The organism is Neobacillus sp. (assembly GCF_031988165.1).
In the GTDB taxonomy this organism is placed as follows: Bacteria; Bacillota; Bacilli; order Bacillales; family Cytobacillaceae; genus Neobacillus; species Neobacillus rhizosphaerae.
Map to the genome: position 1 here is coordinate 4,568 of NZ_DALZYO010000021.1, position 89,064 is coordinate 93,631.

90 protein-coding genes and 2 riboswitches are annotated in these 89,064 nt (G+C 37.5%); of the genes, 25 read left to right on the forward strand and 65 right to left on the reverse strand.

Going from position 1 to position 89,064, the window contains the following annotated elements:
- Positions 1-140: 140 nt before the first annotated feature.
- The 3 genes from RTR43_RS13905 to RTR43_RS13915 form a co-directional block, all read right to left on the reverse strand.
- Positions 141-1,118 carry an alpha-ketoacid dehydrogenase subunit beta gene (locus tag RTR43_RS13905; protein ID WP_312472738.1) on the reverse strand — a complete coding sequence of 326 codons (978 nt, stop codon included), beginning with the start codon at positions 1,116-1,118 and terminating at the stop codon, positions 141-143.
- A 3-nt stretch (positions 1,119-1,121) separates the two neighbouring features.
- Positions 1,122-2,237 carry a pyruvate dehydrogenase (acetyl-transferring) E1 component subunit alpha gene (gene pdhA / locus RTR43_RS13910; protein ID WP_312472739.1) on the reverse strand — a complete coding sequence of 372 codons (1,116 nt, stop codon included), beginning with the start codon at positions 2,235-2,237 and terminating at the stop codon, positions 1,122-1,124.
- Between the two features lie 503 nt (positions 2,238-2,740).
- Entirely contained in the window at positions 2,741-3,403 is a 663-nt protein-coding gene (locus RTR43_RS13915; RefSeq protein ID WP_312472740.1) for a YkyA family protein, read from the reverse strand.
- 182 nt (positions 3,404-3,585) lie between these two features.
- Between RTR43_RS13915 and def the strand changes: the two genes are divergently transcribed.
- Positions 3,586-4,140 carry a peptide deformylase gene (def, locus tag RTR43_RS13920; RefSeq protein WP_312472741.1) on the forward strand — a complete coding sequence of 185 codons (555 nt, stop codon included), beginning with the start codon at positions 3,586-3,588 and terminating at the stop codon, positions 4,138-4,140.
- A gap of 182 nt (positions 4,141-4,322) precedes the next feature.
- On the opposite strand, the gene RTR43_RS13925 is transcribed toward def, so the two are convergent.
- Positions 4,323-5,093, reverse strand: coding sequence for a Cof-type HAD-IIB family hydrolase (locus RTR43_RS13925; RefSeq protein ID WP_312472743.1), 771 nt, complete (start codon positions 5,091-5,093; stop codon positions 4,323-4,325).
- Positions 5,094-5,603: 510 nt separating this feature from the next.
- Here RTR43_RS13925 and RTR43_RS13930 point away from each other — a divergent pair.
- The gene (locus RTR43_RS13930) at positions 5,604-5,816 is read left to right on the forward strand and encodes a DNA-dependent RNA polymerase subunit epsilon (RefSeq protein WP_312472745.1); all 213 of its coding nucleotides are present in this window, start codon (positions 5,604-5,606) and stop codon (positions 5,814-5,816) included.
- A 3-nt stretch (positions 5,817-5,819) separates the two neighbouring features.
- Entirely contained in the window at positions 5,820-7,487 is a 1,668-nt protein-coding gene (gene rnjA, locus RTR43_RS13935; RefSeq protein ID WP_312472746.1) for a ribonuclease J1, read from the forward strand.
- Positions 7,488-7,532: 45 nt separating this feature from the next.
- On the opposite strand, the gene RTR43_RS13940 is transcribed toward rnjA, so the two are convergent.
- The 11 genes from RTR43_RS13940 to RTR43_RS13990 form a co-directional block, all read right to left on the reverse strand.
- Positions 7,533-8,216 (reverse strand): potassium channel family protein, encoded by a 684-nt coding sequence (locus RTR43_RS13940; RefSeq protein ID WP_312472747.1) that lies wholly within the window; start codon positions 8,214-8,216, stop codon positions 7,533-7,535.
- A gap of 63 nt (positions 8,217-8,279) precedes the next feature.
- On the reverse strand, positions 8,280-9,185 hold the full coding sequence (locus RTR43_RS13945; protein ID WP_312472749.1) for a DUF4349 domain-containing protein: 906 nt from the start codon (positions 9,183-9,185) through the stop codon (positions 8,280-8,282).
- Between the two features lie 248 nt (positions 9,186-9,433).
- On the reverse strand, positions 9,434-9,889 hold the full coding sequence (locus RTR43_RS13950) for a TlpA disulfide reductase family protein (protein WP_248736759.1): 456 nt from the start codon (positions 9,887-9,889) through the stop codon (positions 9,434-9,436).
- Between the two features lie 66 nt (positions 9,890-9,955).
- Complete coding sequence (locus RTR43_RS13955; protein ID WP_312472751.1) at positions 9,956-10,504, reverse strand: peroxiredoxin; 549 nt, start codon at positions 10,502-10,504, stop codon at positions 9,956-9,958.
- A 279-nt stretch (positions 10,505-10,783) separates the two neighbouring features.
- On the reverse strand, positions 10,784-11,908 hold the full coding sequence (locus RTR43_RS13960; RefSeq protein ID WP_312472754.1) for an N-acetyldiaminopimelate deacetylase: 1,125 nt from the start codon (positions 11,906-11,908) through the stop codon (positions 10,784-10,786).
- 58 nt (positions 11,909-11,966) lie between these two features.
- Positions 11,967-12,677 carry a 2,3,4,5-tetrahydropyridine-2,6-dicarboxylate N-acetyltransferase gene (gene dapD, locus RTR43_RS13965; protein ID WP_312472756.1) on the reverse strand — a complete coding sequence of 237 codons (711 nt, stop codon included), beginning with the start codon at positions 12,675-12,677 and terminating at the stop codon, positions 11,967-11,969.
- A 174-nt stretch (positions 12,678-12,851) separates the two neighbouring features.
- Positions 12,852-13,739 carry a transcriptional regulator CcpC gene (locus tag RTR43_RS13970; protein ID WP_312472758.1) on the reverse strand — a complete coding sequence of 296 codons (888 nt, stop codon included), beginning with the start codon at positions 13,737-13,739 and terminating at the stop codon, positions 12,852-12,854.
- A gap of 131 nt (positions 13,740-13,870) precedes the next feature.
- Positions 13,871-14,314 carry a cyclic-di-AMP-binding protein CbpB gene (gene cbpB / locus RTR43_RS13975; RefSeq protein ID WP_312472759.1) on the reverse strand — a complete coding sequence of 148 codons (444 nt, stop codon included), beginning with the start codon at positions 14,312-14,314 and terminating at the stop codon, positions 13,871-13,873.
- Between the two features lie 271 nt (positions 14,315-14,585).
- Positions 14,586-14,822, reverse strand: a complete 237-nt coding sequence (locus tag RTR43_RS13980; RefSeq protein WP_040204715.1) for a YkuJ family protein — start codon at positions 14,820-14,822, stop codon at positions 14,586-14,588.
- A gap of 233 nt (positions 14,823-15,055) precedes the next feature.
- A complete protein-coding gene (locus RTR43_RS13985; RefSeq protein WP_312472762.1) occupies positions 15,056-15,289 on the reverse strand; it encodes a hypothetical protein in 234 nt (77 codons plus the stop codon).
- Positions 15,290-15,359: 70 nt separating this feature from the next.
- Complete coding sequence (locus tag RTR43_RS13990) at positions 15,360-16,571, reverse strand: EAL domain-containing protein (RefSeq protein ID WP_312472764.1); 1,212 nt, start codon at positions 16,569-16,571, stop codon at positions 15,360-15,362.
- 360 nt (positions 16,572-16,931) lie between these two features.
- Between RTR43_RS13990 and RTR43_RS13995 the strand changes: the two genes are divergently transcribed.
- Positions 16,932-17,801, forward strand: a complete 870-nt coding sequence (locus RTR43_RS13995; protein ID WP_312472767.1) for a metallophosphoesterase — start codon at positions 16,932-16,934, stop codon at positions 17,799-17,801.
- Between the two features lie 43 nt (positions 17,802-17,844).
- Here the strand turns inward: RTR43_RS13995 and RTR43_RS14000 are convergent, their stop codons facing one another.
- Complete coding sequence (locus RTR43_RS14000) at positions 17,845-19,965, reverse strand: EAL domain-containing protein (protein ID WP_312472770.1); 2,121 nt, start codon at positions 19,963-19,965, stop codon at positions 17,845-17,847.
- Between the two features lie 304 nt (positions 19,966-20,269).
- On the opposite strand from RTR43_RS14000, the gene RTR43_RS14005 reads away from it, so the two are divergent.
- From RTR43_RS14005 to RTR43_RS14015, 3 genes are all read left to right on the forward strand, one after another.
- Positions 20,270-20,749 carry a YkyB family protein gene (locus tag RTR43_RS14005; protein ID WP_312472771.1) on the forward strand — a complete coding sequence of 160 codons (480 nt, stop codon included), beginning with the start codon at positions 20,270-20,272 and terminating at the stop codon, positions 20,747-20,749.
- 215 nt (positions 20,750-20,964) lie between these two features.
- A complete protein-coding gene (locus RTR43_RS14010) occupies positions 20,965-21,165 on the forward strand; it encodes a hypothetical protein (RefSeq protein WP_312472773.1) in 201 nt (66 codons plus the stop codon).
- Between the two features lie 179 nt (positions 21,166-21,344).
- Positions 21,345-22,496, forward strand: a complete 1,152-nt coding sequence (locus RTR43_RS14015; protein WP_312472775.1) for an aminotransferase A — start codon at positions 21,345-21,347, stop codon at positions 22,494-22,496.
- Between the two features lie 39 nt (positions 22,497-22,535).
- Here the strand turns inward: RTR43_RS14015 and RTR43_RS14020 are convergent, their stop codons facing one another.
- The 9 genes from RTR43_RS14020 to RTR43_RS14060 all read right to left on the reverse strand — a co-directional run bounded on the left by RTR43_RS14020 (position 22,536) and on the right by RTR43_RS14060 (position 30,474).
- Entirely contained in the window at positions 22,536-22,715 is a 180-nt protein-coding gene (locus RTR43_RS14020; protein ID WP_248736772.1) for a hypothetical protein, read from the reverse strand.
- Between the two features lie 71 nt (positions 22,716-22,786).
- Entirely contained in the window at positions 22,787-23,665 is an 879-nt protein-coding gene (locus RTR43_RS14025; RefSeq protein WP_312472778.1) for an NAD(P)-dependent oxidoreductase, read from the reverse strand.
- Positions 23,666-23,830: 165 nt separating this feature from the next.
- Positions 23,831-24,304, reverse strand: coding sequence for a hypothetical protein (locus RTR43_RS14030; RefSeq protein ID WP_312472780.1), 474 nt, complete (start codon positions 24,302-24,304; stop codon positions 23,831-23,833).
- Between the two features lie 209 nt (positions 24,305-24,513).
- Positions 24,514-26,229: a phosphoenolpyruvate--protein phosphotransferase gene (ptsP, locus tag RTR43_RS14035; RefSeq protein ID WP_312472781.1), complete on the reverse strand. Its 1,716-nt coding sequence runs from the start codon at positions 26,227-26,229 to the stop codon at positions 24,514-24,516.
- Positions 26,229-26,495, reverse strand: a complete 267-nt coding sequence (locus RTR43_RS14040; protein ID WP_312472782.1) for a phosphocarrier protein HPr — start codon at positions 26,493-26,495, stop codon at positions 26,229-26,231. Before RTR43_RS14040 ends, ptsP begins: the two co-directional genes overlap by 1 nt.
- A gap of 253 nt (positions 26,496-26,748) precedes the next feature.
- Positions 26,749-27,969, reverse strand: a complete 1,221-nt coding sequence (locus RTR43_RS14045) for a hypothetical protein (RefSeq protein WP_312472783.1) — start codon at positions 27,967-27,969, stop codon at positions 26,749-26,751.
- On the reverse strand, positions 27,966-29,162 hold the full coding sequence (locus tag RTR43_RS14050) for a DUF58 domain-containing protein (protein ID WP_312472785.1): 1,197 nt from the start codon (positions 29,160-29,162) through the stop codon (positions 27,966-27,968). Before RTR43_RS14050 ends, RTR43_RS14045 begins: the two co-directional genes overlap by 4 nt.
- Positions 29,159-30,109, reverse strand: a complete 951-nt coding sequence (locus RTR43_RS14055; RefSeq protein ID WP_312472787.1) for an AAA family ATPase — start codon at positions 30,107-30,109, stop codon at positions 29,159-29,161. The genes RTR43_RS14050 and RTR43_RS14055 overlap by 4 nt, the downstream gene beginning before the upstream one ends.
- A 170-nt stretch (positions 30,110-30,279) precedes the next feature.
- A complete protein-coding gene (locus RTR43_RS14060) occupies positions 30,280-30,474 on the reverse strand; it encodes a hypothetical protein (protein ID WP_312472788.1) in 195 nt (64 codons plus the stop codon).
- A gap of 247 nt (positions 30,475-30,721) precedes the next feature.
- Here RTR43_RS14060 and RTR43_RS14065 point away from each other — a divergent pair, with 247 nt between their 5' ends.
- Complete coding sequence (locus RTR43_RS14065) at positions 30,722-30,910, forward strand: YkvS family protein (RefSeq protein ID WP_149869412.1); 189 nt, start codon at positions 30,722-30,724, stop codon at positions 30,908-30,910.
- A gap of 124 nt (positions 30,911-31,034) precedes the next feature.
- Here the strand turns inward: RTR43_RS14065 and RTR43_RS14070 are convergent, their stop codons facing one another.
- Positions 31,035-31,154 carry a DUF6254 family protein gene (locus tag RTR43_RS14070; RefSeq protein ID WP_248736779.1) on the reverse strand — a complete coding sequence of 40 codons (120 nt, stop codon included), beginning with the start codon at positions 31,152-31,154 and terminating at the stop codon, positions 31,035-31,037.
- 145 nt (positions 31,155-31,299) lie between these two features.
- Here RTR43_RS14070 and RTR43_RS14075 point away from each other — a divergent pair, with 145 nt between their 5' ends.
- Positions 31,300-31,911: a CPBP family intramembrane glutamic endopeptidase gene (locus RTR43_RS14075; RefSeq protein WP_312472791.1), complete on the forward strand. Its 612-nt coding sequence runs from the start codon at positions 31,300-31,302 to the stop codon at positions 31,909-31,911.
- A 34-nt stretch (positions 31,912-31,945) separates the two neighbouring features.
- Here the strand turns inward: RTR43_RS14075 and RTR43_RS14080 are convergent, their stop codons facing one another.
- A complete protein-coding gene (locus RTR43_RS14080; protein ID WP_312472793.1) occupies positions 31,946-32,992 on the reverse strand; it encodes a YkvI family membrane protein in 1,047 nt (348 codons plus the stop codon).
- 189 nt (positions 32,993-33,181) lie between these two features.
- Between RTR43_RS14080 and RTR43_RS14085 the strand changes: the two genes are divergently transcribed.
- Entirely contained in the window at positions 33,182-35,338 is a 2,157-nt protein-coding gene (locus RTR43_RS14085; protein WP_312472795.1) for an ATP-dependent Clp protease ATP-binding subunit, read from the forward strand.
- A 42-nt stretch (positions 35,339-35,380) separates the two neighbouring features.
- On the opposite strand, the gene RTR43_RS14090 is transcribed toward RTR43_RS14085, so the two are convergent.
- Entirely contained in the window at positions 35,381-37,075 is a 1,695-nt protein-coding gene (locus RTR43_RS14090; protein ID WP_312472796.1) for a M3 family oligoendopeptidase, read from the reverse strand.
- Between the two features lie 100 nt (positions 37,076-37,175).
- Positions 37,176-37,616, reverse strand: a complete 441-nt coding sequence (locus RTR43_RS14095) for a MarR family winged helix-turn-helix transcriptional regulator (RefSeq protein ID WP_312472797.1) — start codon at positions 37,614-37,616, stop codon at positions 37,176-37,178.
- A 297-nt stretch (positions 37,617-37,913) separates the two neighbouring features.
- Here RTR43_RS14095 and RTR43_RS14100 point away from each other — a divergent pair, with 297 nt between their 5' ends.
- Positions 37,914-39,149 carry an MFS transporter gene (locus tag RTR43_RS14100; protein ID WP_312472799.1) on the forward strand — a complete coding sequence of 412 codons (1,236 nt, stop codon included), beginning with the start codon at positions 37,914-37,916 and terminating at the stop codon, positions 39,147-39,149.
- Positions 39,150-39,242: 93 nt separating this feature from the next.
- Here the strand turns inward: RTR43_RS14100 and RTR43_RS14105 are convergent, their stop codons facing one another.
- A complete protein-coding gene (locus RTR43_RS14105) occupies positions 39,243-39,767 on the reverse strand; it encodes a hemerythrin domain-containing protein (RefSeq protein WP_312472800.1) in 525 nt (174 codons plus the stop codon).
- A 224-nt stretch (positions 39,768-39,991) separates the two neighbouring features.
- On the opposite strand from RTR43_RS14105, the gene RTR43_RS14110 reads away from it, so the two are divergent.
- Positions 39,992-40,339, forward strand: coding sequence for a hypothetical protein (locus tag RTR43_RS14110; protein WP_312472802.1), 348 nt, complete (start codon positions 39,992-39,994; stop codon positions 40,337-40,339).
- Between the two features lie 137 nt (positions 40,340-40,476).
- Here RTR43_RS14110 and RTR43_RS14115 read toward each other — a convergent pair whose 3' ends face one another.
- From RTR43_RS14115 to RTR43_RS14160, 10 genes are all read right to left on the reverse strand, one after another.
- Complete coding sequence (locus RTR43_RS14115) at positions 40,477-40,761, reverse strand: ferredoxin family protein (RefSeq protein WP_248736788.1); 285 nt, start codon at positions 40,759-40,761, stop codon at positions 40,477-40,479.
- Positions 40,761-42,056 carry an FAD-dependent oxidoreductase gene (locus RTR43_RS14120; protein WP_312472805.1) on the reverse strand — a complete coding sequence of 432 codons (1,296 nt, stop codon included), beginning with the start codon at positions 42,054-42,056 and terminating at the stop codon, positions 40,761-40,763. The genes RTR43_RS14115 and RTR43_RS14120 overlap by 1 nt, the downstream gene beginning before the upstream one ends.
- Positions 42,049-43,080: an electron transfer flavoprotein subunit alpha/FixB family protein gene (locus tag RTR43_RS14125; protein WP_312472807.1), complete on the reverse strand. Its 1,032-nt coding sequence runs from the start codon at positions 43,078-43,080 to the stop codon at positions 42,049-42,051. Before RTR43_RS14125 ends, RTR43_RS14120 begins: the two co-directional genes overlap by 8 nt.
- Before the next feature lie 34 nt (positions 43,081-43,114).
- On the reverse strand, positions 43,115-43,939 hold the full coding sequence (locus tag RTR43_RS14130) for an electron transfer flavoprotein subunit beta/FixA family protein (protein WP_312472808.1): 825 nt from the start codon (positions 43,937-43,939) through the stop codon (positions 43,115-43,117).
- A 556-nt stretch (positions 43,940-44,495) separates the two neighbouring features.
- On the reverse strand, positions 44,496-44,738 hold the full coding sequence (locus RTR43_RS14135) for a Spo0E family sporulation regulatory protein-aspartic acid phosphatase (protein ID WP_312472809.1): 243 nt from the start codon (positions 44,736-44,738) through the stop codon (positions 44,496-44,498).
- Between the two features lie 377 nt (positions 44,739-45,115).
- Positions 45,116-45,649, reverse strand: coding sequence for a 1,2-dihydroxy-3-keto-5-methylthiopentene dioxygenase (locus RTR43_RS14140; protein ID WP_312472811.1), 534 nt, complete (start codon positions 45,647-45,649; stop codon positions 45,116-45,118).
- Positions 45,650-45,677: 28 nt separating this feature from the next.
- On the reverse strand, positions 45,678-46,307 hold the full coding sequence (locus RTR43_RS14145; protein ID WP_312472812.1) for a methylthioribulose 1-phosphate dehydratase: 630 nt from the start codon (positions 46,305-46,307) through the stop codon (positions 45,678-45,680).
- Entirely contained in the window at positions 46,301-46,975 is a 675-nt protein-coding gene (locus tag RTR43_RS14150) for a 2-hydroxy-3-keto-5-methylthiopentenyl-1-phosphate phosphatase (RefSeq protein ID WP_312472813.1), read from the reverse strand. Before RTR43_RS14150 ends, RTR43_RS14145 begins: the two co-directional genes overlap by 7 nt.
- On the reverse strand, positions 46,976-48,187 hold the full coding sequence (gene mtnW, locus RTR43_RS14155; RefSeq protein WP_312472814.1) for a 2,3-diketo-5-methylthiopentyl-1-phosphate enolase: 1,212 nt from the start codon (positions 48,185-48,187) through the stop codon (positions 46,976-46,978).
- Positions 48,188-48,259: 72 nt separating this feature from the next.
- A riboswitch (SAM riboswitch) is annotated at positions 48,260-48,366 on the reverse strand.
- Between the two features lie 78 nt (positions 48,367-48,444).
- A complete protein-coding gene (locus RTR43_RS14160) occupies positions 48,445-49,623 on the reverse strand; it encodes a pyridoxal phosphate-dependent aminotransferase (protein WP_312472815.1) in 1,179 nt (392 codons plus the stop codon).
- 118 nt (positions 49,624-49,741) lie between these two features.
- Here RTR43_RS14160 and RTR43_RS14165 point away from each other — a divergent pair, with 118 nt between their 5' ends.
- Positions 49,742-50,527: a carbon-nitrogen family hydrolase gene (locus RTR43_RS14165; protein WP_312472817.1), complete on the forward strand. Its 786-nt coding sequence runs from the start codon at positions 49,742-49,744 to the stop codon at positions 50,525-50,527.
- A 162-nt stretch (positions 50,528-50,689) separates the two neighbouring features.
- Positions 50,690-50,848, forward strand: a riboswitch (SAM riboswitch).
- 100 nt (positions 50,849-50,948) lie between these two features.
- The gene (gene mtnK, locus RTR43_RS14170; protein ID WP_312472818.1) at positions 50,949-52,136 is read left to right on the forward strand and encodes an S-methyl-5-thioribose kinase; all 1,188 of its coding nucleotides are present in this window, start codon (positions 50,949-50,951) and stop codon (positions 52,134-52,136) included.
- A 35-nt stretch (positions 52,137-52,171) separates the two neighbouring features.
- Here the strand turns inward: mtnK and RTR43_RS14175 are convergent, their stop codons facing one another.
- The 4 genes from RTR43_RS14175 to RTR43_RS14190 all read right to left on the reverse strand — a co-directional run bounded on the left by RTR43_RS14175 (position 52,172) and on the right by RTR43_RS14190 (position 57,657).
- Positions 52,172-52,756: a DUF2087 domain-containing protein gene (locus RTR43_RS14175; RefSeq protein WP_312472873.1), complete on the reverse strand. Its 585-nt coding sequence runs from the start codon at positions 52,754-52,756 to the stop codon at positions 52,172-52,174.
- A gap of 311 nt (positions 52,757-53,067) precedes the next feature.
- Entirely contained in the window at positions 53,068-54,192 is a 1,125-nt protein-coding gene (locus RTR43_RS14180; protein ID WP_312472820.1) for an ATP-binding protein, read from the reverse strand.
- Positions 54,193-54,349: 157 nt separating this feature from the next.
- Entirely contained in the window at positions 54,350-56,644 is a 2,295-nt protein-coding gene (locus RTR43_RS14185; protein ID WP_312472822.1) for a thiamine pyrophosphate-dependent enzyme, read from the reverse strand.
- Positions 56,644-57,657: a 2-oxoacid:acceptor oxidoreductase family protein gene (locus RTR43_RS14190; protein ID WP_312472823.1), complete on the reverse strand. Its 1,014-nt coding sequence runs from the start codon at positions 57,655-57,657 to the stop codon at positions 56,644-56,646. The genes RTR43_RS14185 and RTR43_RS14190 overlap by 1 nt, the downstream gene beginning before the upstream one ends.
- A gap of 524 nt (positions 57,658-58,181) precedes the next feature.
- Here RTR43_RS14190 and RTR43_RS14195 point away from each other — a divergent pair.
- Positions 58,182-59,930 (forward strand): B12-binding domain-containing radical SAM protein, encoded by a 1,749-nt coding sequence (locus RTR43_RS14195; protein WP_312472824.1) that lies wholly within the window; start codon positions 58,182-58,184, stop codon positions 59,928-59,930.
- Positions 59,931-59,936: 6 nt separating this feature from the next.
- On the opposite strand, the gene RTR43_RS14200 is transcribed toward RTR43_RS14195, so the two are convergent.
- Together RTR43_RS14200 and RTR43_RS14205 are read right to left on the reverse strand one after the other, a co-directional pair.
- Positions 59,937-60,080, reverse strand: coding sequence for a hypothetical protein (locus RTR43_RS14200; protein WP_312472825.1), 144 nt, complete (start codon positions 60,078-60,080; stop codon positions 59,937-59,939).
- A complete protein-coding gene (locus tag RTR43_RS14205; protein ID WP_248735768.1) occupies positions 60,080-60,244 on the reverse strand; it encodes a hypothetical protein in 165 nt (54 codons plus the stop codon). Before RTR43_RS14205 ends, RTR43_RS14200 begins: the two co-directional genes overlap by 1 nt.
- Before the next feature lie 133 nt (positions 60,245-60,377).
- Here RTR43_RS14205 and RTR43_RS14210 point away from each other — a divergent pair, with 133 nt between their 5' ends.
- Positions 60,378-60,731 carry a DUF3905 domain-containing protein gene (locus RTR43_RS14210; protein WP_312472827.1) on the forward strand — a complete coding sequence of 118 codons (354 nt, stop codon included), beginning with the start codon at positions 60,378-60,380 and terminating at the stop codon, positions 60,729-60,731.
- Between the two features lie 126 nt (positions 60,732-60,857).
- A complete protein-coding gene (locus RTR43_RS14215) occupies positions 60,858-61,061 on the forward strand; it encodes an alpha/beta-type small acid-soluble spore protein (RefSeq protein WP_248735770.1) in 204 nt (67 codons plus the stop codon).
- A 47-nt stretch (positions 61,062-61,108) separates the two neighbouring features.
- Here the strand turns inward: RTR43_RS14215 and RTR43_RS14220 are convergent, their stop codons facing one another.
- The 6 genes from RTR43_RS14220 to RTR43_RS14245 all read right to left on the reverse strand — a co-directional run bounded on the left by RTR43_RS14220 (position 61,109) and on the right by RTR43_RS14245 (position 68,139).
- Positions 61,109-62,257, reverse strand: a complete 1,149-nt coding sequence (locus tag RTR43_RS14220) for an anti-sigma factor domain-containing protein (RefSeq protein ID WP_312472828.1) — start codon at positions 62,255-62,257, stop codon at positions 61,109-61,111.
- Entirely contained in the window at positions 62,254-63,000 is a 747-nt protein-coding gene (sigI, locus tag RTR43_RS14225; protein ID WP_312472830.1) for an RNA polymerase sigma factor SigI, read from the reverse strand. The genes RTR43_RS14220 and sigI overlap by 4 nt, the downstream gene beginning before the upstream one ends.
- A 185-nt stretch (positions 63,001-63,185) precedes the next feature.
- A complete protein-coding gene (locus RTR43_RS14230; RefSeq protein ID WP_312472832.1) occupies positions 63,186-63,653 on the reverse strand; it encodes a hypothetical protein in 468 nt (155 codons plus the stop codon).
- A gap of 113 nt (positions 63,654-63,766) precedes the next feature.
- The gene (locus RTR43_RS14235; RefSeq protein ID WP_312472834.1) at positions 63,767-65,305 is read right to left on the reverse strand and encodes an aldehyde dehydrogenase family protein; all 1,539 of its coding nucleotides are present in this window, start codon (positions 65,303-65,305) and stop codon (positions 63,767-63,769) included.
- A gap of 15 nt (positions 65,306-65,320) precedes the next feature.
- Positions 65,321-66,421, reverse strand: coding sequence for an SDR family oxidoreductase (locus tag RTR43_RS14240; RefSeq protein WP_312472835.1), 1,101 nt, complete (start codon positions 66,419-66,421; stop codon positions 65,321-65,323).
- A 137-nt stretch (positions 66,422-66,558) separates the two neighbouring features.
- The gene (locus tag RTR43_RS14245) at positions 66,559-68,139 is read right to left on the reverse strand and encodes a peptide chain release factor 3 (protein WP_312472836.1); all 1,581 of its coding nucleotides are present in this window, start codon (positions 68,137-68,139) and stop codon (positions 66,559-66,561) included.
- Positions 68,140-68,334: 195 nt separating this feature from the next.
- Between RTR43_RS14245 and RTR43_RS14250 the strand changes: the two genes are divergently transcribed.
- From RTR43_RS14250 to RTR43_RS14260, 3 genes are all read left to right on the forward strand, one after another.
- Complete coding sequence (locus RTR43_RS14250) at positions 68,335-68,595, forward strand: hypothetical protein (RefSeq protein ID WP_312472837.1); 261 nt, start codon at positions 68,335-68,337, stop codon at positions 68,593-68,595.
- A gap of 150 nt (positions 68,596-68,745) precedes the next feature.
- Positions 68,746-70,485 (forward strand): AAA family ATPase, encoded by a 1,740-nt coding sequence (locus tag RTR43_RS14255; protein ID WP_312472838.1) that lies wholly within the window; start codon positions 68,746-68,748, stop codon positions 70,483-70,485.
- Positions 70,486-70,682: 197 nt separating this feature from the next.
- Positions 70,683-71,108, forward strand: a complete 426-nt coding sequence (locus RTR43_RS14260) for a YkvA family protein (RefSeq protein WP_312472839.1) — start codon at positions 70,683-70,685, stop codon at positions 71,106-71,108.
- Between the two features lie 65 nt (positions 71,109-71,173).
- Here RTR43_RS14260 and RTR43_RS14265 read toward each other — a convergent pair whose 3' ends face one another.
- Both RTR43_RS14265 and RTR43_RS14270 read right to left on the reverse strand, forming a co-directional pair.
- Complete coding sequence (locus RTR43_RS14265; protein WP_312472841.1) at positions 71,174-71,323, reverse strand: YjcZ family sporulation protein; 150 nt, start codon at positions 71,321-71,323, stop codon at positions 71,174-71,176.
- 21 nt (positions 71,324-71,344) lie between these two features.
- Positions 71,345-71,455, reverse strand: a complete 111-nt coding sequence (locus RTR43_RS14270) for a YjcZ family sporulation protein (protein ID WP_248735781.1) — start codon at positions 71,453-71,455, stop codon at positions 71,345-71,347.
- 223 nt (positions 71,456-71,678) lie between these two features.
- On the opposite strand from RTR43_RS14270, the gene RTR43_RS14275 reads away from it, so the two are divergent.
- Positions 71,679-72,488: a glycerophosphodiester phosphodiesterase gene (locus RTR43_RS14275; RefSeq protein ID WP_312472842.1), complete on the forward strand. Its 810-nt coding sequence runs from the start codon at positions 71,679-71,681 to the stop codon at positions 72,486-72,488.
- 150 nt (positions 72,489-72,638) lie between these two features.
- Here RTR43_RS14275 and RTR43_RS14280 read toward each other — a convergent pair whose 3' ends face one another.
- Positions 72,639-73,469: an undecaprenyl-diphosphate phosphatase gene (locus RTR43_RS14280; RefSeq protein WP_312472843.1), complete on the reverse strand. Its 831-nt coding sequence runs from the start codon at positions 73,467-73,469 to the stop codon at positions 72,639-72,641.
- Positions 73,470-73,821: 352 nt separating this feature from the next.
- A complete protein-coding gene (locus RTR43_RS14285; protein ID WP_312472845.1) occupies positions 73,822-75,009 on the reverse strand; it encodes a response regulator transcription factor in 1,188 nt (395 codons plus the stop codon).
- Between the two features lie 287 nt (positions 75,010-75,296).
- On the opposite strand from RTR43_RS14285, the gene RTR43_RS14290 reads away from it, so the two are divergent.
- From RTR43_RS14290 to RTR43_RS14300, 3 genes are all read left to right on the forward strand, one after another.
- Positions 75,297-75,881 (forward strand): DUF6230 family protein, encoded by a 585-nt coding sequence (locus RTR43_RS14290; protein ID WP_312472847.1) that lies wholly within the window; start codon positions 75,297-75,299, stop codon positions 75,879-75,881.
- Positions 75,882-75,920: 39 nt separating this feature from the next.
- Positions 75,921-76,361, forward strand: a complete 441-nt coding sequence (locus tag RTR43_RS14295) for a DUF6114 domain-containing protein (RefSeq protein WP_312472850.1) — start codon at positions 75,921-75,923, stop codon at positions 76,359-76,361.
- A gap of 171 nt (positions 76,362-76,532) precedes the next feature.
- Positions 76,533-76,961: a hypothetical protein gene (locus tag RTR43_RS14300; protein WP_312472851.1), complete on the forward strand. Its 429-nt coding sequence runs from the start codon at positions 76,533-76,535 to the stop codon at positions 76,959-76,961.
- Positions 76,962-76,999: 38 nt separating this feature from the next.
- On the opposite strand, the gene RTR43_RS14305 is transcribed toward RTR43_RS14300, so the two are convergent.
- From RTR43_RS14305 to phaQ, 3 genes are all read right to left on the reverse strand, one after another.
- Positions 77,000-78,193, reverse strand: coding sequence for a coiled-coil domain-containing protein (locus RTR43_RS14305; protein WP_312472852.1), 1,194 nt, complete (start codon positions 78,191-78,193; stop codon positions 77,000-77,002).
- 395 nt (positions 78,194-78,588) lie between these two features.
- The gene (locus RTR43_RS14310) at positions 78,589-79,188 is read right to left on the reverse strand and encodes a hypothetical protein (RefSeq protein WP_312472853.1); all 600 of its coding nucleotides are present in this window, start codon (positions 79,186-79,188) and stop codon (positions 78,589-78,591) included.
- A complete protein-coding gene (gene phaQ, locus RTR43_RS14315; RefSeq protein WP_312472855.1) occupies positions 79,169-79,606 on the reverse strand; it encodes a poly-beta-hydroxybutyrate-responsive repressor in 438 nt (145 codons plus the stop codon). Before phaQ ends, RTR43_RS14310 begins: the two co-directional genes overlap by 20 nt.
- A gap of 147 nt (positions 79,607-79,753) precedes the next feature.
- Here phaQ and RTR43_RS14320 point away from each other — a divergent pair, with 147 nt between their 5' ends.
- Complete coding sequence (locus RTR43_RS14320) at positions 79,754-80,536, forward strand: alpha/beta fold hydrolase (protein WP_312472857.1); 783 nt, start codon at positions 79,754-79,756, stop codon at positions 80,534-80,536.
- A gap of 62 nt (positions 80,537-80,598) precedes the next feature.
- On the opposite strand, the gene RTR43_RS14325 is transcribed toward RTR43_RS14320, so the two are convergent.
- The 6 genes from RTR43_RS14325 to adhE all read right to left on the reverse strand — a co-directional run bounded on the left by RTR43_RS14325 (position 80,599) and on the right by adhE (position 88,696).
- On the reverse strand, positions 80,599-81,672 hold the full coding sequence (locus RTR43_RS14325; protein WP_312472858.1) for an alpha/beta fold hydrolase: 1,074 nt from the start codon (positions 81,670-81,672) through the stop codon (positions 80,599-80,601).
- A 22-nt stretch (positions 81,673-81,694) separates the two neighbouring features.
- Entirely contained in the window at positions 81,695-82,435 is a 741-nt protein-coding gene (locus RTR43_RS14330; RefSeq protein ID WP_312472860.1) for a hypothetical protein, read from the reverse strand.
- Positions 82,436-82,453: 18 nt separating this feature from the next.
- Positions 82,454-83,194 (reverse strand): hypothetical protein, encoded by a 741-nt coding sequence (locus tag RTR43_RS14335; RefSeq protein WP_312472863.1) that lies wholly within the window; start codon positions 83,192-83,194, stop codon positions 82,454-82,456.
- A gap of 28 nt (positions 83,195-83,222) precedes the next feature.
- Positions 83,223-84,047 (reverse strand): alpha/beta fold hydrolase, encoded by an 825-nt coding sequence (locus tag RTR43_RS14340; protein WP_312472865.1) that lies wholly within the window; start codon positions 84,045-84,047, stop codon positions 83,223-83,225.
- Between the two features lie 14 nt (positions 84,048-84,061).
- Complete coding sequence (locus tag RTR43_RS14345) at positions 84,062-85,693, reverse strand: long-chain-fatty-acid--CoA ligase (protein WP_312472868.1); 1,632 nt, start codon at positions 85,691-85,693, stop codon at positions 84,062-84,064.
- 399 nt (positions 85,694-86,092) lie between these two features.
- Positions 86,093-88,696, reverse strand: coding sequence for a bifunctional acetaldehyde-CoA/alcohol dehydrogenase (gene adhE, locus RTR43_RS14350; protein ID WP_312472871.1), 2,604 nt, complete (start codon positions 88,694-88,696; stop codon positions 86,093-86,095).
- Positions 88,697-89,064: the final 368 nt, after the last annotated feature.

Genomic DNA, 89,064 nt, shown 5'->3' on the forward strand with positions numbered 1-89,064 from the left:
TTCGCCCTCGTGAATTCCTTCACCGATATCAGGCATTTTAAATTGAAATGACACTGAAACTCATCCTCCTATTTTTTCCATCTGGTTCTTCCATTATTTATGAGCAAGAGGGAAACAGTATAAACTATTTCCCAAGTCTCTTAGAACGTTAAAACTTTTTTAGCTGTTTCAATTACATCTTTATAATTTGGTAACCAAACAGATTCAGCTTGTGGGAAAGCAAATATTGTATCTGGTGCTGCCACACGCAATACTGGTGCTTCTAAGTTTAAAATTGCACGATCGTTAATTTCAGCTACAACGTTTGCCGCAATACCAGCTTGTTTTTGCGCTTCTTGAACAACAATTGCACGACCTGTTTTTTCAACAGAGGCAATTATGGTTTCAATATCAATCGGACTTACTGTACGTAAGTCAATTACTTCAGCAGAATACCCTTCTTTCTCTAGTTCTTCTGCTGCTTTCAATGACTCGTGAACCATTGCACCATAAGTAACAATTGATATATCGGTCCCTTCACGTTTCACTTCCGCTTTTCCTAGTGGAATGGTGTATTCCCCTTCAGGAACTTCTTGACGGAAAGAACGGTATAACTTCATATGCTCAAGGAAAATTACCGGATCATTGTCGCGGATTGATGAAATGAGAAGCCCTTTAGCATCATATGGAGTTGATGGAATAACAACCTTTACACCAGGTTGTTGAGCCATAAGACCTTCTAAGCTGTCCGCGTGCATATCAGGTGTATGTACGCCGCCTCCAAATGGTGAACGAAATGTTACAGGAGCATTGAATTTGCCTCCTGTACGATAACGAAGTCGAGCTGCTTGACCAGAAATGGAATCCATAACTTCATATACAAAACCGAAGAATTGAATTTCTGGAACTGGACGGAAGCCTTGTAAACTAAGACCTACAGCTAAACCGCCGATTCCTGATTCAGCAAGTGGTGTGTCAAAGACACGATCTTCGCCAAATTCGTTTTGCAAACCTTCTGTTGCACGGAATACACCACCGTTTACGCCCACATCTTCTCCGAAAACTAATACATTCGGGTCATTACGCAATTCCGTACGCAATGCATCAGTAATTGCTTGAATCATCGTCATTTGAGCCATGGCTTACTTCGACTCCTTTTCTTTATATATTTCATATTGCTCTTTTAAGTTATGAGGCATTTCTTCAAACATAATGGACATTAAATCAGTAACCTTTTGTTTAGGTGCACCGTCCGCCTTTTTAATGGCCTCTTTAATATCTTCCTTCGCTTTTTCGATTACTTCATTTTCTTTGTCCTCGCTCCAGAGACCTTTCGTTTCAAGGAATTTCCGGAAACGAACTAGCGGATCTTTCTTTTCCCACTCATTATCAAGGTCAGCTGTACGGTAACGAGTTGGGTCATCTCCAGCCATTGTATGTGGACCATAACGGTATGTTAAGGTTTCAATCAGTGTAGGTCCTTCACCATTAATCGCACGCTCACGGGCATCACGAGTTGCCGCATAAACAGCTAATGGATCCATACCGTCAACTACGATACCTGGGATTCCGGCTGCGACTGCCTTTTGAGCAAGCGTCTTCGCTGCAGATTGTTTATCAACAGGAGTTGAAATAGCAAAACGGTTGTTTTGAATAATAAAGATAGCTGGTGCATTGAATGCACCTGCAAAGTTAATTCCTTCATAGAAATCCCCTTGAGAAGTTCCACCGTCTCCTGTGTAGGTGATAGCAACGGATTTTGCTCCGCGTTTTTTCATTCCAAGTGCCACACCAGCAGTTTGAACGTATTGAGCACCAATGATGATTTGAGGAATAGCTACGTTGACTCCTTCAGGAATCTGTCCACCTTCCAAATGTCCTCTTGACCATAAAAATGCTTGGTATAAGGGCAATCCATGCCAAACAATTTGTGGCACATCACGGTAACCCGGCAAAATGAAATCCTCTTTTTCAAGTGCGAATTGAGATGCTAACTGTGATGCTTCTTGCCCAGCTGTTGGAGCATAGAAACCTAATCTTCCTTGGCGATTTAAAGAAATGGAACGTTGGTCAAGAATTCTTGTATATACCATACGGCGCATTAATTCTTGAAGCTGCTCATCTGTTAAATCCGGCATTGCTGCTTCGTTTACAACTTCGCCATCTTCATTTAAAATTTGAAGCGTTTGAAATTGATCTTCTACTACATCGAGTGCTTTTTTGACATCAATCTTGGCGTTCTTAGTTTTAGAAGTCATATTGGTCACCTCTTCCTTTCGATTCAGGGCTAAATTTTAAGATATTAATTCACCTTGTTAGATTACCCAAAAAACTTTCGAATAAAAGCTTGATTGGATTAGCCATCTTCTTTTTATCGTTGTTTTTTGAAAAAGCTTGTGATATTACATAGGATTGTGTCCGCCTAGGTCTTCAAAGTTCTAAACAATAGTTTTTTCACAGAAAAGACAAGATAAAACAAAAAGAGTCTTCATTCTACCAATATCTTATTCTGTATCATTATTTTATGTAACATCAATGATACAACTTTTTTAACTCATTTATGAGTTTACACCATTCATTTTCACTCGTCAAATACTACGTACTATAATTTTTCAATACAATCATATTAAAAACAATATATGTAAAATCCTTATCTGTATCACTCTAATACAATATCTGTTATATACAATTTCACCAATTTGTCACTTGTTATAATATAGAAAAAATCGGCTGTTTTCAGCCGATTCCTATTGTTAGATACTTATTTATTCAATTTTAAACCTGCCATTTTATAAAATAACAGCTTCTTTTCGTTGTATTGTTCTGTAAGCTTATTAAAGTTTTCATTTGCCGCATAAACCTTTTTATACGTTCCATTTAGTTTGTTTATTTGTGCTTCAAGTTCATCTAGGGAAAGGTTCTTATTCTTGAACATCCGGTATAATTCTTTATCATATGTTAAGGCTACTGAATATTCCTTGTACAGGACTTCATGCGCTTGATATCTTTGCATCATAATATCATATAATTCATTTGTTGATTTGGAAAGCTTAGTGTCAGTAATTTTTTCTTTTATGTCCGCCACTTTCTTAAATTCCTTCTCAGATTCCTTGAGACTATTTGTTTCTTTTTCCATATGTTCTTTTCTTTTTTCAGTTAACTGGAGTGCTTCATCTGAAATCTTGACTATTTGGTCATATTCTTTCATACCAAGCCCAATAATCTGGTCATATAGTTCTTTTTCTTTCTTTTCTAAGGTAACAAGAGGGTTCTGCTGCTCCTCAAAAGTCTTTTCCTTTTTTACAACATTCTCTAATACATCATAAATCTTTTCAACATGTGTCTTTTTAGCAGCGCACCCTGATAAGATGAAAATAATAGCAATAAAAAATATAACAAATCGTTTTTTTTCAAAATATAACACTTTTCAACCTCCTAACTACTACCACTTCTTACTATATCGGTACTTAGGTTGTTTGACAATATACTGTGCCAAAAGCGTGCAGATTTTGGATGTTCCAACCACAATCAACGATTAACATTTTATCTATTGTTTGATAGACTAATGAATGTAAATAATTATATGAAACACAGGAGTGAAGGTTCATGTTAACGATGGAGGATATCATTAGAGATGGCCATCCCACACTTAGAAAAGTGGCTACTGAAGTCGCTATGCCGCCATCAGAAGAGGATAAACAGACACTATCCAGCCTTATAGAATACGTAATTAATAGCCAGAATAACGAAATCGCTTCCCAATATGGCCTGCGTCCAGGAATCGGATTAGCTGCACCGCAAATAAATATTTCTAAACGGATGATTGCTATTCATCTTACGGACGATAAAGGAATCCTTTATAGCTATGCGTTATTTAACCCTAAAATTATTAGTCATTCTGTTGAAAAGGCATATTTACAGTCAGGTGAAGGCTGTCTCTCAGTGGATGAAGCCATTCCAGGCTTTGTCCCGAGACATGCTAGGGTAACTGTCAAAGGGATTAATTTAGCGGGTGAAGAAGTTAAACTTCGGTTAAAAGGTCTACCAGCGATTTGCTTTCAGCATGAAATCGATCATTTGAATGGAGTAATGTTTTATGACCACATTGATAAACATGATCCATTATTACCGATTGAAGGCGCCACTGTCATTGAAAGATAGAAAAGCATCGGCTCTAAGCTTTAGCTTCCTTTTTATCACGCATTAACGGGCAGTATAAACCACAATTCATGGGTTAGCTTTAACATTAAGCGTAATTTATAGTGCAACTGCCCGAAATAGCCTAATTGGTGCAATTGCCAATCAGAGGGATAAGAAAACCCCCACTGATTGGTAGTTGGACCTTAGATCAGCTGCAATTTTTTAAGACCGTTCCAGATACCATTCTCAGAAACATCATTTGTAATAAAATCGGCAAGCTCTTTCGCTTCAGGGACACCATTTCCCATGGAAACACCCGTTCCAACTGCTTCCAGCATTTCCAAGTCATTCAAACCATCCCCAAAGGCATAGACATCCTTCAATTGAAAACCTAACCGTTCAATCATTTTTTTAATACCTTCCGCTTTCGATCCGCCTTTTGGTAAAACATCGACAGAATAGGTATGCCATCTAATGAAATTAAATTGTGGGAAGTCTGCAAAATAGTTCTCTTCCTCCCCTTCTTTACAAAATAGCAGCGACTGGTACATTTTTCGATTGAGATAAAAAGAGGCATCTTTCTCTGGATGTAAAAAATTTAAACTACCCAAACTGGTTTCAATAAAAGAGTGGTGCTCAACACTTGCCTTCATCGTTTTTTCGTTCATGAAAACAACTGGGTGATTATTTACCTTAGCATTCTGAAAAAGTTTATTTAATGCAATTTCATTTAAAGGATTTTCATATATTACTTCATTTTCAAAAACGACGAATTGTCCATTAAAGCTTACGAAAGAATCAATTTCAAGTTCTTCGCGTAAACTCTCAAACATAAACGGCGCTCTGCCGGTGGCAATCGCAACAAATACACCGTTTTCCTTTAATAACTTGATTGCTTTTTTCGTACTTGCTGGAAGACTTTTTTCATGATCAAGCAATGTACCGTCTATGTCAAAAAAGACTATTTTTTTCATTCTTAATAAAGCTCCTTTCAGTAAATCCATGCAGCTCAATGTCCATTCTCTTTAAAAAAGACTAAACCTTACTATAATAAATGTCAATTTCTTTATCGGTCACCTAAATTCCATGATTAACCATGAAATAATCAGCATTTTCATCATATAATAATAGAAAAAAGACTCTCTTTGATAAAAAAATTTCAATTATCTGCCATTGGTAGCTTTACATTGGACAAGGTTCGTATAAAATAAGAGGTAAGGAGATGATCCACTATGTTAAAGAAGCTCAGGAAGAAGCTCTTAAAACAGTGGAAAGAATTACTGCGAAAAAAATCCATTGCCTAAATATTTTTAAGGGCCCTTCAAACTTGCGAAGGGCTCATTCGTTATTGTAAATTGTTAACCAGCGGCACTTTTTACATACTTTTCTTATTTATTGAAGGGCTTTTAAAGAAAATAAATGAAAAAGATGAAAATGTTTTATATAATAGAAAAAGTTATGAATTAGTTAGGAGCGAAATTATCATGATATTTAAGGTATATTATCAGGAAAGCATCAAGCAAGTTCCAGTTAGAGAAAACACTAAAACCCTCTTTATAGAAGGAGAATCAGTAAGAGATGTCCGCTCGAAAATTGCTGATTACGGGTTTAATGTCGAATTTGTTCGAGAAGTTAAAGGAGCCTATTTAGAATATGAACAACAAAATGAAGACTATAAAGTATTGGAGATTGGATAATTTATGAAATTTGTAAAAAATGATCAAACTGCGGTTTTTGCTCTAGGCGGTTTAGGTGAAATCGGCAAAAACACGTATGCAGTTCAATTCCAGGATGAAATCATTTTAATCGATGCCGGGATAAAGTTCCCTGAAGATGAACTATTAGGGATCGATTATGTGATTCCTGATTACACTTACCTCGTGAAAAATGAAGATAAAATAAAAGGCTTATTTGTGACCCACGGACATGAAGATCACATTGGCGGAATTCCTTATTTATTACGCGAGGTTAATATTCCAATCTATGGCGGTAAACTTGCCCTAGGATTAATTAAAAATAAACTAGAAGAACATGGTTTATTACGGAATGCAAAACTAATTGAAATAAAAGAAGACGATGTAATTAAATTCCGCAAAACATCGGTTACTTTTTTCCGAACCACCCACAGTATTCCTGATTCCTACGGGATTGTGGTAAAAACCCCACCAGGGCAAATTGTCCATACAGGTGATTTTAAATTTGATTTTACTCCTGTAGGTGAACCTGCCAATTTAACCAAAATGGCTGAAATCGGAAAAGAAGGTGTTTTGTGCTTACTTTCAGATAGTACAAATAGCGAAATTCCAGAGTTCACCATGTCCGAACGACGTGTTGGCGAAAGCATAGATGATATTTTCCGCAAGGTAGATGGTCGAATTATTTTTGCCACATTTGCTTCTAATATCCACAGACTTCAGCAAGTAGTAGAGGCAGCTGTTGTTTATGGTAGAAAAGTAGCCGTTTTTGGCCGAAGCATGGAAGCTGCTATCAATATTGGCCTTGAATTAGGTTATATTAATGCGACAAAGGAAACATTTATTGAAGCCAACCAAATTAATCGCTTGCCTGCAGATAAAGTCACGATTCTTTGTACTGGAAGCCAAGGGGAAGCGATGGCAGCTCTTTCAAGAATTGCAAATGGCACACACAGGCAAATTCAGATAATCCCTGGAGATACGGTGGTATTTTCATCCTCACCTATTCCAGGTAACACGATTAGTGTCAACAGAACAATTAATATGCTGTATCGAGCTGGTGCAGAAGTCATTCACGGTAAACTAAGCAATATCCATACTTCCGGGCACGGCGGACAAGAAGAGCAAAAGCTAATGCTGCGTTTAATTAAGCCGAAGTTCTTTATGCCAATCCATGGTGAATACCGGATGCAAAGGATGCACGCCAAGCTTGCAGTCGATTGTGGAGTAGAAGAAGAAAATTGCTTTATTATGGACAATGGTGAAGTATTAGCACTCTCAGATGATACGGCCCAGGTTGCTGGAAAGATCCCTTCTGGTTCAGTTTATATCGATGGCAGTGGTGTTGGTGATATTGGAAATATCGTCCTACGCGACCGCAGAATCCTTTCTGAAGAAGGCTTAGTTGTTGTAGTTGTCAGCATTAATATGAAGGAATTTAAAATCGCCTCCGGTCCAGACCTAATATCACGGGGATTTGTCTATATGAGGGAATCCGGTGATTTAATCAACGATGCCCAAAATCTAATCACCAAACACTTAAATAAGGTTATGGAGCGGAAAACAAGTCAGTGGTCTGAAATTAAAAATGAAATCACTGACACATTAGCACCATTCCTTTACGAAAAAACAAAGCGTAGACCAATGATTTTACCTATCATTATGGAAGTATAAAAAGAAAAGCGGAAGACCTGATTAAGGTTCTTCCGCTTTTTTTCATTATTCTAAGACCTTTCTTTCAAACCGATCAATATCAGAATCATTTCCAATTACTATTAATACATCATTAACATAAATAGTTTCTTTTGCTTGAGGGGAGACAATGATTTCTTCTCCTCTTTTAATGGCAACAATGTTCAAACCATATTTCTTACGAATATCCATATCCATTATCGTGTGTCCGCTAAGTTTTCCATTTGCAACAATTTCCACAATACTATGTTCATCAGAAAGCTCTAGATAGTCAACCACATTACTCGACGCCATGTTGGTTGCAATTCGTTTCCCCATATCTCGTTCAGGGTGAACAACATGGTCTGCACCAATTTTCCGCAGCACTTTTTCATGATAATCATTTTGGGCCTTTGCGGTAATACACCCAACCCCTAATTCCTTTAAAATAAGCGTGGTTAAGATACTTGATTGAATATCATCACCAATTGCTACAATTACATGATCGAAATTTCGAATACCAAGGCTTTTCAATACATTCTCATCCGTTGTATCACCAACAACCGCATGGGAAGCAATCATAGCGAATTCATTTACACGTTCTTCATTTACATCAATACCTAATACTTCCATACCTTCATCAGTGAGCGTACGGCAAATACTTCCACCGAAGCGGCCAAGTCCAATGACAGCGAAACTTTTTTTCACAACTAACTCCTCCAGCAATATCATTTATCTAATATAATATCATTTTAGCATCATTTTTCAATTTTATATATAGAGTGAAATCACTAGTTAATCCTGTCTATTTTGAGCCTTCCTTTTTTTATAAAAAAGAAAGCTCAAAATGGAAATAATCACTAAAATCAATAATATGGGCAGATTTCCGATCAGAAAAACAACTAAGCCTGATAATCCGGATAATAACAGATTGGTACTTTTCATAAATTGTTTTTTCGTTTTTTCCCATGTATTTAGTTTATCCTTATCAATATTCGGAACTACAACCTTATTTTCATAAAGAGTGATGGTAACAGTGGAAAGTGCTGTTTGATTCTCTAAAAATTTCATCTTACCTTCAATCGTCTCAATCTCCTCTTGAACAGCGGCTAAATCTGCGGAAATTTTTAATAAATCCTCTGTTTTGGCAGCTCCCTTCATAAAGGACAGAAGCCGTTCCTCTACGACCCTTTTTGATTTTAAACGTGAATCAAGATCAACATATTCCTCGGTTACATCCTGTCCAGTGATGTTCCTCTGCAGCACCTCTGCAGCTTGCCCTTCTGCATCATGCAAAAATTCCTGAAAATGCTTTTGCGGTATTCTAATAGTAATTCGACCGCTTACCTGCTCCTTGCCCTCTTTTGTCACATTGGATTCGGCAATATAGCCACCGAATTTCAGCGCCTTTTCTTCCAAATTTTGTACAGTTTGATTAAATTTCTTAACTCTCAACTGTAAGTCAGCTTGATAAATCACCATTTTGTTCGTTACTTCCAATTTTTCAAATCCTGTTGTTTTATTAGCCATATCTTTCTTATCCGCGGAAATAGAGGATTTCTCACTACTACCAGACTTTGCTGAATCCATACTTCCTTCATTCATCTTTGCACTCTTATCTTCACTAATTGCACTGCAACCAGCTAACCAAACTACCACGGCAATAAGATAAATAGGTAACCATCTCTTTAGTTTTTTCAACTTACGACACCCCTTATTCTCTATTAGTAATGATATGCGTTGAAATTCATCTTTACTATTACCGACGATTAACTGGAGGCAAGGTTACAGGAAAACAATTATTTTTCTAGACCATTTCCATTATTTACAAATATTACTCCCAAAGAGTGAAGACATTTGCGGAGCTGCACAAATCCTATTAGAAGAGTTTTCCAATCAACCAAAAAAGCTGTCCGTTGAGAACAACGAACAGCTTCAGACTAATTTTCTTATTGTGTCTTTTCTATTTCATCTAAAACCCGATTGACACGTTTCTCAAGCATCTTCATACCGCTTCCGCCTGCTTGAAAATGACGGAGCTTGCCTTCGCGGTCAAAAACATAGTACGCTGGAACATATTGATTTTCAAAGACTTCTGTTAATTTATGATCACTATCGACAAAAATCGGTTGAGTTATTCCATGTTCAGCGGCCACTTGCTTAATTTCTTCCAAATTCAAGTCATTTTCAGATCGCGGCATATGAACGGCAACGACATTTAATTTTTCCTTGAAATCATCACGGAATTGATTGACCTGGGGCATGGCTTCTTTACATAAATGACAGCTAATCGACCAAAAATGAATCAAGGTTGGTTTTTCTCCGATTAAATCATCTCTGGTAACTTCACCGTTCAGCCATTCCGTGGCACCGGTTAGCTCAGGCATTGGTTCACGTAACTTCATGTTAAACCCCCTATTTTAAAATAGACCTAACTCTTAGAAAGGTTAGGTCTATCATGTTTGGTTAAATTACACGTTTAATGTAGCTTGTCCTGGCTTCCAGTTTGCTGGGCAAAGGCCGCCAGTTTGCAATGCTTGAAGCACACGTAAAGTTTCATCTACGTCACGGCCAATGTTGTTGTGGTTAACAACAGAGTACATCATTTCACCTTCTGGGCTAATGATGAATAAACCACGAAGTGCAATACCCTCTTCTTCAATTAAGACACCATAATCACGTGCAACTACATGGTTAGTATCAGCTGCTAATGGGTAATTTAAATCGCCAAGTCCGTTTTCCTTACGGTCAGTTTTGATCCATGCAAGGTGAGTATGAATAGTGTCAGTTGAAGCACCAATCACAACTGCGTCAAGATCATCAAACTCTTCATAACGATCGGACATCGCTGTAATTTCAGTTGGACATACAAAGGTAAAGTCCATTGGATAGAAGAACAATACTGTCCATTTATCGTTTTTCATATTTTCTTCAAGGCTTACTTTTTTAAATTCTTTATTTGGCATTACAGCATCCATTTCAAAGCGTGGCGCTTGCTTACCTACCATACGTTCTGGCATTTCAAATCCCTCCAATAAATTAGATGAGTTTTGATAGCAATTCTCAATCGCTATCCTTTTGACACTTCTCATTATAGGACTAATCTTATTTTTAGTCAATATTAAATTATAATTAATTTAAATAAATACTTATTATTAATTATAATCAAGATTTTCCCTTAATAAGTTTTGCCCTTTTCGTTCGATAATAAACTTTCGATATGTAACAATATTCCTTTTATTCTTCTTAATTTTAACATGATTCTACAGCAGAATAAAATAAAATGCCTTGTCCCTCCTCTATATCTGATTCCCTTTAAAACTAATATAGCTTGCAATTACCTTTACAGCCACGTCAATTGCATCTTCATTTGGATTTAGTTTTGCATGGTGTAAACCAAATGGGGATTCGACACCAAGCCAAAACATAAGACCTGGAATCTCTTCAAGCATATATCCAAAATCCTCTCCCGTCATGGCTTCCTTGCATTTTATCACACATACATCTGTTTCCTTTTGAATATAATCGATAAACTCCCTTGTAATCGACTCATTATTATAAACCTGGTGATACATAGAACCGTAGTCAATAACTGCTTCACATTCATACCCTGTCTCAATTCCTTTTACTAGCGCTTCAATGCGATGCTTGACCTTCTTCATAGATTCCGGAGATAATGTCCGAATCGTTCCTTCAAGTCTTGCCTTTTCAGCAATAATATTTTGAACTGTTCCCCCAGTAATTTTGCCGATTGTTATTACGGCACTATCTAATGGGTCAACGTTCCTTGAAATGATGGTTTGCAGCTGATTGACGAGTGTGCAGGCAGCGACCACCATATCATTCGTCTGGTGAGGATAGGCAGCATGTCCTCCTTTGCCTTTAAGGTCAATAAACAATTCAGAGGTATTAGCAAATAATAAACCTTCTTTTAATGCGATGGTACCAACTGGATACTCAGGTGCGATATGTAAGGCAAGAATCAAATCCGGCTTCCATTCTTGCATTTCTTCAGATTCCAACATTGGTTCAGCCCCGCCAGGTCCTTCCTCAGCAGGTTGAAAAACAAATAAGAGGTCGTCGTTGATTTGATGTCGAGCAAAATAGGTCAGCACCCCAAGAGCGATGCTCATGTGGAAATCATGGCCACAGGCATGCATTCTTAAATCATGCGTGGAGGTAAATGGTAATTCTGTTTCTTCGCTAATTGGCAGGCCATCAATGTCAGTTCTGTAGCCAATTGTTTTTTGAGGATTACTACCATGAACCTTAACAAATAATCCTGTTTCCCATTTTTTAATGGTCATTCGTTCCTGCGGCAAAGACTCTAGGTAAGTTAATAAATAGGCCTGCGTCTTAAATTCTTGAAATCCGAGTTCTGGAATTTGATGAAGATCACGACGAATTTTGATCAATGGATTCATTTAAAATACCTCTTTTCTGCTATAAAAGAAGCGTGGAAAGCTCCACGCTGAAATTTCATTATAGTTGACGAAGCTCTTGCATAATTTCCGTTTTTGATTTCGTCTTTTCATCAATATCTTTGATTTTTTTTGCCGGAGTTCCTGCAACGACTGTAAAAGGAGGAACATCTTTTGTTACTACAGCTCCTGCAGCAACAACAGATCCAGTCCCAACCGTTACTCCCTCAAGAACAACTGCGTTCGCACCAATCAGGACATCATCTTCTATGACCACTGGTTTTGCTGATGGTGGCTCGATTACACCTGCTAAAACGGTTCCTGCCCCGATGTGACAGTTTTTCCCTACTGTTGCTCTCCCGCCAAGGACAACTCCCATATCAATCATTGTTTTTTCCCCAATAACAGCGCCAATATTGATAACGGCCCCCATCATAATAACCGCATTATCGCCAATTTCAACCTGATCACGAATAATGACTCCCGGTTCGATCCGTGCATTAATATGTTTAATATCTAATAAAGGTATTGCAGAATTACGGCGATCATCTTCAATCACAAAATCTTCAATTTTCGCTTTGTTCGCTTCCAATGCCGAATTGATTTCAGACCATTCCCCAAAGACAACGCCTGTATTACCATTAATAAAAGCTTTAGAATCACTTCCAAAATCAATGTTCGCTAAATCCCCTTTTAAATATACCTTTACCGGTGTAGATTTTTTACTATTTTGAATAAAAGAAATAATTTCATTTGCATCCATCATTTTCATATAGTAACCCCCTAATGTATGTAATAAAAAAAGTGGAAGCGCTTTGGTCAGCCCCTTTATAGGTAGAATAAGTCGGTTGGCAAGCTCATTCAGGATGAAGACAGGCTAGGCGCTCCAGCTAGACTATAGAAAATACTTTAACAAACAAAAGGAATGAAAACAAGAAAAACACCCTTACTCTTCTGAAGATTCAGCGATATGCTCCTTAATTAGATCCACAAACGCTTGCACTTGCTTTAATTGGAAGGCGGACTCATATCCCAACAGCCAGGTATCACGTTTTAACGGTTCGTTGTTCTCATCAACAAGGGGTATTTTGAAAATATTCCTTTCCGCTTTTGTTAAAGTAATGGCTGGCAAAATAGCGTAGCCGATTCCATTAAAGGCCATTTGTTTGCATGTCTCAATTTGGTCAACAACAACTGTTCTTTTAGGTGATGTTTTAAAGTTGCGCATCCACCAATCCTGAATCTCCTGGTAATAATTCGAATCACTTTTAAATTGAATAAAGGGACGATCAGTATCAATTACTTGTTCAGGAGTAGTAATCTCTCGGTCGACCAGATAAAGCGGATCGTTAAAAAGATGTACCTTTACACCTTTCCAATCGGGCGTTCCACGAATAATCCCTATATGGACTTGGTCATCGTATAAACATTTAAGAATTTCGCTGCTCCATCCCGTCACAAGTGAAATTTTCGCCTGCGGATATTTATCAATAAACTTCTTTAGTACTTGTGGAAGCCAATTTTGACCCACAATAGAAGCTACCGCAATTTTTAAGGTGCCTGACACCCCAGATTGCAGGGAATGTATGGTTTCACGAACCTTTTCCTGTTTTTTAAGTACTTCGTTTACAAAATCAATCACATGCTCTCCTGCCGGGGTAAGGGACAGTCCTTTTTGTGAGCGGATAAATAGCTTTGTACCCCAGTCTTTTTCGATTGTCTGTAAGCGCTGTGAAAGGGCTGGCTGCGAAACAAACAGCCGTTCCGATGATTTGCGCATATTCATTTCCTGTGCTAAAACGGATAATAATTGAAATTCAGATAATGAGGACAAGGCAATACCTCTTTATTATTTTTCTTTTTATTATAAAGCGCATTAAAAAAAGTTTCATTAATTTATTAATAAAAGCCCTGTGCGGTTACACAGAGCTTTCGTACTTTTTGGGGAGCCTGAACATCATTTTATTATTTTTTAAACCTTTTTACGATTTTATTTAATTGATTTAAGACCGTGCTCCTTGGCAAAATTCCTTCAAAAAATCCATCCTCCGTTTCTACACACAAAAACGGATGGTTTACAAGTAAATCAAGACAGATGAAAATCGATGCAGAAATTTTAACTCGAGGTATTGACTTTCTCATAACCTCTTCAACGCGCTTATTTTCAAGTTGTTCAAATTCAATTCGTTCAAGACCAAGAATCGAATCCATAATAATGGGTGTACTGATTAATCCGTGAAGTTTATAATGCGGATCCAAAACAGGAATAGCTGTATAACCACTTTTTGTTAACACCAATAGGGCATGCTCGAGATTGTTTCCTATTTGTACATGTGCAACCCGCTCAGATGGTATCATAAATTCTTTAATTGTTAGCTCTAAAAATTCCCCACTGGAAAGACTGATCATTGCCGAAAACTCCTCAATGTTTGTTTTGTCCCGCCTTAACGGGTAGTAAGCCCCCACCACAAGACTTTGACTGAACCAAATAAGGATAAGCGGAGGATCAACTGCCCGTAAAAGTCCGATTGGTTCAACTAACTATCATTTGGGGATGAAGGAAAACCCCCAATAATGGAAGTTTCACTAAATACAAACTTATTCTATCATAGTTTTCGGTGGTCTGTGGTATATTTTTGAACTTCCTAAAGAGAAAAAGAAAGGAACCTCTAAAGGTCCCTTATTGAATTAAATCAAATATTTCGATGGTAATCATATCAATATTATCAAATTGATATCGTTTTGGCTTTTCTTTCTCATTATATATTTCTAATTCAAATGTTTCTGTTTTTGGATGAAATGTTACTTGACACTTTCTTTCTCCATTTACCTCGAAATAGCGCTGCGCCGGTTCACCACTATTAGATTGTTCTTGAAGATTTTTTAATCTTGTTAATATACCTTGAAGCTGTGACATAAACTTTTCCTCCTTTCAAACACAAAACAAACTGCCTACAGTTATGTTTCTCATTTGGCATGTTTCTATCCTGATGGATTTTTTTCAGGATTTTTCAAATGAATCTTTTTATATGCCAATATTAAAAGAATAAAATAACGTTCTTCATTTGTCCAAGCAAAAATGAAAATTTAGCTAATTTTTTTCTTAAATGAACATAAAAAATAGGCCTCAAAAGGCTTGAGACCTATTTATTAAAAAGTAATCGCTACAAACAGGATAATAAAAAGGACCAAAGCAAAAAAGATTATATAGGCTAAGAAAATAGGATTTCTTAAATAAATATTCTCTTTTACTGGTTTAGCCATTTTGGTATCAATATCTCCTTCAACCGCCTTTTGCTGTCTTGCAACTGACAATGTATATAGTAGTGAAACCGCAAGTGTACCGAAAATCGCAATCGCAAGGATATTGACAAAAAGATTCATGAGCAAGACTCCTTCTAATGAAAGTTACCATTAAAATGCCACGCAATGAATCAATCTATACAGTGCATTCTTAAAGTAATTGGTCGTGTTCAAATAAATATTGATAAGACAGATCGATAAATAAATAATCGTTCCCATTCATTGGAAATGAAAAAGTTCGGATCGTTTCTCCCGTTTCAATATCACAATACAAATCAGACAGTATTCCTTTTTGTTCATGTCGCATCTTTATGATGTTTTCCAAAAAATAAGGCCGCCAACTCCAATTTTTGTCGATGTATTCAGACTGTGAATTCCAGCCATTTTTACTTTTAAATATATTGGCTGATTTTTGAAACCCATCACCATCACAAACATACATCCGAAAAGCAATTTGGTCCATTTCCTTTATTAAAGCTTGAAATAATTCTTCATAGCCAGCTTTTCTGTTTTTGAAGACCATTTCCTGAACCTTTGCCTGAAAATATTCCGCCGTATTAAACACAGCTTCCAATTTCCTCTTTTCATACGAAATAAAATCATGGAATTTTTCTTTCAAGCGATATTTTAATAAGTCACGCTGAATAAATTCAGCCGAGGGTGGATGTAAATAGTAACCCTGATAGTAGCGGCCGCCGTTTTTCCATGCAAACTGCAACTGATAACTCATTTCTATATTTTCAAACAAAAGCGTGGCACCAATTTTCCTTGCCAAAAGTGATAAAGAGAACAAAACATCATTAAAATTCATTCCTGTGGCTGAAGATTTCAATGCCTGGAGGTTAATTTTTAAAATATTCGGGTCAAGCTGACCAATCCGTTCAAAATTAGGACTTTCGCTATCAATACTTGCAATAGCAATTTTAATCCCATACGTCCGGTAATACTGCAAAAGGTGATCAAATTGATTTAAATCCCCTTCATATTTTCGTTCAGAAATTTCTAAAACGATTCGCTGTAAACGTAATCCTCTTTTTTCAAATGTTAAAAGCTCTTGTAAAAATGGTTCCCCGTGCCCATACATTAATAGCTCGGCATTTCGATTTATGAAAATACTTACATCCTCATCAAGCTCCAGTGCTTTTTCAAGAGCTTTTCTAACGATCAGCAAATCCACTTCAAATTTATATTCATCCGGAATTTGATCATCCTGAAAAAAGGGGCCTAAACTTATGATATTGCCCTCTGATTGATATCTTCCCAGAACCTCATAGGCAATTACTCTTTGTTCATCGGCACTAATAATCGGTTGAAAATACGGGAAACAATTTTCAAGATCCGATAGGATTTCCAATGCATCCATCCACGTACCTCCAATAATTTATTCTCAATTTATGATACGCTTAACCGATCCTTCTCGTTCTTTTCCAAAAGGATACCATTATAGCTGCTGAGAAACAATCACATCCTATCCATAAGCACTACACAAAGGAGGAAAAGAACAGTTCATCTCTTCTTGGAAGGCATTGCAAAGCCGTGCTGTTAGATATAAGTGAATTTTTAAGAAGCAGCCCTTGGCTGCTTTTTAGAATTTTTTTTGTTTTTTTGAATAATATCATACAAGTAATCTTTTTCTCTTGCAAAAATAGCTGTTTTTAAAGACAATACAAATGGACTCTTCTATTTTATAGAATGGTAAATAAAAAATAGGTTGGTAGAAAAAATGAAAAAGAAACTGACGAGGAGAACATTACTGAAACGTACATTTGGTTCATTTCTAACCGTTCTCGGGTTGAGTTCGGGGGGCTACCTTTATGCCAATCGAATTGAGCCCTCATTACTTGATATCAAGCGGCAGCATATTAAACACCCATTAATCCCGAAAAGCTTTAATGGCATAAATATAATTCAATTTAGTGATACCCACCTTGGATTTCAATACAATCTTGATCAATTCAAAAAATTAGTGAATAAGATTAATAACCTTAAGCCAGATATTATATTATTTACCGGTGATTTAATGGATGAGCCCAATAAATTTAGGGATATCCATCAACTCTTACCAATGTTAGAAAAATTACATGCCCCGCTCGGGAAATTCTGTATTTTTGGTAACCATGACCATGGGGGCTATGGTTCTGATATTTACCGTAATATTATGGAAAGCACGAATTTCACCGTGCTTCTGAATGAATCAACATCAATAAAACTAAAGGACGGAAGCAGCATCTATCTGCTTGGAATCGACGATGCGATGTTAGGGAACCCGGATTTGCCCTTAGCGCTAAAAAATGTGCCTGATAATCATTTTAAAATTTTACTATCACATGCCCCTGACCTTGCAGATGATGCTGCGATGTATCCAATTCAGTGGCAAATCAGCGGGCATAGCCACGGCGGACAGGTAAAAATACCATTTATCGGAGCACTTATTAAACCGCCATTTGCAAAAATTTATCCAGAAGGGCTTTATTCGATTGGCGATGACCACCAGTTAACCCTTTATGTAAACAGAGGAATAGGAACAACCCGGCTTCCCTTTCGTTTTATGTCAAAACCAGAATTGACAATCTTTACCTTGAATTCCAACTAAAAAAATCCTTATCACTTGAAGATAAGGATTTTTCTTTCGATTACTATGATTCCTTCAGACATTTTTCTAGTAAAAATTGCTTCTCAATTTCATCAGCTGGGAGTGGTTTGGAATAATAAAAGCCCTGAATTTTATGACAGTTGGCATTTGTAAGAAACTCAACTTGTTCTAAACTCTCGACACCTTCTGCAACTACTTCGAGCCCTAAACTTTTTCCTAAGTGAATGATCGTGGAAGTAATCGCTGCATCCTTCTCAGCAATCAGAATATCCCTAATAAAGGACTGATCAATTTTTAATATATCAATGGGAAATTGTTTTATGTAATTTAATGATGAATACCCTGTCCCAAAATCGTCAACAGAGATGGAAATTCCCAGTTCTTTCATTTTCTTTAAAATGGGAATGGTTTCTTTTGTATCATGCATTGCTCCTTCTGTAATTTCTATTCCTAAAGAAGATGCCTTTATTTTATATTTTTCAATCATGGATTGAATAAATTGAACAAGGTTAGGGTGCTGGAATTGCTTTTGGGAGATGTTAATAGCCACATGAATATCAATATACCCCTTATCATTCCAGCATTTTATTTGCTCACAAGCATTTTCGATAACCCAATGCCCAATTGAAATAATAAGCCCAGTATCCTCAGCTAATGGAATGAACACACTTGGGGAAATACTGCCGAACTCCCTATCATTCCAGCGAAGGAGGGCTTCGAAACTTCTCACTTCTCCAGTTGCAATGTCAACTTGAGGCTGATAGAATAGGCTAAGTTCAGCTTTATCAATTGCCTTCCGTAAATGAGTCTCTAAAGTAACGATGTTCGTAAAAACTGAATTCATATCTGTACGATAAAATTGATAATGCGCCTTCCCTCGTTCCTTTACCCGAAATAGGGCTTCATCGGCATTTTTAATCAGCATTTCAGCATCCTTGCCATCATTAGGATACATACTAATGCCGATACTCGGGGAAATAAAGTACTCTTGGGAATTCAAATAAAAGGATCGTGCGAATGCAGTAAATACCTTTCGGACAAATGCACCGGCCTCTTGTCTCCCGATATTTAAAAGTAAAATATTGAACTCATCTCCGCCAACACGATATACATAGCAATGATCATTTTGAAATCGTAGTAATCGTTCAGCCACCTTTTTTAATATTTGATCACCCGCCAGGTGACCAAGGGTATCATTTAAATATTTAAACCGGTCCAAGTCAATTGTAATTAATGCAAATTCTTCCGTTTTTCGGAAAGGCGAAAAGATATATTCATTTAAATGCTCAAGTAGAGCACTTCTATTCAGAAGTCCTGTTAGTTGATCATGAAATGACATAAATTTTATTATTTCCATATTTTTAGCCTGATCTGATAAATCCTTAAAAATGACATAAAGCCCGTTAATATCACTATGGACCACGATGGGAACAGTTTTTATTTGGACATTTAGCAGTTGGCCTTTCCTATGGATAATTTTGCAATCTAGTGATTCCATAGCATATCCTAAACAAGTTTTTTCTAATAGTGTTTTAAACTTTTCTAAATCATGATCATTGACCAAGTCATAAATAAATCGATTGGTCATTTGTTTTTCAGCATATCCTGTCAACAAAGAAGCAGCAGGATTTGCTTCAAGAATTTTTCCTTCTGGACTAATCGTAAAAATTGCATCTAAATTATTATCAACAATCGAGCGATATCTTTGTTCGCTTTCTATGATTTTATTTTTCTCTAGCGACCATTCAGTTATATCTCTCGTTACAGCTACCACATAACTAATTACTTTTTTATTGTTGTACACAGGGGTTAAAATCGTTTCCCCATATATTTCCTTTTGTCCATCTAAATAGAATTGATCATCAAACAAAACAATATCTTTTGTTTTTAATACTTTCTCATATTTCTGCTGTAGGGTGTTGGCAAAATCGACCGGAAGAACTTCTTGCATGGTTTTTCCAAGCACATCAATCGAAAGATTTGCTTTCTGCATTCCTGATTCATTGACAAACAAATAGCGAAATCTAGGTCCCTTTTCCACTTTCATAACAAAAACCATATCTTGAACATGTTGAAAAATAATATCAAAAATGATTTTCTGAATCATACTATTGGTCTTCCCTAATGCTAATTCTTTAGTTAATAATCTATTTAAATTATCCATTTAATCATCCTTCAAACGAAAAAATTCCCTTTTTTCACAATAATGTTTTTACATTCTAGTAATTCTATTTTACAATTAAATTAACTGAAAGAAAGTAATTTATCGAAAATATTGATTATTTTAATAAAGTTTTTTTCAATTTGTTATTGTACTGGACGACTTTTTGTATACGATATCTATTTTTGATTACATTAAATAAAAATCCACTTCGCTTTTTTACGAAATTATCGCTGTAGTAATATTCCTCTTTGCCCCAAAAAAGGTTATAATGAGGTTGTTTAAAAGATAGAAAGGAGACCATATTTTGAATCCCGATCAGAAATATCCCCTAAACCAATCAAAGCTAACCAGTGAAAACCTCGCTCAAGCAGTCTTTATCGTGAATCGCCATGCAAAAACAGCAACTAATCCCAAATTTCTGTACAAATTAAAACAAGAATCGTTAAAAAAGTTGATCCTAGAAGGTAAAGCTAAAAAGGTAGGTCTCCATTTTTCTGAGAATCCACGAAATAGCCAGCAGCAGTCAGATGTCCTCGTTGAATGTGGAAGATATACTTTTCATATACCTCCGACAAAAACTGATTTTCATGACCTCCCCCATCTAGGCAAATTAGATGGACTTGTACGAAACCCAAAGGCCGCGCTCTCTCTTAATACAGCAAAAGCATTATTACAATCCTACACCGGTCTTGCTGAAGATGAACAGCCTCCTACCCATAAGCAAAAAAATCAGCGAACCTACCAAAAACCAATTTTCAAAAAGTTAGGTGAAAGATACTTCTAACAGTACTGCAAAAAGCCAGGATATACCTGGCTTTTTTTCTGCTTCCAAATCGGTTCTCCTCGGTCATGTATTTTGCCTTAATTTTGCAACATATTCTTGATAATTTTGTGAACAACATCACAAATGGATAGACTGTCATTAAAATCCGATTTACAATACACGCATAGAGTAGATAATTTACAGTTTGGATAAACTTTTAAAAGAGGTGCTTTAGCATGAAAGGAACTGCGATTCTATTCCAAGAGCAAGATATTACATTTATTGAAAATGTGGATCATTCCATTTACGTTGAGCTTAAGGATCAATGTGGAAACGCAAATTGCAAATGCAAGCTCGATGAAAAAATAGTAGAATTCGGTCTTGTGTCACCTGTCTTCTGGCATGAGGATGAGGTTGACTGGGATTATGGTTATTAATAATACTCTTTAATTTGATATATACCCCCTCCCCCAAAAAAACGGTCTAAAGATTCTTTAGATCGTTTTTTAATTCCAACATAAACGGTCCCCTAAATAGTAGAATCTTTAGCTCCAAAAGTCTATAATCAATATATTCTCTACAGAAAATGAATCCTTAAACGGAAGGATGGACTAGTTTGGAGCATTTGATTAATCCACAGGTGAAAAATATTGAAATTTCGGGAATCAGGAAATTTTTTAATATGGTAGCCCATATGGATGACTTGATTTCCTTTACAATAGGACAGCCAGATTTCCCAACGCCAGAACATGTGAAAAAAGCGGGTATTGCTGCAATTAATAATAACTTTACCTCCTATACACACAACGCTGGGACGATTGAACTAAGGAAAGCGGCTTGCGATTTTTACGAAAAAAAATATGGCTTGCGTTATAATCCTGAATCAGAAGTAATCGTTACAACGGGAGCAAGCGAAGCGATTGATATTGCCTTTCGTACGATATTAACAGAGGGAACAGAAGTAATACTACCCGGACCGATTTATCCTGGATATGAACCGATTATTCGAATGATGGGTGCCGTTCCAGTGCATGTTGATACTCGCGAAAATCACTTTCGCTTTACTTTGAATATGATCAAACCATTTATTACCGACAAAACCCGATGTATCGTGCTTCCCTACCCATCGAATCCGACTGGAGTAAGCCTCACGGAAGAAGAACTGAAAGAAATAGCTGAGTTTTTAAGAGGAAAGGATATTTTCATCCTAGCTGACGAAATATACAGTGAGCTCACCTATGACCAGCCACATACATCAATCGCTGGTTTTATAAAGGAAAAAACGATTGTGATTAACGGAGTATCCAAATCCCACTCGATGACAGGCTGGCGAATTGGCTTTTTATTTGCTCCAGAAAACATTGCCCAGCACATTTTAAAGGTCCACCAATATAATGTTTCTTGTGCCAATTCCATTGCCCAAAAAGCGGCTTACGAAGCCCTAACCGCAGGGTTTGATAATGCACTGGTCATGAAAAAAGAATATATGGTGAGAAGAGAATATGTTTTTAATCGGTTAATCTCAATGGGGCTTGATGTCGTTAAACCCGATGGGGCTTTTTATTTCTTTGTCAAAATTCCCGACTGCATTCCTTTGAATAGCTTTGACTTTGCACTTAGGCTTGTTCAGGAAACAAAGGTGGCAGTTGTTCCTGGTAGTTCATTTTCCAATTACGGGGAAGGCTATTTTCGTTTATCCTTTGCTTGTTCCATGGAAACATTAGAGCTCGGCCTTAATCAAATTGAACACTATTTAAAAAAATGGTAAGAAATAACCCTCACTGAGTATAAAGTGAGGGTTATTTCTTTATTGTCCTTTATATTTTCCATTATTCTTTGGAGCCTTTTCCTTTTTAGCCTTTTCTTTATGAATTTGATTTGCGGCTGCAGAACCCATTTCATGGGCAAATTCTTCATTTAATACGGCAGAATCAAAACCCTTTTTATTTTTTTGTTGCGGATCATTCTTTTTTGTTCGTTTTGCCATTAACAATTCCTCCTATTTTCAAGATTTCTATCATAGTTTCTTGAAGACCGAAGGAAATTATTCATTTCCTCTTAGCCCAGCCAATATTTATATAAAGCCTGCGTTCCGCTATTTTCTTCGCCTTGTTCAACTAATTGATCATAGAGAGATTTCGCTAAAGCCAGTCCTGGTACCTTCATTTCCATTTGCTCAGCCTCATCCAAAGCAATTTTCATATCCTTAATAAAATGCTTTATGTAAAAACCAGGTTCAAAATTCCCATTCAACATTCTTGGGGCTAGATTACTTAAAGACCAGCTGCCGGCAGCTCCTGCTGTAATACTTTTTAAAACATTTTCAGGATTAAGTCCCGCTTTTTCAGCATAAACAACCGCTTCACAGACACCAATCATATTAGATGCAATGGCAATTTGATTACACATTTTTGTATGTTGTCCTGCCCCCGGTTTTCCTTGGTAGACAATATTTGTTCCTAGATACTCGAGGATTGGACGAATTGCAGCAAAAGCAGCCTCCTCTCCACCAACCATAATTGATAGTTTCGCTTCTTTTGCCCCCACGTCCCCGCCAGATACCGGAGCATCAATTGCTTGAATCCCTCGCTTGTTTGCCTCTTCGTATATCTTTACAGCAAGAGACGGGGCAGAAGTTGTCATATCAATAAAATAACTTCCTGGTTTTCCATAATGAATCAAACCATGTTCTCCAAAATAAACTTCCTCAACATCCGTTGGGTACCCCACCATAGTAAAAATAACTGAAGCCTTTTCTGCCACTATTCTTGGGGTTTCAGCCCAGATAGCCCCCATTTCCAACAAGTCTGCGGCCTTTTCCTTTGTTCTTGAATAAACTACTAAGGGATAGCCAGCATTTAATAGGTGCCCTGCCATGCTTTTCCCCATCACACCTATGCCAATAAATCCAATTACCGTATTTTCTTTAGTTAACAATATAATCCTTCCCCTCACTTTAATTTCCTTTTATTTTAGCACTATCATTTATTTATAGGGAATAAAAAAAACCAGAACGTCTCAGTCGTTCCGGTCTTAAGTGCTCCATCTCCAAATTTATGCACATATAAATTTTGCCCAAAACCAGCAATGCTAAACCATAAATTATAATTCAGAAGAAAAGTTCGTTAAAAAGGCACGTCCAAATACTTCCTCGTTATTATACACTTCAATAGAGACACCCTGCTCCTGCTCAATCATTTTTTTAAGTAGATCAATGTGTAAATCTTTTTTCAAAGGGATCGGATCCATAAAAATATATTTTTCACTTTTTCCTTTCACCTCTAAATATTCACCGTTCAGTACTTGGTCTTCTCCATAGATTATTTCACGTTTTCCGATTGCGGCAGCTAACCTGTCGTCGTGAATGCTAACTTTTACTTTGTATAACTGTTGCCCCTCTAGTAGTTCATTATTAATTCGAAAGCGAAATTGAAGCTCATTATTTTTGGTAAGTAGGGCATCGGCATAGCGATTGACAATTAATTCATTTGAAAACACTAGTCCACAACCAGTTAAAATGGATAAACAATAAGCCCCTAAGACCAACAACATCACGATTTTCCTATTTCTTCGCATCTATAACACTCCCTTATACTTTTACCATAGCCAAAATACCTTGGTAGTAAACGTTTAAGAAAGTTTACTCTAGGAAATTGTTTTTAATCTAAATAGCTTTACTGTTTCCCGTATTTTAAATTCGATATTTGAACTTAAAATAATTTTCATCCCTTCACGAAAAAAGGAGCGACTCCTTGATGAGTCACTCCTTTTTGTAGAAAAGTATCTTATAGCTTTGTTGCTAAATTTACTGCTTCAATGACTTGAGCAGTTGTTTGCATATTGAGTACCTCGATTGCTAGTTTCTCCATATCAGACTTTTTCAAGTTCCGAATTAGGGAGCGCGCCTTTAGAATCGATGTTGCGCTCATTGAAAACTCGTCCAAGCCAAGTCCAAGAAGAATCGGAATCGCGGTTTCATCTCCAGCCATTTCTCCGCACATACCTGTCCATTTTCCTTCTACATGTGATGCATCAATAACCATTTTTACTAAACGTAAAATTGATGGGCTATATGGCTGATAAAGATAGGATACACGTTGGTTCATCCGGTCTGCTGCCATTGTATATTGAATTAAATCATTCGTTCCGATACTGAAGAAGTCCACTTCTTTTGCAAATTGGTCAGCAAGAATGGCAGTAGATGGAATTTCTACCATAATTCCGAGTTCAATCTTCTCTGCTACTTTTTGACCCTCAGCAAGAAGCTTTTGCTTTTCTTCCTCAAGAATGGCCTTTGCCGCGCGGAACTCATCCAAAGTTGCTATCATCGGGAACATGATCTTTAAATTTCCATAGATGCTTGCCCGTAATAAGGCACGGAGTTGGGTACGGAATATCCCTTGTTCTTCTAAACATAAACGAATCGCTCTGAAACCTAGGAATGGATTCATTTCCTTTGGTAATTCTAGGTATGGCAGTTCTTTATCACCGCCAATATCCAGTGTTCGAACAACAACTGGCTTGCCAGTCATTCCTTCTAGAACTGCTTTATAGGCTACAAACTGTTCTTCCTCAGTAGGAAGCTGATCTCGGCCCATGTAAAGAAATTCGGTTCTATACAATCCGACGCCTTCCCCACCATTAGCGATAACCCCTTTTAAATCATTAGGAGTACCGATATTGGCAACCAATTCAACATGCTGGCCGTCAGCAGATACTGTTGGTTCATTGACAAGTTTCGCCCATTCCGCTTTTTGCACTTCATATTCATCATGAATTTTTCGATATTGTTCAACAAGTTCAGGTGTTGGATTAATATGGACTTCGCCCTTTAACCCATCGACAATAACGAAATCTCCATTATTAATGGCTTCAGTAGCTGTCTTGGTACCAACAACAGCAGGAATCTCCAAAGAACGCGCCATAATCGCTGAATGTGATGTCCGACCTCCGATGTTTGTCGTGAATCCTTTTACAAATTGCCGATTTAATTGAGCTGTATCTGAAGGTGTTAAATCTTCCGCCACAATAATCACTTCTTCAGCAATCATACTCGGATTTACTATTTGAACTCCTAACAAATGGGAAAGAACACGTTTAGTTACATCACGGATATCAGCTGCCCGTTCTTTCATGTATTCATTATCCATTTGCTCAAACATCATCACAAACATGTCAGCAATTTCTTTAAGGGCAGATTCTGCATTCACATTTTCAGATGTAATTTTATCTTCAATCGGTGTGTTTAATTCTGGATCACTGAGTACAAGGAGATGTGCTTCAAAAATTGCGGCTTTGTCCTCGCCAAGGTCCACCTTAGCACGGTCACGAATGACTTCTAGTTCAGCTTTGGATTTGTTCATAGCTTGACGAAAACGTTCAACCTCAGCAGCAGCATCATCTATTGTTTTCTGTTCAAAAGATAAATCCGGCTCAACTAAACGGTATGCCTTAGCAATTGCAATACCATTTGACGCGGCTATTCCAGATAAAAAAGTCATTATTCAGCCAATCCTTCTTTTTTCAATGTTTCTTCAAGGCTGTTTAAGGCATGATCAGCATCGCTGCCTTCTGCTGTAATCTTAATATCTGCTCCCTGGCCAATGCCTAGAGACATAACACCCATGATTGATTTTAAATTTACTTTTTTTCCTTTAAACTCTAAGTTTATTTCTGAATCGAATTTGCTTGCTGTTTGAACCAATAAAGTTGCCGGTCTCGCGTGAATTCCTGTTTCTGCGATTACTTTAAATTGTTTCTCTGTCATGCTATCCAAACTCCTTTTATATATGTAATATGATTATTTGATACTTGCCCATTAAATTTATACAATTTACCTCTTTTAGTCAACTAAATCACTACAAGAAGAAAGATATAAGTAATTTCCTTCTATTTTCTGTTACTTTTCCCATCTGTTACCAATAATAAATACCCTATTTAGCTTGTTTGTTGCTGCACTTCTGTTCAGGATAAATGCTAGAAATTCACTTCATTTTTTTCATACAACTAAAATAGCTAAATTATTTATTATACTTCTGATCTTTTCGAACTTTATCGATTTCTTTTACTTGCTGCTTTAAACGGCGGATCTCCGTTTGGATAAGTATTTGTTCTTCGATTGACGATGTACCACCGCCATATCGGACTTTTTCGTAGATTTCAATGGATTTACCCGTTCCTGTTAGTCCAACCCTGTGCCACCATTCTTCAAGGGTTTCATAAGGAAAACGTCCTAATTTTAGTTTATGTGCATACTTCTCTAATTCAAATATTTCTCTCCGTATGATATCAGCAGGCGGTTTTACCCTCCTTCGTAAATAGGAGGATTGGTTTGTTCCAAATTCTCCTTCTATAATAGTAACAAAGGGCGAAGCATGAACCGCAATTGTTTGCCTCTTTAATATCATTTTATAAAACAGATAGATGATAAATGATATTGCAGCTAAGATGAGAAGGATATACAAGATATTTTCTGTTAATCCATATGATTGATCTTGGTATTTCTCCGCTTCCCCCTGTACATCACTGACGTTCAGGTTTTGATGACTTTCGTTATTCCCAAATAAACTCAGAAGATATTGAAAGATACTAAAGATCGGTGCCGCCATACTAGAAAATAACCATGCGGCCAAATGTAATATTCCAAAATAAATAAATTGGATATACTTCATCAGGAAAGTCAACGCCACACCCATTGCCATAATACCTACAATCATTTTTAAAAAATAAAGGGCGAATTTTAACCTATCGGCCTGGATTGAATTCCACTTTCTTATAAAACCACCAATTAGCACACTGAGAATTTGAGAAAAAAGCACATAAGTAATTTCCTTTGTAAAATAATACTGACTCATTGCAGCGTAAATAATGGCGACCAGACCGATTAAAAAAGACAACAATAATAATATTCCTTCCGAAGGTGTGGAAAAATCATCAAACAAGGATATTCCTCGCCAAAAAAGAAATAATCCCAGTAGTAATCCGATAATTATTGAAAAATGAGCAAAATGACCAACCACCAACAACACTGGAAAGACTGTGACAAAATACAGCCATTTCCCTTTATCGAAAAACTTTGTAAGAAGAATGGTAAATAAAAAGATACTTCCGATACATATTGCAGCTAGTAAGAAAATAGGAGGTAATTCATTTTTATTAATATAGAATAAGAATAGAAAAAGAATACCCAATATGAATTCCAACATAAATTGATAGGATACAGCCAGCACACGATTCATCACGAAAGAACCCTTCTTTCCTGATGAATTTCCAATTCACTGAGTAAGCCATGCTCCTGCTCTATTTTTAATTCAAACATTCTCGCACCTTGATTAGAAACGGTAAAAAGCATCTGATTGGAATCTTCCGTCCTAATCCCAGCATGGATGAAAAAAGGCTGTACCGCCAAATGCCGAGTATAGAAAGATAGCATATAATCATATGGCAAACTTGTATTTTGGGTACTAATCGATGCAAGCGTTTCCAAGGCCGATTGTAAATGATCTTTTCCTTCACCCTTTGGGAGGTAAAGAAAAGGAGTATTTCCAGATGTTCGTACATTAATACACATTGAATAAGGAATTTGCTTATGAAAGGCATAGTAAGCAATCTCGGCCAGACTGCTTAGTAATTTTTCAAGATTTCCTGTAATCGAATGCCCATCAGAGACGTTTAATGAAATATTCCAGCCTTTATCAGAAATTTTTTCATAGATTTTCGTTTGCAATGCTTGTTTTCTAGCACTCGCTTTCCAATGAATTCGATTAAAGCTGTCAGATGGAACATAGTCTCTTGTCCCTAACGGCCCAAGCCGCTCCTCGTAAACGGAAAATGAAACAACATTTACTCCTTGGAGAATCGACAGATGCTCTTTTAAACCTTTTACTGGTATTGGCTCTGGGTAAACTACAGCTTGTTGATTTACAAAATATTTAGATTCTAAGATCGTTTCTCCAAAACCAAATAGGCTTGGAATGTGAAATTCAAGCTTACGAATCTTGGCAATTCCCCTTCTTTTTGCCGAAAAAGGAATAATGATTTGTTTTGTTTGCTTCGTGTAAATGGAAAATGGAATAGAAATATCATATAACAATAGGTTGGATTTTTGATTCACATCTTCAGGGGCAACAAAATAATCAAAGTAAACTCTTAACTCTCCTTTTAAAATGGGATACCCTTCGTTTCGAAACGATAATGTCCATTGACCTTTATTATCAACAAAAAAATGTTTTTTTTCATAGATATTTTTTAAATATAGCTGATCTCCAGCCCTTTTTAAGTAAAGTTGATTCAAGTAGGCAACAGTGAGAAAAAAGACAGCTAGGAACAGGACTAATTTAGACTGCATATATAAGCTGACAATAATCAGGAGGATTGCAAAGCCAATAATACCCGGAATCTTTCGATCTTCCACCGAATATTTATTCCATTTCATCCAGTTGCACCCGCTTCTACTGGGACAGGGATCGAATCAAGGATTTCAGTTATTATCGTTTCTGGCGTTTTCGTTAATGACCCTTCAATTGAAAGAAAAATCCGATGGCCAAGGACATAAGGGGCAACAGCTTTCACATCATCTGGGGTAACATATGTACGCCCATTCAAAAAAGCTTTTCCTTGTGATGCTTTCATTAGCGCCAAGGTTCCTCTGGGACTTACACCGAGTTCAATGCTATTATGCTCACGTGTTTTCCTTACGATTCTTAACAGATAATCTTCAATATCACCTGAAAGATGTATGTCGTTTATGGTAGCTTTTAATTGAACAATTTCTGAAGTGGAGAAAACTTTGTTAATGGTGTTCATTTTTGTATCACCGCGGTGAATCTTTATGATTCTTTTTTCATCCTCGTACACAGGATACCCAACCTTTATTTTAATAAAAAACCGATCCATTTGCGCAACGGGCAAGGAAAAGGTCCCTTGCTGTGATTCAACTGGATTTTGTGTTGCTATAACCATAAACGGCTCCTCGAGTGGTACGGTTACACCATCGATCGTTACTTGCCTTTCCTCCATTACTTCTAATAAACTTGACTGGGTTCTTGGTGTGGCTCGGTTAATTTCATCAGCTAAAACAAGATTAGCCATAATTGGCCCTGGACGCAGTTCAAATTCTTGAATCTTAGGATTAAAAAACTGAATCCCGGTAACATCGCTAGGAAGGACATCTGGTGTAAATTGGATTCGCGAAAATTCCCCACCGATCGCAGTGGCAAAGCTTTTAGCAAGCATTGTTTTGCCTGTTCCAGGGACACTTTCAAGTAAAATATGTCCATTAAATAATAAAGAAATTGCCATTAATTCAACTTCCGTATCCTTTCCGACAATCACTTTTCCAATTTCCATCTTTAATTTACCGACTTTTTCTGTAAATACCATTCTCTCATCCCCTTAGACGTAACTGCGATATTATAGTCTTTTATTATTTTATCAAATTCTTATATTTTTCCAAACATTTACTCTCCCAATCCAATCATGCGACACTCAGGCACTTTTCCAAACAAAAGAGAACCCAGTATGTCCGGATTCTCCTATTAGAACGGCTAGTATTAACTTCTTGGTTCTTTAAGATATTGAAACAATAGATCTCCACCACGCTGGCCAATTCCGCGGAAATGCTTAAAGTCCTTTCTCTTTACAAGAACTTGGCGAAATTCCATAAATTCATCATTCTTGACATAATACTCTGAAAGTTCCCCGGACATCAGTCGATCCAAAATTTCCGTTATTATTTCTTCCCTCATTTGTTAGTTGCACCACCTTTACCTCTTTCTATTTTATAGTGCTTTCCTTTTTTTAAGTCAAATTTCATTCTTTTATGAAACATTTAGGAATATTTCCCATTCTTTTGTCGAAATCTTAAACATATAATAAATAATCCAGTAAGAATTAACCAAATTGTCAAATTAAATCCTTTACGAAATTGGAAAAGTAGTGCAAACTGTTATTTAAATGGATTTTATAGTTTTTAAGGTAAAGGAGAGAGACTAATTGAAAAAAGCAGAAGTAGGTAATATCATCGAATTCCGCGGCGGCTTGCAAGGGATTGTAGAAAAGGTTAATGAAAATTCTGTAATAGTCGACCTAACATATATGGATAATTACCGTGATTTAGAATTAGATCAGCGTACAGTTGTCAACCATAAAAACTATAAGGTTGTAAAAGAAAGCGCTTATTAATGTGAAAGAATACTAGAAAAGCGGAAGCGTCCGTTCAATGACTAGTACACTAGCAAATGGACGCTGGAGCTAAACATGGTAGAAAAGGCAGGCCTTGGCTGCCTTTTCTTTTTGTGAAATAAAATTATTTATCTTGTCCTGTTTCTTTAGATAACTGCTTTAAAGATTTTACTTTACCATGAGGATTTTGGTCCTGCTTCCTAACAGTCCATTCCCTTTCTTCTTGACTCCTTGCTTTACTCATTATTTTCACTCCCTTCCTATTTATTTTTTTCTTCTTTTTATGTTCTTATCATAAGAATTGGTTAAAATGTTTAATGTAATCATTTCCTTTTCCACATCTTTTTTGATAAAGTATATTTTATTGATTGCTAAAGGGGCATTACTTGATGAAAAAAAACATCCTAAACCTCCGCTTTTTAACCGGCTTGATTATGGCACATGCACTCATTTTTTTTTCCTTCTATGATAAAGCTATTTTTTGGTATATCTTTACGGGCTCAGTCCTCGTGTTAATAGCTTTTGCTACGTTCCAAGGTGATGTAGAGGATGAGCTATCCTTTTTCCAATATATCTTCCTTGGTGCTATAAGTGGATTCTTGTTATATTTTATTTTTTGGATTGGGATTCACGTTCTCGGAATCCTACATCTTCCATTTGAAACCAGTATTAAAAAACTGTACCGTTGGTATGCGCCTTCACTATTTTGGCAATACATTGCATTGGTCCTGGTTGCTGCTCCTGGAGAGGAACTTTTCTGGCGGGGATTTATTCAAAAAAGTTTATTGAAATACTTTAGACCGTTAGAGAGCATTGTGATAGCCGCGCTACTATATGCTTCGGTCCATATTTATTCAAGCTCTTTCTTATTAGTTTTTGCTGCTTTTATTTCAGGTATTGTCTGGGGTTTACTTTATTATTGGAAAAAAAGTATGCCACTTGTGATTGTTTCCCATATCATTTTTGATATCATGATTTTTATCATACTGCCATTTACCTAACGAAAGCAGCTGAAGTGATCAGCTGCTTTTTCGATTATTTCTCATTTGGAGTAAATGGTTTCATCCATAATAATATAAAAAAGGTCATACAAATATACCCGAATAAGGGATAAAGGTAGGAGAGCAAGGTACTATAATTCACTAAACTAATGAGGTAGGACACAACAAAAATAGCAGTAACTGATAACATTGTCGGAACCGGCATGTACTGCTGCAATTGCCTATCAAGTCCAAAGACATTTCCAATTACAGAAGTGAAAATTTCTCCATAAATAACGAGAACAAAAATCCAATAAAAAAACGGAGCCAGGTTTTTCATAATAATCGCCATTGGAATATCATACAATTCAAGGTTTGGCAACATAATCAAGGTAAAATGACTACCGATTAATATTAGGGTTAATGCAAGTCCACCAAGAATTCCCCCCCATTTAATAGTCCAGTCATCCCTAACCTCTGTTGCAACGGGTACTAATACCGCCTGGGCAAGGCCTAAATTTAAGGCTGCATACGAAAAAGGGGCAATCACACTCTTCCAGCCATCAGCCGCATGGGGAATAAACAAAAAATGCTCTAAAAAGTGCGGCATTTGCAGCGATAAAAACATTAAAATCAAGCTAAAAGTAATCATTAATGGAACAATAAACGTATTAACGGCAAACAGACCTTTAGTTCCTACTAGCATAACAAGATAGGATAGAAATATCGTTAAAAAAACGCCAAGATTTTTTGGAAGACCTAGTTGTTCCTCAAAAACCGCTCCTGCCCCTGCCAGCATCACTGCACTAACCCCAAGAAGCATAATTAGCATAAATATATTTATGACACTGCCTGCCCATTTTCCAAACAGGTACTCGTTAAATTCTTGATAGGATTTTGCTTCGATTTGTGCCGCCATTCTCATCATCTTTGAGCCAATCATGACAAAAAGATATCCACTCATTAATATACTTATAAAGCCGAAGAAACCAAATCGCGAAAAAAATTCAACGATTTCTTTTCCTGTGGCGAATCCTGCTCCTACAACAGTCCCTACATAAACTGCCGCAATTTGAAAGGCTTGATTCCAATTCTTCTTCACATCATCTCCCCCTTAACATCAATATATGAACCAAGGGACAAACAAAGACGAGCTTTTTTCCTTGACTACCAACTATTACTATAAACAAATTCCTTGAAAGTCAAAAAAGGTCAGAGTATACTAACTTACAAGGTCAAATATAGTCAAAGTCAAACGATTAAAGCGAGATAACAAGGAGGTTATTTATTTATGCTTTGTCAACAATGCAAGCAAAATCAAGCAACTGTGCAATTAACAATGAATGTTAACGGACAACGAAATGATGTGAAACTCTGCCATGAATGTTATGCAAAAGAAAAGCAGGCATTAGGTGCGGGCTTTGGAATGAACATGCATCCGTTCCAAGGCTTCCCTTTTGAAGATCTCTTTATGAATAAAAGCTTTTCAGAGGGTCAAAGCACGAATAGTCAATTTGCCTCACAAAATGGAAGGAAACCGGCACATACCGGCTTTATTGATCAATTCGGTCAGAACTTAACCCAATTAGCTAAAGCAGGTTTAATTGACCCAGTAATTGGACGTGATGATGAAGTAAAACGAGTCATTGAAATCCTTAATAGACGAAACAAAAATAATCCCGTTTTAATCGGTGAACCAGGTGTCGGGAAAACAGCCATTGCTGAGGGTCTGGCACAAAAAATAGCTGAAGGAGATGTCCCAGTCAAGCTGAGAAATAAAGAAGTGTATTTGCTGGATGTTGCTTCTCTGGTCGCTAATACCGGAATTCGCGGTCAATTTGAGGAACGAATGAAGCAATTAATTATGGAATTACAAGAGCGTAGCGACATTATCCTTTTCATTGATGAAATTCATCTGCTTGTTGGAGCCGGCTCTGCTGAAGGGTCTATGGATGCCGGCAATATCCTTAAGCCCGCCCTTGCCCGTGGTGAATTGCAGGTAATTGGTGCCACAACCTTAAAGGAATACCGGCAAATTGAAAAGGATTCAGCATTAGAGCGTCGCTTCCAGCCTGTTCATGTTCAAGAACCAAGTGCCGAAGCTGCGATTCAAATCTTAAAGGGCATTCAGAAGAAATACGAGGATTACCATGAAGTCAATTATGCAGATGAAGCAATCCATGCTTGTGTGAACTTATCACAGCGCTATATTCAAGACCGCTTTTTACCGGATAAGGCGATTGACTTACTTGATGAAGCTGGTTCAAAATTGAATCTCACTACTGATAATGAAAGTAATGAACAAATTGAAGTGCGACTAAAGGAGATTGCCGCTGCCAAGGAAGAAGCATTAAAAAATGAACATTATGAAAAGGCTGCGAAGCTTCGTGATGAAGAAACAAAACTTGAAGAGTCCCTAAAAAAGGGTTCTAACTCAGAAAGACCAATTGTCACTGTTTCACATATAGAAAAAATTATAGAACAAAAAACAAGCATTCCAGTAGGAAAAATCCAGCAAAACGAACAGCTTAGAATGAAAAATTTACAAGTAAACTTAAATAAAAAAGTCATCGGTCAGGAAAAAGCGGTACAAAAAGTAGCAAAAGCGATTCGCCGTAGCCGAGCAGGCTTAAAAGCAAAGAATCGTCCAATTGGCTCATTCTTATTTGTCGGTCCGACAGGTGTCGGAAAAACGGAGCTAGCCAAAACACTAGCTGAAGAATTATTTGGTACGAAGGAGTCTATGATTCGCCTGGATATGAGTGAATACATGGAAAAACACAGCATCTCTAAATTAATTGGTTCACCTCCTGGGTATATCGGTCATGATGAGGCAGGACAGCTGACGGAAAAGGTACGTCGAAATTCTTATAGTATAATTTTATTAGATGAGATTGAAAAGGCACATCCAGACGTTCAGCATATGTTCCTACAAATTCTTGAAGACGGTCGTCTCACAGACAGCGGAGGAAGAATGGTAAGTTTTAAAGATACCGTCATCATCATGACAAGTAATGCCGGCATTAGTCACAAAACGGTTCACGTTGGTTTTGGGGCAAGTGAAGCAGTTGAAGAAGCTAGTATTCTCGATTCGCTTGGTAGCTTCTTTAAACCAGAATTCTTAAATCGTTTTGATAGTATCATTGAATTTAATTCACTCGATAATGAACATATCCTGTACATTGTTGATTTAATGGTGGCCAATTTAAAAGAAACCTTAGGAGAGAAACACATTGAAATAACGATGACAACCGAAACAAAAGAAAAATTAGCTGAGCTTGGTTACCACCCTGCCTTCGGGGCACGCCCGCTTCGCAGAGTAATCCAAGAACAGCTCGAAGATATGATTGCCGATATTATTTTAGATCAACCCGATGTAAAACAATTATCAGTTATCGTCGAAGATGACAAAATAAAGGTTGTTTCTAGCGTAGTTGCCGTTGAATAAAGTAAAGCGAAGCCATTTTGTCATGGCTTCGCTTTTTATTTATTATAGTTTTTTATCGTCTACAGAATTTAGCCAATTCTCAATTTCTCCAACAACTGATTCGACACAACCATCCTCAAATGGTGAAATTAAGTTTGCTTCCTTGACAAGTCTGGTAAATGACATGCTGCCGCCAAGCTTACATAACTTGACATAATCAACCCAAGCTTCTTCTTGTTTCTCTCTTGACCGCTTCCAGAATTGGAAGGCACAAATTTGTGCTAGTGTGTAATCAATATAGTAAAATGGTGAATTATAAATGTGTCCCTGGCGCTGCCAGAAGCCACCGTTTTCTAAATACTCAATGCCATCATAATCTTTATGCGGCAAATATTTTTTCTCAATTTCACGCCATTGAAGCTTGCGATCTACCGAAGATGCTGTTGGATTTTCATATACCCAGTGCTGAAATTCATCAACAGAAACTCCATATGGGAGGAATAATAAGGCACCACTTAAGTGTGAAAATTTATACTTATCAGTATCTTCCTTAAAAAACAAATCCATCCATGGCCAAGTAAAGAATTCCATACTCATCGAATGAATTTCACAAGCCTCATAGGTAGGCCAGTAATATTCTGGAATTTCAAACTGACGGCTGGAATAAACCTGGAAAGCATGCCCTGCTTCATGGGTCAACACATCAATATCTCCGGAAGTTCCATTGAAATTAGAAAAGATAAACGGTGCTTTATAGTTCTCAATAAATGTACAATATCCACCACCTGCTTTCCCTTTCTTGGCAACAAGGTCCATTAGGTTATTTTCCTGCATAAAACGGAAAAACTCTCCTGTTTCCTTTGATAGGTCTTCATACATTTTTTGTCCGTTTTCAATAATCCATTCCGGACTTCCCTTTGGAATCGCATTTCCAGTCTGAAACACAAAGCCTTCATCATAATATTTTAACTGTTCAAGGCCTAATCGTTCGCGCTGACGCTCCTTAAGTTTTGTCGCGATTGGTACAATAAAATCCTTCACCTGCTGGCGGAAATTAGCCACCATTTCTGCGTTGTAATCCGTGCGCATCATGCGGTAATAACCAAGCTCAACAAAATTTTTAAACCCTAGTTTTTGGGCTATTTCCGTTCTTACTTTTACCAGATCATCATAAATACGGTCAAGGTCTTCCTCATGATTAGCGAAGAACCCAAATTTTGCCGCACTTGCCCGTTTACGCATCTCTCTATCCGTCGATTCTATATATGGGTCGATTTGTGCGAGGGTTCGCTCTTCCCCTTCAAAATCAATCTTTGCTGCAGCAATCAACTTCGTATATGCTGTGGATAAACGATTCTCCTTTTGAAGTAATGGAATAATTTCCGGCTTAAAAGTCTTAAGCTGCCCCTCGGCAAGAGCGAAAAGCTGCTTGCCCCACTTGTCTTCTAACTCATTGCGGAATTTTGACTCTATCAATGCTTGATAATACCTAGTAATTAATCCATCAATTTCAGGCCCAATTTCATCCATATAATCTTGCTCTGTTTTATAAAATTCGTCGTTGGTATCTATTGTATGACGAATATTACAGAGATTAAACATCGTGCCAAGGTCATTTCTAAGAAGATTAATTTCATTCATGACCTCACCTTGTTCTTCAATGGAAGCAGCCTTTTTGAAGGCTTCAAGCAACCCATCAAATTTTACCGTTACTTCATCTAATCTCGGACGAACGTATGTATAATTTTCAAAACTCATTGAAACAACCCCTTTTTTCTAATATTCCAACTAAATCATTCGACACCCATCGTTAATATACCTTTAATAAAAATAAAAAAAAAACGACCAATTGGCCGTATTAAAATTTACCCGCAGGCAATCCTAATTTTTTCAATAAGTCAATGGCCTCAATTTTCTCAGAATCTGAGAGACTTGACATCAACTTATCGATTTGTTTTTCATGCTCCGGAAAAATATCCTGAATGAACTTTTTCCCTTCTTCTGTAATTTGCGCGTAGGTGACTCGCCGATCATTGGGACAGGCAATTCTTTTCAACATCCCCTTTTGTTCAAGCTTATCTACCACGTAAGTAATGCTTCCGCTTGCAAGCAGGATTTTCCCGCCAATTTGCTGCATCGGCTGGTCTCCTTTATGATAAAGCAGTTCTAAAACAGCAAATTCAGTAGGATTTAACCCACTTGTCTGAATAATCTTATTTACGTGTTCATTAATTGCTTTATAAGCTCTTGAAAGGACAATAAAAAGCTTTAATGATTTAGTTATTGAATCTTGCTCCATAAAAAACTCATCCTCTTAGGTTAAAATAATTGCCTCGTTTTCACATTTTCATCTGGCAAAATTATCTCGATTTCAAAATTATTATAAAAAAATAATGAATCAATGTCAATTTATCTTGATAAAGTGGGAATATTTTGTTAAAATTCGACCTTTCCATGTTTCTTCCTATTACCCAATTACTTAAATTTATTATAATTGAAATATTTCGAAATAAGAAATATATATTTCTTATTTCGGTAATTAAGTAGTAAGATAGGATAGAAAAATAGTAAGTTATTCTTATAAAGAAGGGATACAATGAGTCAACAAGCCGTTTTACCTGTGAGGGCACCAAAGGCCTCCGAATCACCTATCTATAAAATTCTTTTTATTATTGGACTGTGTCATTTATTGAATGATGCCATACAGGCTGTTATACCGGCAATGTTTCCTATATTAGAAAGGTCAATGGGTTTAAGCTTTACCCAGCTGGGGGTAATTGCTTTCTCGTTAAATATGGTCTCCTCCGTCATGCAGCCAATGGTCGGATTCTTAACTGACAAAAAGCCAATGCCTTATGCACTGCCAATTGGTCTCTCTTTTACTTTAGTCGGCATTCTTGGTTTAGGTTTTGCTTCTAGTTTTGGAACGATTGTTTTGTCTGTTCTTTTCATCGGCCTCGGTTCCGCTGTATTTCATCCTGAAGGCTCTAGAGTGGCTTATATGGCTGCTGGCAGTCGAAGAGGACTTGCACAGTCCATTTATCAAGTTGGAGGGAATACTGGCCAGGCCTTAGCCCCAGTGATTACCGCTTTGATATTAGTTCCACTCGGACAAATTGGAGCATCCTGGTTTACAATAGTGGCCGCACTTGCAGTTATTTTATTAATTTATATCGCAAATTGGTATAATGAGAGATTGAAAACTACTCCAAATCCTGCAAGTATGAAGAGAACGAGCTTAGGTAAGAAGAAAGGTTTATCTAAAGAGGTAAAAAATTCATTAGCATTGATATTATTATTAATCTTTGCAAGAACTTGGTACACATCGGGGATTACCAATTTTTACACCTTTTATGTCATAAAAGAATATGCACTTACCATTAAAGAATCTCAGGTCTTTTTGTTCGCATTTTTACTATCTGGCGCAATCGGTACATTCTTTGGAGGTCCATTGTCTGACAGATTTGGAAAGAAAAACATCATTTCCTTTTCGATGTTAGCGTCCGTTCCTTTTTCGATTCTTATTCCGTATGTTCCGCCGACCATGGCATTTATCTTCCTAATTCTTACAGGATTTATTTTAATGACTAGTTTTTCGGTTACCGTGGTGTATGCACAAGAATTAGTCCCAGGAAAAATTGGGACGATGTCTGGTTTGACTGTTGGTCTTGCGTTTGGAATGGGGGCCATTGGTTCAGTAGGTCTGGGATACATTGCGGACTGGATTGGTCTGCAGTCGATGATCACATGGCTTGGAGTATTGCCATTGCTAGGATTACTCGCGTTCCTGCTTCCAACGGATCAAAAGGTTTGGGAATGGAATCAAAAATAAGAAAAGCGCAAGGCGCCTGGAGCTGGACATTTCTCGAAGTCCAATGTTTTAAATTCTTATATAATAATAAAGGATGGGCTGCGCCCATCCTTTTTATTTGATTTCTTGAATTTTACGGTATAATTCTGCCTTTTCCTCATCTGTAAGCATTCTTTCAGCCATTGGGAATAACACGTTTTCCTCTTTGGAAAAATGTTCTGTTAGTATGAGGTACGCGTTTTTGATTAATTCTGCCAATTTTTTCTTTTCATCCGTTGATGCTTGACTACCTTCTACCTTAGCTAGAAAGGCTCCGATATTTGATTTTGCTTGGTCATGCTCATATTCCATAACCGCAATCGGTCCTGAAGTTGTTCCGATATAAGCCCCCATCATTGGGAACAAGACACCCTCTTCTCTTTCAGAATGCGGGTCAAGTGCTTTCTTAAATTCTTTTACTTTCAAAATTAATTCATTAAAATTAATTTCTACATCCATTACTTGATCGATTTTTTCCGTCAGGCCGTACAATCCTTCTAATTGTTCTAATAATGGAGGATGTTCACTTTTTAATTGTTTAAGTCCTTCACTTAATTCAGCTTGAGGCAGACCTCCAAATCCACTCATGCAACCACTCATGCTCATTCACCTCTATCATTATCTTTTGAGCCTCAAGTATAAAAGTAACCAACAATTAACGTAGTGACATAGGTCACATTTATTCAAAAATTGCTTAGAGCTAAGCTTTTTTTGACAATTTCATGAAAACGCTTTATTTTTTTGAAAAATTTTAACATTTATCACTCAAAAAGAAATAAAAATTTCATATAATGTAGATAAACCATATAAAGGAGGGCTAAATCATGAAAACCCCAAATTATCATGACTTTTATCAAAAGGCACTAATACCAATTGGTTTAAAGGACCTTACATTACTAAAAGAATCCGAGACATACTACCCTGGATCACCTTCAACACATTGGCTCATTGCCGTAGAAGGGGTACAACTCCCGGAGAAGAAGATTTATTATCACTGGAAAGTGAGCATTTATCCAGCTGATGGTGAAGCCGATTTCAATTATAAAAAACCTTTTTATTGTTCACCAGGTATGATGTCAATGGATGAAGCAATCGCACTGGCTTCTTCATTCGTTGCATCCGGCAATAAAGATGAACTTTCTCCTATTGCTCTACTAGAGAAAATAAGCTAAGCCCCTAAAATAACTACCTTTTGCTTTACCTTCTTTTTACCCTCATTTGTGAAAAAACCTACATATAGTGATATTATCCCATTTGTAAAAAAAAGTACTGCCTGCAAATCGCAAACAGCACTCTTTCTATTTTTCAGTTAAGCTAACCGGAACACAATCCCATGTCCGCCTTTTGGATATTCCCATTTAATGTTTTGGTATGGACAGCCAATGCGACAGCTTCCACATTCGTGACAGCCTTCATATCCTACCTGCATCCTTGTTCCTTCCCACTTATACACTTCAGCCGGGCAAAATACTGTACAAACTTTATCGGGGCATTGAGTCATACAAACATCATGATCGAGCACGGTTAAATGGGACTTCGTGTCACACTTAAAACGGAGAAGATATTGTTTTTCTTCGATATTCTTCGTTGACATTATTTCACCGCCTTCCAAGCACGATATATATCTTGCAATACTCGAAGGGTTCCTTTTTCTCCTGTTACACTCTTCATAATTTGTTTTTGTTTTTCACGTTTTGGCGTGCCATCTACTGTGAAGAATTTGCTCATCGCTTTATTCATCATCGGTACATAGTCATTAAAGTATTGTGGATACTTCTCAAACGTATGAGCGGCATCTTTATATTTCTCTAAATCTTTCATGATAAAGCTGCCATAAAGGGCTTCACGGTAACTATTTAAACTAGACTCACTGAAATCTTCACGAGTTTTTGCTTGGACAACGGCCTCCGCAGCTAATTTCCCAGAATACATTGCCATGTTCGAACCTTCACGATGAATGGCATTTACAAGCTGGGCGGCATCACCGATAACAATAACACCATTACCTGCCACCTTCGGAACCGAACGGTAACCCCCTTCTGGAATAAGGTGAGCAAGATACTCAGCCGATTCTCCTCCAGCAATCAACGGTTTAACCATTGGATGATTTTTCAAGTAATCTAGTAGCTCATATGGCTTCAATTTCGCTTTAATCATACTGGAAAGGGTTGTTCCTACTCCAATGTTCAAGCTATCTTTATTTGTATAAAGGAAAGCTGTACCGAGGTTACCTTTGGTTGAATCACCAAAAATCTCAATCGTGCAACCTTGGTTATCTTCCACATTAAAGCGGTCATTAATTTTTTCCTTTGGTAGATTAATAACTTCCATAACCGTTAAGGCTACTTCATCTGGGCGAAACTCTTTATGGAAGCCTAATTGCTTGGAAAGGAGTGAGTTAACACCGTCAGCTAGAACCACGACATCTGCATAAACTTCTCCATCCGGGCGATCGGTGCGAACACCAATAACCTTACCGTTTTCAACAATACATTCTGTGACAACAGTTTCATTGATCAAGAGGGCTCCTGCTTCAACTGCTTTCCCCGCAAACCATTGGTCAAACTGTGCCCGGAGCACCGTGAAATTATTATATGGTTCTACTGCCCATTCAAGACCTTTGTAGCCAAATTGAACGACTGATTCTTTATCCATCATCCAGAAACGCTGTTCAATAACTGGTCTCTCAAGTGGTGCTTCCTTCCAAAACTCTGGAACTAATTCTTCCATTTGTTTGCGGTATAATACCCCGCCCATTACGTTTTTAGCCCCCGGGTATTCCCCTCTTTCAATAAGCAAAACGTTTAGGCCATTTTTTGCACAAGTTAAGGCACATGAGGAACCTGCAGGTCCCGCCCCAACAACGATGACATCAAATTTTTCAGGCATAGCTTATTTCACCTCCTTTTTCTGTCCTTAGCTGCTTAAATTGCTCAATTAGTTTTGGGAGGATTTCCATTGCATCCCCTACAATTCCATATGTTGCAACGTCAAAAATTGGTGCGTTTGGATCTTTATTGATGGCGATGATAAACTCGGAATTTTTCATACCGACGACATGTTGAATGGCACCTGATATACCAATGGCAAAATAGATTTTTGGTGTCACTGTTTCACCTGTTTGCCCAACTTGTTGCTCATGTGGCAGCCAACCTGCTTCAACCACATCACGTGTACCGCCCACACTTGCACCAATCGTTTCTGCTAATTCATGGATGAGCTGGAAGTTTTGAAAATCGCCCATTCCTTTACCGCCACAGACAATCACATGGGCATCAGCCAAATTAACTTTTTTTGTTACATCATTCACAATTTGAAGCACTTTTGTACGCATATCTTCTTCTTGTAATGATATTTTTTCTTCAATAACATTACCAAGTCGAACATTATCTGGTTCTAATGCCTTCATGACCTTTGGTCTGACAGTGGCCATTTGTGGACGATGCTTTTTACAAAGTATCGTTGCCATAATATTACCGCCAAATGCTGGACGGCTTGCCTCTAATAATCTATTTTCCACATCAACGTCCAACATCGTTGTATCTGCAGTTAAACCTGTGTTTAAATCCGTTGCGACGGCACTAGCTAAATCTTTTCCGTTTGGTGTTGCCCCATAAAGGATGATTTCTGGTTTGTATTTTTCAGCCAGCAGCATAACACCCTTCATATAAGACTCTGTCCGATAATTCTTTAATACTGGATGGTCGATAATGTATACTTGATCGGCACCGTAAGTAATTACTTGGTTTGCTAAAGGTTTTATTTCGCTTCCAAGTAAAAATCCCGATAATGGAACTTGTAATTTATCTGCTAGCTTCCTGCCAGCCCCAAGTAATTCCAGGGAAACACCTTCAATTTTCCCATCGTTTTGTTCGATGAATATCCAGACTCCACGATAATCGTCTAGATTCATGTAAACCCCTCCCTGCGAGACAAGATTAATCATATTATTTAGATGACTGGATTGTTAACAGGTCCTTTTTCTCCATCAAGACTTCCATTAGCTGACTAACCTGCTCATCAGCAGAGCCCTCAAGTCTTTTACCGCCTTCTGGCCGTGGTGGTGAAAACATTTTACCAACGATTGTTGGTGAACCTTTCAGACCAAGCTGCGTGCGTTCCACATTTTCAAGATCACTTACCGCCCAGATAGTCGGCTCATACCTTGCGGCTTTAATCATGTTTGGCATCGGCGAATAATCAATATCATTTATTTCTTTTTCAACCGTTAATAAGCATGGTAATTCTGACTGAATTAATTCATAGCCGCTGGTTAATTTTCGTTTAATTAAAACAGTTTTTTCTTTTTGGTTGACTTCCGTCACTTCGATTACATTGGTAACCGGAGGAATATCCATTCTTCTTGCGATACCTGGTCCAACCTGTCCCGTATCTCCATCGATGGCATGTTTCCCGCAAATTACCATGTCCACTGGGAGATCCTTGCTGATTCTTTCCAATGCTTTTGATAGGGCATAACTTGTTGCAAGAGTATCAGCACCTGCGAAAGCACGGTCAGAAATTAGATAACCTCTATCTGCACCTATTTCGACGCTCTTCTTTATAACAGCCGTTGCTTGCGGCGGTCCCATAGACAATACCGAAATCGTACCACCAGTTTTTTCCTTAATTTTCACGGCCTCTTGAACAGCATGGGCATCGTAAGGATTTAAAATGGCTGGCGCACTTCGGCGGTCGAGTGTGTTTGTTTTTGGATTAATTTTTATAATTTTTGTATCTGGTACTTGTTTGACACATACGACAATGTGCATGTAGGACTTTCCCTCCTCCATTTGATCTCTAAATTTTGAAAGCGCTTGCTTTTTTTGGCTATAAAAAATGCCTTTATTTACGATATATGAATCGCAACATAAGCATAGTACCAAACAAATCGTTTTCTTTTTTCTTACTTCGAGGTAATTTATGTAGTTAATCTTGTTGTATATATTTTTTATATGGTTCTACTATAACTATATGAAATATTTAGATATAAACAATGATAAAAATCACAGTAATGTCTAATATTGTAGATATTTATCAATAGTTTTTTTGATTGGAAAAAGATAGCGAGATGACTGAAGTTGTTTAGGCTGATTCTATTATTTGATTCGTCTATTTTCCTGTGGAATGATCGGTCGGCGTTTGCTTCATTTACGTGGAGGTTCAGAATTAAAAGTTTCACTTTGGCCATTGGGCTTTTGGTTTTCGAAAGTGTCGGAAGGCCTTCAAACCGGTTCAATGTTAACCCTTCAACGAGAATAATAGAAGACCTTCATCTTTGTAATGGTAACAGGGCAGTATGTAATCGTTACGTCCTATTCAGTTTTATTAAACTAAAACTTTTGGCCAGACCATCAGCATTTGCTTAAAAGCAATTTTCACTTCTTCATTTTGTCTTGAAGCTTGTCCCATGAACCTATGATACTCATTGATTAATTCATCTAGTTCTTGGCTGTATTTTATTGTTTCTTCACTTGTAAAACCTAATGTAGTCGCGCTATTAATCATTAATTCCCTTTTTACCTTTATCTCTTCAATCATTTCAGATTGACAATTACTATACTCGTACAATGTGATCCTCCTACTCATTACACTCTTACTGTATACCACTAATAAAGTAGACTACTTGAAGAATTATGCCAAGAATTATGGTAAAAGTAAATACAATCGCAAAAGTAGACAAAACATTCTATTTCTTTTGTTTTTCGACATTTTTTTTACTCTCTTTCAGGCATTTCCGACAAGATTTCTTTCAAGAATATTAGTTGAACAATTCTGTCTATTTCCTGATACTTCGTGGGCACTTACTGGACAATCGGATGTATATTTTTTTATCTAAAAATTGGGAATTAATTTAATTTTTTTAGGATATTTTTGTAAAAAAATGTGAATCCATTAAGCTTCCGCAGTAAAAAACTGGCATGCAAAAGTTGCTGCCAGTTTTTTACTTATAAATTCACTTCTTCCTTTTCATAAATCGGCACCCAGCCTTCAGTAGTGACAAAAATTCTAACGGCGACAACTTTCCTGTCATCTTCAAGTGTAAAATAGTGCCTTGTATTTTCAGGAACTGATATCAAATCTCCTGGATTTAAATGGACTTCGAAAAAGCCGCCATCTTTCCCTTGGATAACAAATACCCCGTGACCACTCACAATAAAACGGACTTCATCATCTGTGTGATGATGCTCATTTTTAAAATTGGTAAGTAAAACATCTAGGTTGGGTGTATTTTCAGATAGCGAGATAACATCTTGAGCCTTGTAGCCGCGTCTCACGGAAATATCTGCAATTTCTTCAGCGAAAGCCTGTAAGATTTCTTCTTTTTCCGTATCACTCAACTGATACTTTTCAACAAGTGTTGCAGGTAGTTTGGAAATATCCCAATTTTCATAAATAACTTCCTGTGACTCTAAAAAGCTTGCTAATGCCTCTTGATTCTCTATTTGTTCTTCTCTGCTTTGAAATGTAATATACGCCATTCATTATCTCTCCTTATATAATTTATTATTAAACTACCTTAAATAGCTGATATGGCTTATGTTCTAGCAAGCGTAATTGGTAGCGAAATAAAAATTCTGATGCTTCAAGAATTTTTTTGGCTTCGAAAGCAGTTCTCCCCCATACCGTAATTCCATGGTTTCGAATCAAAACGGCACCAGTATCTCCTGTAACATGTTCTGAAAAAGCGTGCGCTAATGTTGGGATATGTGCATAGTTTTGAATAATCGGAATTCTCAGGATATCATTTTCTTCCCACTTATCAAATGCCTTGATCAACTCTTGCCCCTTAAATGTCACATCACCGTTATCACCATAGACTTCAGAAATGACATTATTATCAATTGTATGAACATGGAGACTGCAGCCAGCTTTAGTCTTGCGGTAAATTTCAACATGTAGAAGTGTCTCAGCTGAAGGTTTTAAATGAGTTTCTTCCACCGCACGCCCAATTTCATTCACCAAGAGGAAATCCTCGTCAGTACGCTTGCGTTTGTCCTTTCCACTTGCAGTAACCAAAAACCGAAGCGGGTGATCACTTACTTTGATAGCTAGGTTGCCGCTTGTTCCCATAAACCAGTCCCGCTCGGAAAGCTCATCTTTCACATCAGCAAGTTCAATCCATCTTTCCTTTAGCATGTTAGCTCACCCACCTCAATTCTTTTTTTGATTTCTTCGATGCAATCAAAAAATGTATGGAACCCTTTATGGTTAATCCCCCATTCCAAGCATTTTTCCTGAAGTAAATCCCGCGCCAGGACAAAGTCAGCATGTTTGGCTGCCTCAAGATCTGTTACTGAATCGCCAATTACAATTTTAAAGCTTTCTTTAGAATGGCTCAATTTACGTATAACACTCGGTTTACAGCAGCCGCAATCATTGGTACATAATAAATCGCACTTATGTGGCCAAAGAATCTTTATCGTCTCACCTGAAAAATCTGATTCATTGCAAAAGACTCCATCAAACGACCCGTATTTTGCTAAAATCGGAAAAACAAAGAAATCGATACCTCCGCTAACAATATAAAATGGAATCCCCTCATTACATGTAAATTCAACAAACTCTTTGAATCCTGCACGAATCTTAGCATTTTTTATTGCAAATGATGTAATTTCTTCCTTTAAGTGGCTTGGTAATAGGGAAAATAATTTTCCTACTCCCTCATTGATTGAAATCTGACGGGAGAGGATTTGATCTTTAATGAGCTCCCATTCAGGAGGGGCAAATTTTTTCATAATCGCAATGATATTATCACTTTCCGTTACTGTTCCATCAAAGTCACAATAAATTACTGGCTTTGTCATTTAGGCAGTCACCTCGGCATTTCCCCAAAGCTTTAGTGCCTTCTTAAGTTCAGGATTCTCTTCAGCACCCTCCACTAACAACTTACCCTTAAGATTAGTTTCAATCGCCTGACGGAATGCCTTACAGCCGCCACGGGCTCCATCTGGGTGGCCATGGACTCCACCACCTGCGTTAATCACAGAATCAATCCCAAAATCCCGAATTAATAAAGGTACTAATCCTGGATGTATTCCCGCCGATGGAACAGGAAATGACTTTTTAAATAAGTCATCTTCTGTTAACTCCCTAGCAATTGAGAGGGCGGAAGTTTTATCTAATGCTACCGTTCCATACGGGGATGGGAAAAGCGATAAATCAGCTCCTGCATATCTTAGCAGCTTTCCAAGTAGCAGAGAGTTTGACATGCCATAATCAGGAGAAGAGGTATATGCCCCGCTCACAGCAGGATGTGCCATAAGAGGAAGGCCAATTTCATTGTCCTCTCTTAAATCCTGAAGGACATCAAGACCATAGGCAAACACATTAAACAATAATAAATCTGCTCCTACCTCGGCAGCTCGCTTAGCTTTATCCTTCAGCCCTGATGTTCTTCCAGTGAGGTTAACTGCATAGATAGTTCTGTGACCTGTTTGGTCCTGGACTTCCTGTAATACCTGTTTTCCCAGAGTTATTCTTTTTTCAAAGGGAGTTAATTCATTTTCAAAAAGGATTTCATCATCCTTTACCAAATCAACACCGCCCAGGGCTTGCTTCCTTAACTGCTCGGCTAAAAAGGTGAGATCTTTACCCAATACTCCTTTAAAAATGCTCATTAATAGCGGTCTGTCATAAACATTTAGTGTCTCACGCAGGCCGGTAATCCCAAATCTCGGGCCCGGAAACAACCGCTTTAATCCAACATCAAATTGCAAATCTACTAATTTTATTTTTCCATCCAATGAAAGCTTCCCGAAAACTGTGGTTAAAATGGCTGGTAAGTCATTGGAGAAGTTAATCGTTGGATAGGCAATCCGGATAAGAGATTGATCCTCTTTTTCAGATGGTAACCCCTCAATCGAAACAACTCGACCTTTATGTTTGCGCAATTGACTTTGTTCTATTTCAGGCAAATTCGTCCATGAACCAACTGTTAACCCAAGGGCAATGTCCTCTGCTTTTTTTTCTGGATATTTTTCATCATGTAAGAGATATGTTGCAATTAATTCACTCAAAACTGATCATCCTTTCGGTAAAACATAAAAAACCTCTTCGAAAAGAAGAGGTTAGCATAACAAACTAACATCTTCTCATCTTTCAGCTTATTGCTGCAAGAATTAGCACCGTGCTTAAACTTGTTAAGTCGGTTGCCGGGCTTCATCGGGCTTTTCCCTCCGCCTGCTCTTGATAAGAAAACGATTCGTATATATTCACTTTTTCACAGTGTTTAACTTTATTTTGGATTATCACAAGAAAAGGTTAAAATGTCAACCTATTTTTCAAAAATTTCTAAATCACTTATTCTTCTGACGGCTTCCTTTAATTGCTCCTCGGATGATAATAGCCCTACTCGGACATATCCTTCGCCAAATTTGCCAAAGCCTATTCCCGGTGCAACCATGATATGTGCTTGTTCCAGAAGAATAGTGGCAAACTGCTCGGATGAAAACTCCTCTGGTATCTTTAACCAGGCAAAAAATGATCCTTTTGGTGAGCTGACATTCCATCCTAGCGAATGAAGACCCTCAATCAAAACATTTCGTCTACGTTCATACAGATCGTTTAATTCCTTCACACAATCCTGCGATCCCGTTAATGCTTCTGCCGCTGCCTCCTGTACCGCTCCAAATAAACTGACGTATAAATGGTCTTGTAAAAGTTCAATTGCTGAAATGATACTCTCATTACCTATTGCAAAACCAACTCTCCAGCCCGCCATATTAAAGGTTTTGGACAGAGTATATATTTCGATTCCTACCTCTTTTGCACCTTCAGACTGTAAAAAGCTTAATGGTTTATTACCATCAAATCCAATGGCCCCATATGCGAAATCATGAACGACACAAATTTCATGTTCCCGAGCAAGCTTGACGGTTTCTTCGAAAAACTCTGCAGTAGCTGTTGCACCGGTTGGATTATTTGGATAATTGAGGAACATTAATTTTGCTTTGGATAAAGTATCTGTTTTTAGTTCTTGATAATCCGGTAAGAATCTATTTTCCTCTCTTAATGGCATGGTAGCCATTTTCGCCTTCGCTAATGCGACCCCAGACCAATAATCAGGGTAACCTGGGTCGGGAACCAGGATGGTATCACCTGGATTTAAAAAACACTGTGGAATTTCGACTAGACCCGCTTTACCGCCAAATAATATGGCCACCTCTTTATCCGGATCAATGGTAACGCCATATTCCCTTTGATAAAAATCTGCAGCAGCTTGTATTAAGTAACCATGTCCTTGAAATGGCGAATATTTATGGTTTCGCGGATTAGCGGCTGCTTCCTGAAGCTTTGCCACAATATGTGGTGGTGTTGGCTGATCTGGATTGCCTTGTCCTAAGTTAATTACATCATGGCCCTGGGCACTATATTCACCCACTTTTTTAACAAGACCAGCAAAAAATTGTTTTGGCAGACTATTTAAAAGTTCCGATTGTGGAAATTGCATCATTGTTCACACCTGCTTAATTATTTTTCAAATTTTTGTTGAATTTCTAGTCACAAATGTTATAACTTTTATAATACCTTGTAAAGGGAAAATTTCGAAATTTCAAAAGAGGTGAAGATTCTTGAAACTAAAGATTTCTTGTCTACAAATGGATATCGCCTTTGGAAATCCACAGAAAAACTTTGAAATTGCCAACGAGCTTTTTGAAAAAGCAGTTACTGATAATCCAGATATTATTGTCCTTCCAGAACTATGGACAACGGGCTATGATTTGAACCGACTTGCAGAAATTGCAGATATCGATGCTAAACAAACAATCGATTATCTGCAAAAAGTAGCGAAAAAGTACCAGGTTCATTTGGTCGGCGGTTCTGTCGCAAACCAAGGTGAAAATGGAGTAAAAAATACCCTTCTCGTCATCACCAAAAATGGTCAGCTCGTTCATCAGTATAATAAACTACATTTGTTTAAACTTATGGACGAGCATCTCTTCTTTAAGGCCGGTAACGAAAAAGGGTTATTTGAACTTGAAGACCGTAAGTTTGCGGGCATAATTTGTTATGATATTCGGTTTCCTGAATGGATTCGCAGCCATACTTCCGAAGGGGCTGAAGCATTATTTGTCGTTGCCGAATGGCCAGCACTCCGTCTTGCTCATTGGCGCACTCTCCTGATAGCAAGAGCGATTGAAAATCAATGCTTTGTGATCGGATGTAATCGTTCCGGTGACGACCCAAATAACCTATTTGCCGGACACTCTATTATTATTGATCCTTGGGGAGAGGTAATTTCTGAGGCTGGAGCAGATCAGGAAATCATTACGGCTGAAATCGAATTAGATCAAGTAAGAGAAATCCGAAAGCAGATTCCGGTTTTCGAAGATAGGAAACCAGAGTACTATAAATAATACGAAAAGCAGATGCGCGAAGTACACTAGCCTCTTTTTGCTGGAGCTCGAAAGTTATTAAAGAAAAATTTTTAAACTTTAGTATCTTTTTAAAATTATTGACATCTTTCGCTTCATCCTGTTATAGTTTTTTCAGATTGAAAAAATTGAATATTTTATTTACTCTTATCACGAGCTGGCTGAGGGATTTGGCCCTTTGAAGCCCAGCAACCGACCGAAATTCCATTGTGAAATGGGGCGCTTCTTTCGCGCCGGGGGAGGGTCCCCTAAATGGCACGGTGCTAATTCCAACAGAAGGATTGTCTTTCTGAGAGATAAGAGGTGCGAAGAACATCCGTCTTCTAGCCTCTTTCAGATAAGAAAGAGGCTTTTTTAGTGCTGTCACGCACTCACCAAGCCTCCCAATATAGGAGGAGAATTTATGAGTATACTAAATCAATCAACTTACCACCCGCTAACCGAAACAACTGCTATTGAGTTAGCGTTAAATCTTAGTATTTTTTCCGAAGATGCAGAACTATCCTGTAAGGAAATTGGTGATGGGAATCTCAATCTAGTTTTTCATGTTATTGACACACAAGCAGGAAAAAGCATAATCATTAAACAAGCTCTTCCCTATGCTAAAGTCGTGGGGGAAAGCTGGCCATTAACACTAAATAGGGCAAAAATTGAAGCAGATGCATTGAAAACTTTTGGTCGAATTGCCCCAGATTTTGTACCAGAAGTTTACTATACAGATGATGTGCTGGCTGTTACTGTCATGGAAGATCTTTCCCATCTTTTGATTGCAAGGACGGGCTTCATTAACGGTGAAACCTACCCGCTTATTTCTACACATGTTGGTGAGTATCTTGCTAAAACATTATTTTACACATCTGATTATGGATTGGGCCCTGGTAGAAAAAAAGAACAGGTTCAACAATTTATCAATCCTGAGCTCTGCAAAATCACAGAGGATTTAATTCTTACTGATCCCTATTACGATGCAGAAACAAACGAATTTGAAGAAGGTTTACGTCCTATTGTTGTAGATCTTTGGCGTGATGAAGAACTAAAATTTCACGTGAATGTATTGAAAAAAACCTTTTTAACTGATGCAGAAGTTCTCCTTCATGGTGACCTACATACCGGAAGTATTTTTGCGAATAATTCAGAAACAAAAGTCATTGACCCTGAATTTGCTTTCTATGGGCCTGCTGGATTTGATATTGGCCAAGTATTTGCAAATCTTCTTTTCCAAGTAATTGTGAACAATAAGAAGCGAGATCTTTTTGTCGAGCATATTGAAACGGTTTGGGATGTCTTTAAGAATACATTTACAATCCTTTGGGAGACAGAAAATAAAGAGGTTTTAGCACAATCGGCTTCATTCCTTTCCTATAATTTATCTAAATTTTTTGCGGATGCCCTTGGTTTTGCCGGCTGTGAGTTAATCAGGAGAACAATTGGGCTCGCACATGTTGCTGATTTAGACGGAATTAAAGACGAGCAAACTAGATTAGCTGCGAAGCGTAAATCTCTGGAGCTTGGGGGCATCCTTATCAAGCAGAGAAAAAATATTAAGGAACTTGGAGAATTTATCGAAATAGTAAAAGAAAAAATAAACTAGAAAAAAAGCAATCCGAACAAAATCGGGTTGCTTTTTTACTCTGGTTTCGCCCACATTTCCTCCGGGTTTAGTTCATATATCCCATTTTCGCGGTACATGTAATGATTAATAATGAATTCCCTGCGTATTGTCGCATAATCATCATAGAATTGCTTAATATACTCGTTTATTTCTTTTTCACTATACTTTTGACCTATGTTAAGCCCTCGAACCATATGTTCAAACACCATTAATTTCTTCTTCCGTTGAGCTGGAATATTTTTTAATTTTCCTTCCTTTGTGAAGAAATTCTGAATAACCTTTTGTCTCTCTAAACTTATTTCCATCATTTCATCAAGCTCCTCTCCCCTTGTCTCCAGTAACTTTGTGAGCTCCTGCGCCTGTTGTTTAATCATCGATTCATTTAAATAAAAGTAAATAGTATTCTTATCCCTTCTTTCATAAACCACATGGACATCCCGCAATTTTTTAAGGTGATGAGTAATTGTAGGTGCGCTCAGGCCAAGTTTGCCGGCAATCGCCTGTCCGTGCAGCGGGCCTTTTGCTAAAAGGATAACAATTCTTACCCTTGTGGGGTCACCCATTGTTTTATGAAATGCTACTAAGCGATTAAGCTGTATCAAAACCTTCATATCCTTCCGTTTTTATGTTTATCTAATTAGATATATATCAAACAACAAATATTTTGTCAACAGGAACAAAAGGCGCAAGCGCCCGTTTAGCGGCGTATGGACTGGAGCGCTTTGACTGAGATAAAGGAAACACGGAGAGCATAGCGATTCGATGTTGACTTATCGTAGGGAAAAGAGCGAAGTCCACTAGCCGCTGGGCGCTGGAGCTGGATTCAGATAACTATTTCAAGTTATCAACACTAAATTATTTTATAATTTCCTATACAGCAAAAAAAACACTCCCTTTTTTAGAAGTGTTTTCAATTAATACTGTTGTAACCGTCAAATGGGAGGGTTATTTGAAAAATGGTTCCTTTTCCTTCTTCACTTTTTACCTTGATGGTCCCTTTATGCTCATCAATGATTCGATAGCTTACCATTAAGCCAAGGCCAGTTCCTCGATCTTTTGTGGTATAAAACGGTTCACCAAGCCTCTTTATCATTTCTTCAGGTATTCCTGTTCCTTCATCTTCAATCGTGATAATAATACACTTATTAACAGCATTCTTTACTGCAATTGTTATCTTGCCTCCTCCAGGCATAACCTCGATAGCATTTTTAATTAAATTTATAAAGACTTTTTTTAATTGATTTGGTTCACAAAAAATAGCCGGAAGCTGTTCATCATATTCTGTTACAAATTGAACATTATATAGAACTGCTTGGGCAGTAAGCAGGTCAACCGTTTCCTTCATGATTTGATTAATATCCTTCTCTTGAAACCTAATGGCCTGTGGTTTAGCCAAAATCAAAAACTCATTAATAATTGAATCAATTCGCTGAAGTTCTGTAGTAATAACCTGATAATACATCGAATGATCTTTTGTAATACTGTCCTCAAGTAATTGGATGAATCCCTTCAATGCTGTCATGGGATTTCGTATTTCATGAGCTATTCCAGCAGCAAGCTCACCTATCACCGTCAAAGTATCTGACTTCCGCAGTTGCTCTTGCATCGCTACCTTTTCCGTTACATCCTTAAATACAGTAAAATTCAACCCTTCGACAATGTTAAGTTTTGAAGAGTATTCAAAGTATTTCTTTCTTCCATCTTCATAGTCAATAATGAATGTGGAGGTACATTTGCCATTATTAAAGACCTGATCAATATGATTTACTATTTCCTGTTTCTTTACATCCTGAAAGATATCTAGATTGTATATCCGATGACCAGCTAATTTTTCCTTTGAAATACCAATCATTTTTTCACCAGCATAATTAATATCAGTGATACGGTGCTGATTATCCCATAATATAAGTCCGTCAATGGAATCTTCAAAAATTCGTCTATATTTTTGTTCGCTTTTTTGCAAATCAGTTTCCTTCATCTGCATCTCCTTATTTTCATGAGATAAAGCATTTTCCTGATTAAACTGCTTCTCCACTTATAGCCACCCCGCGAACTTCTTAACACATGGTTTAATGATAAATCTTTTATTCTACATATTATGAGAAAAATCCTTTTAATATGACCATCATATTTTATTAATAGCTAATAATCGAAAAAAAAACGCAAAACTAGGCGTTTTGCGTTTTTTTTATTTATAACATAGGATTTTCATGCTTTGCCTTTAGGCGCGACCATCTTAATTCGACTTCAGCTTCAAATTCTTCCAAAATTGGTCTGTTTTCCACTTGTAGAAGATGTTTTGTTTTACCCATATATTTTAACCAATCAGAAAGTGGAACACGTTTATTCTTTTCCTCTGGATTGTAGGTAATCGTGGTAACCCCTTGTTCTATTTCATAAAGAGGGAAGAAACAAGAATTTACCGCTTCTTCGACAATTTTTGTACCATAGCGATCATCTGATTTCCAGTTTAATGGACATGTAATCAGGATTTTCCCATAAACGGTCCCTACATTCTGCGCATACCATTGTGCTTTTGCACCTTTTTTAACCAAATCTTGTGGGAATGCTTCGGTACCAGTAAACACATAAGGAATATTTGTTGCAGCCATAATTTGAGCTGTATCTTTATGATGGAATGCTTTTCCTCGTTGTTTTTTCCCTACTCCCGATGTGCTTGTCATATGACCCAATGGTGTTGAATAAGACAATTGTGACCCTGTATTCATGTAACCTTCGTTATCATATTCAAGCATAATTAACTTATGTCCTCGCAGTGCTGTTCCAATGGCAGAACCCATTCCAATGTCCATTCCACCGTCACCAGTAATCATCACAAATGTGGCATCATCAGACACTTCAATTTCGCCACGGCGTTTTAATTCCATGAATGCTTCCAATGTACCTGATAAAGTAGCTGCACCATTTTGGAATAGATTATGCATCATCGTTTGCTTGTGAGAACTGTGTGGATAAGCAGTAGTTGTAACGTACGCACAGCCTGTTTGGAATAGTGTAACGATATCTCCTTCAATACCTTTAAAGAACAATTCAAGACCAGCAAAAATCCCGCATCCAGGACATGCTCCGTGACCAGATGCAATTCGTTTTGGTTTTGATGTTAGTGCACGTAGCGGAGGAATTTTTACCTTTAATTTATTGGTCTCTTCATCCATGTTCACCTCAATTAAACCAGATTTATAGACATCCCCATGCTGAGGTGTAATAACGGGCTTAAGGATATTTTCTGGATTCCCTGGAATATGACCATAATAATCAAATGGCTTTTCAGCATAGCCTTTTTCCATCGCATCAATCGCCATATTAAAGAAATCATGTGCTTCACTTGCATAGAAATCTTTACCGCCAAGCCCAAATACACGGCTTAGGACGATTGTTTGGTTGTTTCGGTCCTCTTGAAGTGCAGATTTCACTTCATGTGTTAAGTTAGGACCATGAGCTCCATATGAATCTGCACGTTCGCCAATTAATAATGCTTTTACATTCTTAAGTGCTTCGCGGATTTCTTTCGCAGGGAATGGTCGGATGATATTCGGACTAATAACCCCTGCCTTCACTCCTTTTGCGCGTAATTGATCAACAACATCTTTTGCCGATTCTGCGGCAGAGTTTAATAGGAATAACGCAACATCAGCATCTTCCATATTATATAAATCTAGAACAGGATATTCCCTTCCAGAAACCTTCGCATATTCACTTGAAATCTCTTTAAATACTTCCCCAGCATTGTAGATGGCTTCAGATTGTTGGAAATGGTTATTTATGATATCCTCGCCATTCATATGTGCACCGATGGTAACAGGTTTCTTAGGATCTCTAGCGAAATTGTAATCAGTTGGGCATTCACCTACAAATTGTTGAACTATTTTACGGTCTTTGAAGTATTCTACTTTACGCTTCTGATGGGAAGTCCAGAATCCATCATAAGCAACAATAACTGGCAAACGAACTTTTGAGTGTTCCGCAATCTTTAAAGCCATGATATTCATATCATAAACGGCTTGTGGCGTTCTTGCTGTTAAAATAACCCATCCTGTGTTTAAAGCATAATAAAGGTCTGAGTGATCGCCGCGAATATCAAGCGGACCACTAACTGCACGGGTTACGAGGTTCAAAACCATTGGAAAACGAGTACCCGATTGAACAGGTAGCTGTTCAATCATATATAATAGACCATTTGCACTGGTTGCATTAACTACGCGCGCCCCGGTTGCTGCCGCACCGTAACAAATTCCGGCTGAACCGTGTTCACCATCTGCTGGAATCAGTTTAATATCATGCTCACCGCGTGTTTTCATTAGATCTAAATATTGTGCTACCTCTGTTGATGGTGTGATTGGAAAATATCCCATGATATGATAGTTGATTTGAGCCGCTGCCATCGCTGCCATTTCATTTCCAGATTCAAAGGTAGAAACTTGTTCGGCGATGCCTTGGGATGTTAATTTATCTTCTAAAATGGCCATTAGAGAATACCTCCTGCAACATAAGGAAAGTTTTGTTTTACACGATTTTCATCGGCGTACCCAATCATTTCACGAAGATCGCCTAGAGCATCCGTTGGACAGGCTTCAACGCATTTTAAGCAGCCTTTACAATATTGATAATCAATTCCTTTAAGGAACATTTGCTTTCTTCCACGTTTGTCTTCCCCATCTTCCCAAACAAAGCAGTAATCTGGACAAACGTTATCGCAGGCTGCACAATTAATGCATTTATCCTGTTTGAACTCAGGAAGGAATCCTTGGCGCGAACCACTTAAATCTTTTAAAATACTATTGGCGGGAGAAACAATGACCCCACCGATTTCCTGTGTCATATAACCAAGCTGTGGAAGCGGGCGTGTGAAGGCCTTACCTACAGCCCCTACTGGTACTTCATATGTTTTAAATTGAACTTCATTATATCCGCGGTCAAATGTACGAATATTTGGTTCAACAAGATGTGGATATTTTTTTTCAAATGTTTTTCGGATGACATCTCTCATTGAATCTGGATCTAAGAAATCACAGATGCGATATAATGCCCCTAGCATGGCAGTATTTACTTTTGTTTTTTCCTCAACCGCAATGGTTAAGGCATCGACAATTGCTAATGTGCCACATTCGAGCAGTAAGTCCTTTTTAACATCATCAAAATCTCTTGCGCTATTAACCAATACAATACCATCGGCGTCTAAACCGCTTACAACATTTACGGTTTTGTAAAGCGCTTCATGGAATACTCCAACAACATGTGGCTGTTCGATCGGGCTATGGTCACGGATTTGAACATCTGCCTCACAAAAACGAATAAAGCTTTTTACTGGAGATCCTTTCTTTTCAGATCCATATGATGAAAAGTTGGAACCGTTCAACCCAAGGCTAAACACACCAGCTTCCGCCAGCATTTTTCCTGCTAGGTTAGCTCCAAGACCACCGATTGATTCTAATCGGATTTCAAAGAATCCTAGCTCATTTTTTTTCGGTAAAATAGACATATTGCCCCTCCCCATTTTCGTTCAAAAAATTCACAAAAAATAAACATAAAAAATTAACTTTCCAAATTAATTGTAGGGCATTAATTCTTTTTAAGCTGTGACAAATGTTAAACAACGCTGAAAAAATTTTGTAACACAATCTTTCCGATAAGAAAAAACGCTAATTTATAAGGATTTATAGCATTAATCCAATTATACAACAGTTACCAAACTGTGATATAACAGATTTTAAAAAAGAAAAACCTGCCGCATATAATAGTGGCAGGCATTTGCTTTTATTGAATTAGAGATCGTTTATTACAAAATAGGTAGCCGTCCAGGCTTTTAAAGGCCCTGGTCCTTTGGAAAGTTTATCTCCAACATCTTCTAAGGCTCCTACCAAGATGGCAGGAGTCTTAGAAGATGTTGGAGGGATATATTTTTCGTCAAAAATAAGCTAGAATAAAGTGAACCTCCATCAGTGGGGGTTTTACTGCCCATTAATGGGGGATAAAAATTGTTTATTTGCATAAAGGAGTTTTCTAATGAATGTTATCTGTTCTACCTTGAACGCCAAATATATCCATACAAACCTTGCAATTCGCTATTTAAAGGCTTACGCCGCTCCGGAATATAACATACAAATGAAAGAGTACACCATTAAGGATCCAGTCATGAACATCGTTTCCGATCTTTATCAAGCTAAACCAACGGTGATTGGATTTAGTTGCTATATCTGGAATATCGAAGAAACCCTTAAAGTCGTCAATATGATAAAGAAAATCGACCCATCCATTCTGATTGTCTTAGGAGGACCTGAAGTAACCTATGATACAGCTGAATGGATGGAAAAACAGCCCGATATTGATTTTATTGTCATCGGTGAGGGTGAACAAACGTTTAAACAATTACTTACTGAAATTCAAACAACGAACAATTATGATCATGTCCCTGGAATTGCCTATCGCCATAATGGAGAAGTCATGATAACCCCACAAATGAATAAGCTGGACCTTAAAGAACTTCCATCTCCGTACCGCTTTCCTGAAGATATAGGAAATTTAGGAAAACGGGTCGCTTATATCGAGACCAGCAGGGGCTGCCCGTTTAGCTGTCAATTTTGCCTGTCCTCCATTGAAGTCGGAGTCCGTTATTTTGATCGGGAAACAATTAAAGAAGATATTCGTTACTTAATGGCTAATGGGGCAAAGACGATTAAGTTCGTTGACCGTACTTTTAATATCAGTCGTAGCTATGCCATGGAAATGTTCCGCTTCCTTATTGATGAGCATCAACCTGGAACCGTTTTTCAATTTGAAATTACAGCTGATATTATGCGTCCAGAGGTGATTGAATTTCTAAATCAAGAAGCCCCAAAAGGACTGTTCCGTTTTGAAATAGGTGTTCAGTCAACCAATGACTATACGAATGAACTTGTGATGCGAAAGCAAAACTTTACCAAGCTGACAAGAACTGTCACGATGGTAAAGGAAGGCCAAAAAATTGATCAGCATCTCGATCTGATTGCTGGGCTGCCAGAAGAAGATTATTCTTCCTTTCGGAAAACGTTCAACGATGTCTTTGAGATGAGACCTGAAGAATTACAATTAGGATTTTTAAAAATGCTTCGTGGTACTGGTGTACGACTTCGAGCTTCTGAACATCAATATGTTTACATGGATCATTCTCCATATGAAATCTTAAGTAATAATGTCTTATCATTTGACGATATTGTGAGAATCAAACAGGTGGAAGATGTATTAGAAAAGTATTGGAACGACCATAGAATGGATTGGACTGTTGAATACCTAGTCACGAATGTGTTCACATCACCATTTGATTTCTTCCAGGAATTTGGTTCCTACTGGGAAGAACAGGGTTGGTCAAGAATCGGACACCAACTGGAGGACCTATTTCGCCGATTGCACTTCTTTCTTGAGCAAAAATCTGTCAAGAACCTCGACGTAATTGTCGGTCTCATGAAGTATGATTACCTAAAAAATCATAGGTATAAGCCTAGAAAGCCTTGGTGGGAAGCAAGTTTTGATAAAAGTGCACGTTTACAATTGTATAAACAAATCATTGAGAATCCGACCCATTTAGGGCAGGAATACATCGAGCTTCACCTTGATGAAAAGGAATTATTTAAACATACGATGCTTGAGGAGCTTTCCTTTGATTTGGCAAAGTATTTAACAACGGGAGAAATTGAAAAGAAGTCTGCTTGTTTATTGGCCTACTTTGAGCCATCAAATGACCGCACACTTATTTTTCCATTTAAAGAATTAAAATAAGCCGGATTAATCCGGCTTATTTTTCTTTCCTAGCTTTGTTTTTTTTAGCCGATTCTTAGCATCATAGAGCTTTACTCCATTCACATCGCCAATTTCAATACTAAATTCCTCTACCGGTATCCGAGGGGGAGTTTTACGTCTGCTTCCCATTATTCACTTCTACCTTTTTTCCCTAATTTTGAGTTACGGTTCGCAAATCTAATGGCATTATTATTATCGGTAAATTCTGCTGAAAACTCACTTTCTTGAACATTTTTGTGAGGTGTCCTCGTATATTTTTTTACTGCATCAAATTCCGCTTTTCGCTTGGCCATATAGTAAGCCTCCTTTTCATTAATGGTACAACATTAGTTTTGAACAAATAGATTGGAATCATTCCTTTCCTTATTTTTCATAAATAAATTTACCTTTACGGTAAAAAATAAGAAAAAAACAGGAGTGAGCAGCATGACAAAGGAAAATAAGAATGAGTCGTTAAACCCATTAACCATCAACGAAACAATGCCACATCAAATAAATGCCCCGAGCTTTAAGGGTACAAATATCAACATGATGGCCCCGTTTGTCAATAAACATGGAGTGACCATTGGCGACAGCCTTTATGCCTCAGATAATTCTCCTTTAGAAAACTGGACTGAGGATACTGACCCTGCCATTATGGCAGGTGATGAATGGGTTCATCCTACAAATGATATTGGCTGGAACACAACTGAAAACCGGGAACTGTTGGAAAGTAAAAGAAAACCACAAGCATTCCCGTTTATGCACCCTACAAAAGATGTAGGTAGTGGGAGTGATTAAAAAAGTGCCTATTATTATTTATCCAGCTCCGCAAAACATTACCACTTATGAAAACGGTCTGACAATAAAATAATATTTATACAGAGGCAAATGATCCTCTGTATTGATAAAAAGGAGTGAAACAAAATGGCTAATAGCAGCAATAAATTACTAGTTCCAGGGATTGAACAATATTTAGATCAGGTAAAATATGAAATCGCCCAAGAATTTGGTGTTCAATTAGGTTCAGATACAGCTTCAAGAGCAAACGGGTCTGTGGGCGGAGAAATTACCAAAAGGCTGGTTCAGCAAGCACAATCTCAAATGTCTGGACAATTTACCAAACAATAATTCAATAAATATGGAAAAAAAGTCCGGTATCATTTACCGGACTTTTCTTAATTTTTATATTTTTGTTTTCCATTATTGTTACCATTGGATTTTCCATTATTGTTTTCGTTGGATTTTCCATTGTTGTTGTTATTTCCATTATTGTTATATTTTTTGTTATCGTTACCATTGTGTTTTCCATTATCATTTCCGTTTCGTTTTCCGTAATTTTCCTCAATATCTCTTTCATTATTTTTGAATTTCTGATTCTCGTTAAAATTTTCCTTTTGGTAAAATTGTTTTATTTTCTCTTCTTCCATCTTTTTGAGTTGCCCTGGTGGCATTGAATTTCCGCCCCAACGATTTCGATCACCAGACCCATCAGTCTCAGCTTTTTTTTCGTTTTGAATGGAATTGTTTTCTTGTTGTTTTTTTAATTGTCCAGGTGGAATTGCTTTAGAATGGTCCGATGGAACTTCCTTTTCTACATGGTTATTTTTATTCTCAAAAGTTTTCTCTTTCTCTTTGTTTTTCTCAAGTTTAGCTGATTGGATTTTCTTTTCCTGGTATTTCCCAGCAGTAATACCCAATTGGTGTGCTTTATCCAGTTCTTTTTCTGTTGCTGTTATAACTGTCAGCTCTAAATGCTGACTATCCACGGTTGCTTTAATTTTATCTATATTTTTTTGGAGCTCTTTTTCAACATTTTCCTCTGGCTTTTTTGTCCGAACAGTTGAAATAATAACATGTTCATTATTATTGATATAACCGGCGTTTTTCATTTCAGCTAAGATTACCTTTGTTAAATCCAAAACATCCTTTTTATTCCAATTTTTCAATTGAGAAATAACCTGCTTACCGGCTTTATTGTAACCATTTAATTCTATAACCTGCATTTTTTTATTAACGCCAAGCTCGATACTTGGGTTTATATCAATGGACATGTAGGCATATGCCTTGTTATTTTGATAGATAGGAACGGATGTACTAAGAAAAATAATAATTGCAGCCATAACAGCCCAAACAGTTTTAAGCTTAAAAATATTCTTGAAAATATCGATTGCTTTAAAAGGTTTACCGCTTTCAATTGGAAAAAAGTGAATTTCTTCACCGAGAGCATAGGGTTGATTTTGTCTGTTAGCACGCAAAAATTCACCTTCAGGGGTTAAAAGTGTTAGAAACACATCATCTATTTCCATTATTATTCCTGTTTTCATGTCTCAAGAACCCCCTTTAGATAATCCTTCATATATACATAATCACTCGATAATATTAGTGCAATCGCAATAATATATTTTCGGTTCCGTTCAATCGTCTTTCTGCTAACATTCACCATTTTTTCAAGCTGTTTAATAGGAATCCGTTTTTTTTCAAATAAAAATCCCTTCAACTCAGTGTCTTCCACTAACATTTTCGCTACGATAATTGCATTTTTTCGCGCATCAGCATGCTTCGGAGAATTTTCAAGTAGGTCACTGAAGCTTAAGTCAAAGGTAGTTAATAAAGATTGAAAGTGAAGAATTTCATCTTTCCTTAATTGTTCGTCATTCTTTTTATTGTAATCATCAAGTGATAGTTCATTAATGATGCTTGTTCCAGCTGATTCCTCTTCATTCGTTGCATTGGTCAGATCGATACTTATATGTTGATTTTTAGTCTGTTTACGGATATAGTCAATAACTCTTCTCTTGATAATGACTTCTGAAAAGCTCAACAGCGAGCTTCCTCGTTCTGGTGAATATTTTTCAATTGCCTCATTAAATGCGATGAGACCAATGCTAAATTCATCATCAGTTTCATAAATATACCGTTTACATACGGATGACACTGCTTTTGCAATAAAAGGTTTATAAGCGTTGATTGTTTCATCTAGTAAATTGCGGTCACCTTCTTGAATTAAAAGGACCGTTTCTTCTAAAGTTCTTTTTTTCTTCTTGGTCATAAACAATAAACTCAGCATTTGCTCACCTCTATTCGACCAATTATAACATATGAATGATATTTTGGACTTTAAGAGGGGATGCTTTTTCATTACAAAATTACGTTCCTTTTGAAACCCTTTGTGGGGGTTATAAAAAAATTTTTTTCCAACATAAAAAAGCTTTAATCAGGTCTAACCTGATTTAAAGCTTTTACCTGGCCGAATTATAGATGTCTATTGATGTAAGATAAAGAAAATTTGATTAATAACCCAATCAATAACCCTGGAATCAAAAACAACATCGGTAAAAAAACCGGTCCAAAATAAAGATCAAAAATGATAACTTTTCGGGATAATATTAAACCAACCGTGACAAAATAAGCACCAAAAACAAACGGTAAATAGGAGTATTTCTCATCCTCCGGCATGGCCGTCCGATAACCGTCCCACAAGGAGAACATATAAACACACGGATAAAACAGTAGCCATTGATAGTTAGTAACCGCCTCAGCTCTTTCGATTTCGCCTAAGAAGCTGAACATAATTGCTTGATTGAAGCGGCTTTTGACATTCATTATGAACTCTAAAACAACAAACAATACTCCTTTAATATAATGGCCTGTTAATAATTGACTGAAACCAGGAAAGGCAATATTCCATAACACAGCTTCTAATCTGCTCATCTTTTTCATTGAACAATCTCGCTTTTTTTAGGCAATATTTAAAATAACTTTGGTTCTTCGATATAGCCTACCCAGTTTTTTACCAAATTAACAGGTACTTCAACAAATTAATTTCCTAGCTTTCAACTCTTCTTCAAAATACTTAGAAAACTATTTATAAACGTTAGCCAATTCCGTTGCTTTTGGAAATAGCTTTTTAACAATGTTAAAAAGAGCGGGTATTTCCCTTTGTAAGGGTACCAATGAATTTCCGACTTTTTCCTTCCACTATCTTCAACAATCGCCTTTTCATGACAAAAAATTCTTAGACCTGCTTCCCCGTGGTACCTGCCAATGCCGCTTTGCTTTGCTCCTCCAAAAGGGAGACCGTGATTGGCAATACTAATAATTGCATCATTAATAACTACGGCGCCTGTAACAAGCTTTGAGGCTATTCTACGTGCTTTATCGATATCCTTGGTCCACACGCTGGCATTTAATCCATAAACCGTATCATTCGCGAGAGCTACTACTTCGTCTTCACTTTCAAAAGGGATAACAGGGATAATCGGTCCAAAAGACTCTTCCTGAATCATTTTCATGTCATGGTTAACATTGGTCACCACGGTTAATGGTAGAAACATTCCATCCTCCCATTTCTCAGGAGGCAGACCAGCCTCTAACACAGCTCCTTTGCTTAAAGCGTCAGTCAGCTGCTCTTTAACTATTTGTATTTGTGCTGGGAACGTCATCGACCCTACATCTGCGTCTATATCCGTCCCCTGTTTTAGGGCCGATATCTCTTTTTTTAGTAGGGAAAGGAAAGAGTGGTATACGTTTTTTTCGACATACAATCTCTCTGCACTCATGCAAACTTGACCACTATTAGTAAACGCAGCCCATGCTGCTCCTTTAGCCGCTCTTTCTAAATGGGCATCAGCAAACACAATCATCGGGTCCTTGCCACCAAGCTCTAGGGTTGTAGGAATTAATTGCTTTGCAGCTACTTCCTGAATGATTTTCCCAGTCCGAACAGAGCCTGTAAAAAAAATATAATCCGGTTTTCCATTAGTAAATGCTGCCCCTACCTCTTTGCCACCATGGGCAACTTGAACAACTCCTTCAGGAAATCCCGCCTTTGAAAATAAATCCTCCATACATTTGCCAACCTGCGGAGTAACTTCCGAGGGCTTTAAAATCACCGTATTACCGGAAGCAAGTGCACTTACGATCGGCACCATGGCAAGCTGAAATGGATAGTTCCAAGGAGAAATAACTAAAACGACTCCTCTAGGCATATATTCGATATACGACTTTTTCCCCATTAATAATATGGAGGTCTTCACTTTCCGTCTTTTGAGGACTTTTTCACCATGCTTACAAATATGATCAATTCCATCAATACTGGGCATGACGTCGGCTATTAAAGCCTCTGTTAATACTTTGCCCGTATCTTTAGCAACCACTTTAGCCACTTCATCCATTTGCTCAACGATTACTAATTTTAGCTTTTGCAGGTAGTCAAGTCTTTCCGACACATTCAACTGACTCCATTGATGGAATGCAAATCTGCTATTCTGATAAAAATTATCCACTTGACTAATGGGAGTTTCGTCTATCTCCCCTATTTGCTCACCTGTTGCTGGGGCAATCACCTTAAGCTTTTCAGGAGCTACCTTCATGAATACACACCCTCTTTATAATATGTTAATGTGGTAGCTTGGGTTGTCTTTTTGCTTTAAATAAAAGTTAGTCATCGGCTTGATTCCTTCTTTAAAGTCAGGGCAGCTAATTCCCGAACCCTGCAAATCGTTGATTGCTTGGGTGCAGTCAAATTGACCCATCCACGTAAAATAATCAAGTGCTTCCTTCTCAACCCCAAGAAATCTTCTCATTGGTTTAATCGACAAAAACCATTTACCAAGTGTTAATGGAATCATGCCTCTTGGCTGTTTATTAAGTAATTCCTTCATCATAATCTCATAAAGCTCTGATGCACGGTATGGATGCGGGTCCGTTAAATGATAAGTTTTACAAGAAGCCTTATCTAAAAAACCGAGATACGAAGTTGCTTGAATAATATAATCGATAGGAACAAGATTAACAAACGCTTCCCCTTTACCCAGTCGTGGTATGATGGGGAGAAATTTTAACCGTTCTAAAAAATTCATAATAAAATAAGGACCATCAAATTTAATGGTTTCACCGGTATGTGAATGACCTTTCGTTACTCCTGGGCGAATAATGGTAATTGGGACGCTAGGTTTTAAGGCTTCAACCAAAACCTCAGCTTCATATTTTGTTTCTTCATAATAATTTTTAAAATTATCTGGTCTAATGAGTTCGGTCTCGTAAAGAGTTCCTTCTCTTTTTCCCACCACGTATGCCGTACTAAAGTACACATACCTCTCGAGATTTGGGAGCCCCTTTACCCATTGATTCACATTATCCGTTCCATTTACATTTACTTTATAAGCAATATCCCTAGGAACGGCGAGATCATAAATAGCCGCAAGATGAAAAACATGGGTAACCTCTTCCATTAAAATTGACTGGTCTTCAGGGTTATTCAGCAGACCTTTTTTTGTAATATCCCCCTCAATGATCGTGAAAGATGACTCCGATATACCAAGTTCTAACACTATAGCATGGCGCTCCGAAATCGCTTTTTCAACCATCCCTGGAAGGACAAGAACAAAAACATTCCCTTGCAAATTATTTTTTTTCAATACTTCACGAATCAATTGATTACAAATGAATCCTGGAAAGCCTGTGAAAAAATACCCTCTTTTCAACACATCTCCTCCTCATTATACATTACGATGGATGTATTTATTGTAATTTTTTTCAAAAAGGTTCGTCTATGGGTAATTAGTCTGAATTTTCAGTATTATTTAAAAATAAAACAACGGCGGGGATCAACCCCGCCGCTGTTTTATTCATTCTGATCCATTGGATTGTAAAGTTTCACACTTGGATTTTTTTCTTGGAACCATCTAAGAGCAAATTCGTTTTCAAATAAAAATACATAATGATCATAACGATCCTTCACCAAAAGGCTTCTTGAACTCGATAGATTCTCATCCACGACATCGCCTTCAATCCAGCGGGCAATCTTTGAACCCATTCGTTCCATTAAAACCTCTGAATTATATTCATTTCTCATCCGATGTTCAAATACTTCAAACTGCAGCTGTCCAACCGCGCCCAATAAATAATCATCCGTTTTGATGGTTTTGTAGAGCTGGATTGCCCCTTCTTGAACAAGCTGCTGAATTCCTTTATAAAAGGACTTTTGTTTCATCACATTTTTCGCAGATACCCGGACATACAATTCCGGTGTAAACTGCGGTAATTTTTCATATTGAAAATCATCTTTTCCAGTCGTCAGTGTATCCCCTATTTGATAGGTACCCGTGTCGTATAAACCGATAATATCACCACTGACGGCCTCATCAACGGTATTACGTTCTTCAGCCATAAAAGAAGTCGATTGCGAAAGCTTTAATTGTTTCCCCAAACGTGGAATATTTACCGTCATCCCCCGTTCAAATTTCCCAGAACAAACGCGTACAAAGGCAATCCGATCACGGTGGGCAGGATTCATATTGGCTTGGATTTTAAAAACAAAGCCTGAAAATTGTTCCCCTAATGGATTAATTTCGCCAATCGAAGAGTTACGAGCCTTTGGCGGCGGAGCAAATTTTAGGTACGACTCTAGAAAGGTTTGAACCCCAAAGTTTGTTAATGCACTTCCAAAGAACACAGGTGTCAATGTACCTGCAGCCACCTTTTCAGCTGAAAACTCATTACCTGCTTCATTTAGGAGCATGATCTCATCTAGTGTTTGATCATATAGCCCAGATGTCTTTAACGGATGGTCTCCTGCTATTTCACCGTCTTCATTTAATGGGATATACCGTTCTTCTTCACTTACACGAAATTGTTCAACTCGATTGTTAAACCGGTCATAAATACCAAGAAACTCTTTCCCCATCCCAATCGGCCAGTTCATCGGATAGGATTCAATTCCAAGAACCTCTTCTAATTCAGCAAGAAGCTCCAGTGGAGATTTCCCTTGTCGGTCCAGCTTATTCATAAACGTAAAAATCGGAATTCCGCGCATGCGACATACTTTAAAAAGTTTGAGTGTTTGTTCCTCTATCCCTTTGGCAGAATCGACAATCATTACCGCACTATCAACTGCCATCAAGGTTCTATACGTATCTTCACTAAAATCCTGGTGTCCAGGAGTATCCAAAATATTGACTCTGAATCCATTATAATCAAATTGCATCACACTGGAGGTTACGGAAATTCCCCGTTGTTTTTCTATTTCCATCCAGTCACTCGTAGCAAATTTCCCTGTTTTTTTCGCCTTAACTGTTCCAGCATCGCGTATCGCTCCGCCAAATAATAATAATTTCTCCGTTAGTGTCGTTTTACCAGCATCCGGGTGGGAAATAATCGCAAATGTCCGGCGCGACAATACTTCTTGTTTAAAATTGGTACCCATCTTGTCTTCCTCTCTTTTGACAACGAAAATTTTTGTCCATAACTTCAATCTTATCTCGCAAACGTTAACTTTGCAATATTTCAATTTAACAATAATGATTATTTTCTTTAATCGAACGAATGAAAAGAATATAATGAAGGGAGGCGGTAATGATTAAAAAAGGTGCCTAAATAACATATAATCTTGGGAGGAACCATGAACATTACTACATTCGATAAACCGACTTTAGATTTATTGCAAAAAGCATTTGAAATCGTTCTTCAGCAAAATAACGTTACATTTAAAAAAATAGGAATTGTTGAAGAAGGAGAACAACTATTATTTTTGTATGAAGGGAAAGACGAAAAAGTTCATGTTTTTAATTGGAGTAAAGCATCGAGTATCAATGTTAGCATAGGTGTACTTGCTCAAAGTGTATTAATGCCAATTATTCCCCATCTTCGATTGTTATCATAGTTTTTATGACACACTAACCTTTATCTTTATGGTTTGAGGTTTGTGTGTTTTTTTGTATTAGAAACGATTACTTTCCACCGTTTCCCACATCCATTTTACTGGGAATTCCTTTATAATTAATTATGACCTTATTAAAGGGAGATGAAGGAAATGAATCAAAGTAAAAAGAAAATTTCAAAGTTAATTCCGCTGTTATCAGCGTTAATAATAGGCATCGCTGGATTCGTTTGGTTTATCCAGACTACCAATAACCCCGTCTCCATTCCGTTCTCTTCCGTCGAGAAAATCATTCAAGAACAACATGGGGAATTAGTTACACTTATTGAACAAGCCGACGGCAGCCTAAATTTAAAGGTAGGAAACTCAGAATTTGTTTCTCATATTCCGCCAAACAGTCAAATGGTTGATAAGCTTGTAGAAAAATATAATATTGATTACTCCTATTCTACTAGCAGTCCTTACGGAAAATGGATTATGGGAGGAGTCATAATTTTATTAGCAGGTGCTGCATTTGCTCTGCAAAAAACAAAAGGTGGCTTTGGTCTAAATAATTCAATGAAGAAAAGTGTTGCCAAGTTACGTCCGCTTCCATCGATTACCTTGGAAGATGTAGGCGGAATCGGAGAAGAAATGAAAGAAGAAATCATGCAAACACTCTCTACCCTAAAAGAACCGGAACGTGCTGTGAAATTAGGGATTAAACCACCAAAAGGGATTCTGTTATACGGGCCTCCCGGTACCGGTAAAACCTTATTAGCCCAAGCAATTGCACGTGAATTAAATGCTGCTTTCTTCTCGGCAAGCGGATCGGCTTTTAATGAACTATTTGTTGGTGTCGGAGCTAGCCGTGTCCGTTCCTTGTTCCAAACTGCACGAAAACAAGGTCCTGCAGTTATTTTCATCGATGAAGTGGATGCACTTGCCGGCAGACGGAAAGCCCATGGCGGCGAGGAAGCCGAAAAAACACTTACCGAACTTCTTGTTCAGCTTGATGGCGGCCACTCCAATGACGGAATTTTATTTATAGCAGCGACAAATAGAAAGGATATGCTCGATGAAGCATTCCTACGCCCAGGAAGAATTGACTTCTCCTTCCATGTTCCACTTCCAGATACGAAAGGAAGAAGAGAAATCATTGACATTCATATAAAAGGAAAATCTCTTGCAAAAGATGTCCTAACTACTTTAGATAATCTTGCAGAAAGCACTTCAGGATTCTCTGGTGCTGAGCTTCAGTCCCTATTTGAAACAGCAAGCAGACGAGCTGTTCGAAATGGCCAGGACATGATTCAAAAGCAAGACCTTGATTATGCGCTTGATCGAACAATTTTAGGAAGCACTTCCCGCTCCTTACAGGATCTTGATACAAAACGGAGGGTTGCCATTCATGAAGCAGGTCATGCAATTGTCGCGTCCCTTACCAAGCCTGGGTCGGTTCGAAAAGCAACCATCATCCCCCGCGGTGAAGCCCTTGGCTATGTTGCACCAATTCCGAAAGAGTTGCATTTGTCGACAACCTCAGACCTGCTCGACCGGATTGCAATGGTACTAGCTGGAGGGGTTGCCGAAAGACTATTTCTTGGTGAACATAGTATTGGCGTTAGCGGTGACGTACAGCAGGCAAAACAAATCATCGATCAAATGGTGGATACCGGTATGCTTCAAGATGGGTTCACCTTAACCTTCAACAAACAGGATCAAGAAGAAAAAATGCAGGAGCTTTTTGCAAAAGGCCTAGAAAAATCAGAAAAGCTAATTAATAGCCATCAATATCAGTATGAACAAATAGTTGATGCACTATTAAAAAAAGAAACACTAGAAGGGTTTGAAATAGAAGAAATTGTACGAGGTAAGTCTAATCAGAACATAAATACCCCTGTCCTAGTATAATATGAGCGAACATTTCCTTTGCACATTGTATAGACTAGACAGTAATCGATGTTCAATGATATTAATGATAATAGTATAAAAAAACCAGGTGCTCCGTTCACACCTGGTTTTTTCCATTGAAAAACCGAAATAAGCTAATGGATTATTTAATTTGGTGGTAAACTAAGGATGAACTCCGCAAAAAGGATGTGTGCAATTTGTTTGGTAAAGATGAATTCTTCGCAAAAGAGCAGCGAAAATATAGTGATGATGCTAAAGGTTACATTGATAATCAGGAAAAAACACAGGGGTTGCTTGAACAAGCCCAAAAAAAAGCGAACCGAAAAAAAAGAAGCTTGGGAGATACCTGGGAAAAACTTCAATTATTATTTGAATTAGTTAAAGCTTATTCTAAAGGTGATTATAAAAATATCTCAACTAGGACGATCATTACCGTCATCGGAGCCATTCTTTATTTTATTTCACCGATTGACTTAATCCCAGACTTTATTATTGGCCTTGGTTTAGTGGATGACGCTGCTGTTATTGGCTATACCGTTAAAACATTATCAACTGAATTAGCTGAATTTAAGAAATGGAAACAGGCTGCCACCTTCTATGCACCTGAAAACCCGCTTGAGTAAATCAAGCGGGTATCATAAAGCGTAAAGGCTTATTCCACAGTACGCTTATTTATTTTCTAGTTTGATTACCATCTGAAACAAGCTGCACCAACAATAATTAGCAGGATAAACAACACTACGATTAAAGCGAAACCGCCGCCAAAGCCAACTCCTCCGCCATAACCACAGCCACATCCACCATAGCCGTAACCGCCATATCCACCATATCCATACATATTTATTTCCTCCTTTTTATTTTAATAGAATCCGCAACCCCAAGAAGCTCCGATAATGATTAACAAAATGAACAATACGACAAGTAGGGCAAATCCGCTGCCATAGCCAACTCCAACTGCTGCACCAGACATTTACATTACCTCCTTTTTTGATTTCTATATATCCTATTCACCTAGATAAAAATGTGCGATAGACACATATCCATATTAGTAAGTTTTGAAAAAAATGGGCTGATATCTCTACGGTATCTCTGTCTAAATCACTTCGATGCAAAATGATTGCTTTTTTAGGTTGACAATTAAGTCTGAATTTTTTACCATTGTCACAAATAAGCATGGATAGGAGCCAACCACTTTGAGATCTATTGCATCCCTTCTATTATTTATTTTCATGGTGGCAATTCGGATGGTAAAAGGATCGACTCGTATTCCTAAAAGTCAGATACCTATAAAAATTGGCCATAGAGGTGCTGCTGGATACTGTCCAGAGAATACGGCTTCTTCTTTTAAGAAAGCAATAGAATTGGGTGTTGATTACCTTGAAATTGATATCCAAATGACAAGGGACAACAAATTAGTGATCATACATGATCCAACGATAAACCGGACAACGAATGGAAAAGGGCAAGTTAAGGACCTTACCCTAAAAGAATTGCAAGCATTGGATGCAGGTAGCTGGTTTCATCCAAAGTTCTCTAAGGAAAAAATCCTTTCTTTTAGTGGATTTTTAGATGAATTTGCCGAGAAAACCGGATTATTAATCGAGTTAAAAAAACCTTCCTTATATCCCGGAATCGAGGAAAAAGTAGCAAACGAACTGTTAAAAAGAGGTCTTACTAAAGGGGAAACTGATAAAATCATTGTTCAGTCCTTTGACCAAAACTCATTAAAACGATTCCATAAACTCCTGCCTTCTGTGCCTATTGGGGTTTTAGTAAAAAAAAGGGGAGTAAAGGGACTTTCCAATAAAGAACTTCAATCTTTTTCATCCTATGCCGCCTATGTAAACCCCAAAATCACAATGATAAATAAACGGCTAATTAGACGAATCCACCACCATGGCTTCAAAACACTGGTTTGGACGGTTAGAAAGAATAAGGATGTCCACCTATTAAAGCGCTATAATATTGACGGAATCATATCTGACTTTCCAGATATTTTTTGATGGACATTTAGGGTTTGGTTTTAAAAAAATGCTTAGGTGGCAGACCCTAATTCTTAATTATTCACCTATTCAAACTGCACGGTTTAGGTTTAATAATTTCAAATCTTTCACAATATAAAAAGCAGCCTCTAAGTGAAGCTGCCTAATACTTTAAAAGAAAATAATATAAATGACCACTGCTAAAATAATTCGATATATAGCAAATGGTAAAAGTTTAATTTTGTTAATAAGTTTTAAGAAAAAGCGAATCGAGAGTAGCGCGAAAATAAAAGCACTTATAAATCCTGCAATAAAATACGGCAATGAATCCATTGTCATATATTCCCAATTTTTTAATAAAGAAAGAAAACTTGCACCAGCCATAATCGGAACTGCCATGATAAAAGTAAAATCAGCTGCTGCGCGGTGGCTCATCCCCATCAATACACCACCTGATATGGTTGAACCTGAACGGGAGAATCCAGGCCAAAGGGAGAAACATTGAAATAAACCAATTGTCAATGCCTGCTTGTAGGTAATTTGGTCAACCGTTTCCGTTTTCAGATTTTTGGGACCAATTAAGTCAGCAATAATCATGAATACCGCACCAATCACTAACCCGACTAAAACCGTCGTCGTCGAGAATAAGTGATCATCAATATAATCGTTAAAGAGGACCCCTAAAATTCCCGCAGGAATAAGACCAACTATTACTTGAGTTAGTTTTAGCCGTCCCTGCGTTTGATCTGCACGTTTGTTAAAACGGCCTAAACTTAACAAATCGATAAATCTGTCTTTAAAGGTGACGACCACAGCCAAGATTGAACCGAGCTGGATAACCACTTTAAAGGTGTTGGCACCGTGAGTAGTCAAAAATTCTTCAGATTTCAGCCACATATCATCAACTATTATCATGTGCCCGGTTGATGAAACTGGTGCAAATTCTGTTAACCCTTCTACCAATCCCAAAATAATTGCTTTAATCATCATTAATAAATCCATGTTGTCATATCTCCTAACTTTAATGCACCTAAACGGTTTAATAGTAAATGACTTTCCTATTCTACTAATTAACTACCCAGATTTGCAAGATTAAATTTTCCAAACTTATGTATTTTTTACTTTCTCTATTCCAAACGAAATATATGAACAAATAGTTTCAGTGATTTTTTCTACAATGTAAAATGCAACCTCTTAAACAGTCTGAGCGATATTTATCAATCTCTTATAACGACCAGAGGCACCCTTTTCTCTGGGGTACGGTCGTTATGAACCTCTTATATTGACCAGCGGCACGCTTTTTTCTGTGGTACAGTCGTTATGAACCTATTTTTTTGTAACTTATCGGCATAAATTATTTTATTATTCCCATCCGAATGGCTTTAACAGCTACTTCTGTTCTATTTTGCGCATTCAGTCTTTTCATAATATTTGAGATGTAATCTCTTACCGTAAATTCACTTAAATAAAGCTTTAAGGCTGCCTCTGCAGTTGAAGCGCCATCTGCCAAAAGCTTAATTATTTCAGTTTCCCTTGGAGATAAGGAGATGGAATCCTTTTCGGGTAAGTCTTGCTTTTTAATATCTGCCCCGATAAACTTTGATAATAATTCCCCAGAGCTTTGTCCAAATTTCATCAGTGCAGGAAAAAGACTAGTATCAAGGGTAAAATGTGTTCCCGGTCCTTGATCTAAAACAACTCCACCTATGATCTTTCCTTCCTCAGGAACATAAATCGGAACAATAATTAAGGAAGAAAGTTCAAATTTTTTAACATACTTTTCTGGAATATCATTTTCTGCTAAAGGGATATATATTGGCTGAAAATTTTTCATTTCATGCCCTTGAGATTTTAATTTCACAAGACTTTGATTGAGCACCGGGATATTGGTAATTCTTTCGGCAATTGCTTGAACTTCTTCGTTCTTTAAATGATGTCCATACAAACCTACCCCGATACTTTCCTTATTGGTAAATTTAAATAGAGCACTTCGTTTAAATGGGAGAAAATAACCAAATCCAAAGCAGATATTTTCGATTGATTCTTGAAAATTTTGCGAACGGATAATCCACTCATTAAAGAGAATTACGGCATCCTTCCAAATGCTATGATTCTCTTTTTCCGATTGAAAAAGCATTACTTCACTTATTTTCGAAAATAAATAATGAATCGAAGGATGCAGCTTTGAAGAGTAAGCAATCCTCGATTTTAATACCTTATGTGCAGCGTTTTCCAACAGATTTAAATGGAAGAAAATTGCCTCAGGTTCCGGACGTCTTTGGAAGTGAGCCAACCAATCATCCTGAATCTCATTCAAAAGCTGATAAATATCAATAGTTCCCTCATTGACTGATCTTAAAAACCTTACAAGATATTCACTAATAAATTCAAAAACCGCAACTGATTTCTTGTTCGTATTTTTAAGAGATTGGAGCGTAAGAGCCCACTCGCGTAAAAGGTCTTCCTGATAATTAGATAATATTTTTAGTGCATCATTTAAGAGACTGTCCATATGGTAGTTTAATGACTTCGACACTTTCATCACACTCCTTCCTGGAAAATCTAAGCTGTTATTATTTTTTATTATCCATTCGTTTGTATCTATAGATAATTCAGCTAGACATGTCAAAACTCCTGCTTTTTATCATTCTTTTAGGTTATTTTGTTGTCTCCTGTTCTTTTTTGTCCAATTATAGGAAAAACTTCCTACAAATGTAGGGATTTCTAAATTTATTTACTTATCATAAAATTGTGACGAATAGTGCAAGCAATTACAATTACTGGTTAAACGCTTACACTTTTAAAACAAAAAAAGGGAGGCAAGAAAGTATGACAGCTGAATCAATTATTATCGGAGGGCAAACAGTCAAGAAGAAGCTAGTATTTGCATTATTAGGTGGTTTTTTATTTTTAGGATCGTTACTCGCAACTTTTGGGATTACAGGTGTGGCAGTTGCGGCTCCATTAAGTGGCTTCGGAGAATTTACCGTAAAGTTCGATAAAATGGTTGGGGAAGGTTTTCAGCTTTATGGTGGTGTTGCTGATGGGGCAACCACAAAAGATAACCCCGTTGCAGTCAATGCCATTGATAAAGCAACCATTAATGGTTTAGAAATTTCTAAAGCAATCCCAGCTCTTGGAATCCGCGTTGTCATTACTTCTGATAAACCTGTTGTTATTAATGGCCTACTTCAAAAAGCTACCATGGTAAATGGTGATGCTAAATTTGAAGAGCTTACAATGTCTGAAAATTACATTGCAGATATTAAAGACCCTAGAGAGGCTATAGCCAAAGAATTCACCCAAAGTGCTAATAAAATTACAATTGAAAATGGTAATTTGCAAACCTTATATCTTTTCCAAAAAACAGTTTCATTACCTGGAATGAAGGTTTACTTTGAAAAATTGAAATAATTACTGGCATCATAGAACTATTGAGTAAGGATGATAAAAATGAACTCTACTTATTCAAAACGTGAAAGGTTTAAGAATTGGAGAGCAAGGCGCCCTTTTTCGGGGGCGACCTTGTGTATTCTTTCTGGACTAATCATTTTGTGGGTGCCTGCGAAGCTATATGAAGTAGCTGCTGCCCCAGGAAGTATATTATTCGTAGGCTTCTTCTTAGGCGGCCTGACACTTTTAATGGGAGTACTTTCATATATCATGCCGAGACTATCCACCCTTCTTGGTGTTTTGGCGATTTTCTCGTCGGTATTATCGATTATGGGAGCATTAGGAGGCTTCCTTATCGGAACGATTCTTGGAATTATTGGAGGTTCACTCTTGATTGCCTGGAAACCTGAGCTGGCCACCAACGACTCGATAAAACAACCAAATCAAGATCATTTTGCTGAAAAAGAAGTTGCATCCGGAAAGGAAGTTTTACCGGAATAATCCAAAATACTTATAGCATTCGTAGAAATGGTGATGGCATTGTTACTCAGAAATAATACTTTTAAGATAATTATCATATTGGTTCTAACTTTTAGTGGGCTTTTCCTTCTTACAAAGGATAGTTTTGCTAGTAATCCGACAATTATTGGTTTTATTATTGAGGCGAATAAAATGGAAGGTACGATGCAAAACCCTGCTATGACGGTAGGCAATTCGGCAGAACAAAAGGAGCTGCCTATGCTGGAATTAAAATTTGAAAATCTTACAGCAGAAGGCTTAATAATTAAGAAATTAGTTCAAACACCAAATGGGCTTATTACAATTGATATGACCCATAAAGATGCTGCCCTTTTTAGTAACTTAAGCTTAAATATAACCAACGCCGGCTTCAGCGAGCACTATGTACCATCCACCGGTAATATCGGCCTAAAAAATGTAAAATTATTGGCTCATTTAGTAAGAACAGATAGCTCGGTGCTCCCACAATTCAATTTAAGTTTTAATAATGGTGGTCAGGTCGAAATGGAACCAAAGAGCGAGGGTGAACTCCTCCAAACGAAAGCACTTTTAGAACAATTACTTTCAATCAAACAGCAATAAACAGAAGCGATGCAAGGCATCGCTTCTGTTTATTTTTATTAGTTGTTGATAATTCTCATTACACGCCCATTAAATTTCTGTTGATAATACCCATACGTCATATCTGCTATGGCAATTCCTGTAGAACTTTGTGATCCGATGAATTTTCCGCCACCGAGATAGATACCCACATGGCCATCTATTTTATACGTATCAAAGAACACAATGTCTCCTGGACGGGCTTCGCTTAACGATACCCTTGTTCCCATATTTTTCAAAATATCTGTTTGAGCACCGACTTTTATCCCAGCCTGGGCAAATGCCCAAGAAACAAATCCAGAACAATCAAATCTGCCATGAGCGACATCGTAAGCGTTTCTGCCACCGCCAAAAACATAAACAGAATTTCCTATATATTTATTTCCAGCATGGATAACAATATTAATCGCTTCATTAGATGTGGTTGGTATCGATACATTTAGACCAGCAGTATTTGAGACAATTGAATTTTGAGTGGATCCTCTAAGTTGATCTTCCTTTGAAGCAAGCGAACTATCTTGTTGCTGTAATTCAGCCTTTCCAGAAAGTTTTTCTTGTTCTTTATTCTTAAGTTCTTCTTTTAATAGATTATTTTGCTCTTTTTGTTCTAATATCTGAGCTTGCATTCCTTCAAGCTCTGTTTTCATGCTTTGTAAATCCTCCAGTTTCTTTTCTACTGAAGCTTGTTTCTTTTCGACTTCTTTCTGATCCTCCTTATGCTGCTTTACAAGGTCTTGATCTGCTTCTACCATTGTTGCTACCGCACCAAGTCGGCCAACAAAATCACTGAAGCTTGATGCACCAAGGATGACATCAATATAACTAACCTTTCCGCCACTTTCCTGTATCGACATTGCACGTTTCCTTAATATTTCATTACGTTTATCGATTCTATTCTTAATAGTCGTCACTTCTTGCTCAAGCTCTACCACTTCTACCTTTGATGCTTTTACTTTTTCTTCTGTCTGGGCAATCATATTATTATTATCAATAATTGCTTGTTCGACTCTATTAATCTGTTCTGTTAATTTAGTCAATTCATCTTGTATCTGAGAAATTTCGTCATTCGCATTTGTAATTTTTGATTGAACAGTTGAACGCTGCTCCTGAATACTTTTAAGACTTGTTGCCTTTGCATCTAAAGCAGGAAGTGAGAATACACTTCCACTTCCCAATAACATTGTTGCACTAAGTACGATAAGCTTCTTTTTCACTCTAATTCCCTACCTTCTTAATATCCAAATTATCAAGAGTAACAGAATTCATGTATTGAAGACTAGTAATAAATATCTGCAAATTCTACACAATCTGACAATTCCCTATGTCTCAAAGCAATTTTATCAATCTACTAATCATCTTATGTATGACCAAAATCACAAAAAAAACCCAATATCATCCTATTTTGTCTTGATTCAAAGTATATCATCTAAAATTGCCAAATTAGTAATAAAAATATTACATTTATATTTCAACTGTAAATTTGGAGCCGTAGTTCAAAGACAATAAAAAACCACAATCTCTTCATTTTGATGGAGATTGTGGTTCTAACTTTTATAAAGGATTCTTTTGTCATTCAATGCTGTTAATTCTCCTTAATATTTATTAAATGCTATTGAGTTTTTACAAGCTCTTTAAGACCACTCTTGCCGCGATTGACAAGGTTTAAATGGGTATTTCTTGCTAATTTAACATATTCTTTTCGAACCCGAAACCATGCATTTCTGCGTTCACGTGCATAGGCTACATTTGATTCCGCATTTTTCTCAAAATTATCCTCCAACTGATCGACCATATTGATAATAGATTTTAATGGTGTAAGCGCTAGTTTCTCTAATTGTCCAGAAACCTCTTTCAGTTGTATTTTAAGTTCTTCTCGGTCATTAGATGGAATAGCTTCGTCTTTTAATTCTTCTTTGCCGGCATTAAATTGGTGCATCAGTTCAGTTATCATGTCTTTGTTTGTTTTTTTGGTTTGCTCATACAATTTGCCAATTGATTTGCGGTATTGCTTATTGAACTTGATGAACTCCCTTAATGCATTAATATAGGCGTCCTCCCGATTCTCCCGAAGCTTGAGTGCACGTTCGCGAGATTGCTCAAACTGATCCCAAAATGTGTTTACAAATGAACCTGTAGCAATCGATTCCTCTGCTGCTGGAATCATTGATTCATCAGCAGCTAGAACCGTTTCAATTTTCTTCTGTGCCATCGTCCTTCCTCCTCCTACTTTTATTTACTTTCTCTATTGGATCCTTCTTCTGAAATGAAGGAATATAGAGCTCAAAGAAACTGGTATACATTTTGAAGAATTGATCTAAAAGTGATTGATAGGTTTCTAGTTGATTGGCATAGCCTTTTAAGTATGTAACACCAGCTTTTGTGATTGAATATCTTCTCTTAGCAGGACCACTTCCTGTTGTATCCCATTCTGATGATAGAAGTTCGTCCTTTTCAAGCTGTCTTAACAATCTGTATAAATTCCCCTGATCGAGCGACTTAAACCCGAATGACTCAAGCTTCTGGCTAAGTTCATACCCATGTAGAGAAACCTTGCTAAGAAGCAATAAAATAAATGGCAGCACAAAATTTTTGGATGGATTGACTGTTTGATTGTCTTGGTTTACCATATTCTTATCACCTCACCTATATGTATTTTACACCTATGAGTAATATTTCGTCAAGGTCATAAATAAATATTATTATATGCATTATATTAAGGTTTACAATAAACTAAACTTGGATATAAACTTAATAAAAATATAAGGTGGTGTAAAATGGAAAAAGTTAGAGTGAGTAAGTTGGGAGTTCCTTACTTACATTTTGGTAATGGGGAACCTGTTGTACTGATCCATGGATTAGGTGAGGTCAAGGAGAGCTGGCAAAATCAATTTGAATTAGCGGATCAATATGAATTGATTATTCCTGATTTACGAGGTCACGGAGAGTGTACAAAAATCGATGGTATAACTATTCAAAACTTTGCTGCTGATGTGATTGGTCTATTAAAGGAGTTAGGATTTGAAAACGCTCACATTTTGGGTTTATCAATGGGTGGAGCAGTGGCACAGGAAATTTTCCGACAGGATCCCTCTCTAGTCCGTTCCCTCATGCTGATTAGCACATTCCATTATTTCCCAAACGTGATTAAGAGTATATTATTAAAAAAACATAAAGCTAAATTTGTTGAATTATCAGCAACAGGAAAAGAATTTGAGTATTTATCACGAATGGCATTATATAGTTGGAATAAAGACACAGTCGAAAAGTTTGGAGACTTTTTCAAACCAAAGCCTCACATTTTTATTAAATCCTTTGAGGCATGCCTTGAAGTTAATAATTTATCCTTATTACCAAGGGTAAATATCCCCACTCTTATTATTGGTAGTCAATATGATTCCGTATTACCTGTCTGGATTCAGGCTTGTATGCACAAACAGATTCCACATTCAGAATTTATCATTTTGAGGAATACCGGCCATATTGCCAAACTGGAAGCAAAAGACCGGTTTAATTACCTATTACGGAAATTCCTCAAACAACAAAAAATTGCCTCTTAATAAATGATTAACGGGATGGATGGGGTTCCTTCCCGTTAATCATTTATTCTGTTACACTTCATTTATGTGAGTACTTCATGAATTTCTTGTGAATGTGCAGCAAGCCATGGGTCCATAATTCCAGCGAAAGCTCCTGTCAATGCTAGGGATACATGACCCCCTTCATAAACCTTATACGTCTTATCCTCACTTGAAACAAGCTCCATTACTGGAAGACTTTGTTGCTCTAATATAAGATTGTCACGCGAACAGGAGAAAACGAAAAGCGGACACTTAATATTTTTTAAATCTACTTTCCTGCCGCCAATCATTAATTCTCCCTTTAGAAGTTTGTTATCTCTATAAAGATCATTAAACATTTGTTTAAAGGCAGCTCCAGCAAACGAGGCAGTATCCTTTGTCCATTTGTCCATGCGGCGCCACTTTTCCACATATTTTTCATCATGTGCTCGGGTAATTAAGTTGATTTTAGGACTTCCATAAACTGGAGAAAGCATTCTGAACATTAAATACAAAAATTCTGATGGAATCGTTTCATGTGCATCTGCAAACCGGTCAAAACTAAGCTGTCCATTTTGAAGTCCTTCCAGCCACTTATCTGGCACGATACCGACGCTAAAATCAACCGGACAGGCCGCAAGGACTAAATTTTTAATAGGGAGGTTAGTTATTGAAGTTAAGATGGCTGCCGCGGTCCCGCCTAAACAATATCCGACCATAGTAATATCTTTAGCTCCTGAATGCCTTAATGCTCGTTTGACAGCATTTTCTAAATAATCAATTATATAATTATCTAGTGTAAGCTCACTATCTTCAAGTCCAGGGGATCCCCACTCCAAAAGATAGACATCATAGCCCCGTTCAGTAAGCCCCCCAACCACGCTGCTCCCTTCACCAATGTCTAAAATGTACACCTTATTCAAAAGTGAATAAACTAAAAATATTGGAGTTTCATATTTTTTTTCTTTGGCAGGGTGAAACCACAAAGTTGTTTTATTCTTTTTCCAAACACACTCTCTTGGTGTTGGCACTATATCCGGCTTAGGCTCGGTCATAATTTTATAAAGCTGGTTCCACCGTTTAGCTTCCCTTTTTATGGGTAGTAAAAGGTTGCTTTCTAGCGCTTTAGTGCTCATTAACTGTTTGCTCCTTTCCGAATTAATTAGATTTGCTTACTCCAGTGAGCACTAGTTCTTTATCCTGCTCTTTTTCTGGTTCTTTTTTCTGCTTTTGTTTGTCTTTTTCGATAAGATGTTTCAACGCGGCAAGATCAGTCTTCATATTTGATATCTCTGCGACACCAAGCTTCAATTCCTGGATATCCGTTTGGATATGATTAGACTCCTTACTATCATTCAATTGCTTTATATCTGCCTTTATGCTTTTAATCCCTTCTATTTCCTTTCTTAATTCTTGAAGGTTGACTTGAATAATCTTCATATCCACAAGACCTTGTCGCAATTCCTGAAGGTCTGCTTTCATTTTTTTGGTTTCCGAAACCTCTCTGGCTATTTTTTGAAATTCAGTCTTCATTTCCTTGACGATTTTCACCGTCTCTTGAAACATTTCTAAATTTCCTTTATTTAATGAGCTTAAGCCATCCTGTAAATTCCAAATTTGTTCTTCTAGAATGTCCATTTTTTCTTCGACTTGTATGGACAGTTTTGCTACATTTGCCACATCTTTTTTTGTAGGAATATTCATAAAAGCAGCAATAAGCTCTTGATTCTTTCTTAATCTCTCTAGGTAACGTGAATAGGCATCAAGACCTATATTTGCCGTTTGCACAAATTCTTTATTGTCTGTCAACTTATATAAAAGACCATTTAATTGTTTCTCCCACATTTCACTCACAAGCTTATAGCCTGCGAATGGATCATAAGTTTTACCTGTAGCCATGATGTATCCCCCTTGATTTTATGATTTAGTAAGTTCTTCTGTTTTTTCCATGTACTTATTTAATGGAAACATTAATGTTTTGATCTGTCTGGCAAAAAGATTTACAAAGCCTTTTTGATTTTCATAAATTAGGTTCCCTGCCTGTTTAACAGTTTTAATATATTGCATCCGTCCTTTTTTACGAAGTGCAATATATTGGTCGATGATTTCCAGATATTTTTCCATTGTCAGATTTTTTGTTAAGGTTTGACATGGAGTAGCAAGAATTGACATAGTTTTCTTTTGGATTTGATCAATTTGCGCATTTATCTCTTCGTAGGATTTAACTGGAAAGAAATGCTGGAGGCTGGTAGTCGACATTAAAAATTCTTCTCTAGCAGTTCTTTCCCATTCAGCAAATTCCTTATTGAATTGCTCAGCGATATCTTTTAGGTTTCCCTGATTTCTTAACACGCTTTCAGCAAAGTACTTAGCTTCTTTCAGAAAAATCTCATCACGGAAATCAGCGTGCTTTGCCCATTGGTCTATCTCACCGAATGCATGCCCCCATAGAATATCTAAGCTAGAAAGCTGTTCCTCTTCCACTTTTTCAACCATCTTTTCTTCTTCCGGTTTCGTTGAAAGAACTCGGTCATCTACTTTTTCATGTTCTACCTTTTCTTCCTGTTTTGCTTCAGTTATTGTCACGGGTTCAACTTCTGATTTTTTCTTTTTAGTTTCTTTCATAGGTTCTTTTTCATATTCTTTTTTGTCAGCCATATTACTCGAATCCTCCTCAAAGAAATTTTTAATTAGTTCCCAGCTCTATTGGGTATTTTTTTATGAAATCAATCACTTTTGTATCGGCATCCACTTGCGCTTCTGTCACGTAGAGGTGTCCAGCACCAGGGATGAGATATAGTTCAGAATATACGATTCGTTCCGCTAGTATCTTTCCATTTTCAACAGGGATAAGTCTGTCCTTATCACCATGAATAATTAGAGTAGGTTTGGTGATTTTTTCAAGTTCATCATAGGTATCATGTCCAAGACATGCTTGAAGTTGTTGCATGAACCCATGGGGAGGTGTTGGAATCTCGATCATTGTCTGTATGTGTTCTTCGATGGAATCTCGGTGATTTTCTATGAAGTATTGGCTGTAGAGTATAGGAACAGATGCCCAAGCTGCTTCTAGTGGTGTGGTTGGAATGGATGCACCAGATAATAAGGTCATAATAACATCTGGTTCAGGCTGGACTTGTTTGATTCCACCTGATGTTGTACATCCAAGGATTAGGGATTTTATTCGGTCAGGATACATAAGTGCCAAACGTTGTGCAATCATCCCTCCCATTGAAATACCATAAACATGTGCTGTATCCACACCAGCTGCATCTAAAACAGCCTTTGCTTCTTCAGCCATCATTTCAATTGAGTAAGCGATTTCTGGTTTACTGCTTCTACCTGTACCGCGATTATCAAAAATAATAACCTTAAAATTTTCAGTAAGAGCGGGTAGGCTTTTTTTCCAGGATAAAGAGTTATGGGCTAATCCCATGATTAACAACAGCGGTTCGCCCGTACCATGAACCTCATAGTACAGCTCAATCCCCTTTACATTTGTTATTGGCATACGATATCTCCTTTTTAGATTTGGACTTTTTCTTCCTCTTTCCGGAGCATTCTCCGTAATAGTTTACCAACGGAGGATTTAGGGAGCTCATCAAGGATTTCAATATCTTTCGGTACTTTATATGGAGCAAGATTAATTTTTGCAAATGCAATTAGTTTGTCTGGTGTAATCGTTAATCCTGCTTTTAACTTCACAAATGCTTTTACTGTTTCACCTCGATAAGTATCTGGAATACCAACAACTATAGCCTCCTCGACCCCTTCATGCTGGTATAATACTTCTTCTATTTCGCGTGGGTAAACGTTATAGCCACTTGCAATAATAAGATCTTTTTTGCGGTCCAATATATAAAAGTATCCATCTTCATCCATTTTGGCGATATCACCGGTAAAGAGCCAGCCGTCTTTTAACACCATCTCGGTATCCCCTGGACGTTTCCAATATCCCTTCATAACCTGCGGGCCACGTAAGATTAGCTCTCCTGCTTCTCCGACAGGAACATCCACATAGCCTGCCGCCGTTTCTGTTACAATCCTCGCTTCCGTACCAGGTATCGGAATCCCTACACTTCCTAATTTTCTCGGAAGAAATGGCGGAGTGGAGATAGCTGATGGTGCGGTCTCCGATAGTCCATAGCCGTCTGCTAATCGTTTACCTACTCTCTTCTCAAATGATTTAACCTGTTCGACAGGAAGTGGAGCACCACCACTGCTCAAATAATATATATCACCAATGTTGCTCTCTTCTAAATCAGGGTGACTATTCAAAGCGAATATCATTGTTGGAACAGCCGTCAGTTGGAATGGTTTTTCTCGTTTAATAAGTTCTAACACTTCATTTACATCAAAGCGAGGTAATATTAACTGATTGCAGCCTATTCTTATCCCTGAAAGAGCATTACAGGAAAGTCCATATACATGAAACATCGGGAGAACACTAACAATTTTAAAGTTTTCTGGTTTTTCGTCTACAGCATTGTAAGTAAAATCACATACCTGAATTATGTTGGCCAAGAGATTATGATGTGTCAGCATAACCCCTTTAGAAACCCCCGTTGTACCTCCTGTGTATTGTAAGATGGCAACATCTTCCTTTATGTCGATTGGGATTTCAGGTATAACATTGTCATGTGTCAAAAAATCCTCAAAATAAAGGTCTCCTTCGGCAAGTTCAACCTTCTTACCGCCAAAACCAACTACGATAAGCTTTTTCAATGAAGTTCTCGATTGAACTTGCTTCACCCTAGGGTAAAGGGCTTCAAAAACAACCATGTATTCAGCCTCAGAATCATTTAGAACATATTCAATTTCCCTTTCCACATACATCGGATTTACCTGGACGGCGATTCCGCCTATTCTGAACGTGGCAAATAGGCTAAAAATATAATGAGGGCAGTTCGGCAGCATAATAGCCATTCGATCACCCTTTTTAAACCCAATCCGATATAATGAAGCAGCTAGCCACTCAGAAATCATTCTGGTTTCTTTATAGCTCCATGATTTCCCGAAAAACGTCAGCGCAGGCTTCTCATTATGAATGTTTGCCGCTTGCTTCAAAAGGTCGAATAACGAGTCATACTCATTTGAAACCTCTTCACTGATTCTGGAATCATAAAATTTTAACCATGGCTTTTTCTGATAATCCACATTTTTCCCCTCCTTGTTTTCCCTTCCAATTTCAAACATTTTATGGATTCACTATTTTTAAGTTGGAAGAAGTTGTAACCACTTAAATTATTGTTTTAAAAAAGATTTTTGTAAATGTCCCATTATCGACATATTTCATCAATTTTCATAATATTAAGTATAGGAGGGTGTCTTTTCTGTCAAACAGTAACAAAATACAACAAAAATCAATTGAAATTTCGATGTATTTAGACAAAAACCTTTTTATTGTTCACAAAACATTCGGTAATTGACATACTTATTTACACGGAAAAAGGTATTGTAATAAAGGTTTTTAAGATAAAACTTCTACTTATAGTGTTAAATACTTTGAATCAGCCCCAGAGAGCGCTGGGACTGATTTTTAAAAAGAAACATTACTTAAACGCCTATATATGCTTGGCGATAAATAGCCGCAAGCTCTCCTACAAGCGGCATTCTCGGGTTGGCAATCGTATCTTGATCATCAAAAGCATTTTCAGCAAGGGCCTCTACTTTGCTTTCGAATTCTTCATCATTGATTCCAGTGGCTTTGATGCTCATTGGAATATCCAGTTCCTTGGCCATCTCAACAATCTTATTGATTAAGCTTTCAATTCCTTCCTCCGTCGTGTTTGAAGAAAGACCTAGCATTTTGGCAATTTCTGCGTATCGTTTGTCAGCAATGAAGTGTTCATATTTAGGGAAGGTCATGAATTTATTTGGTTTCATTGAATTATATCGAATAACATGCGGCAGCAGGATTGCATTAGCACGTCCGTGCGGAATGTTGTACTCAGCACCAAGGACATGGGCAAGGCTGTGGTTAATTCCTAAGAAGGAATTAGCGAATGCCATTCCCGCAATAGTCGCTGCATTGTGCATTTTTTCGCGGGCAAGCTCATCGTTGCCATCTCGATAGGCTCTAGGCAAATATTCAAATACGAGCTGAATGGCTTTTAAGGCCAGACCATCGGTATAGTCATTCGCCAAAACGGAAACGTACGCTTCAATCGCATGGGTTAAAACATCCATGCCCGTATCTGCAGTGACAGATTTCGGAACTGTCATCACAAACTGCGGGTCAATAATAGCTACATCTGGTGTCAGCTGAAAATCAGCAAGCGGATATTTCCTATTTGCTTTCCTATCTGAAATAACGGAAAAGGCTGTAACCTCTGAGCCTGTACCGCTAGTAGTAGGAATCGCTATGAAATTCGCCTTGCAGCGAAGAGTTGGGAATTTAACGACTCGTTTACTTGGGTCAAAGAATTTTTGTGTTAAACTTTTGAAGTCGGTATCCGGATGTTCATAAAACAGCCACATCGCTTTTGCTGCATCCATTACCGAGCCACCGCCTAAGGCAATGATGAAGTCCGGCTGAAACCTTCTCATCCGGTCCGCACCACTCATTACGGTTTCAATACTAGGTTCGGGTTCGATATCAGAGAAAATCTCACATTGAACGTTGTTTTGATTCTTTTTTAAATAATATTGCACTTTGTCGACAAAGCCATTTTTCATGGATCTTCCACTGGTAACAATGAATGCCCTCGAAATTCCTGGAATGGAAGCAAGCGTTTGTACAGAGTTTTTCTCGAAGAAAATCTGTGACGGTACTTTAAACCACTGAGTCATTGTTCTTCGCTTCGCTACCTTCTTGATATTAATTAAATTTGCTGCTCCAACATTCTGTGACACAGAGTTCCCTCCATAAGTCCCGCACCCGATGGTTAAGGACGGTAAAGATGTGTTATAAATATCCCCAATTGCCCCATGGGTTGATGGTGTATTGACAATGATTCGGCCAGCCTTCATTCGAGCGGCGAAACTATCAATCACATCCTGGTCAGCCGAATGGATGGCGGCAGAATGACCAAGACCTCCATATTCCAACGTTTCCTCCGCAATGAGGAGGCCTTCGGCGAAACTATTAACCTTGTAACATGCTAAAATTGGACTTAATTTTTCACATGATAACGGGTATTTCGGTCCTACTCCTTCTACTTCCGCGATTAAAATCTTTGTATTGGCTGGTACATTTATCCCTGCCATTTTCGCTATCATAAATGCTGGTAAGCCGACAATCATTGGGTTAAGTGAAGATGTTTTTGGGTCTATAGCAATCTTCTCTAGCATTTTCCGCTCTTCTTCATTGAGGAAATAACAGTTGTTGGTTAATAATTCCTGCCTTACTTCCTCATAAATCTCTTTATCAATAATAAGTGCTTGTTCTGAAGCACAGATCATGCCGTTGTCGAAGGTTTTCGATAATATAAGGTCGTTGACCGCCCGTTTAATGTTGGCCGTTTTTTCAATATAACAAGGTACATTTCCGGCACCAACACCAAGTGCAGGTTTCCCGGAACTATAAGCAGCTGTTACTAAGTTCGGCCCTCCAGTTGCAAGGATGAGTGAAATCTTTGGATGTTTCATCAAGGTTTGAAAGGCTTCGTGAGATGGATTTTCAATCCACTGGATGCAGTTCTCAGGGGCACCAGCCTTTACCGCTGCTTCCCTAACCAGTTTGGCTGTAATCGTGCAGCATTTTTGAGCATAGCGAGGGAACGCAAAAATAATTGGATTTCTCGTTTTAAGTGAAATCAAAGCTTTAAAAATAACCGTTGAAGTAGGATTAGTAATTGGAATGACACCAGCGATGACACCGACTGGCTCGGCCATCTCAACCATACCTTCATTCTCATTTTCACTAATCACGCCAACCGTTTTCATATCCCTGATGTTGTTATAAATACACTCTGTAGCAAACATATTTTTGAAAACTTTATCCTCATAAACGCCTCTTTTTGTTTCTTCTACTGCAAGCTTGGCCAACTCCTTATGGTTTTCAAGAGCAGTTAGAGCTACCTGCTTAACGATTTCGTCAACCATTTCCTGATTGTAGCAACGGAATTCCTCCAATGCTATTACTCCATTTTTCGCTAATACATCAATCATCGCAGCGACATTATGGTTCTCTTGTAAGACTCTTTCCTTTACTGCCATCGAACATCCCTCCAGAATCATCAATCTTTTACTAAATGACACCAAGTTGGCTTTCAAAGCTTAACAAACTTTTTTCCTTCACTCCTTTTCCACTAATGGATAAAATATATCATGTGCACTATTTAAGAAATTGTCGAATCTTGCGCAAAAATGAATGAATAACCATTCATTTTTAAAAAGTTCAAAAAGAATTCACAATTATCGTAATTCGAATATGTCGTACATCAAAATGGCAAAAAAAAACACAAGCTCAACAGCCTTTATTTTTTTATGTCACTTTAATATTTCACCGTGTTAATTTGTTATAATATTGTTCATGCAACATGTCTGTTGATTTGCGCTCCAGGCGCTTCGCTTTCCGCGGGCGT

What these genes read in the sequence shown, in the direction of transcription:
- RTR43_RS13905 (WP_312472738.1), bottom strand. Translation starts at nt 1,118, where the DNA reads ATGGCTCAAATGACGATGATTCAAGCAATTACTGATGCATTGCGTACG.
- pdhA (WP_312472739.1), bottom strand. Translation starts at nt 2,237, where the DNA reads ATGACTTCTAAAACTAAGAACGCCAAGATTGATGTCAAAAAAGCACTC.
- def (WP_312472741.1), top strand. Translation starts at nt 3,586, where the DNA reads ATGTTAACGATGGAGGATATCATTAGAGATGGCCATCCCACACTTAGA.
- RTR43_RS13925 (WP_312472743.1), bottom strand. Translation starts at nt 5,093, where the DNA reads ATGAAAAAAATAGTCTTTTTTGACATAGACGGTACATTGCTTGATCAT.
- RTR43_RS13930 (WP_312472745.1), top strand. Translation starts at nt 5,604, where the DNA reads ATGATATTTAAGGTATATTATCAGGAAAGCATCAAGCAAGTTCCAGTT.
- rnjA (WP_312472746.1), top strand. Translation starts at nt 5,820, where the DNA reads ATGAAATTTGTAAAAAATGATCAAACTGCGGTTTTTGCTCTAGGCGGT.
- RTR43_RS13940 (WP_312472747.1), bottom strand. Translation starts at nt 8,216, where the DNA reads ATGATATTGCTGGAGGAGTTAGTTGTGAAAAAAAGTTTCGCTGTCATT.
- RTR43_RS13950 (WP_248736759.1), bottom strand. Translation starts at nt 9,889, where the DNA reads ATGAAGTTACGTGAACCAATGCCTGAGCTAACCGGTGCCACGGAATGG.
- RTR43_RS13955 (WP_312472751.1), bottom strand. Translation starts at nt 10,504, where the DNA reads ATGCCAGAACGTATGGTAGGTAAGCAAGCGCCACGCTTTGAAATGGAT.
- RTR43_RS13960 (WP_312472754.1), bottom strand. Translation starts at nt 11,908, where the DNA reads ATGAATCCATTGATCAAAATTCGTCGTGATCTTCATCAAATTCCAGAA.
- dapD (WP_312472756.1), bottom strand. Translation starts at nt 12,677, where the DNA reads ATGAAAATGATGGATGCAAATGAAATTATTTCTTTTATTCAAAATAGT.
- cbpB (WP_312472759.1), bottom strand. Translation starts at nt 14,314, where the DNA reads ATGATCAGTCTTTCCAGTGGGGAATTTTTAGAGCTAACAATTAAAGAA.
- RTR43_RS13980 (WP_040204715.1), bottom strand. Translation starts at nt 14,822, where the DNA reads ATGTCACAGCTTCAAGGTATATTAACAAGATTAAAAAATCTTCAAGAA.
- RTR43_RS13985 (WP_312472762.1), bottom strand. Translation starts at nt 15,289, where the DNA reads ATGAATCTTTTTGTCAATATCCTTGCGATTGCGATTTTCGGTACACTT.
- RTR43_RS13990 (WP_312472764.1), bottom strand. Translation starts at nt 16,571, where the DNA reads ATGGATGCATTGGAAATCCTATCGGATCTTGAAAATTGTTTCCCGTAT.
- RTR43_RS13995 (WP_312472767.1), top strand. Translation starts at nt 16,932, where the DNA reads ATGAAAAAGAAACTGACGAGGAGAACATTACTGAAACGTACATTTGGT.
- RTR43_RS14000 (WP_312472770.1), bottom strand. Translation starts at nt 19,965, where the DNA reads ATGGATAATTTAAATAGATTATTAACTAAAGAATTAGCATTAGGGAAG.
- RTR43_RS14010 (WP_312472773.1), top strand. Translation starts at nt 20,965, where the DNA reads ATGAAAGGAACTGCGATTCTATTCCAAGAGCAAGATATTACATTTATT.
- RTR43_RS14020 (WP_248736772.1), bottom strand. Translation starts at nt 22,715, where the DNA reads ATGGCAAAACGAACAAAAAAGAATGATCCGCAACAAAAAAATAAAAAG.
- RTR43_RS14030 (WP_312472780.1), bottom strand. Translation starts at nt 24,304, where the DNA reads ATGCGAAGAAATAGGAAAATCGTGATGTTGTTGGTCTTAGGGGCTTAT.
- ptsP (WP_312472781.1), bottom strand. Translation starts at nt 26,229, where the DNA reads ATGACTTTTTTATCTGGAATAGCCGCGTCAAATGGTATTGCAATTGCT.
- RTR43_RS14040 (WP_312472782.1), bottom strand. Translation starts at nt 26,495, where the DNA reads ATGACAGAGAAACAATTTAAAGTAATCGCAGAAACAGGAATTCACGCG.
- RTR43_RS14050 (WP_312472785.1), bottom strand. Translation starts at nt 29,162, where the DNA reads ATGAAATGGAATAAATATTCGGTGGAAGATCGAAAGATTCCGGGTATT.
- RTR43_RS14055 (WP_312472787.1), bottom strand. Translation starts at nt 30,109, where the DNA reads ATGGTATTTACAGAAAAAGTCGGTAAATTAAAGATGGAAATTGGAAAA.
- RTR43_RS14060 (WP_312472788.1), bottom strand. Translation starts at nt 30,474, where the DNA reads ATGAGGGAAGAAATAATAACGGAAATTTTGGATCGACTGATGTCCGGG.
- RTR43_RS14070 (WP_248736779.1), bottom strand. Translation starts at nt 31,154, where the DNA reads ATGAGTAAAGCAAGGAGTCAAGAAGAAAGGGAATGGACTGTTAGGAAG.
- RTR43_RS14075 (WP_312472791.1), top strand. Translation starts at nt 31,300, where the DNA reads ATGAAAAAAAACATCCTAAACCTCCGCTTTTTAACCGGCTTGATTATG.
- RTR43_RS14085 (WP_312472795.1), top strand. Translation starts at nt 33,182, where the DNA reads ATGCTTTGTCAACAATGCAAGCAAAATCAAGCAACTGTGCAATTAACA.
- RTR43_RS14090 (WP_312472796.1), bottom strand. Translation starts at nt 37,075, where the DNA reads ATGAGTTTTGAAAATTATACATACGTTCGTCCGAGATTAGATGAAGTA.
- RTR43_RS14095 (WP_312472797.1), bottom strand. Translation starts at nt 37,616, where the DNA reads ATGGAGCAAGATTCAATAACTAAATCATTAAAGCTTTTTATTGTCCTT.
- RTR43_RS14100 (WP_312472799.1), top strand. Translation starts at nt 37,914, where the DNA reads ATGAGTCAACAAGCCGTTTTACCTGTGAGGGCACCAAAGGCCTCCGAA.
- RTR43_RS14105 (WP_312472800.1), bottom strand. Translation starts at nt 39,767, where the DNA reads ATGAGTGGTTGCATGAGTGGATTTGGAGGTCTGCCTCAAGCTGAATTA.
- RTR43_RS14110 (WP_312472802.1), top strand. Translation starts at nt 39,992, where the DNA reads ATGAAAACCCCAAATTATCATGACTTTTATCAAAAGGCACTAATACCA.
- RTR43_RS14115 (WP_248736788.1), bottom strand. Translation starts at nt 40,761, where the DNA reads ATGTCAACGAAGAATATCGAAGAAAAACAATATCTTCTCCGTTTTAAG.
- RTR43_RS14120 (WP_312472805.1), bottom strand. Translation starts at nt 42,056, where the DNA reads ATGCCTGAAAAATTTGATGTCATCGTTGTTGGGGCGGGACCTGCAGGT.
- RTR43_RS14125 (WP_312472807.1), bottom strand. Translation starts at nt 43,080, where the DNA reads ATGAATCTAGACGATTATCGTGGAGTCTGGATATTCATCGAACAAAAC.
- RTR43_RS14130 (WP_312472808.1), bottom strand. Translation starts at nt 43,939, where the DNA reads ATGCACATTGTCGTATGTGTCAAACAAGTACCAGATACAAAAATTATA.
- RTR43_RS14140 (WP_312472811.1), bottom strand. Translation starts at nt 45,649, where the DNA reads ATGGCGTATATTACATTTCAAAGCAGAGAAGAACAAATAGAGAATCAA.
- RTR43_RS14145 (WP_312472812.1), bottom strand. Translation starts at nt 46,307, where the DNA reads ATGCTAAAGGAAAGATGGATTGAACTTGCTGATGTGAAAGATGAGCTT.
- RTR43_RS14150 (WP_312472813.1), bottom strand. Translation starts at nt 46,975, where the DNA reads ATGACAAAGCCAGTAATTTATTGTGACTTTGATGGAACAGTAACGGAA.
- RTR43_RS14160 (WP_312472815.1), bottom strand. Translation starts at nt 49,623, where the DNA reads ATGATGCAATTTCCACAATCGGAACTTTTAAATAGTCTGCCAAAACAA.
- mtnK (WP_312472818.1), top strand. Translation starts at nt 50,949, where the DNA reads ATGAGTATACTAAATCAATCAACTTACCACCCGCTAACCGAAACAACT.
- RTR43_RS14185 (WP_312472822.1), bottom strand. Translation starts at nt 56,644, where the DNA reads ATGGCCATTTTAGAAGATAAATTAACATCCCAAGGCATCGCCGAACAA.
- RTR43_RS14190 (WP_312472823.1), bottom strand. Translation starts at nt 57,657, where the DNA reads ATGTCTATTTTACCGAAAAAAAATGAGCTAGGATTCTTTGAAATCCGA.
- RTR43_RS14195 (WP_312472824.1), top strand. Translation starts at nt 58,182, where the DNA reads ATGAATGTTATCTGTTCTACCTTGAACGCCAAATATATCCATACAAAC.
- RTR43_RS14200 (WP_312472825.1), bottom strand. Translation starts at nt 60,080, where the DNA reads ATGGGAAGCAGACGTAAAACTCCCCCTCGGATACCGGTAGAGGAATTT.
- RTR43_RS14205 (WP_248735768.1), bottom strand. Translation starts at nt 60,244, where the DNA reads ATGGCCAAGCGAAAAGCGGAATTTGATGCAGTAAAAAAATATACGAGG.
- RTR43_RS14210 (WP_312472827.1), top strand. Translation starts at nt 60,378, where the DNA reads ATGACAAAGGAAAATAAGAATGAGTCGTTAAACCCATTAACCATCAAC.
- RTR43_RS14215 (WP_248735770.1), top strand. Translation starts at nt 60,858, where the DNA reads ATGGCTAATAGCAGCAATAAATTACTAGTTCCAGGGATTGAACAATAT.
- RTR43_RS14220 (WP_312472828.1), bottom strand. Translation starts at nt 62,257, where the DNA reads ATGAAAACAGGAATAATAATGGAAATAGATGATGTGTTTCTAACACTT.
- sigI (WP_312472830.1), bottom strand. Translation starts at nt 63,000, where the DNA reads ATGCTGAGTTTATTGTTTATGACCAAGAAGAAAAAAAGAACTTTAGAA.
- RTR43_RS14230 (WP_312472832.1), bottom strand. Translation starts at nt 63,653, where the DNA reads ATGAAAAAGATGAGCAGATTAGAAGCTGTGTTATGGAATATTGCCTTT.
- RTR43_RS14235 (WP_312472834.1), bottom strand. Translation starts at nt 65,305, where the DNA reads ATGAAGGTAGCTCCTGAAAAGCTTAAGGTGATTGCCCCAGCAACAGGT.
- RTR43_RS14245 (WP_312472836.1), bottom strand. Translation starts at nt 68,139, where the DNA reads ATGGGTACCAATTTTAAACAAGAAGTATTGTCGCGCCGGACATTTGCG.
- RTR43_RS14250 (WP_312472837.1), top strand. Translation starts at nt 68,335, where the DNA reads ATGAACATTACTACATTCGATAAACCGACTTTAGATTTATTGCAAAAA.
- RTR43_RS14255 (WP_312472838.1), top strand. Translation starts at nt 68,746, where the DNA reads ATGAATCAAAGTAAAAAGAAAATTTCAAAGTTAATTCCGCTGTTATCA.
- RTR43_RS14265 (WP_312472841.1), bottom strand. Translation starts at nt 71,323, where the DNA reads ATGTATGGATATGGTGGATATGGCGGTTACGGCTATGGTGGATGTGGC.
- RTR43_RS14270 (WP_248735781.1), bottom strand. Translation starts at nt 71,455, where the DNA reads ATGTCTGGTGCAGCAGTTGGAGTTGGCTATGGCAGCGGATTTGCCCTA.
- RTR43_RS14280 (WP_312472843.1), bottom strand. Translation starts at nt 73,469, where the DNA reads ATGGATTTATTAATGATGATTAAAGCAATTATTTTGGGATTGGTAGAA.
- RTR43_RS14285 (WP_312472845.1), bottom strand. Translation starts at nt 75,009, where the DNA reads ATGAAAGTGTCGAAGTCATTAAACTACCATATGGACAGTCTCTTAAAT.
- RTR43_RS14290 (WP_312472847.1), top strand. Translation starts at nt 75,297, where the DNA reads ATGACAGCTGAATCAATTATTATCGGAGGGCAAACAGTCAAGAAGAAG.
- RTR43_RS14295 (WP_312472850.1), top strand. Translation starts at nt 75,921, where the DNA reads ATGAACTCTACTTATTCAAAACGTGAAAGGTTTAAGAATTGGAGAGCA.
- RTR43_RS14300 (WP_312472851.1), top strand. Translation starts at nt 76,533, where the DNA reads ATGGAAGGTACGATGCAAAACCCTGCTATGACGGTAGGCAATTCGGCA.
- RTR43_RS14310 (WP_312472853.1), bottom strand. Translation starts at nt 79,188, where the DNA reads ATGGCACAGAAGAAAATTGAAACGGTTCTAGCTGCTGATGAATCAATG.
- phaQ (WP_312472855.1), bottom strand. Translation starts at nt 79,606, where the DNA reads ATGGTAAACCAAGACAATCAAACAGTCAATCCATCCAAAAATTTTGTG.
- RTR43_RS14320 (WP_312472857.1), top strand. Translation starts at nt 79,754, where the DNA reads ATGGAAAAAGTTAGAGTGAGTAAGTTGGGAGTTCCTTACTTACATTTT.
- RTR43_RS14325 (WP_312472858.1), bottom strand. Translation starts at nt 81,672, where the DNA reads ATGAGCACTAAAGCGCTAGAAAGCAACCTTTTACTACCCATAAAAAGG.
- RTR43_RS14330 (WP_312472860.1), bottom strand. Translation starts at nt 82,435, where the DNA reads ATGGCTACAGGTAAAACTTATGATCCATTCGCAGGCTATAAGCTTGTG.
- RTR43_RS14335 (WP_312472863.1), bottom strand. Translation starts at nt 83,194, where the DNA reads ATGGCTGACAAAAAAGAATATGAAAAAGAACCTATGAAAGAAACTAAA.
- RTR43_RS14340 (WP_312472865.1), bottom strand. Translation starts at nt 84,047, where the DNA reads ATGCCAATAACAAATGTAAAGGGGATTGAGCTGTACTATGAGGTTCAT.
- adhE (WP_312472871.1), bottom strand. Translation starts at nt 88,696, where the DNA reads ATGGCAGTAAAGGAAAGAGTCTTACAAGAGAACCATAATGTCGCTGCG.